The sequence below is a fragment of the Sphaerotilus uruguayifluvii genome (genome assembly GCF_013294065.1).
Lineage (GTDB): Bacteria > Pseudomonadota > Gammaproteobacteria > Burkholderiales > Burkholderiaceae_C > Sphaerotilus > Sphaerotilus uruguayifluvii.
In genome coordinates, this window is sequence record NZ_JABSNM010000007.1 from 1 (window position 1) to 115,343 (window position 115,343).

88 protein-coding genes, 2 tRNA genes and 1 riboswitch (1 of these 91 running past the window's edge) are annotated in these 115,343 nt (G+C 71.4%); of the genes, 37 read left to right on the plus strand and 53 right to left on the minus strand.

Going from position 1 to position 115,343, the window contains the following annotated elements; genetic code table 11:
- Positions 1 to 127: 127 nt before the first annotated feature.
- Positions 128 to 1,045, minus strand: a complete 918-nt coding sequence (locus tag HNQ01_RS09230; protein ID WP_217427476.1) for a DMT family transporter — start codon at positions 1,043 to 1,045, stop codon at positions 128 to 130.
- Positions 1,046 to 1,146: 101 nt separating this feature from the next.
- On the opposite strand from HNQ01_RS09230, the gene HNQ01_RS09235 reads away from it, so the two are divergent.
- From HNQ01_RS09235 to nirD, 3 genes are all read left to right on the plus strand, one after another.
- On the plus strand, positions 1,147 to 2,637 hold the full coding sequence (locus HNQ01_RS09235; protein ID WP_173805096.1) for an aminotransferase-like domain-containing protein: 1,491 nt from the start codon (positions 1,147 to 1,149) through the stop codon (positions 2,635 to 2,637).
- Positions 2,638 to 2,917: 280 nt separating this feature from the next.
- The gene (gene nirB, locus HNQ01_RS09240) at positions 2,918 to 5,467 is read left to right on the plus strand and encodes a nitrite reductase large subunit NirB (protein WP_173805097.1); all 2,550 of its coding nucleotides are present in this window, start codon (positions 2,918 to 2,920) and stop codon (positions 5,465 to 5,467) included.
- A 15-nt stretch (positions 5,468 to 5,482) separates the two neighbouring features.
- Positions 5,483 to 5,824, plus strand: a complete 342-nt coding sequence (gene nirD / locus HNQ01_RS09245; protein WP_173805098.1) for a nitrite reductase small subunit NirD — start codon at positions 5,483 to 5,485, stop codon at positions 5,822 to 5,824.
- 121 nt (positions 5,825 to 5,945) lie between these two features.
- Here the strand turns inward: nirD and HNQ01_RS09250 are convergent.
- From HNQ01_RS09250 to HNQ01_RS09260, 3 genes are all read right to left on the minus strand, one after another.
- Positions 5,946 to 6,747 (minus strand): IS5 family transposase gene (locus HNQ01_RS09250; RefSeq protein WP_434801496.1). Its coding sequence is split into 2 segments (ribosomal slippage): positions 5,946 to 6,470 and positions 6,472 to 6,747, totalling 801 coding nucleotides; the frame shifts between segments, so codons are not numbered across the junction.
- Between the two features lie 261 nt (positions 6,748 to 7,008).
- Positions 7,009 to 7,665 (minus strand): hypothetical protein, encoded by a 657-nt coding sequence (locus HNQ01_RS09255; RefSeq protein ID WP_173805100.1) that lies wholly within the window; start codon positions 7,663 to 7,665, stop codon positions 7,009 to 7,011.
- A gap of 61 nt (positions 7,666 to 7,726) precedes the next feature.
- Complete coding sequence (locus HNQ01_RS09260; RefSeq protein WP_173805101.1) at positions 7,727 to 9,202, minus strand: RCC1 domain-containing protein; 1,476 nt, start codon at positions 9,200 to 9,202, stop codon at positions 7,727 to 7,729.
- 275 nt (positions 9,203 to 9,477) lie between these two features.
- On the opposite strand from HNQ01_RS09260, the gene HNQ01_RS09265 reads away from it, so the two are divergent.
- The 3 genes from HNQ01_RS09265 to HNQ01_RS09275 all read left to right on the plus strand — a co-directional run bounded on the left by HNQ01_RS09265 (position 9,478) and on the right by HNQ01_RS09275 (position 17,081).
- Positions 9,478 to 10,956, plus strand: coding sequence for an NAD-dependent succinate-semialdehyde dehydrogenase (locus tag HNQ01_RS09265; RefSeq protein ID WP_173805102.1), 1,479 nt, complete (start codon positions 9,478 to 9,480; stop codon positions 10,954 to 10,956).
- A gap of 237 nt (positions 10,957 to 11,193) precedes the next feature.
- Positions 11,194 to 14,973 (plus strand): response regulator, encoded by a 3,780-nt coding sequence (locus HNQ01_RS09270; RefSeq protein WP_173805103.1) that lies wholly within the window; start codon positions 11,194 to 11,196, stop codon positions 14,971 to 14,973.
- The gene (locus HNQ01_RS09275; protein ID WP_173805104.1) at positions 14,970 to 17,081 is read left to right on the plus strand and encodes a putative bifunctional diguanylate cyclase/phosphodiesterase; all 2,112 of its coding nucleotides are present in this window, start codon (positions 14,970 to 14,972) and stop codon (positions 17,079 to 17,081) included. The genes HNQ01_RS09270 and HNQ01_RS09275 overlap by 4 nt, the downstream gene beginning before the upstream one ends.
- 33 nt (positions 17,082 to 17,114) lie before the next feature.
- Here HNQ01_RS09275 and HNQ01_RS22585 read toward each other — a convergent pair whose 3' ends face one another.
- A complete protein-coding gene (locus HNQ01_RS22585; RefSeq protein ID WP_173805105.1) occupies positions 17,115 to 18,032 on the minus strand; it encodes a GGDEF domain-containing protein in 918 nt (305 codons plus the stop codon).
- Positions 18,033 to 18,409: 377 nt separating this feature from the next.
- On the opposite strand from HNQ01_RS22585, the gene HNQ01_RS09285 reads away from it, so the two are divergent.
- The gene (locus tag HNQ01_RS09285) at positions 18,410 to 18,868 is read left to right on the plus strand and encodes a YeeE/YedE family protein (RefSeq protein ID WP_173805106.1); all 459 of its coding nucleotides are present in this window, start codon (positions 18,410 to 18,412) and stop codon (positions 18,866 to 18,868) included.
- 9 nt (positions 18,869 to 18,877) lie between these two features.
- On the plus strand, positions 18,878 to 19,321 hold the full coding sequence (locus tag HNQ01_RS09290; protein WP_173805107.1) for a YeeE/YedE family protein: 444 nt from the start codon (positions 18,878 to 18,880) through the stop codon (positions 19,319 to 19,321).
- A 41-nt stretch (positions 19,322 to 19,362) separates the two neighbouring features.
- Here HNQ01_RS09290 and HNQ01_RS09295 read toward each other — a convergent pair whose 3' ends face one another.
- The 7 genes from HNQ01_RS09295 to HNQ01_RS09325 all read right to left on the minus strand — a co-directional run bounded on the left by HNQ01_RS09295 (position 19,363) and on the right by HNQ01_RS09325 (position 28,663).
- Entirely contained in the window at positions 19,363 to 20,496 is a 1,134-nt protein-coding gene (locus HNQ01_RS09295) for an aminotransferase class V-fold PLP-dependent enzyme (protein WP_173805108.1), read from the minus strand.
- A gap of 109 nt (positions 20,497 to 20,605) precedes the next feature.
- Complete coding sequence (locus HNQ01_RS09300; RefSeq protein ID WP_173805109.1) at positions 20,606 to 20,977, minus strand: methyltransferase family protein; 372 nt, start codon at positions 20,975 to 20,977, stop codon at positions 20,606 to 20,608.
- Between the two features lie 114 nt (positions 20,978 to 21,091).
- The gene (locus HNQ01_RS09305) at positions 21,092 to 21,853 is read right to left on the minus strand and encodes a hypothetical protein (protein WP_173805110.1); all 762 of its coding nucleotides are present in this window, start codon (positions 21,851 to 21,853) and stop codon (positions 21,092 to 21,094) included.
- 20 nt (positions 21,854 to 21,873) lie between these two features.
- Positions 21,874 to 22,581: a BRCT domain-containing protein gene (locus HNQ01_RS09310; protein ID WP_173805111.1), complete on the minus strand. Its 708-nt coding sequence runs from the start codon at positions 22,579 to 22,581 to the stop codon at positions 21,874 to 21,876.
- A gap of 164 nt (positions 22,582 to 22,745) precedes the next feature.
- Entirely contained in the window at positions 22,746 to 24,170 is a 1,425-nt protein-coding gene (locus tag HNQ01_RS09315; RefSeq protein ID WP_353621676.1) for an efflux transporter outer membrane subunit, read from the minus strand.
- Positions 24,167 to 27,343 carry an efflux RND transporter permease subunit gene (locus HNQ01_RS09320; RefSeq protein WP_173805112.1) on the minus strand — a complete coding sequence of 1,059 codons (3,177 nt, stop codon included), beginning with the start codon at positions 27,341 to 27,343 and terminating at the stop codon, positions 24,167 to 24,169. Before HNQ01_RS09320 ends, HNQ01_RS09315 begins: the two co-directional genes overlap by 4 nt.
- A 21-nt stretch (positions 27,344 to 27,364) precedes the next feature.
- Positions 27,365 to 28,663, minus strand: coding sequence for an efflux RND transporter periplasmic adaptor subunit (locus HNQ01_RS09325; protein ID WP_286180637.1), 1,299 nt, complete (start codon positions 28,661 to 28,663; stop codon positions 27,365 to 27,367).
- A gap of 129 nt (positions 28,664 to 28,792) precedes the next feature.
- On the opposite strand from HNQ01_RS09325, the gene HNQ01_RS09330 reads away from it, so the two are divergent.
- Positions 28,793 to 29,434, plus strand: coding sequence for a TetR family transcriptional regulator (locus HNQ01_RS09330; RefSeq protein WP_173805113.1), 642 nt, complete (start codon positions 28,793 to 28,795; stop codon positions 29,432 to 29,434).
- Here the strand turns inward: HNQ01_RS09330 and HNQ01_RS09335 are convergent.
- From HNQ01_RS09335 to HNQ01_RS09380, 10 genes are all read right to left on the minus strand, one after another.
- Positions 29,391 to 30,755 (minus strand): sigma-54-dependent transcriptional regulator, encoded by a 1,365-nt coding sequence (locus tag HNQ01_RS09335; protein ID WP_173805114.1) that lies wholly within the window; start codon positions 30,753 to 30,755, stop codon positions 29,391 to 29,393. The two genes, HNQ01_RS09330 and HNQ01_RS09335, sit on opposite strands and share 44 nt — an antisense overlap.
- Before the next feature lie 4 nt (positions 30,756 to 30,759).
- Entirely contained in the window at positions 30,760 to 32,721 is a 1,962-nt protein-coding gene (locus HNQ01_RS09340; RefSeq protein WP_217427477.1) for a sensor histidine kinase, read from the minus strand.
- A gap of 28 nt (positions 32,722 to 32,749) precedes the next feature.
- Positions 32,750 to 33,484 (minus strand): amino acid ABC transporter ATP-binding protein, encoded by a 735-nt coding sequence (locus HNQ01_RS09345; RefSeq protein ID WP_173805115.1) that lies wholly within the window; start codon positions 33,482 to 33,484, stop codon positions 32,750 to 32,752.
- A 23-nt stretch (positions 33,485 to 33,507) separates the two neighbouring features.
- Positions 33,508 to 34,173, minus strand: a complete 666-nt coding sequence (locus HNQ01_RS09350; protein ID WP_173805116.1) for an amino acid ABC transporter permease — start codon at positions 34,171 to 34,173, stop codon at positions 33,508 to 33,510.
- A 19-nt stretch (positions 34,174 to 34,192) separates the two neighbouring features.
- The gene (locus HNQ01_RS09355; protein WP_173805117.1) at positions 34,193 to 34,936 is read right to left on the minus strand and encodes an amino acid ABC transporter permease; all 744 of its coding nucleotides are present in this window, start codon (positions 34,934 to 34,936) and stop codon (positions 34,193 to 34,195) included.
- Between the two features lie 70 nt (positions 34,937 to 35,006).
- Positions 35,007 to 35,900 carry an amino acid ABC transporter substrate-binding protein gene (locus HNQ01_RS09360; protein WP_173805118.1) on the minus strand — a complete coding sequence of 298 codons (894 nt, stop codon included), beginning with the start codon at positions 35,898 to 35,900 and terminating at the stop codon, positions 35,007 to 35,009.
- A gap of 80 nt (positions 35,901 to 35,980) precedes the next feature.
- Positions 35,981 to 36,946: a transporter substrate-binding domain-containing protein gene (locus HNQ01_RS09365; protein ID WP_173805119.1), complete on the minus strand. Its 966-nt coding sequence runs from the start codon at positions 36,944 to 36,946 to the stop codon at positions 35,981 to 35,983.
- A gap of 148 nt (positions 36,947 to 37,094) precedes the next feature.
- Complete coding sequence (locus HNQ01_RS09370; RefSeq protein ID WP_217427478.1) at positions 37,095 to 37,670, minus strand: TMEM165/GDT1 family protein; 576 nt, start codon at positions 37,668 to 37,670, stop codon at positions 37,095 to 37,097.
- Between the two features lie 108 nt (positions 37,671 to 37,778).
- Positions 37,779 to 37,891: riboswitch (yybP-ykoY riboswitch) on the minus strand.
- 29 nt (positions 37,892 to 37,920) lie between these two features.
- A complete protein-coding gene (locus tag HNQ01_RS09375; protein ID WP_173805121.1) occupies positions 37,921 to 38,259 on the minus strand; it encodes a YegP family protein in 339 nt (112 codons plus the stop codon).
- An 85-nt stretch (positions 38,260 to 38,344) separates the two neighbouring features.
- Positions 38,345 to 39,427: a MerR family transcriptional regulator gene (locus tag HNQ01_RS09380; RefSeq protein WP_173805122.1), complete on the minus strand. Its 1,083-nt coding sequence runs from the start codon at positions 39,425 to 39,427 to the stop codon at positions 38,345 to 38,347.
- A gap of 138 nt (positions 39,428 to 39,565) precedes the next feature.
- Here HNQ01_RS09380 and HNQ01_RS09385 point away from each other — a divergent pair, with 138 nt between their 5' ends.
- The 4 genes from HNQ01_RS09385 to HNQ01_RS09400 all read left to right on the plus strand — a co-directional run bounded on the left by HNQ01_RS09385 (position 39,566) and on the right by HNQ01_RS09400 (position 49,883).
- Positions 39,566 to 40,651: an NAD(P)/FAD-dependent oxidoreductase gene (locus tag HNQ01_RS09385; protein WP_173805123.1), complete on the plus strand. Its 1,086-nt coding sequence runs from the start codon at positions 39,566 to 39,568 to the stop codon at positions 40,649 to 40,651.
- The gene (locus HNQ01_RS09390) at positions 40,648 to 41,958 is read left to right on the plus strand and encodes an FAD-binding domain-containing protein (RefSeq protein ID WP_173805124.1); all 1,311 of its coding nucleotides are present in this window, start codon (positions 40,648 to 40,650) and stop codon (positions 41,956 to 41,958) included. The genes HNQ01_RS09385 and HNQ01_RS09390 overlap by 4 nt, the downstream gene beginning before the upstream one ends.
- Positions 41,879 to 42,646, plus strand: coding sequence for an SDR family NAD(P)-dependent oxidoreductase (locus HNQ01_RS09395; RefSeq protein ID WP_173805125.1), 768 nt, complete (start codon positions 41,879 to 41,881; stop codon positions 42,644 to 42,646). The genes HNQ01_RS09390 and HNQ01_RS09395 overlap by 80 nt, the downstream gene beginning before the upstream one ends.
- 124 nt (positions 42,647 to 42,770) lie before the next feature.
- On the plus strand, positions 42,771 to 49,883 hold the full coding sequence (locus HNQ01_RS09400; RefSeq protein WP_173805126.1) for a calcium-binding protein: 7,113 nt from the start codon (positions 42,771 to 42,773) through the stop codon (positions 49,881 to 49,883).
- Positions 49,884 to 49,929: 46 nt separating this feature from the next.
- On the opposite strand, the gene HNQ01_RS09405 is transcribed toward HNQ01_RS09400, so the two are convergent.
- Both HNQ01_RS09405 and rimO read right to left on the minus strand, forming a co-directional pair.
- Positions 49,930 to 51,114 (minus strand): PLP-dependent transferase, encoded by a 1,185-nt coding sequence (locus tag HNQ01_RS09405; protein WP_173805269.1) that lies wholly within the window; start codon positions 51,112 to 51,114, stop codon positions 49,930 to 49,932.
- A gap of 17 nt (positions 51,115 to 51,131) precedes the next feature.
- Positions 51,132 to 52,511 (minus strand): 30S ribosomal protein S12 methylthiotransferase RimO, encoded by a 1,380-nt coding sequence (rimO, locus tag HNQ01_RS09410; protein WP_173805127.1) that lies wholly within the window; start codon positions 52,509 to 52,511, stop codon positions 51,132 to 51,134.
- A 68-nt stretch (positions 52,512 to 52,579) separates the two neighbouring features.
- Between rimO and HNQ01_RS09415 the strand changes: the two genes are divergently transcribed.
- From HNQ01_RS09415 to mnmC, 3 genes are read left to right on the plus strand one after another with little or no spacing between them, the layout of a single operon-like run.
- A complete protein-coding gene (locus HNQ01_RS09415; protein ID WP_217427479.1) occupies positions 52,580 to 53,323 on the plus strand; it encodes a polysaccharide deacetylase family protein in 744 nt (247 codons plus the stop codon).
- A gap of 22 nt (positions 53,324 to 53,345) precedes the next feature.
- Complete coding sequence (locus HNQ01_RS09420) at positions 53,346 to 53,780, plus strand: GNAT family N-acetyltransferase (RefSeq protein WP_173805129.1); 435 nt, start codon at positions 53,346 to 53,348, stop codon at positions 53,778 to 53,780.
- Positions 53,781 to 53,791: 11 nt separating this feature from the next.
- On the plus strand, positions 53,792 to 55,786 hold the full coding sequence (mnmC, locus tag HNQ01_RS09425) for a bifunctional tRNA (5-methylaminomethyl-2-thiouridine)(34)-methyltransferase MnmC2/FAD-dependent 5-carboxymethylaminomethyl-2-thiouridine(34) oxidoreductase MnmC1 (protein ID WP_173805130.1): 1,995 nt from the start codon (positions 53,792 to 53,794) through the stop codon (positions 55,784 to 55,786).
- 212 nt (positions 55,787 to 55,998) lie between these two features.
- Here mnmC and HNQ01_RS09430 read toward each other — a convergent pair whose 3' ends face one another.
- The 4 genes from HNQ01_RS09430 to HNQ01_RS09445 form a co-directional block, all read right to left on the minus strand.
- On the minus strand, positions 55,999 to 57,303 hold the full coding sequence (locus tag HNQ01_RS09430; protein WP_173805131.1) for a DNA recombination protein RmuC: 1,305 nt from the start codon (positions 57,301 to 57,303) through the stop codon (positions 55,999 to 56,001).
- 13 nt (positions 57,304 to 57,316) lie between these two features.
- Entirely contained in the window at positions 57,317 to 57,958 is a 642-nt protein-coding gene (locus HNQ01_RS09435; protein WP_173805132.1) for a YceH family protein, read from the minus strand.
- 16 nt (positions 57,959 to 57,974) lie between these two features.
- Positions 57,975 to 58,757 carry an SDR family oxidoreductase gene (locus HNQ01_RS09440; protein ID WP_173805133.1) on the minus strand — a complete coding sequence of 261 codons (783 nt, stop codon included), beginning with the start codon at positions 58,755 to 58,757 and terminating at the stop codon, positions 57,975 to 57,977.
- Between the two features lie 147 nt (positions 58,758 to 58,904).
- Positions 58,905 to 59,402, minus strand: coding sequence for a heme NO-binding domain-containing protein (locus HNQ01_RS09445; protein WP_173805134.1), 498 nt, complete (start codon positions 59,400 to 59,402; stop codon positions 58,905 to 58,907).
- A gap of 328 nt (positions 59,403 to 59,730) precedes the next feature.
- Here HNQ01_RS09445 and HNQ01_RS09450 point away from each other — a divergent pair, with 328 nt between their 5' ends.
- On the plus strand, positions 59,731 to 61,416 hold the full coding sequence (locus tag HNQ01_RS09450) for an electron transfer flavoprotein-ubiquinone oxidoreductase (RefSeq protein ID WP_173805135.1): 1,686 nt from the start codon (positions 59,731 to 59,733) through the stop codon (positions 61,414 to 61,416).
- On the opposite strand, the gene HNQ01_RS09455 is transcribed toward HNQ01_RS09450, so the two are convergent.
- The 3 genes from HNQ01_RS09455 to HNQ01_RS09465 form a co-directional block, all read right to left on the minus strand.
- Positions 61,401 to 62,114: an EAL domain-containing protein gene (locus HNQ01_RS09455; RefSeq protein WP_173805136.1), complete on the minus strand. Its 714-nt coding sequence runs from the start codon at positions 62,112 to 62,114 to the stop codon at positions 61,401 to 61,403. The genes HNQ01_RS09450 and HNQ01_RS09455 overlap by 16 nt on opposite strands.
- An 11-nt stretch (positions 62,115 to 62,125) precedes the next feature.
- Complete coding sequence (locus HNQ01_RS09460; RefSeq protein ID WP_173805137.1) at positions 62,126 to 62,578, minus strand: BLUF domain-containing protein; 453 nt, start codon at positions 62,576 to 62,578, stop codon at positions 62,126 to 62,128.
- Between the two features lie 85 nt (positions 62,579 to 62,663).
- Positions 62,664 to 63,479 (minus strand): enoyl-CoA hydratase, encoded by an 816-nt coding sequence (locus HNQ01_RS09465; protein WP_173805138.1) that lies wholly within the window; start codon positions 63,477 to 63,479, stop codon positions 62,664 to 62,666.
- A 59-nt stretch (positions 63,480 to 63,538) separates the two neighbouring features.
- Here HNQ01_RS09465 and mltB point away from each other — a divergent pair, with 59 nt between their 5' ends.
- From mltB to HNQ01_RS09485, 4 genes are all read left to right on the plus strand, one after another.
- Positions 63,539 to 64,621 (plus strand): lytic murein transglycosylase B, encoded by a 1,083-nt coding sequence (gene mltB / locus HNQ01_RS09470; protein ID WP_173805139.1) that lies wholly within the window; start codon positions 63,539 to 63,541, stop codon positions 64,619 to 64,621.
- A gap of 20 nt (positions 64,622 to 64,641) precedes the next feature.
- The gene (locus HNQ01_RS09475; protein WP_173805140.1) at positions 64,642 to 66,609 is read left to right on the plus strand and encodes an ABC-F family ATP-binding cassette domain-containing protein; all 1,968 of its coding nucleotides are present in this window, start codon (positions 64,642 to 64,644) and stop codon (positions 66,607 to 66,609) included.
- Between the two features lie 135 nt (positions 66,610 to 66,744).
- Positions 66,745 to 67,323 carry a DUF4337 domain-containing protein gene (locus HNQ01_RS09480; RefSeq protein WP_173805141.1) on the plus strand — a complete coding sequence of 193 codons (579 nt, stop codon included), beginning with the start codon at positions 66,745 to 66,747 and terminating at the stop codon, positions 67,321 to 67,323.
- A 79-nt stretch (positions 67,324 to 67,402) separates the two neighbouring features.
- Entirely contained in the window at positions 67,403 to 68,479 is a 1,077-nt protein-coding gene (locus HNQ01_RS09485) for a radical SAM protein (protein WP_173805142.1), read from the plus strand.
- Positions 68,480 to 68,489: 10 nt separating this feature from the next.
- Here HNQ01_RS09485 and HNQ01_RS09490 read toward each other — a convergent pair whose 3' ends face one another.
- A complete protein-coding gene (locus HNQ01_RS09490; RefSeq protein WP_173805143.1) occupies positions 68,490 to 69,332 on the minus strand; it encodes an HDOD domain-containing protein in 843 nt (280 codons plus the stop codon).
- Positions 69,333 to 69,640: 308 nt separating this feature from the next.
- On the opposite strand from HNQ01_RS09490, the gene HNQ01_RS09495 reads away from it, so the two are divergent.
- On the plus strand, positions 69,641 to 70,474 hold the full coding sequence (locus HNQ01_RS09495; RefSeq protein ID WP_173805144.1) for a hypothetical protein: 834 nt from the start codon (positions 69,641 to 69,643) through the stop codon (positions 70,472 to 70,474).
- Here the strand turns inward: HNQ01_RS09495 and HNQ01_RS09500 are convergent.
- The 3 genes from HNQ01_RS09500 to asd form a co-directional block, all read right to left on the minus strand.
- Positions 70,384 to 71,565, minus strand: a complete 1,182-nt coding sequence (locus tag HNQ01_RS09500) for an AI-2E family transporter (RefSeq protein WP_173805145.1) — start codon at positions 71,563 to 71,565, stop codon at positions 70,384 to 70,386. The genes HNQ01_RS09495 and HNQ01_RS09500 overlap by 91 nt on opposite strands.
- Positions 71,566 to 71,632: 67 nt before the next feature.
- On the minus strand, positions 71,633 to 73,798 hold the full coding sequence (locus HNQ01_RS09505) for a putative bifunctional diguanylate cyclase/phosphodiesterase (RefSeq protein ID WP_173805146.1): 2,166 nt from the start codon (positions 73,796 to 73,798) through the stop codon (positions 71,633 to 71,635).
- 82 nt (positions 73,799 to 73,880) lie between these two features.
- Complete coding sequence (gene asd, locus HNQ01_RS09510; protein WP_173805147.1) at positions 73,881 to 74,753, minus strand: archaetidylserine decarboxylase; 873 nt, start codon at positions 74,751 to 74,753, stop codon at positions 73,881 to 73,883.
- Between the two features lie 175 nt (positions 74,754 to 74,928).
- Between asd and HNQ01_RS09515 the strand changes: the two genes are divergently transcribed.
- Positions 74,929 to 75,144 (plus strand): hypothetical protein, encoded by a 216-nt coding sequence (locus HNQ01_RS09515; RefSeq protein ID WP_173805148.1) that lies wholly within the window; start codon positions 74,929 to 74,931, stop codon positions 75,142 to 75,144.
- A gap of 31 nt (positions 75,145 to 75,175) precedes the next feature.
- On the opposite strand, the gene HNQ01_RS09520 is transcribed toward HNQ01_RS09515, so the two are convergent.
- From HNQ01_RS09520 to HNQ01_RS09530, 3 genes are read right to left on the minus strand one after another with little or no spacing between them, the layout of a single operon-like run.
- Entirely contained in the window at positions 75,176 to 78,010 is a 2,835-nt protein-coding gene (locus HNQ01_RS09520; RefSeq protein ID WP_173805149.1) for an Hsp70 family protein, read from the minus strand.
- 4 nt (positions 78,011 to 78,014) lie between these two features.
- On the minus strand, positions 78,015 to 79,874 hold the full coding sequence (locus HNQ01_RS09525) for an Hsp70 family protein (RefSeq protein ID WP_173805150.1): 1,860 nt from the start codon (positions 79,872 to 79,874) through the stop codon (positions 78,015 to 78,017).
- Positions 79,871 to 80,467 (minus strand): DUF2760 domain-containing protein, encoded by a 597-nt coding sequence (locus HNQ01_RS09530; protein WP_173805151.1) that lies wholly within the window; start codon positions 80,465 to 80,467, stop codon positions 79,871 to 79,873. The genes HNQ01_RS09525 and HNQ01_RS09530 overlap by 4 nt, the downstream gene beginning before the upstream one ends.
- 194 nt (positions 80,468 to 80,661) lie before the next feature.
- Here HNQ01_RS09530 and HNQ01_RS09535 point away from each other — a divergent pair, with 194 nt between their 5' ends.
- Positions 80,662 to 82,701 carry an Ig-like domain-containing protein gene (locus tag HNQ01_RS09535; RefSeq protein ID WP_173805152.1) on the plus strand — a complete coding sequence of 680 codons (2,040 nt, stop codon included), beginning with the start codon at positions 80,662 to 80,664 and terminating at the stop codon, positions 82,699 to 82,701.
- A 31-nt stretch (positions 82,702 to 82,732) separates the two neighbouring features.
- Here HNQ01_RS09535 and HNQ01_RS09540 read toward each other — a convergent pair whose 3' ends face one another.
- Positions 82,733 to 83,323: an IMPACT family protein gene (locus HNQ01_RS09540; protein WP_173805153.1), complete on the minus strand. Its 591-nt coding sequence runs from the start codon at positions 83,321 to 83,323 to the stop codon at positions 82,733 to 82,735.
- A gap of 118 nt (positions 83,324 to 83,441) precedes the next feature.
- Between HNQ01_RS09540 and HNQ01_RS09545 the strand changes: the two genes are divergently transcribed.
- The 4 genes from HNQ01_RS09545 (at position 83,442) to HNQ01_RS09560 (ending at position 87,295) form a co-directional block, all read left to right on the plus strand.
- On the plus strand, positions 83,442 to 84,629 hold the full coding sequence (locus HNQ01_RS09545) for a pyridoxal phosphate-dependent aminotransferase (RefSeq protein WP_173805154.1): 1,188 nt from the start codon (positions 83,442 to 83,444) through the stop codon (positions 84,627 to 84,629).
- A gap of 82 nt (positions 84,630 to 84,711) precedes the next feature.
- A complete protein-coding gene (locus HNQ01_RS09550) occupies positions 84,712 to 85,449 on the plus strand; it encodes a histidine phosphatase family protein (protein ID WP_173805155.1) in 738 nt (245 codons plus the stop codon).
- On the plus strand, positions 85,446 to 86,150 hold the full coding sequence (locus HNQ01_RS09555; RefSeq protein ID WP_173805156.1) for a Crp/Fnr family transcriptional regulator: 705 nt from the start codon (positions 85,446 to 85,448) through the stop codon (positions 86,148 to 86,150). The genes HNQ01_RS09550 and HNQ01_RS09555 overlap by 4 nt, the downstream gene beginning before the upstream one ends.
- Positions 86,151 to 86,194: 44 nt before the next feature.
- Positions 86,195 to 87,295 (plus strand): phosphotransferase, encoded by a 1,101-nt coding sequence (locus HNQ01_RS09560; RefSeq protein ID WP_173805157.1) that lies wholly within the window; start codon positions 86,195 to 86,197, stop codon positions 87,293 to 87,295.
- A 21-nt stretch (positions 87,296 to 87,316) separates the two neighbouring features.
- Here the strand turns inward: HNQ01_RS09560 and HNQ01_RS09565 are convergent, their stop codons facing one another.
- From HNQ01_RS09565 to HNQ01_RS09600, 8 genes are all read right to left on the minus strand, one after another.
- Complete coding sequence (locus HNQ01_RS09565) at positions 87,317 to 88,174, minus strand: hypothetical protein (RefSeq protein ID WP_217427480.1); 858 nt, start codon at positions 88,172 to 88,174, stop codon at positions 87,317 to 87,319.
- Between the two features lie 97 nt (positions 88,175 to 88,271).
- A complete protein-coding gene (locus tag HNQ01_RS09570) occupies positions 88,272 to 89,078 on the minus strand; it encodes a transglutaminase family protein (RefSeq protein ID WP_173805159.1) in 807 nt (268 codons plus the stop codon).
- Positions 89,079 to 89,124: 46 nt separating this feature from the next.
- Positions 89,125 to 90,180, minus strand: a complete 1,056-nt coding sequence (locus tag HNQ01_RS09575; RefSeq protein ID WP_173805160.1) for a transglutaminase family protein — start codon at positions 90,178 to 90,180, stop codon at positions 89,125 to 89,127.
- Positions 90,177 to 92,771: a circularly permuted type 2 ATP-grasp protein gene (locus tag HNQ01_RS09580; RefSeq protein ID WP_173805161.1), complete on the minus strand. Its 2,595-nt coding sequence runs from the start codon at positions 92,769 to 92,771 to the stop codon at positions 90,177 to 90,179. The genes HNQ01_RS09575 and HNQ01_RS09580 overlap by 4 nt, the downstream gene beginning before the upstream one ends.
- A gap of 106 nt (positions 92,772 to 92,877) precedes the next feature.
- Positions 92,878 to 96,456 (minus strand): transglutaminase family protein, encoded by a 3,579-nt coding sequence (locus tag HNQ01_RS09585; RefSeq protein WP_173805162.1) that lies wholly within the window; start codon positions 96,454 to 96,456, stop codon positions 92,878 to 92,880.
- Positions 96,457 to 96,561: 105 nt separating this feature from the next.
- Positions 96,562 to 97,518, minus strand: a complete 957-nt coding sequence (locus HNQ01_RS09590; protein ID WP_173805163.1) for an alpha-E domain-containing protein — start codon at positions 97,516 to 97,518, stop codon at positions 96,562 to 96,564.
- Positions 97,519 to 97,567: 49 nt separating this feature from the next.
- Positions 97,568 to 98,998, minus strand: a complete 1,431-nt coding sequence (locus tag HNQ01_RS09595; RefSeq protein ID WP_173805164.1) for a circularly permuted type 2 ATP-grasp protein — start codon at positions 98,996 to 98,998, stop codon at positions 97,568 to 97,570.
- A gap of 43 nt (positions 98,999 to 99,041) precedes the next feature.
- Positions 99,042 to 101,600, minus strand: coding sequence for a DNA internalization-related competence protein ComEC/Rec2 (locus HNQ01_RS09600; RefSeq protein WP_173805165.1), 2,559 nt, complete (start codon positions 101,598 to 101,600; stop codon positions 99,042 to 99,044).
- A gap of 151 nt (positions 101,601 to 101,751) precedes the next feature.
- On the opposite strand from HNQ01_RS09600, the gene HNQ01_RS09605 reads away from it, so the two are divergent.
- From HNQ01_RS09605 to HNQ01_RS09620, 4 genes are all read left to right on the plus strand, one after another.
- A complete protein-coding gene (locus HNQ01_RS09605; RefSeq protein WP_149503437.1) occupies positions 101,752 to 102,210 on the plus strand; it encodes a RidA family protein in 459 nt (152 codons plus the stop codon).
- Between the two features lie 17 nt (positions 102,211 to 102,227).
- Complete coding sequence (locus HNQ01_RS09610) at positions 102,228 to 102,764, plus strand: disulfide bond formation protein B (RefSeq protein ID WP_173805166.1); 537 nt, start codon at positions 102,228 to 102,230, stop codon at positions 102,762 to 102,764.
- Positions 102,765 to 102,958: 194 nt separating this feature from the next.
- Positions 102,959 to 104,479 (plus strand): ATPase, T2SS/T4P/T4SS family, encoded by a 1,521-nt coding sequence (locus HNQ01_RS09615; RefSeq protein WP_173805167.1) that lies wholly within the window; start codon positions 102,959 to 102,961, stop codon positions 104,477 to 104,479.
- Positions 104,457 to 105,281: a hypothetical protein gene (locus tag HNQ01_RS09620; protein WP_173805168.1), complete on the plus strand. Its 825-nt coding sequence runs from the start codon at positions 104,457 to 104,459 to the stop codon at positions 105,279 to 105,281. The genes HNQ01_RS09615 and HNQ01_RS09620 overlap by 23 nt, the downstream gene beginning before the upstream one ends.
- Here the strand turns inward: HNQ01_RS09620 and HNQ01_RS09625 are convergent.
- A complete protein-coding gene (locus HNQ01_RS09625; protein ID WP_353621677.1) occupies positions 105,257 to 106,714 on the minus strand; it encodes an ATP-binding protein in 1,458 nt (485 codons plus the stop codon). The two genes, HNQ01_RS09620 and HNQ01_RS09625, sit on opposite strands and share 25 nt — an antisense overlap.
- Positions 106,711 to 107,430 carry a winged helix-turn-helix domain-containing protein gene (locus HNQ01_RS09630; RefSeq protein WP_173805169.1) on the minus strand — a complete coding sequence of 240 codons (720 nt, stop codon included), beginning with the start codon at positions 107,428 to 107,430 and terminating at the stop codon, positions 106,711 to 106,713. Before HNQ01_RS09630 ends, HNQ01_RS09625 begins: the two co-directional genes overlap by 4 nt.
- 527 nt (positions 107,431 to 107,957) lie before the next feature.
- Between HNQ01_RS09630 and HNQ01_RS09635 the strand changes: the two genes are divergently transcribed.
- The 3 genes from HNQ01_RS09635 to HNQ01_RS09645 all read left to right on the plus strand — a co-directional run bounded on the left by HNQ01_RS09635 (position 107,958) and on the right by HNQ01_RS09645 (position 109,990).
- Positions 107,958 to 109,460 (plus strand): methyl-accepting chemotaxis protein, encoded by a 1,503-nt coding sequence (locus tag HNQ01_RS09635; RefSeq protein ID WP_173805170.1) that lies wholly within the window; start codon positions 107,958 to 107,960, stop codon positions 109,458 to 109,460.
- A 131-nt stretch (positions 109,461 to 109,591) separates the two neighbouring features.
- A tRNA-Arg gene (locus HNQ01_RS09640) sits at positions 109,592 to 109,668 on the plus strand.
- Between the two features lie 133 nt (positions 109,669 to 109,801).
- Complete coding sequence (locus tag HNQ01_RS09645) at positions 109,802 to 109,990, plus strand: hypothetical protein (RefSeq protein ID WP_217427481.1); 189 nt, start codon at positions 109,802 to 109,804, stop codon at positions 109,988 to 109,990.
- Between the two features lie 23 nt (positions 109,991 to 110,013).
- On the opposite strand, the gene HNQ01_RS09650 is transcribed toward HNQ01_RS09645, so the two are convergent.
- From HNQ01_RS09650 to HNQ01_RS09665, 4 genes are all read right to left on the minus strand, one after another.
- Positions 110,014 to 111,348: an FAD-dependent oxidoreductase gene (locus HNQ01_RS09650; protein WP_173805172.1), complete on the minus strand. Its 1,335-nt coding sequence runs from the start codon at positions 111,346 to 111,348 to the stop codon at positions 110,014 to 110,016.
- A 17-nt stretch (positions 111,349 to 111,365) separates the two neighbouring features.
- Positions 111,366 to 111,680 carry a c-type cytochrome gene (locus tag HNQ01_RS09655; RefSeq protein ID WP_173805173.1) on the minus strand — a complete coding sequence of 105 codons (315 nt, stop codon included), beginning with the start codon at positions 111,678 to 111,680 and terminating at the stop codon, positions 111,366 to 111,368.
- Between the two features lie 221 nt (positions 111,681 to 111,901).
- A tRNA-Pro gene (locus HNQ01_RS09660) sits at positions 111,902 to 111,978 on the minus strand.
- A 26-nt stretch (positions 111,979 to 112,004) separates the two neighbouring features.
- Positions 112,005 to 112,955, minus strand: coding sequence for a carbohydrate kinase family protein (locus HNQ01_RS09665; protein WP_173805174.1), 951 nt, complete (start codon positions 112,953 to 112,955; stop codon positions 112,005 to 112,007).
- Between the two features lie 221 nt (positions 112,956 to 113,176).
- Between HNQ01_RS09665 and HNQ01_RS09670 the strand changes: the two genes are divergently transcribed.
- Entirely contained in the window at positions 113,177 to 114,175 is a 999-nt protein-coding gene (locus tag HNQ01_RS09670) for a sugar ABC transporter substrate-binding protein (RefSeq protein ID WP_173805175.1), read from the plus strand.
- Between the two features lie 211 nt (positions 114,176 to 114,386).
- Positions 114,387 to 115,343, plus strand: partial view of an ABC transporter permease gene (locus HNQ01_RS09675; protein ID WP_173805176.1) — the 5' portion only. It continues 3 nt past the right edge of the window; the window shows 957 of its 960 coding nt (coding positions 1–957); it begins with the start codon at positions 114,387 to 114,389; its stop codon lies beyond the right edge, outside the window.

Here is a 115,343-nt window from a genome sequence, read left to right on the forward strand (position 1 = left end):
GGAAGAACTGCGAGCGCTGGCTCAACACCAGCCTGCAGTTCGTCCATCTCGCCTTTCTGGCCTTGCTCCTCAGGAGATCGTGAACACGCTCTCAGAAATCGTCAAAACAGACCGGATCAGATGCGGATCAGACGCTGCGCAGCCGGCGCCGCGCCAGCGCGTTGTCCCAGGCGATCAGCAGCCCGGCGGCGACGATGACCAGACAGCCGGCCACCATCGCCGCATCCACCCGCTCGCCGAAGACCAGCGCGCCCACCGTCAGCCCGAACAGCAGCCGGGTATAGCGGAACGGCGTGACGGTGGCCAGGTCGCCGGTGCGCATCGCCTTCATCAGCGCCGCATAGGCCAGCGTGCCCACGCCGACCGCGCCGGCCAGCAGCGCCAGCGCCTCGGCGGTCGGCACCGTCCAGGCCACCGGCCGCCACAGGCCGTGGAGCGCGCCGGCCAGCGCCAGCGTCAGGAAGCCGAACACGCCCAGGTGCAGCGTGCCCAGCACCGGCGGCACCGCGCGGCTGGCCAGGTCGCGCCCGGCGAAGCCGATCATGCCCACCACCGCCAGCAGCGACAGCGCCGAGAAGTCGCCCGCGCCGGGCCGCAGCACGATCAGCACGCCCGCCAGCCCGGCCGCCACCGCCGCCCAGCGCCGCCAGCCCACCCGCTCATGGAAGAACAGGCTGCCGCCCAGCACCACCAGCACAGGCGTGGCCTGCAGGATGGCGGTGGCCGAGGACAGCGGCGTGAGCGCGATCGCCAGCGCGTAGAACAGCCGTCCGACCAGCTCGAACACCGCGCGGCCCGCCATCAGCCGCGAGAGCGCCGCCGGCTGCAGCAGCCGCACGCCCTGCCCCCAGGCCAGGACCGCGAAGACCAGCGCGCCGCCCAGGCCGCACAGCACCAGCACCTCCGACAGCGGCAGCGCCCGCACCGCGCGCTTGACGAACAGGTCCTCCAGCGCGAAGGCGGCCATCGACAGCGTCATCCACAGGATGCCCTGGAGATTGGGAGGAAGCTTGGGAGAGCGCGAAGGCTTCGGCGAATGCGTCATCGGGCGATTGTCATGGCCGGCCCGGCCGCCGCACCGGTACAGATCCGGCGCATTGCGACCGGATCAGCCCCCGGCGACGCGACCCCGCGACAATCCGGCCCATGCCCCTCTACACCGATCTGGCCGACGAACTGGCCGACGCGATCCGCCGCGGCGCGCTGCGACCGGGCGAGCGCCTGCCCTCGGTGCGCCAGGCGCGCGCCAGCCGCCAGGTCAGCGCCGCCACCGTCTTCCAGGCCTACGACCTGCTGGAGTCGCGCGGGCTGATCGAGTCGCGGCCGCGCTCGGGCTTCTTCGTGCGGGCGGCCCGCGCCTCTAGCGCCGCCGAGCCGCAGGCCGCGCCCGCCTCGCCCGAGGCCACCGAGGTCAGCATCGGCGACCTGGTGATGCAGGTGCTGGGCTCGACCCGCGACCGCGATGTCGTGCCGCTGGGCTCGGCCTTCCCGAGTCCGCGGCTGTTCCCGCTGCGGGAGCTGGCGCGCTGCGGCGCGCGGGCGCTGCGGGCGCTCGACCCGGACCGGCTGCTGGAGGACCTGAGCGCCGGCAACGAGCGGCTGCGCCACCAGATCGCCCGGCGCCAGGCGCTGGCCGGCATCGCGGTCGATCCGGACGAGATCGTCATCACGCACGGCGCGATGGAGGCGCTGGACCTGTCGCTGCGGCTGCTGACCCGGCCAGGCGACATCGTCGCCGTCGAGTCGCCCACCTTCTACGCCGCGCTGCAGGCGCTGGAGCGCCACGGCCTGCGCGCGGTCGAGCTGCCGACCGATCCGCGCGACGGCGTCGATCCGGACGCGCTGGCGCGGGTGCTCGAGCGCCACCGGGTGGCCGCCTGCTGGCTGATGCCCAATTTCCAGAACCCGCTCGGCAGCCTGATGCCCGAGGAGCGCAAGCGCGCGCTGGTGGCGTGGCTGGCGCAGCACGGCGTGCCGCTGATCGAGGACGATGTCTACGGCGAGCTGCACCACGGCAGCCGCCGCCCGCTGCCGGCCAAGGCCTTCGACACGGCCGGCGAGGTGCTGCACTGCACCTCGTTCTCGAAATGCCTGGCGCCGGGCTACCGGGTCGGCTGGGTCGCGGCCGGGCGCCATGCGCCGGCGCTGCGCCGGCTCAAGACGCTCACCTCGCTGGCCACCGCGGTGCCCTCGCAGCTGGCGATCGCCGAATACCTGGCCCAGGGCGGCTTCGACCGCCACCTGCGCGGGCTGCGCCGCCAGCTCGCGGTGCAGCAGGCGCAGATGCACGCGCAGGTCGAGGCGCTTTTCCCCGCCGGCACCCGGCTGGCGCGGCCGCAGGGCGGCTATTTCCTGTGGGTCGAGCTGCCCGAGGGCGGCGACAGCCTGGCGCTGCAGGCGCAGGCCGCCACGCTGGGCATCAGCCTGGCGCCGGGCGCGCTGTTCAGCGCCTCGGGCGCCGACCGGCGGCTGCGGCGCGGCCTGCGGCTGAACTTCGGCCATGCGCCGAACGATGCGCGCATCGCGCCGGCGCTCGAGGCGCTGGGCCGGCTGTGTTCCCCAATCCGGGGCACGCACCGCTCCGGAACCCGCGCCACGGCCGTCGAGAGCACCACGGCGGTGCAGACACCCCGCTGAGCCCCCGGCGCACGCCTTGACAAGCTCAGGCACGCTTCCTGCATCTGTCGGACTGACGCACGCAAGGTAGCTCCGGCATCCGCTACCCCGCTCCTCCAACGACGGTGGAGCCGCAGGCGCCAACCGGGCCGGGAACACGTCGTTCCCCTGTCGGCCCGCGTTCATCCCTTCCCCTTCTCTCCGTTTCCCGGTGCGCCTGCGCTCGTCCCCGAGTCGAGCCGGCCTCCCGGACGGAACCTTCGACGGCCGGGTTCTTCCGGTCCGTCATCACGGAGACCGCATGAAGATCGTCGTCGTCGGCCACGGCATGGTGGGCCACAAGTTTCTGGAAAGCCTCCACGAGGCCGGTGTGAAGGATGCCGAAGTCACGGTGCTGTGCGAGGAGCCGCGCGCCGCCTATGACCGCGTTCACCTGTCGGAGTTCTTCTCCGGCAAGAGCGCCGAGGACCTGTCGCTGGTCGCGCCCGGCTTCTTCGAGCAGAGCGGCTACACGCTGCGGCTGAAGTCGCAGGCGGTGAAGATCGAGCGCCGCGACAACACCGTCACCACCGCCGACGGCGAGGTGCTGCCCTACGACCGCCTGGTTCTGGCCACCGGCTCCTATCCCTTCGTCCCGGGCGTGCCGGGGCGCGACCGCGCCGACATCTTCGTCTACCGCACCATCGAGGATCTGGAAGGCATGAAGGCCTGCGGCGCGCGCTCGAAGAGCGGCGTGGTGGTCGGCGGCGGCCTGCTGGGGCTGGAATGCGCCAAGGCGCTGCGCGACCTGGGGCTGCAGACGCATGTGGTCGAGTTCGCGCCGCGGCTGATGGCGGTGCAGGTCGACGAGGCCGGCGGCCGGGTGCTGCGCACCAAGATCGAGGCACTCGGCGTGCAGGTGCACACCGGGCGCAACACCGTCGAGATCGTCGACGGTGCCACCGCGCGCCACCGCATGGTCTTCGCCGACGGCACCTGGCTGGAGACCGACATGATCGTGTTCTCCGCCGGCATCCGCCCGCGCGACGAGCTGGCGCGCCAGAGCCTGCTGCCGGTGGGCGCACGCGGCGGCGTCGCCATCGACAGCCAGTGCCGCACCGCCGACCCCGCGGTCTACGCGATCGGCGAATGCGCCGCCTGGAACGACCAGACCTTCGGCCTGGTCGCGCCCGGCTACGACATGGCCCGCGTGGTGGCCAAACAGATCGCCGGCGACAGCGCGGCCGCCTTCACCGGCGCCGACATGAGCACCAAGCTCAAGCTGATGGGCGTGGACGTGGCCTCGATCGGCGATGCGCACGCCAGGACGCCGCACTGCAAGACCTTCAGCTACACCGACGAGATCCGCCAGATCTACAAGAAGATCGTGATCAGCGCCGACGGCAAGCAGCTGCTGGGCGCGGTGCTGATCGGCGACGCGGCCGAATACGGCACGCTGCTGCAGATGGCGCTCAACGGCATCGCGCTGCCGGCCGACCCCGAGTTCCTGATCCTGCCCTCGGGCGAAGGCAAGGAAAAGCCGGGCCTGGGCCCGGACGCGCTGCCGGACTCGGCGCAGATCTGCTCGTGCAACAACGTCACCAAGGGCCAGATCTGCGAGGCGGTGGGCAACGGCGCCACCACCATCGCGCTGCTGAAGGCCGGCTGCAAGGCCGGCGCCACCTGCGGCGGCTGCGTGCCGCTGGTCACGCAGGTGATGAAGAGCGAGATGGCCAAGCGCGGCATGGCGGTGAACAACCACCTCTGCGAGCATTTCGCCTATTCGCGCCAGGAGCTGTATCACCTGGTGCGCGTCGGCCAGATCAGGAGCTTCGAGGAGTTGCTCGAGAAGCACGGCAAGGGCCTGGGCTGCGACATCTGCAAGCCGGCCGCCGCCAGCGTGCTGGCCTCGGTCTGGAACGACTTCGTACTGAAGCCCGAGCTGGCCGCGCTGCAGGATTCCAACGACTACTTCCTCGGCAACATCCAGAAGGACGGCACCTATTCGGTGGTGCCGCGCATGCCGGGCGGCGAGGTCACGCCCGACGGCCTGATCGCGGTCGGCACGGTGGCCAAGAAGTACGGCCTCTACACCAAGGTGACCGGCGGCGCGCGGGTCGACATGTTCGGCGCGCGGCTGGAGCAGCTGCCGCTGATCTGGGAGGAGCTGATCGCCGCCGGGTTCGAATCGGGCCACGCCTACGGCAAGTCGCTGCGCACGGTGAAGAGCTGCGTCGGCTCGACCTGGTGCCGCTATGGCGTCGACGATTCGGTCGGTCTGGCCGTCGAGCTGGAGAACCGCTACAAGGGCCTGCGCGCGCCGCACAAGATCAAGTTCGGCGTCTCGGGCTGCACCCGGGAATGCGCCGAGGCCCAGGGCAAGGACGTGGGCGTGATCGCCACCGACAAGGGCTGGAACCTGTATGTGTGCGGCAACGGCGGCATGAAGCCCCGCCACGCCGAGCTGATCGCCTCCGACCTGAGCAAGGCCGAGCTGATCCGCCTGATCGACCGCTTCCTGATGTTCTACGTCAAGACCGCCGACCGCCTGCAGCGCACCAGCACCTGGCGCGACAACATGGAAGGTGGCCTGGACTACCTCAAGAGCGTGCTGATCGACGACCGGCTGGGCCTGGCGGCCGAGCTGGAGGCGCAGATGCAGAGCGTGGTCGACACCTACCAGTGCGAATGGAAGACCGCGGTGACCACGCCGGCGGTGCGGGCGCGCTTCAGGAGCTTCGTCAACAGCGACAAGGCCGACGAGCGCATCGTCTTCGTCGAGGAGCGCGGCCAGATCCGTCCGGCCCGCCCCGAGGAGCGCGAGACCGCCGCCCTGACGGCCGCCGACGCCACCGACCGCACCACCGCCTGAGCCCGGAACCCCGAGATGAGCCTTGACACCCTGAACTGGACCGCCGTCTGCGCGGTCGACGAGATCCTGCCCAACACCGGCGTGTGCGCCCTGCTCGAGGGCCGCCATGTCGCGGTCTTCCGCGTCGGCCCCGATCGTTTCTTCGCCATCGACAACATCGACCCGAAGTCCGGCGCCAGCGTGCTGTCGCGCGGCCTGGTCGGCAGCCTGGGCGAACAGATCGTCGTGGCCTCGCCGCTGTACAAGCAGCACTACGACCTGAGCACCGGCGCCTGCCTGGAGCAGCCCGAGCTGTCGGTGCGCGCGCACGCGGCGCGGGTCGAGGACGGCCGCGTGCTGGTGAGGCTGGCGAGCTGATTCGGCTGGGACCGTGAATTCAAAAGCCGGCGGGAGCCGGCTTTTTTCATGGTTGATCGGGTTTTGAGTGGCGGGCGTCTATTTCCCAAGCATGCTACCGACCAGTTCTGTAAGAGCGTGTTCACGATTTCCTGAGGAGCAAGGCCAGAAAGGCGAGATGGACGAACTGCAGGCTGGTGTTGAGCCAGCGCTCGCAGTTCTTCCACAGGCGTCGGTTCTTCTCCAGCCAGGCGAAGCTGCGCTCGACGATCCAGCGCTGGGGCATGACCGCAAAGGTGTGCAGTTCGCTGCGCTTTGCCACCTCCACCGTCACGCGCTCGCCCAGGATCTCGTGCACGCCGTGCTCGAACGGTCGACCCACATAGCCGCCATCGACGAGCACCCGGCGCACCCCCGCCAGGGCCGCCTTGCCGTGCTCGAGCGCCTGCAGCGCCCCCTTGCGGTCGGTCACCTCGGCCGTGGTCACCGCCACCGCGTGCGGCCAGCCCTGCGTGTCGACCACGATGTGGCGCTTGATCCCCGAGACCTTCTTGCCCGCGTCATAGCCCTTGAACCCGGCCGTGTCCGCGTTCTTCACGCTCTGCGCGTCCACGATCAACAGCGTCGGCGTGGCGCTGCGCCCCTGTCTCGCGCGGGCCGCGCCAACCTGATTTTTTTAAAGCCCGCTCCAGCGTGCTCACACCCTCCGCATCGGGCTCGCTCCACTTTCGCCACCACGCGTAGACCGTGCTCCACTTGGGAAAATCCGCCGGCAGGAAGCGCCACTGGCAGCCCGTGCGCAGCAGGTACAGCACGGCGCAGAACACCTCGTACAGGTCCACCGTCGTCGGCTTGGTGCGCCGGCGCACTCCCCTCAGCAGCGGTTCGATCTCCGCAAACCGCTCTCGGCTGATGTCACTCGCGTAGGCTTTTCTCGTCGGCATCCCCGCATTTTCAGGGCAGTCGGGATCGTGAACACGCTCTAAGCTCCCCCTGCAGAAAGAAGAAGAAACGGGCCTGCTGTGGCAGATGTATGCCGCGAGCACGGCACCAACGCGCCGACGTACTACGAGTGAAAGAGTTTTGAGCAAGCACGACCGTCTCGAACCTAAAACGCATTCGCGAGCAGGAAGCCGAGCATACTTGGCTCAAGCGCATGTGTGTAGGCCACAGCATCATTCTTGTGCGGCAGCTTCATGTGCAACTTATTCAATCCTATGAAATACAACACCATTACTCCACCGAATCATAGTTACTCGTCCATCGACTATTACAGCTTCTCCAGACGCAGTATCGGCTCCATTAGAGCCTGACCAAGATGCACTTACACTTGACCCGACAATTTTTCCTCGACCCTTTTCCATAGAAATTTTACCGGGAACAACATCCCAGATAAAGTCATGCCCGCTTTGAGTAATTAAATACTCAACTCCTATATTACTTCCCCAATGTCCCTCAAGCGAACCGACAACTGTCGCAGTCGCATTCTCGGGCGGCACGCGCTTTGGGTCAATCGAAAGTGCGTAGGCAGTCAGTAACGCCAGCATTAGCGCAGAAAAACCAATCAAAATAGCGCCCATCCGGAATCGTCGCTCTCTTGCTCGAATTTGTTCTAAAATTATAGCTTCGAGTTGAGCTCTCGTCAGGCCGCTTGCATCGATATGGAAAAACTCGCGCTGCACTTCCAGGACGCGGGCTCGCTCATCCTTTGGAAGAGCAAGTAACTCCTTCGCCATCGCACTTAGTCGAGCTCTGTAAGCCGCGAGTACAGCCGCTATTAAAAAAGCTGCAAGCGCAAACCCCCCACCCACTAGTTCAATCGTTCCCCATGCAGACATTGCTATCCCTTGTTGCCCATCCATCTTCCGCGCGAGCTTGGACTGACAGCGATCAGTCGCGGTGCCATGGTCTTGTGTGCGAGGCCTAATGCAGATCCACACCAATTATTTTTGTTGGCGTTTTTTGGACAGACCCAATCCCGGATGGCCCCAGGGCACCAGAGCTATTCAATCCCCATCCGTAAATTGATCCATCCTTGGTAAGAGCAAGTACATGATTTCCGCTCGCCCCAGATGCATCATTGGCCGCAGTGGAAACAACAATTTCAGTGATGGGCGGAATACCCGGTATTTGGGTTGGCGTAGGATTGATGATTGATACTGTTGAGTCAGCCCTGCCGAGTAGAGCCTCACCACCCCAACTATAAATTACACCAGCATCAGACAAAGCAAATGAATTAGAGGGTGCAACTGCAACATCAACAATATTGCTCAAAATTTTTACTACTACTGGAGCCTCACTACCACTCGCGAGGCTACCATCCCCAAGATTACCAAAAGGAGTCACCCCCCAAGAAATAACATTACTTTCATGCGTAATAGCAAGGCAGTGATACTTCTTGGCATCACCGGACCCCTGCCTAGCACAAGATATTTTTTTAATCGGCGGAATATTTAGTTTTTCGGAAACATAATATTTAGCCGTAAGCACATCCACTCCACCAGAACTAATGCGGGCGGCGGCATAAGCGGAAGTAACCTCTAGCATTCTCACTGCACCGGAAGCCTCGACAACTGGAATCATGCTGAATTCAGGTGAAATTTGTTGATTAGAGCTAATTGGATCCCCAAGAGAAATAACCGAACCCAAGTCGCTCACACGAATAAAATCAACCTGCCCTTGGCAACCCGCAGAAGATATCACCCCCGCCAAAATCCATACAGTACCATCATTTTTTCTAAAGATTGTCGTACCATTTGGAAGTACTTTTGCCTCTGCAACGCCATTTATTCCGATCTTATTCGGGGACTTGTAGGCCAAGAGCGGGAACTGGGATCCCGCGCACGCCGGATGCGTAAACAACCCCAACCCCATATTTAACCCAGTATGCCCCCACCCAAACACTTCACCAGCCTTTGTAACCATCAATCCAAACCGACCATAATATCCACGGACATCGTTATACGCATATGCATACGATACATCACCCACACCATCAAAATCCACAACCCTAAATACAGGCTGAAGATTCACATCTTCACCAGGTATATTCAAACCCCATGATTTAAGAGTGCCCCCTGATTTAACGGCAAATGAAAATCCACTCGCCGTACTTAATCGATGTGTTATTTTTACAACTTCAGTTCCAGTTCCAGTTCCAGTTCCAGTTCCAGTTCCAGTTCCAGTTCCAGTTCCAGTTCCAGTTCCAGTTCCAGTTCCAGTTCCAGTATTTTCACCCCCCCCACCACCACTGCCGCCACAAGCCGTTAAAAATGCAGACCCCAAAAACAAGGCCAACACGACAAAGCCTTTGCATTTCATGACCAGAAGACCTTTCATTATCCAAACAACCGACACGCGCACAATAATTCTTGATAAAACAGAAATTAATTGAGCCATCGGCAATCTTGCTGTGTTGAAATTTACACGTATGCACGCCACTTGCGCAAAAAATCACCGACTCGGATGACTTTGGTCACATCCAACATTCAATTAAGTCATGGCTACGGTCATTGCGTCTGCCAAGACTATCTGCGACACCGCTGTACCGGCCCCGCCCCCAGCACAGTGCGCGCGCGGACAAGCCGGCTGTGTCTGTGCGGCCCCTAAGGCGCTGGCCTAAAGTGCGGGATCGACCCTCATCGACCCCTCACCCCTCCCCGGAGTCCGCACCCATGACGCAGTCGTCCTCTCCTCTCGCCGCCCTCAAGGATCCCTCGCTGCTGAAGCTCGACGCGCTGATCAACGGCGAATGGGTCGCCGGCGGCAGCCGCTTCGACGTGACCGACCCGGCCACCGGCGCGACGCTGGCCAGCGTGCCGCGCCTGGGCGCCGCCGAGACCGAGGCCGCCATCGCCGCCGCCAACGCCGCCTGGCCGGCCTGGCGCGCCAAGACCGCCAAGGAGCGCGCCGCCATCCTGATGAAGTGGCACGCGCTGATGATCGAGAACGCCGACGACCTGGCGCGCATCATGACCGCAGAGCAGGGCAAGCCCCTGCCCGAGGCCCGCGGCGAGGTGGTCTACGGCGCCAGCTTCATCGAGTGGTTCGCCGAGGAGGCCAAGCGCGTCTACGGCGAGACCATCCCGACCACCGACCCGAACAAGCGCTTCGTCATCCTGAAGCAGGCCATCGGCGTGTGCGCGGCGATCACGCCGTGGAACTTCCCGATCGCGATGATCACCCGCAAGGTCGCGCCGGCGCTGGCCGCGGGCTGCCCGGTCGTCATCAAGCCGGCCGAGCAGACGCCGCTGTCGGCGCTGGCCTGCGCCGAGCTGGCCCAGCGCGCGGGCCTGCCCGCCGGCGTGCTCAACATCGTCACCGGCGACGCCGACAGCTCGATCGAGATCGGCGGCGTGCTGTGCGCCTCCGACACCGTGCGCCACCTCAGCTTCACCGGCTCGACCGAGGTCGGCCGCATCCTGATGAAGCAGTGCGCGCCGACGATCAAGAAGATGTCGCTGGAGCTGGGCGGCAACGCGCCCTTCATCGTCTTCGACGACGCCGACATCGACTCGGCGGTCGAGGGCGCGATGATCTCCAAGTACCGCAACGCCGGCCAGACCTGCGTCTGCGCCAACCGCCTGTACGTGCAGGACAAGGTCTACGACCAGTTCGTCGAGAAGCTCGCGGCCAAGGTCGCGGCGATCCGGGTCGGCAACGGCTTCGAGGCCGGCATCAACCAGGGCCCGCTGATCGACGAGGGCGCCTTCGCCAAGGTCGAGAGCCATGTGGCCGACGCGCTGGCCAAGGGCGCGCGCCTGGTCACCGGCGGCCAGCGCATCGGCGAGCGCTTCTACACGCCCACCGTGCTGGCCGACGTCACCGCCGACATGCTCTGCGCCACCGAGGAGACCTTCGGCCCGGTCGCGCCGATCTTCCGCTTCTCGAGCGAGGCCGAGGTGGTGGCCGCGGCCAACGCGACCGAGTTCGGTCTGGCCAGCTACTTCTACAGCCGCGACATCGGCCGCATCTTCCGCGTCGGCGAGGCGCTGGAATACGGCATGGTCGGCATCAACACCGGCCTGATCTCGGTGGCCGAGGTGCCCTTCGGCGGCGTCAAGCAGTCGGGCCTGGGCCGCGAGGGCTCGCACCACGGCATCGACGACTACGTCGAGGTCAAGTACCTCTGCATCAGCGACATCCTGCGCTGATCGGCCCGGGTGTCGCCCGTCCGGGAGTCGGGCGACACCGGCGGACTGCGGGTTCTATCATCTCGGGTCTGGATCGAATCGGGCGCAACAGGCCGCGAAACCGGAGCTTCCCCGGGCGCGGCCGGGGGCGATCTGGTGTCCAATCAACCCTCATGAACCGCTGCCCCTGCCGTCGCTCCCGCTGTCCGGCATCCGGCGCCGCGGCCGCGGCCCGCTGAGCCGCGCGCGGATCGCCCGATGTTCTCCCGCCTGCAGACCGTCTGCGGCCTGGCGCTGATCCCGGCGCTGCTGCTGCCCGCACTGGCCCACCTCGGCGCCGGCCACCTGTCGGCGCGCGCCGAGCAGGCGCTGGTGCAGCGCCAGGACAGCCTGCTGCAGTCGCTGCGCGCCGCCCCGCCCTCGCCCGACCTGCTGGTGCGCCTGGTGGCCGCGCAGCCCGAGGTGCGCCGGGTGCGGCTGCAGGAGCCCGACGGGCGGGTGCTGGCGCAGGCCGGCGACGCGCAGGCGCTGCTCGAGCCGCTCGGCCCGGAAGACGGCACCGAGCGCGGCGACGGCCCGATGCGCCGCGTCGAGCAGGCGCTGCCGCTGCCCGGCCACCCGCAGGCGCGCATCGAGATCGGCCTGTCGCGCGAGGCCGGCCGCCAGATGCACGATCAGGCGATGCTGGCCGCGCTCGGCCTGGGCGGGGTGCAGGCGCTGCTGGCCTGCGCGGTGCTGCGGGTGATGGGCACGCGCCAGCGCCGCCGTCTGGCCGCGATCGGCGAGGCGGCCGACCGGCTCGGCCAGGGCCGGCTCGACAGCCGCGTCGGCGCGGCCGCCGGCGCCGGAGACGCCGACGAGATCGCCCGCACCGCCGCCCGCTTCGACCGCATGGCGCAGGCGCTGGCCGAGCGCCAGGCGCTGCTGCTGCAGGGCGAGCAGCGCCAGCGCCGCATCCTCGAGAACATTCTCGACGGCATCCTGACGCTGGACGCCGGCCGGCGGCTGCGCTCGGTCAGCCCGACGGCCGAGCGCATCCTGCACCGCCGCGCCGACCAGCTGCTCGGCCGGCCGCTGTCGGCGCTGCTGATGCCCTCGGGACGCCAGCTGCTCGAGGACCTGCTCGAGCTGGCCGACGCGCAGTCGCTGGCCGAGCCGATCGTCGTCGAGGCGTTGCCGACCGAGGGCGGCACGCCGCTGACGCTGGAGATGCGGCTGGCCCGGCTCGAGGGCGCCGCCAGCCGCGACGACGACCACCATCTGGTCGTCATCCGCGACCTCAGCGAGCAGCTCGAGTCGCAGCAGGCGCTGCGGCTGCGCGGCCGCATCATCGACGCCATCGGCGTGGGCATCGTCATCGCCGACGCCCGCCAGCCCGACCAGCCGATCGTCTACACCAACGTCGCCTTCGAGCGCATGACCGGCTGGTCCTTCGCCGAGATCGTCGGGCGCAACTGCCGCGTGCTGCAGGGCCCCGACACCGACCCGGCCGCGGTGGCGCGGCTGCGCGAGGCCATCCGCGCCGGCCGCGACGTCGAGGAGCTGCTGCTGAACTACACCCGCGACGGCCGGCCGTTCTGGAACGAGCTGCGGGTGATGCCGATGCTCGACGGCAGCGGCCTGCCCAGCCACTTCGTCGCGCTGCAGACCGACGTGACCGCGCGCATCGCCTCGCAGCAGGCGATCGAGCGCAGCGAGGTGCGGCTGCGCCGGGTGCTCGACGCCACGCACGACGGCATCGTCGTCGTCGACGCCGGCGGCTGCATCGAGTCGGTCAACGCCGGCGCGGCGCGCATGTTCGGCTACCGCGACAGCGAGCTGATCGGCCACAGCTTCGACATGCTGGTGCCCGGCGCCTTTCCCGGCGAGCGCAGCGACGACGCCGAGCGCGAGTCCGAGGCGCGCCACCGCGACGGCACGCCGCTGTGGATCGCGCTGCGCTGGAGCCGCATCGACCCGAGCAGCGCCGGCGCGGTGCGCCACCTCGGCGTGATCCACGACATCTCCGGGCGCAAGCGCACCGAGATGGAGCTGCGCCAGGCCAAGGAGGCCGCCGAGGACGCCGCCAGCGCCAAGAGCGAGTTCCTCGCCAACATGAGCCACGAGATCCGCACGCCGATGCACGGCGTGCTCGGCGCCATCGAGATGCTGCAGGACACGCCGCTGAGCGGCCAGCAGGAGCGCTATCTCGACACCGCGCGCACCTCGGCCTCGATCCTGCTGGGCGTCATCGACGAGATCCTCGACTTCTCGCGGCTGGAGGCCGGCAAGCTGCGCATCGAGTCGATCGACTTCGACCTGCGCCGCACCGTCGAGGACGTCACGGCGATGCTGGCGCAGCGTGCCCATGTGCGCAAGCTCGAGCTGGCCTGCTTCATCGCGCCGGAGGTGCCCGAGACGGTGCGCGGCGACCCGATCCGGCTGCGCCAGGTGCTGGTCAACCTGATCGGCAACGCGATCAAGTTCACCGAGCGCGGCGAGGTGGTCGTCAGCGTCGCGCTGGAGGACGGCGCGCGGCTGCGGGTGGAGGTGCGCGACACCGGCATCGGCATCGCGCCGGACAAGCAGGCGCAGCTCTTCCAGCCCTTCACGCAGGCCGACAGCTCGACCAGCCGGCGCTTCGGCGGCAGCGGTCTGGGCCTGAGCATCGCGCGCCGGCTCGTCGAGCTGATGCAGGGCACGATCGGCATGGACAGCCGCGGCGAGGGCCAGGGCTCGCGCTTCTGGTTCGTGCTGCCGCTGCAGATCGCGCCCAGCGGGCTGCCGCACGGCGGCGCCGGCACGCCCGGCCGCGGCCGCGACTTTCCCGGCACGCGCATCCTCGTCGTCGACGACAACGCCACCAACCGCGTCATCCTGCACCGCTACCTGACGGCCTGGAACAGCCAGTCCGGCAGCGCCGCCAGCGGCGAGGAGGCGCTGGCCAAGCTGCAGGACGCGGCCGCCTCGGGCCGCCCCTACGAGGTCGCGCTGCTGGACCTGAACATGCCCGAGATGGACGGCTACGAGCTGGTGCGCGCCATCCAGGCCGATCCGCTGCTCGCGCCGATGCCGCTGATCATGCTGAGCTCGTCGATGCAGGACCCGCAGCGCCTCGCCGGCCTGCGCGTCGACATCTGGCTGGACAAGCCGGTGCGCCAGTCGGACCTGCAGGACGCGATCGCCACGGTGCTGCAGCGCCGCCCGCTGCCGGCGCCGCCGCCGCGGCGCAGCCCGCGCCCGGACGGGCTGCAGTTCGACGGCGAGCGGGTGCTGCTGGTCGAGGACAACGAGATCACCCGCGAGGTCGGCGCGCAGATGCTCAGGAAGCGCGGCCTGGAGGTCGGGCTGGCCGAGGACGGGCTGCGCGCGGTCGAGGCCGTCATGACGCAGGACTGGGACCTCGTGCTGATGGACATCCAGATGCCGGGCATGGACGGCCATGCCGCGACCCGCGCGGTGCGCGAATGGGAGCAGCGCCAGGGGCGCGCGCGCCTGCCGATCATCGCGCTGACGGCGCACGCGCTGCCGGCCGACCGCGACAAGTGCCTGGCCGCCGGCATGGACGACCATGTCGTCAAGCCCTACAGCGCCGACACGCTGGCCACCGCGATCGCGCGCTGGCTGATGCCCCCGGGCCGGGTCGTGGCCGGGCCGCGGGCCGGTGCGGCCGCGCCCCGCGACGGCGCGCTCGACGCCGGCCGGCTCGCCGAGGTGCGCGCGATCATGGGCGGCGCCTTCGACGCGCTGCTCGGCAAGGCCGCCGAGTCGCTCGGCGACGAGATCGCGCAGCTGCGCCAGGCGCACGGCCAGCGCGACGGCACCGCGGTGCGCGAGCTGCTGCACCGCCTGAAGAACACGGCCGGAGACATCGGCGCGATGACGCTGCACCGGCTTGCCGCCCGGCTCGAGAAGGAGGCGGACCAGACGATGACGACACGGGAGAACGACAGCATGCATGCCCTGCCCGACCTGCCTGCGCTGGAGCAGGCCACCCGCGAGGCCCTGGCCGCGCTCGCCGAGCTGCGCCGCCAGGGCACGGCGGAGACCGCGCGATGAGCCCGGCCACGACGCTGGTGCCGGGCTCCGGCGCGCGGGTGCTGATCGTCGACGACGAGGGGCTGACGCGGATGATGATCCGCCGCGTGCTCGAGGACTACGGCTACCGGGTGATCGAGGCGCAGGACGGCCAGACCGCCGTGCGGCTGTGCGACGCCGAGCAGCCCGAGCTGGTGCTGATGGACGTGCGCATGCCGGTGATGAACGGCTTCGACGCCTGCCGCGCGATCCGCCGCTCGCTGCGCAGCAGCCACACCCCGGTGCTGATGCTGACCGCGCTGGACGACGTGATGGCGGTGACGCTGGCCTTCGAGGCCGGCGCGACCGACTTCGTGACCAAGCCGATCAACTGGGCGCTGCTGTCGCAGCGGGTGCGCTACGCGCTGCGCACCGCGCACACCGAGCGCGAGCTGCGCGAGAGCCAGATCGCGCTGGCGCGCGCGCAGAAGATCGCCCGGCTGGCGCCGTGGCGGCTCGAGCTCGACGACGGCCGGCTGCACTGCTCGCGCGAGCTGCGCGAGCTGCTCGCGCTGCCCGGCGGCGAGCCGCAGGGCGCGCGCCGGCTGCTGCGCGAGGTCGCCAGCGAGGACCGGCCGCGGCTGCTCGACTTCGTGCGCCGCGTGCGCCAGGGGCGCCGCGAGAGCGAGGTGGAGATCCGCCTGGGCGGCACGCTGCACCCGTCGCGCTATCTCTTCCTGTCGGGCGACGCGATGCTCGACGAGACCGGCCGGCCGACGGCGATCTTCGGCGTCGCGCAGGACGTCTCCGAGCGCCGCCAGGCCGAGGCGCGGCTGAGCTACCACGCCCATTTCGACGAGCTCACCGGCCTGCCCAACCGGGTGCTGTTCCGCGACCGGGTCGCCACCGCGGCGGCGGCGGCGCAGCAGAGCCAGCAGCGCTTCGCGGTGCTCAACATCGACGTCGACGTGCTGCAGCGCACCCAGGCCTCGGTCGCGCAGGCCGCCAGCGACCGCATCCTGCGCGCGGTGGCGCTCCGGCTCGAGTCGGTCATGCGCGAGCGCGACTCGCTGTGCCGGCTCGAGGGCGACACCTTCGCGATGCTGATCACCGACATCGACGCCGAGGCGCAGATCGCCGGCGCCACCCGGCGCCTGATCGACGCCTTCGCGGTGCCGCTGCCGGTCGACGACTGGGAGCTGCTGGCCAGCGTGCATGTCGGCGTGGCGATCTGGCCCGGCGACGGCCAGGACGTCGACACGCTGCTGCAGCACTCCGGCGCGGCGCGCTCGCGTGCCCGCGAGGCCACCGGCTCGAGCTGCCACTTCTACACCGCCGACATGCACAACCGCGTCATCGACCGCCTCAACACCGAGGTGGCGCTGTACCGCGGCCTGGAGCGCGGCGAGTTCGAGCTGCACTACCAGCCCAAGGTCGACCTGCGCAGCGGCCGCGTGACCGGCGTGGAGGCGCTGCTGCGCTGGAACCGGCCCGGCTTCGGGCTGCAGATGCCCGACCGCTTCATCGATATTCTCGAGCAGACCGGCCTGATCATGGACGCCGGCGACTGGGTGGTGCGCGAGGCCTGCGCGGCGATCCGCAACCTGCCGCTGTCGCTGGCGGTCAACGTCTCGCCGCGCCAGTTCCAGCACCCGCGCCTGGGCGAGCGGCTGATGCGCATCCTCGACGAGAGCGGCTTCCCGGCCGAGCGGCTGGAGCTGGAGGTCACCGAGCAGATCGTCGTCGAGGACGAGCAGGGCGCGATCGCCACGCTGCACGACCTGGCCGGGCGCGGCATCCGCATCGCGCTGGACGACTACGGCACCGGCTTCTCGTCGCTGCAGCGCCTGAAGAAGCTGCCGCTGCACACGCTGAAGATCGACAAGGACTTCGTGATGTCGCTGGAGACCAGCCGCGCCGACGCGGCGATCGTGCGCTCGACCATCGAGCTGTGCCACCAGCTCGACATCGATGTCGTCGCCGAGGGCGTCGAGAACGAGGCGGCGATGACGCTGCTGCGCAGCTTCGACTGCGACATCGGCCAGGGCTACGGCATCTGCCGCCCGCAGCCGCTGGGCCGGCTGGTCGAGTGGCTGGCCTCGGCGACCATCGCGTCGGCGGCGGCCGGCTCGGCGGTGCAGCCGGGCTGAGGTGACGCCCGGCCCGGCCGGCGGGCGGGCAGCTCAGACGTCGTCGTTGGCCGCGGCCACCGCGCCGCGCTCGCGGCGGTCGGCGAAGCCCTGGCGGCCCAGGCCGCGGCGCGCCGCGGCCGAGCCCAGCGCGAGCTTGAGCAGGTCGTCGGGCTGGCGGCCATGCTCCGGATAGAGCGCCACGCCGGTCGACACCGTCACCACCGCCGTCTGCGCGCTGATCATGAAGGGCTCGCGCAGGCCCTGCGCCAGCTTGGCCGCGACCCGCTCGCCGTCGGCCGGCGCGTCGAGCCGGGTCAGCACCACGCCGAAGGCATCGGGCGCCAGCGCCGAGACCACGTCGCTGGCGCGCAGCATGCTGCGCAGCCGCACCGCCAGCTTGCGCCGCAGCGCCTGCGAGGCGGCCACGCCCAGGCGCGCCTCGGTCGTCGCCAGCCCCTCGATGCGCAGCACCAGCAGCGCCATCGGCGCGGGCTCGCGCTCGCGCAGCGCGCACAGCTGGTGCAGCAGCTCCATCAGCTGGACCCGGTTCGGCAGCCCGGTGGCCAGGTCGATCGACCAGGCCCGGCGCAGCTCCTGCTCCTGGCGCTTGCGCTCGATGGCCATGCACAGGCTGCGCGCGAGCTGGTCGCCGTCGTCGATCACGATGTCGTGATGGCCGTGCGGCACCGTCGGCAGCACGTCCTGGGCGCCGGCGCGCAGCAGCCGCACCATCAGGTCGCGGTTGGGCGTCGGGGCACGCACCACCACCGCCGAGCCCAGCACCGCCTGCGTCCACGAGGACCAGTGCGGCAGCGCCTCGGCCTGCGCGTCGCTGTCGCAGCTGAACAGGATGGCCTCGGGCACCGTCTCGGCGATCGCCGCCTGGGCCTGGTCCAGCGTGCTGCACTGGTGCCAGACGCAGCGGCCGAAATCGGAGTCGGACGCCAGTGCCGGGGCGGCGGAACCCACGTGGAGAACGGAAATGGAGGCGGCCATGGAACGCTCGGGGGGGTGTCGGTCTGGGGCGATGATGCAGGAAAGCTTTAGGCACCAATCCCCGAATTGGCGGGATATCCTCGTGCAAAAACGCACGGATGCTGAAACAAAAGGCGTCCGGCGCGCCCGCCCGGCCCCGCCGGGGATCAGGCAAGTACCTTGCCGGGCCGCGCCGCCCGGGTCCCTGCCCGGCCCTTGCCGCCGTCATGCCCATGCCGGCAGGGGTGTCTTGCCACCCACGGACCGGCTCGATAGGATGCGCGGCCTTGCGCGCGAGCTGGCGCGACCTGCATTGCACGCGTTCGTGCAATGACGAGGGCTCCGTGCCCATCCTTCACAAGGAGTTTCGATTGATTCCCGACTGGGCGCATTTCACCCCCTGGAGCGCGCTGGCCGGCGGCGCGCTGATCGGCCTGGCCGCGGCGCTGTGCCTGCTGGGCAGCGGGCGCATCGCCGGCATCGCCGGCATCGTCGGCCAGCCGCTGCGCGATCTGCTGCAGGGCGGGCAGGCCGGCTGGCTGACGCGCCACCGGCTGCGGCTGCTGTTCGTCGCCGGGCTGCTGGCCTCGTCCTGGCTGTGGCGGCTGGTCGCGCCGCTGCCGCTGCCGCGGATCGATGCCGGCCCGCCGGCGCTGGTCGCCGCCGGGCTGCTGGTGGGCTTCGGCGCGCGGCTGGGCAACGGCTGCACCAGCGGTCACGGCGTCTGCGGCCTGAGCCGGCTGTCGGCGCGCTCGCTGGTCAACGTGCTGTGCTTCATGGGCAGCGGCTTCGCGACGGTGTTCGTCGTGCGCCACCTGCTCGGCGGCTGAGAGGACACGATGGACTGCAAGGACAGGAACTGCGGCGCCGTGGCCGCGCTGTCGAGCCTGCTGGCCGGGCTGGTGTTCGGCCTGGGGCTGATCGCCGCCGGCATGACCGATCCGATGAAGGTGCGGGCCTTCCTGGATCTCACCGGCGCCTGGGATCCGAGCCTGGCGCTGGTGATGGGCGCGGCGATCGCGGTCGGCGTGCCGGTGATGGCGCTGGCGCGCCGGCGCGGCCGCACCTGGAGCGGCGCGCCGATCGAGTGGCCGCAGGCGACCGCGATCGATGCGCGCCTGATCGCCGGCGGGCTGATCTTCGGCACCGGCTGGGGCCTGGCCGGGCTGTGCCCGGGGCCGGCGCTGGTGGCGCTGGGCAGCGGCTGGGGCGAGGCGGCGATCTTCGTCGCCGCGATGCTGGGCGGCATGGCGCTGCACGCGCTGCTCGACCGCCCGCGCTGAGGCCTGCGCCGAGGCCCGGCCGCCCCCGGAGCCGCCGCGGCTCAGCCGCCGATGCGCTCGAGCGCCTGCTCGAGCCGCGCCACCGTGCCGTCGATGTCGGCGAGCTTGTCGAGGCCGAACAGGCCGATGCGGAAGGTGCGGAAGTCCGCCGGCTCGTCGCACTGCAGCGGCACGCCGGTGGCGGTCTGCAGGCCCTGCGCGAGGAAGGCACGCGCCGACTGGATCTCCGGGTCGAGCGTATGGCTGACCACCACGCCCGGCGCCTGGAAGCCCTCGGCGGCGACGCTGGGGAAGCCGCGCGCCTGCAGCAGCGCCCTCACCCGCCGGCCCAGCTCGAGCTGACGCTCGCGCAGCTCGCCGAAGCCCTGCGCGCGCGTCTCCTCCATCGCCTCCAGGCAGCGCGCCAGCGCGTCGGTGGGCATCGTGGCGTGGTAGAGGTGGCCGCCCGACTCGTAGGCCTCCATGATCTGCAGCCACTTCTTCAGGTCGCAGGCGAAGCTGGAGCTGGTGGTCTGGTCGATGCGGGCACGCGCCGCCTCGCCCAGCATCACGAAGGCGCAGCAGGGCGAGCCGCTCCAGCCCTTCTGCGGCGCGCTGATCAGCACGTCCACGCCGGTGGCGGCCATGTCGACCCACATCGCGCCGGAGGCGATGCAGTCGAGCACGAACAGGCCGCCGACCGCGTGCACCGCGTCGGCCACCGCCTTCAGGTAGGCGTCGGGCAGCATCATGCCGCTGGCGGTCTCGACATGCGGCGCGAAGACCACGCCGGGGCGCTGCGACTCGATCGCGGCGAGCACCTCGTGCAGCGGCGCCGGCGTCCAGGCCGACTGCGCCGCGCCCGGCTCGACCTGGCGGGCCTTGAGCACCTGCACGCCCGCGGCGATGCCGCCCATCTCGAGGATCTGCGACCAGCGGAAGCTGAACCAGCCGTTGCGCAGCACCAGCACCTGCTCCTGGCCGGCGAACTGGCGCGCCACCGCCTCCATGCCGAAGGAGCCGCTGCCGGGCACAACGATGGCCGAGCGGGCCGCGTAGGCCTCCTTCAGCACCGAGGAGACGCCGCGCATCACGCGCTGGAAGCGCTGCGACATGTGGTTGAGCGCACGGTCGGTGTAGACCACCGAGTACTCGAGCAGACCGTCGGGATCGACGTGGGGAAGCAGGCCGGGCATGGGACAGGCTCCGTGATCGGATGATCGGTTGGGTTGTTTTCTGCATTCAACCACAACCGGCGGGACCGCTCACGCAGGGCAAGCCTGCACCGGCGCCGCCGCCGCGGTGTCAGAGCCAGCGCGGCACCCGCTCGCAGTAGCGATCGAACTCCGCGCCGAAGCGCTCGCGCAGCCAGCGCTCCTCCGGCGCGATCTGGAAGCGGTTCAGCCATGCCACCAGCGCGACCAGCGCCAGCACCCCGGCCGGATGCCCGAGCCAGCCGGCCCAGCCGGCCAGCATCAGCGCCTGGCCGACATACATCGGATTGCGGCTGCGCGCATAGAGGCCGGTCTGCACCAGCGCGCGGGTGTTCTGCGGCCGCATCGGATTGACCGTGGTGCGCGCCCGCACGAAGGCCGCCACGCCCACCAGATCCAGCGCCAGCCCCACCCCGCCCGCCAGCACCGCCCCGATCAGCCGCGCCTCTCGCGGCAACACCATCCCCGCCGGCACCGGCCAGCACACCGCGACCTGCCAGAGCAGCGCGGCCAGGGTCAGGGCGACGAGGGGCGGAGGGATTTTGAGCCGCATTACAAAATCATCAAAAAAACATATTTATGTTTCAGCGGAAACAATTATGCCGTGCGCCGAAATTCTGAACATATCCCTTTTTGCATCTTTTGCAGGAACATAAACAGCTTTCTTGATTGATTCATGCAAGTCATGGCAAGACATACGACCGACCCGAAATATAGCCAAAACAATTGTTGGCGCGAACATATCTACAGAATCAAAGTCAACCAAATAAGGATTCACGAGAACAGGGCCGCCAATCATTACATCATCAAGAACGCCGACAATCTTATTGAATTTCGACCTGGAAACAGGACTTGACCTATCATACATCATTGCAAATGCAACCCCACCGTCAGCATACTGAGAAATAGCGTCAGACACTTTAATGATTGATTTTCCAGCATCCCTCAATCTAATTGGAGGAACCGGAGCAGGAACAGCCGAATCGAGTATTTTTAAATCCCCCCGCCACAGGGCGGTATAAAGCCTCCCCTGCGTAGTATGTATTTGACCTGGCGATGTTCTTTTTTGTTTCAAGAATAAATCCAAGCGAACCTCTGCACCCCAATTAACAGAAAACTGTTGCGCATCAGAAGCGCCTGCGGGAAGTGATCCACTGTAAGCAGCCTTAACCTGTATTGAGTGCCCTATTTTTTGGCAAGCAGTCGACCAATCATCCAGATAAGGTGATTTGTTGTCATAAAAAATATCCCCCTCTTCAAAATTACACAAATTTACCGCGTCAGAAAATGACTCCGGCACAGCCCACTGGAAACCATCAAAAAAATTAATGTTTTTCATAAAATACACCAGACAGCAGATCAACAAGCGCCAATAGCAAACAACCAATCCATTTCGCGCAGGATTAGTGGCGCACCATATAATCGTCGATAAAAAATAGCATCTTCAATTTTTGAAGAAACGACAGAATATTTTTCAAAATCATTCCCGACAAACAAGTAGTCCATATACGGTGCAGGATTGCAAGGAACTGCTCCGCGCCGTCTCGCCTCAGAAAAACATTGCGCACGAGAAAACATCTCAAATTTTCCAGTAAAGCCAACAAATTTATCAGCAAGATCAATTTCATCTTTACATTTGCTCAAATGAAAAGAATGCAACCAATCAATCAAATCCACCGACATCAGATTTAACTCACGAAACGCTTCGCACATATTCCTCGCGGGAACAACCTCGCCTCGGCAAAATTCTTCACTACAATAAAATGCCATAATAAAATTCAACAGATCATGCTCAGCATCACCATTCCAATCATCAGGTGACGAACAGCGGCTCTTCAAAAACAACAACAGTACATTATTTGGATATATATCGGCAATAATTTTGTTTTCATTTAAATATTTTAATAAATTTATTGCCCGACCAAAGTCCGTATAACCGCCATCAACTGCATTACAACATTGTGAATGAATTTCAGCATATAGATTTATTTCCGGCGAAGCCGAAAAAATCCCTCTCTTCTTGCGTAGATTTCTTACTTCTTCCTGATTTGGTTTTTCGCTAGGCATGATTTATTCCCTGGTATCAAATCAATGATTATTTGACCCGCCCAGCATAAGGACTGCCACTTTTTTCGTCTACGGTCACACCCAAAAGCACAGCGGCCGGTCTGCCTCTCGACAGACCGGCCGCGGAAAAGATCACGGATCGGCTGGGTTCCGTTGGGCGGCGTTTACCCGCCCAGCACCTTCCACAGCGTCACCCGGTTGAGCTGCTCGCCCAGGCGAGTCTGGACCAGGGCCTGTTCGGTGGCGAGCAGGCTGCGCTGGGCGTCGAGGCGCTCGAGTTCGCTGGCGGCGCCGTTCTGGTAGCGCAGCTCGGCCAGGCGCGCGGTCTCGCGTGCGGCGTCGAGCTGGACCTGCTGCGCGGCGAGCTGGTCGCGCCAGGTGTCGAGACCGGCGAGCGCGTCGGCGGTCTCGCGGAAGGCGGACTGCACCGACTTCTCGTACTGCGCCACCGCGATGTCGCGCGAGATCTTCGCGCTGTCCAGGTTGGCCTTGTTGCGGCCGGCGTCGAAGACGGTGGCCAGCAGCTGCGTGCTCATCGTCCAGGCGAAATGCCCGGCGCTGAACAGGTCCGACAGCGAGGTCGAGGCCTGGCCGGCGCTGGCGGTCAGCGTCAGACGCGGGAAGAAGGCCGCTCGCGCCACGCCGATGTTGGCATTGGCCGCGGCGAGCTGCTGCTCGGCCTGGATCACGTCCGGGCGCTGCAGCAGCACCTCGGACGACAGGCCGACCGGCACCGGCGCCAGCATCGCGCCGGCCGAGGCCGAGGCGGTCGCGCCCGGCAGCAGCTCGGCCGGAACCGGGCCGCCGGCCAGCAGCGTCAGCGCGTTCAGGTCCTGGTCGCGCTGGCGCTGCAGCTGCGCACGGCTGGCGCGGGCCTGCTCGAGCAGCGTGCGGGCGCTCTGCAGCTCCACCGACGAGGCCGCGCCCTTGTCGAAGCGCAGCTGCGCCAGCTTCATCGAGGCCTCGCGGCTGTCGGCGATGCGCCGCGTCGTCTCCAGCAGCTCGGTGTCGGCCGCCAGCGCCAGCCAGCCCGAGGCCACGCCGGCCACCAGCGACAGCTCGGCGCTGCGCCGGCCCGCCTCGCTGGCCAGCACCTGCGCCTGCGCGGCCTCGCCCAGGTTGGCGATGCGGCCGAACAGGTCGACCTCCCAGGCGCTGAGCTGCACGCCGGCGGTGTAGGTGTGCACCTGCTGGCCGGTGGAGGCGTTCGGCGAGGCCGCGTTGCTCAGGCCGACGCCGACGGTCGGCAGCCGGTCGGCGCGGGTCACGCCCAGCTGCGCCTGCGCGCGCTGCACGTTCAGCACCGCCACGCGCAGGTCGCGGTTGCGCTCCAGCGAGAGCTTCACCAGCTGCTGCAGCTGCGGCGAGGTCAGGAAGTCCGGCCAGGCGGTGGAGGCCGCCCTGGCCGGGGCCGAGGCCGCCAGCGAGGCCGGCAGCGGCAGCTCGCCCGGCACCGGCGCGGCCGGCCGCTCGTGGCGCGGCGCCAGGCTGGTGCAGCCGGCCAGCACCAGCGCCGCCACCAGCGTCGAGCTCCGCGAAAGGAAGCGAGGGTTCGTGGAGATCAGGTTGGAGATCATGTCGACGGTCACTTCTTGTCGTCCTTCAGCAGAGCGGCCAGTTCGGCATCGGCGGCCGAGCTGAACTGCCCCGAGGCATGCGGCACGTCGTGCCCCCCCGGGAACAGGCGGCGGATGACGACGAAGAACACCGGCACCAGGAACACCGCCAGCACGGTCGCCGTGATCATGCCACCCATCACGCCGGTGCCGATCGCGCGCTGGCTGGCCGACCCGGCGCCGGTCGAGATCGCCAGCGGCAGCACGCCCAGGATGAACGCGAACGAGGTCATGATGATCGGACGGAAGCGCAGGTGGCAGGCGGTGAGCGTCGCCTCCAGCAGGCCCTTGCCCTCGGCCATCAGGTCCTTGGCGAACTCGATGATCAGGATGGCGTTCTTCGCCGACAGGCCGATGATGGTGATCAGGCCGACCTTGAAGTAGACGTCGTTGGGCATGTCGCGCATCCACACCCCGGCCAGCGAGCCCAGGATGCCCAGCGGCACGACCAGCAGCACCGCCACCGGGATCGACCAGCTCTCGTAGAGCGCGGCCAGGCACAGGAACACCGCCAGCATCGAGAACGCCAGCAGGATGGTCGCCTGCGAGCCCGAGAGCTTTTCCTCACGCGACTGGCCGGTCCACTCGAAGCCGAAGCCGGCGGGCAGCTGCGCGGCCAGACGCTCCATCTCGGCCATGCCCTCGCCGGTCGAGCGGCCCGGGGCCACGTCGCCGGAGATCTTCATCGCCGGATAGCCGTTGTAGCGCACCGTCTGCACCGGGCCGGTCACCCAGCGGGTGCTGGCGAAGGCCGAGAACGGCACCTGCTGGCCCCGGGCGTTGGTCACGTTGAGCTTGAGCAGATCCTCCGGCGCCATGCGCGCCGGCGCGTCGGCCTGCACGATCACCCGCTGCAGGCGCCCGGCGTTGGGGAAGTCGTTGACATAGGTCGAGCCGAAGGCGGTGGCCAGCACCGAGGCGATGCTGTCGTAGCCCACGCCCAGCGCCGCCGCCTTCTCGCGGTCGATGTCGAGCTTGACCTGCGGCGCGTCCTCCAGGCCGTCCGGGCGCACGCCCGCGAGCACCTTGCTCTGCGCAGCCATGCCCAGCAGCTGGTTGCGCGCGGCCAGCAGCGCCTCGTGGCCCTGGCCGGCGCGGTCCTGCAGCCGGAAGCTGAAGCCGGTGGCCGTGCCCAGCTCGGGGATCGGCGGCGGCGACAGCGGGAAGACGAAGGCGTCGCGGATCTGCATCATCGCGCCGAAGGCCCGGCCGGCCAGCGCCTGCGCGGTGTGCGCGGCGCCCTGGCGCTCGCTCCAGTCCTTCAGCGGCACGAAGGCCAGCGCGGCGTTCTGGCCCGAGCCGGAGAAGCTGAAACCGGTCACGCCGACGACCTTGTCGACCTCGGGCTGCTTCAGGAAGAAGCCCTCGACCTGCTTCAGCACCGCCTCGGTTCGGCTGACGGTGGCGCCCGGCGGCAGCTGGACGTTGACGATCAGGTAGCCCTGGTCCTCGTTGGGCAGGAAGGAGGTCGGCAGCCGGGTGTAGAGCAGGCCGACGCCGGCCAGCACCGCGGCATAGATCACCAGATAGCGCCCGGCCTTGCGGATGATGCGCGCGACCAGGCCCTCGTAGCCGTGCGTCGTGCGCTTGAACACCCGGTTGAAGGCGCCGAAGAAGCCCTTCTTCTCGTGGTGGCCGCCGTCGATCGGCTTGAGCAGCGTGGCGCACAGCGCCGGCGTGAGCGTCAGCGCCATCAGCGCCGAGAACAGCATCGAGGCCACCATCGACAGCGAGAACTGCCGGTAGATGTTGCCCACCGAGCCGCTGAAGAAGGCCATCGGCACGAACACCGACACCAGCACCACGGTGATGCCGATGATGGCGCCGGTGATCTGGCCCATCGCCTTGCGGGTGGCCGCGGCCGGGCTCAGGCCCTCCTCGGCCATGATGCGCTCGACGTTCTCGACGACGACGATCGCGTCGTCGACCAGGATGCCGATCGCCAGCACCATGCCGAACAGCGTCAGCACGTTGATCGAGAAGCCCGCCGTCAGCATCACGCCGAAGGTACCCATCAGCGCCACCGGCACGACGATGGTCGGAATGATCGTGTAGCGCCAGTTCTGCAGGAACAGGAACATCACGATGAAGACCAGCGCGATGGCCTCGGCCAGCGTGTGGATCACCTTCTCGATCGAGATCGAGACGAACTTCGAGCTGTCGTAGGGCACCTCGTAGCTCACGCCTTCGGGCATGAACTTCTGCAGCTCGGCCATGCGCGCGCGCACGGCCTTGGCGGTGGCCAGCGCGTTGCCGCTGGGCGCGAGCTGGATGCCCACGCCGGTGGCGGTCACGCCGTTGAGCCGCGAGGTGGTCGCATAGGCCTGGCCGCCCAGCTCAATGCGGGCGACGTCCTTCAGCCGCACGCTGGAGCCGTCGGCGTTGGCGCGCAGCAGGATGCGGCCGAACTCCTCCACCGAGGTGAACTGGCCCGAGACGCTGACGGTGGCGTAGAAGCTCTGCTCGGCCGGGTTGGGCGTGCCGCCCACCGAGCCGGCCGAGACCTGCACGTTCTGGGTGCGGATCGCGTTGACCACCTCGGCCGTGCCCAGGCCGTAACCGACCAGCTTGGCCGGATCGATCCAGACGCGCATCGCGCGCTCGGTGCCGAAGAGCTGGGCCTGGCCGACGCCGGGCACGCGCAGCAGCTCGGGCTGGATGTTGCGCGCGGCATAGTCGCCCAGCGCCACCGGGTTGTAGGCCGGGTTCTTCGACGTGAGCATGACGAACAGCAGGAAGTTCGAGCGCGCCTTGTCGACGCGCACGCCCTGCTGCGTCACCGCCGAGGGCAGCCGCGGCGTGGCGCGGCTCAGGCGGTTCTGCACCTCGATCTGCGCGATCGAGACATCGGTGCCGGGCTCGAAGGTCACGGTGATCGAGCCCGCGCCGCTGGCGTCGGCGCTCGACTCCATGTAGATCAGGTTCGGCGCGCCGTTGAGCTCCTGCTCGATGACGGCCAGCACGCTGTCCTCGAGCACCTGCGCCGAGGCGCCGGGATAGGCGGTCGAGATGACGATGGACGGCGGCGCCACCGTCGGGTACTGCGCCACCGGCAGCTTCGTGACCGCCGCGCCGCCCAGCACCAGGATGAACAGCGCGATCACCCAGGCGAAGATCGGCCGGTCGATGAAGAATCGGGAAGACATCGTGTCGTCTCTCCTGGCCGGTCAGCGGCTGGCCGCCGAGGCCGGCGCGGCCGGCGACATCGGCATGGCGGGAGCGGAGGCCGGGGCGGCGCCCGCGGCCGGGCCGGACGCCGCGACCCACGGCACCGGCGTGACCGGCGACTTCGGCCGCATCTTCTGGAAGCCGTCGACGATGACCTGCTCGCCGTCCTTCAGGCCCTCGAGCACCACCCAGTTCGCGCCGTTGGCGCCGCCGATCTTCACCGGGCGCGGCGCGGGCAGGTTGCCCTCGCCCACCACCAGCACGGTGTCGCCGGCGTTGCCGCGGGTCACCGCCTGCTGCGGCAGCAGCACCGCGCGCGGCGCCTCGGCCTGCGCGATGCGCACCCGCACGAACAGGCCCGGCAGCAGCGTGCCCTTCGGATTGGGCACCTCGGCGCGCAGCGTCACCTGGCCGGAGGTGGCGTCCACCGACAGGTCGGAGAACAGCAGCCGTCCGGGCTGCGGATGCTCGCTGCCGTCGTCGAGCACCAGGCGCACGTCGGCGCCGCGCCCGCCCCCTTCGCCCAGCCGGCCGGCCTCGACCGCGCGGCGCAGGCGCATGACCTCGGCCGCGGACTGGGTGAAGTTGACGTACATCGGGTCGGTCTGCTGGATCAGCGCGAGCTGCGTGACCTCGCCCTGCCCGACCAGCGCGCCCTCGGTGACCAGCGCGCGGCCGATGGTGCCGGAGATCGGCGCCTTGACCTGGGCGTAGTCGACGTTGAGCCGCGCGGTGGTCACCGCGGCCTTGGCGGTGGCGACGTCGGCCTGGGCCTGCTTCAGCGCCGTCTGCGTGGCCACCCATTCGGTCTGGCTGATCGCCCGGGCCGCGGCCAGCGGCTCGTTGCGCGCCAGGTTGGCCTGGGCCTGGGCGAGATTGGCCTCGGCCTTGGCCTGCGCGGCCAGCGCGCTGTCGAGCGTGGCGCGGTAGGGCGCGTCGTCGAGCTGGAACAGCGCCTGCCCGGCCTGGACGCTGCCGCCTTCGGTGAACAGCCGCTTCTGCACGATGCCGGCCACGCGGGCGCGGACCTGCGCGGTGCGCCAGGCCTCCAGCCGGCCGGAGAGCTCGCTGCGGATCGCCACCGGCCGCGACTCGACCGTCAGCACGCCGACGGCCGGCGGCGGCGGCGCCGCCCCCCCGCCCGCTCCGGGCGCGCCGGCACCGCCGGCCGGCTTGTCGGCACCACCGCCGCAGGCCGTCAGCACGGCCGCCAGCACCGCGACGCCCAGCGTCGCGGCCGCACGCGCGCCGCCGACCGGGCGGCGCACGCGGGAATTCATCTCGGGGAAAGCGTTCATCTCAGGCTGTCCAGGCAATTCGGGTCTTGAGAACGATCAGGATGGCCGCATCATACATACAATCACGAATGTATGTGGCAAGCACCGCGCGATGGACGTACGATCGCGCCCCCGCATGGAGACAGGACCGTGGCAAGGAAGACGAAGGAAGAGGCCGCCGAGACCCGCGAGCGGCTGCTCGACACCGCCGAGGAGGTGTTCCTGCGCGAGGGCGTGACGCGCACCTCGCTGCAGCGCATCGCCGAGGCGGCCGGCGTGACCCGCGGCGCCATCTACTGGCACTTCCAGGACAAGGCCGACCTGTTCAACGCGATGATGGAGCGGGTCTGCCTGCCCTGCGAGGAGGCCTGCACGCTCGACGCGCAGGCGGCGGACGCGGCGCAGGCGCTGCGCGAGTTCGCGCGTCAGCCGCTCGAGCGCATGCTGGAGGACGAGCGCACGCGGCGCGTGTTCACCATCGCGATCCACCGCACCGAATACAGCGAGGAGATGCGCGCCGCCTTCGAGCGCCATCTGGAGGCGATGGAGACGTTCCGCACCCAGGCCGAGGCCATCGTGCGCCGCGGCCTGGCCGAGGGCCGCTTCGAGGCGCGGCTCGACAGCCGCGCCGCCTCGGTGGCGATGATCGCGCTGATCGACGGCCTGCTGTCGCGGGCGACCTCGACGCCGACCGGCCCGGACGAGCTGCGCGACGCCTTCGCGGCGATCGACCTGTTCGTGGAGGGGCTCACTCCCCGGCCTGCAGCCGGTGCTTGCGGATCTTGTCGTTGAGCGTGGTCTTGGGCACGCGCAGCGCCTTGGCGGTGCGGGCGATGTTGCCCTGCTGGCGGCGCAGCTCGGCGGCGATCAGGCTGCGCTCGTAGCTGTCGACCGAGTCGGCGAGCGACAGGCCGTCCTCGCCGGCGCCCTCGCCCGACTCGGACGGATCGGCCGGCGGCGGGCCGAGCAGCTCGTCCTTGCGCACGCCCAGCACCAGGCAGTCGGCGACGTTGCGCAGCTCGCGCACGTTGCCGGGCCAGTGGTGCGCCATCAGCCGGTGCATCTGCTCGGTGGTGACGTTCGGCGGCGGGCGGTTGAAGCGGCTGGCCGCCAGCACCATGAAGTGGTCGAGCAGCACCGGGATGTCCTCGCGGCGCTCGCGCAGCGGCGGCAGCTCGATGGTGACCACGTTCAGCCGGTAATAGAGATCGGAGCGGAAGCTGCCGGCCTGCGCCCGCGCGATCAGGTCGTCCTTGGTGGCGGCCACCACCCGCACGTCCACCCGCAGCGGCTGGTTCGAGCCCAGGCGCTCGATCTCGCGCTCCTGCAGCACCCGCAGCAGCTTGATCTGCATCGGCAGCGGCATGGATTCCAGCTCGTCGAGGAAGAGCGTGCCGCGGTCGGCATGCTCGATCTTGCCGATGCGGCGCTTCTGCGCGCCGGTGAAGGCGCCCTGCTCGTGGCCGAAGAGCTCGCTGTCGAGCAGGCTGTCGGGCACGCCGCCGCAGTTCAGCGCCACGTAGGGCCCGGCGCGGCGGCCGGAGAAGTCGTGCAGCGCGCGCGCCACCACCTCCTTGCCGGTGCCGGTCTCGCCGTGGATCAGGATGTCGACCGGCGAGCCGGCGACCTCCGAGATCAGCCGGCGCACCCGCTGGATCTGCGGCGAGCGCCCGACCAGCTTGCCCTCCAGCCCGTCGCGCCCGGCCAGCGCCGCGCGCAGCGTCGCCACCTCCAGCGTCAGGCTGCGCTTCTCGATGGCGCGGCGCACCACCTCGACCAGCAGCTCCGGCGAGAAGGGCTTCGGGATGAAGTCGTAGGCGCCGCTGCGCATCGCCTCGACCGCCAGCGTCACGTCGCCGTGGCCGGTGATCATGATGACCGGCAGGTCCGCGTCCAGCCCGTGGCAGTGGCGCACCAGCGACAGGCCGTCGGCGCCGGGCAGGCGCATGTCGGTGACGACGACCCCCGCGAAGCCGGGCGTGATCAGGCCCATCGCCTGCTCGGCCGAATCGACCGCCTCGACCGACAGGCCGGCGAGCTGCAGCGCCTGGACGCAGCCGAGCTGCATGTGGAAGTCGTCCTCGACGACAAGAACGGAGAGTTCGCGGGTCATGGGATCAGGAAATGGAAGGCGAGACCGTGTCGGGGTCGGCCGCCGCATCGCCCGGAGGCAGCGGCAGCCGCAGCGTGAAGCATGCACCACCTTCCGGACGGTTGCTCGCCTCGAGCTCGCCGTGGAACTCGCGCACGATGTCGCGCGAGATCGCCAGGCCCAGACCGAGGCCGACGCCGGCCTCCTTGGTCGTGAAGAAGGGCTCGAACAGGCGCGCGCGCACCGCCTCCGGCACGCCGGGGCCGCTGTCGGCGACATCGAGCCGCAGCGGCGCGTCGCCCGGCGCGGCCGAGGCGTCGCGCCCGGCCGAGATGGTCAGCCTCCGCACCGGGCTGTCCTTCATCGCGTCGGCGGCATTGCCGATCAGGTTGATCAGCACCTGCTCGAGCCGGTTCGGGTCGCACCAGGCGACGACCTCGCCGGGCACGCAGTCGTTGCGCACCACGACGCCCTCGCGGCGCAGGCGCTGGTCGTAGAGGAAGAGCGCGTTGGCCACCGCATGGGCCACGTCGGTGGCCGCCGGCACCGCGGCCGACTTGCGCGCGAAGCCCTTGAGCGGCTGGATGATCTGGCCCATCTGGTCGGCCAGCCGGGTGATGATGTTCAGGTTGCCCGACACCGCCTTCTGGTCGCCGCGGCGCTGGAACTCGACCGCATTGCCCGCGAGCGTGCGGATCGCGCCCAGCGGCTGCGCCAGCTCGTGCGTGATGCCGGTGGCGAGCTGGCCCAGCGCGGCCATCTTGCCGGCATGCACCAGCTCGTCCTGCGCCGCGCGCAGCGTCTGCTCGGCCTGCTCGCGCTCGCCGATCTCGCGGCGCAGCCGCGCGTTCGTCTCGGTCAGCGCCCGGGTGCGCCGCGCGACCTTGTGCTCGAGCTCGGCATTGGCGCGCTCGAGCAGCTGCTTGGCCTCGAGCTTCTCGCGCATGCTGCGCCGGCGCTGGTTCAGGAACAGCGCCAGCAGCAGCACGAAGCCGGCGGCCACCGCCGAGAGCATGCTGTGCAGCACCGCCTGGTTGCGCACGCCGCGCAGGTCCGGGAAGATCATCAGCCGCCAGTCCATGCCGTCGAGCGCACGCCCGAGCACCAGCGTGCTCGAGCGGGTCGGCCGCAGGCCGTCCTCGGGCGGCAGCACGCCCGGCGGCAGCACGCCCTCGACCTCCTCGTCGTCGCCGCTGCCCAGGCTCACCGGCAGCGGAAAGCGCGGCAGCGCGTGCTCGTCGTAGAGCCGGGTGATCTGCAGGTCCACGCGCTGGTCCAGCGACAGGTCCGACAGCGTGGTGTAGCGCCACTCCGGCCGCGACGACAGGATGACGACGCCGTTGGTGTCGGCCAGGAGCGCCGGCGCGCCCAGCATCTCCCAGGTCTGCTCGATCGGCTCCAGGCTGATCTTGATCGTCGCCACGCCCAGGATGCGCGCACCGTCGCGGATCGGGTGCGAGACGAAGTAGCCCGGCTGGTGGGTGCGCGCGCCGATGGCGAAGTGCCGCCCGACCTGGCCCGACAGCGCCTCCTGGAAATAGGGGCGGAAGGACATGTCCTCGCCGAGGTGGCTGTCGTCGCCGATCTCGTCGCTGCTGCTGGCCACGACGATGCCGCGCTCGTCGAGCACGAACACCGCCAGGCTGCCGAGGTGGGCGTTGAGGCGGCGCAGGTAGCTGTTGGCCGCGCTGACCCGCAGCGCATGGTGCGGCTCCAGCAGCAGCGCCTGGATCTCGCGGTTGAGCTGGATCGTCGCCGGGATGTGCTCCAGGCGCTTGATCATGCCCTGCACCGCCGACGCGAACAGGTCGAGGCGGTGGTTGGCGTCCTCGCGCATCAGCGCCATGCCGTGGCGCTCGCTGAGGACGAAGCCGGTCCAGCCCGACAGTGCCACCGCCGCGAAGGCCGCGAGCAGCACCAGCAGCTGGCGCAGCGCCGGCCACAGCGGCCGGCGCGGTCCGAACAGTCGCGAGGGCGCGGCAGTCAAGGCGTGCGGATCAGGGGTTCGGCGGGGTTCAGTGGTTCAGGATCTTCGACAGGAATTCCTTGGCGCGCGGCGAGCGCTCCTCGGGCTTGCCGAAGAAGTCCTGCTTGGTGCAGTCCTCGATGATTTGGCCCTTGTCCATGAAGATCACGCGGTGGCTGACCTTGCGCGCGAAGCCCATCTCGTGCGTCACGCACATCATCGTCATGCCCTCGTTGGCGAGCTGCACCATCACGTCGAGCACCTCGCCGACCATCTCGGGGTCGAGCGCCGAGGTCGGCTCGTCGAACAGCATGACGATCGGATCCATCGACAGCGCCCGCGCGATGGCCACGCGCTGCTGCTGGCCGCCCGAGAGCTGGCCGGGGAACTTGTCCTTGTGCGCCATCAGCCCGACGCGGTCGAGCATCTTCAGGCCGCGCTTGACCGCGTCGTCCTTGGTCCGGCCCAGCACCTTGACCTGCGCCAGCGCCAGGTTGTCGGTCACCGACAGGTGCGGGAACAGCTCGAAGTGCTGGAAGACCATGCCCACGCGCGAGCGCAGCCTGGGCAGATCGGTCTTCGGGTCGGTGATGCTGGTGCCGTCGACGACGATGTCGCCCTTCTGGATCGGCTCGAGCGCGTTGACCGTCTTGATCAGCGTCGACTTGCCCGAACCCGAGGGTCCGCAGACGACGACGACCTCGCCCTTCTGGATCGAGGTGGTGCAGTCGGTCAGCACCTGGAAGCTGCCGTACCACTTGGAGACGTTCTTGATGTCGATCACGATGGGAGTCCTCGATCAGGAATTCAGCGAATGATGGCGATCTTCTTCTGCAGGTGCTTGACCAGCATCGACAGCGAGAAGCAGATGGCGAAATAGACCAGCGTCGCGACCAGATAGGTCTCGATCGGACGGTTGAAGTTCTTGCCGGCGCTCTCGAAGCCCTTGAGCAGGTCGTAGGCGCCGATCGCGTACACCAGCGAGGTGTCCTGGAACAGGATGATCGTCTGGGTCAGCAGCACCGGGATCATGTTGCGGAAGGCCTGCGGCAGCACGACCAGCTGCATCGTCTGGCGGTAGCTCATGCCCATCGCGTAGCCGGCGTAGACCTGGCCGCGCGGCACCGACTGGATGCCCGCGCGCATGATCTCCGAGTAGTAGGCCGCCTCGAACAGCGTGAAGGTCACCAGCGCCGAGAGCTCGGCGCCCATCGGGCGGCCGATCAGCAGCGGGATCAGCAGGAAGAACCACAGGATCACCATCACCAGCGGGATGGAGCGCATCGTGTTGACGTAGGCGGCGGCCGGCGCCTCCAGCCAGGGCTTGCCCGACAGGCGCATCAGCGCCAGCAGCGTGCCCAGCACGATGCCGCCGATCATCGCCACCAGCGTCAGCTGCACCGAGAACAGCAGGCCCTTGGACACGTAGGCGGAGAGGATCTCCGCGTTCAGGAAGGAGAAGTCGAGTTGCATGGGAAGTCCTCGGCCGCGCTCACTTGCCCGCGCCGATCGTGCCCGGGATGCGCATCCGGCGCTCGATCACCCGGGCGACCTGGTAGATCAGGATCGAGGTGATGAAATAGAGGGCGGTCACCGCCAGGTAGATCTCGATGCCGCGCGAGGTCTCCTCCTGGGCCTGGCGGGCGAACATCGTCAGCTCGGCCACCGAGACCGAGAAGGCCACGGACGAGTTCTTGACGATGCCCATGCTCTCGCTGGTCAGCGGCGGGATGACGATGCGCAGCGCCATCGGCAGCAGCACGAAGCGGTAGGTCTGCGGCAGCGTCAGGCCCAGCGCCTGGCCGGCCATGCGCTGGCCGCGCGGCAGGCTCTGGATGCCCGCCTTGACCTGCTCGGACACCCGCGCCGAAGTGAAGAAGCCCAGGCCCAGCACCACGAGCAGGAAGCTCGGGATCTGCTTGAGGGCCGGAACCAGCTCCGGGATGACGAAGTACCAGAGAAAGACCTGCACCAGCACCGGAATGTTGCGGAACAGCTCCGTCCAGGCGTCGCCCAGCAGCACCAGCCACCGATTGGGCGTCGTTCTCAGGATGCCCATCAGGCAGCCGAACAGCAGAGCCACCGCCAGCGCCAGCAGCGAGACGGACGCCGTCCAGCCCCAGGCCGAGATGATCCAGTCCAGATAGGTGATGTCGCCGCCATCGCCGAAGCAGCGCGGCACGACCTCGCCGTCGATCGTGTTCCTGCAGAAGACCTGCCAGTCCCAGTCAGCCAAGAGCTTTCTCCTCGTTCTTCATCGTCAGCATGGACGGACCCGCCCGGACCGGGCGGATCCGCCTTCAGGGTCACTTCTTCGCGTACTCTTCGGCCGGCTTGTCGTTGGGGTGGGCCCAGGCGGCCTTGGTGGCCTCGGACAGCGGCAGGCCGACCGCGGTGTTGGAGGGCGGGATCGGCTGCATGAACCACTTGTCATAGAGCTTGGCCAGGTCGCCGCTCTTGATCATGCCCTTGATGCTGTCGTCGACCGCGGCCTTGAACTCGGTGTCGTCCTTGCGCAGCATGCAGGCGATCGGCTCGACGTTGAGCACCTCGCCGACGATGCGGAAGTCCTTCGGGTTCTTCGACTTGGCGATGTTGCCCGCCAGGATCTGGCCGTCCATCACGAAGGCGTCGGCGCGGCCCGAATCCAGCAGCAGGAAGCTGTCGGCGTGGTCCTTGCCGAAGACTTCCTTGAAGTCGACGCCGTTGGCCTTCTCGTGCTTGCGCAGCAGCTGCACCGAGGTCGTGCCGGTGGTGGTGGCGACGTTCTTGCCGTTGAGCTGGGCGATCGAGGTGATGCCCGAACTGGCCTTCACGGCGATGCGCACTTCCTCGACATAGGTCGTCACCGCGAACGACACCTGCTTCTGGCGCGCGGCGTTGTTGGTGGTGGAGCCGCACTCGAGGTCGACGGTGCCGTTCTCGACCAGCGGGATGCGGTTCTGCGAGGTCACCGGCTGGTACTTGACCGTCAGCGACGACAGGCCCAGCTTCTTGCGCAGGTCGGAGGCGACGCGCTCGGCCATCTCGGTGTGGAAGCCGACGTACTTGCCGTCGCCCAGCGTGAAGCCCAGCGCGCCGGAGGACTCGCGCACGCCCAGCGTGATCGTGCCGCTGGACTTGATCTTGTCGAGCGTGCCGGAGGCCTGCACGGCACCGGTGGCCAGCAGCACGGCGGCGAGAACGAGGGATTTCTTCATGGCTCTTCCTTGTGTGGGTTGAGTGACGGGGTGGACGGTTGGAGGGTGAGCGCGCTGCGCGGCACCGGGGCTGACGGAGATCAGCCGAGCGGCTGGTCGTTCGGGCGGCGCTGCAGCTGCAGCATCGCCGGCGATGGCGGCCAGTTCAGGTTCAGGCCCTTCGGCGGGATCGGGCTCTGGAACCAGCGCTGGTAGGTGCGCATCGCCTCGCCCGACTGCAGCAGCCGCACCAGCGCGCGGTCGACGGCCGCCTTGAAGTCGGTGTCGCCCCGGCGCATCATGCAGGCGTAGGCCTCCTGCGACATCGGGGTTCCCACGACCTCCCAGTCGTCGGGCCGGACCGCACGGGCGCGCGCGCCGAACAGCAGCGCGTCATCCATCATGAAGGCCTCGGCGCGGCCCGACTCGAGCGCGAGGAAGGCCTCCTCGTGGTCGCGGGCGGTGACGAAGCGCATGTGCAGGCCGCGCCGCTCGGCATGGGTGCGCAGCAGCCGCTCCGACGTGGTGCCCGCGGTCACCACGACCGTCCGGCCGTCGAGGTCGGAGAAGTCGCGGATCGGCGAGCCGCGGCGAACCAGCAGCCGCGTGCCGGCGATGAAGAAGGTGGTCGAGAACGACACCAGGCGGGCGCGGTCGGCGGTGTGCGTCGTCGAGGCGCACTCCAGGTCGACCGTGCCGCTGCGCACCAGCGGGATGCGGTTCTGCGTCGTCACCGGCACCAGGCGGATGGTCAGCGCCGGCAGCTTCAGCTCCGCCTTCAGGCTGTCGACGACGCGCAGCATCAGCTCGTGCGAGTAGCCCACCACGCGCTTGTGCGAGTCGTAGTAGGAGAACGGCACCGAGGACTCGCGGTGGCCCAGGCTGATCGTGCCGGTCTCGACGATGCGGCGCAGCGTCTCCGACTCCGGCAGCGCCTGCTCCGGCACCGGGCGCTGCGCCAGCGCCGGACCCAGCGCCAGCGCCAGCAGCGCGGCCGCACCGGCACGCCGCCAGGCCTGCAGGCCGCGGCGGCTGTCCGGGAGGGAGATCGGGAGGGCGTCGTTCATTGCACCAGAACAGAGCATGACTCGTGCCAGCTCGTCGCACCCCGGCCGCCCGAGGGACGCGGCAGGCCCGCCGCCCCGAGGGGGGCCGGCAATCCGTCACGCCCGCCACGCGGGCAATCGGATTTCCGGACGGACGCGGAACAGGACGTCAGAACAGCCGGCCGACGTTGAGCAGCGTCATCACGCCCAGCACCGCGAAGATGGCCGCGGAGATGGCGTGCACCAGCTTCATCGGCAGCTTCGTCGCCGCCTTCTCGCCGATCAGCACCGCCGGCACGTTGGCCAGCATCATGCCCAGCGTCGTGCCGCAGACGACCTGCACCAGATCGGCATAGCGCGCCGCCAGCGCGACGGTGGCGATCTGCGTCTTGTCGCCCATCTCGGCCAGGAAGAAGGCGATCACGGTCGTGCCGAAGACGCCGAAGCGGCCGCCTTCGGCCTCGGCATCGTCGATCTCGTCGGGCACCAGCATCCAGCCGGCCATCGCCAGGAAGGACAGGCCGATGACCCAGCGCAGCACGTCCGGCCCGAGCATCCGGGCCACGCCCTCGCCGACCGCGCCGGCCAGCGCGTGGTTGAGCAGCGTCGCGGCCAGGATGCCCAGGATGATCGGCCCGGGCTTGCGGAAGCGCGCGGCCAGCAGCAGCGCCAGCAGCTGCGTCTTGTCGCCGATCTCGCCGAGCGCGACGACACCGGTGGACACCAGGAAGGGTTCGAAGGACATGGGAACTCCGGGGCCGGCGGTGGACAGACGACGATGACCATGCAGCACCCCCGGCCCGTCCGGAGGCTGCATGGTCATCGGTCTTGCCGGACCCGGGCGACGCAGGCGGCGCGCCGCGGGCTTCCCGCGCCATGTCCGTGAGGGACAAGCATGTTGACGCGGGCACCGGATGCAGGTCGAGGCCTGGCGGATCCGGTCAGCTACTCCCCGATGACGGGAAACGGGCGCATTCTAGCGCCGGAGCCGCCGTTCAGGCCGCGCTCAGGTCCTTCAGCTCGGCCTCGGGAGCGTTGCGCGCGACCGACAGGATGCCGTTCTCCATGCCGGAGGCCGCGGCGTACATCTCGCTCTGGCCGACGATCTGGCCGTTGCCGGCCTTCAGCACGAAATAGGGCTCGCCCGCACGCGACTCGCGCCGCTCGAACCGCTCGGGCTGCGCCGCGTTCGTGCGCACCGACTCGATGCCGTTGAGCGCCGCCGCGCGGCTCGCGTAGCTCTGGCTGCTCAGGATGACCTGATGATTGCCGGCCTTCAGCACGAAGCGGAAGCTGCCGGTGCCCGAGGGAAGAAGCTCGAAGGTGCCTGCCATCGCGATGCCCGTCACGGAGGTGGAGAAGGAAGGCGCCCACCCTAGCCCGCGGCGGCCGCCGGCGCAGCCGGAGCAACCCGCAGCTTCAGGCGCCGGCAAGGCGGCCGGACTCCTCCAGGTTCCAGCCCTCGTCGGCGGCGAGCTGGCGCAGCGCCTGCTCGAAGCGGCTGCGCGCCAGGCCGGCCACATGGCCGAGCTCCTGGTGCAGCCGCCGGTCGGCGGGCGTGTCGACCGCGCAGCGCGCGCTGTAGCTCTCGAAGTCGCCGAGCAGCTGGATCAGCTCGGCCAGATGGCGCGGGCACTCGCACAGCACGCGGCTGGTCAGGCCGGCCACCCGCGCCAGCACCTCGGGCGAGAGATGCGGCACCGCCGCGGGCGCCCCGCCCTGCGCCGGATCCCCGGACGCGGTCTCGGCGCCGGCCGCACCGCCGGGCCCGCCCAGTTCGGCCAGCGTCGCGCGCAGCACCCGCGCCATCTCGGTGCGCCCGAGCGGGCCGCGCCAGACGCTCGCCCCGGCCTCGCGCAGGCGCTGCACCAGCCGGTCCGAGCCGAAGCCGTAGACCAGCAGCAGCTCGCGCACGGCGCCCTGCCGGTGCCAGTCGAGCAGCTGCTCGACGCCGTCGGGATGCAGCGTGTCGATCTCCAGCGCCAGCAGGTCGAAGGCGCCGGGCTGGGCGGCCAGCCGCGACTGCGCGGCCCAGTCGAGCAGGCGGTGCTCGCCCGGCAGCGCGCCGAGCTGGGCGGCCAGCCGCGCCGGCAGCGTGCGCCCGCCGCAGCACACCACCAGCGGCCGCGGCACCGGACGCGCCGGCGCGGCACCAACGGGCTCGCGCTCGTGGCGCGGCGCCGGGCGCGGCTCGGCCGCCGCCCCCTGGCCCTGCAGCAGCAGCGCCTGCAGCGCCGGCTCGGCCAGCGCCGCCAGCATGCCGATCGCATGCCCCTGCTCGACCAGCGCGCGGATCATGCCGAGCCGGCGCACGTCGGCCGACGAGTACAGCCGATGCCCCGAGGGCGACTGCGGCGGCGAGACGATGCGGTAGCGCCGCTCCCACACCCGCAGCGTCGCCACCGCGATGCCGGTCATGCGCGCCACCGCCGCGGTGCGGAAACGCGGCACGCCATCCTCGCCCGACATCGACACCGAGTCAGGCCCCGAGATTGTCGCCATGCTGTGCTCCTTTTGTCCTGTCTAGCCCCCTGGCCAGCACTGAATTACCCATTGAAGTGATTTTGCATCGCTTCAAACACAGGTCATCATACGCTCCAGCGGCATTTCCTGCCGATGTTCAGCGATTCGGAGTTCCTGATGTCCTCATCCTGTCACGAGACACCGGCCGCCCCCCTGCCCCGCGTCGCGGTCATCGGTGCCGGCATCGCCGGGGCGATGTGCGCACGCCGCCTGGCCGACGCCGGGGCGCGGGTGACTCTGCACGACAAGGCCCGCGGCCCCGGCGGGCGCATGTCGACCCGGCGGCATGGCGACGGGGCCGAAGCGCGGCACCTCGACCACGGCGCGACCGGCTTCGAGAGCCACTCGCTCGATCTGCTGCCCTGGCTGCGCCAGGGCGTGGCGCAGGGCTGGCTGCGGCGCTGGAACGCGGTGCGGCCCGAGGGGACGGAGCCGTCGCGCTGGGTCGCGGTGCCGGGCATGAACGAGCTGGTGCGCCGGCTGCTGCACGGACTGCCGCTGCAGGCCGGGCGGGCGGTGGTGGCGCTGCACCGCGACGACGCCGGCTGGCAGGTGCAGCTCGACGGCGAGGCCGCACCCGGCCCGCAGCGCCACGACGCGATCGTGCTGGCCATGCCGCCGCGCCAGGCCGCGGCGCTGCTGGCGTCGCACCAGCCGGACTGGGCGATGCAGGCGCTGCAGGCGCGCATGCAGCCCTGCTGGACGCTGATGGCCGAGACGGACGAGCCTCCGGCCTGGGACTTCTCGCTGGCCCGACCGGCGCACGGCCCGCTCGAGCTGCTGGTGCGCGACGACCTCAAGCCCGGGCGTCTGCGGCGGCCCGGGCGCGCGCTGTGGGTGGCGCAGGCCCGCGCCGACTGGTCGAACGCCCAGGTCGACCTGCCGGCCGAGGCGGTGGCGGCGCGGCTGCTCGACGCGCTGCGCGCCGAGGTCAATCCGGGCGGCGACCTGCGGCCGCATTTCGCCACCGCGCACCGCTGGCTCTACGCCCGGCCGGAGCCGCTGCTGCGCGCCGGACCGGCCTGCTGGTGGGAGGCCGGCCAGGGGCTGGGCGTCTGCGGCGACTTCCTGGGTGGCGGCACGGTCGAGCTGGCGGCGCTCTCGGGCCTGGATCTGGCCGAGCGCATCGGCCGCGAGCCGCCGCGTCCGGCGCAGGAGCGGCCCCCCCGGGCCGAGGCGTGGCGCCAGGAGCAGCCGGCATGAGCCCCGACCCCAGCCGGCCTGAGGCGCTGCGCCGCATCGCCGCGATCGACGCCGAGGCCTACGCCCGCACCCGCAACGCGCTGGACGGCGCCGTGACCGGCCTGTCGCCGTGGATCACGCACGGCATCGTCACGCCCGCCGAGGTGCTGGCCGGCGCGATCGCCGCCCACCGTGCCGCCGGGCGCAGCACGCCGATCGGTCTGCAGCACCGGCTGGTGATGGAGCTGGGCTGGCGCGAATACTTCCGCCATGTCTGGCACCACCGCGGCGACGCGATCCTGCGCTCGCTGCACGAGGGCGTGCTGCCGGGCGCCGCCTATGCCGACGCGGTGCCCGACGATGTGCGCCAGGCGCGCACCGGCGTGCCGGTGATCGACCGCGCGGTGCGCGAGCTGCACGCCCGCGGCCATCTGCACAACCACGCCAGGCTGTGGCTGGCCAGCTATCTGGTGCATCTGCGCAAGGTGCACTGGCGCGCCGGCGCCGACTGGCTGTGGCCGCGCCTGCTCGACGGCGATCTGGCCAGCAACCATCTGAGCTGGCAGTGGGTGGCCGCCACCGGCAGCCGCAAGCCCTATCTCTTCAACGCCGAGAACGTCGCCCGCCATGCGCCGCCCGAGTGGCACAGCCCGGGCAGCGTGCTCGACACCGGCTACGAGAGTCTGGAGCGCATCGCGCGCAGCCCGGCGCCGGTGCGCACCCGCCCCCGGCCGGAGGCCGAGGGCTGCCCCGAGCCGGCGCTGCAGGCCGAGCCGCCGGACGGCCTCCCCACCCGCCTCGGCGCCGAGCTGCACGAGCAGGTGCGCGGCCGCGAGGTCTGGCTGGCACACCCGTGGGCGCTGGGCGATCCGCCGGCCGACCTGCCGCCAGGCACCGTGGTGATCGGCCTGCTGGTGGCCGAGACGCACCGGGCCCGGCCCTGGAGCGCCGCGCGCTGGGACTTCGTGACGCCCCGGCTGCGCCAGCTCACGCCACATTGCGCGCTGGCGCCGCTGGCGTCCTGGCAGACGCTGCTGCGTGACGCGCGCCGGGTCCATGCCCGAGACGACCCGCATCTGCACCCGGCGCTCGAAGCGCTGGCCACCGACCTGCGCCCGGCGCCGCGGCTGTTTCCGCACATCGAGCGGCCCTGCGATTCCTTTTCCCAGTGGTGGACCCGCGTCGGGCGCGAGCTCTCGCCCGCCGACCCCGTCCTGTCCCTTGTTTGCCCCGTTCCAGGAGACCCTGATGTCGACCTCGCCGCACACCCCGTCGTCCCTCCCTCCCGTCGTGCTGGTGACCGGCGCGCGCGGTGGCATCGGCCGTGAGCTCTGCCGCCGGCTGAAGGCCGACGGCCTGCGGGTGGCCGCGGTCGGGCGCGATGCCGGCGCCCTGCAGCCGGTCGAGGCCGACCTGCGCATCGCCGCCGACACCACCACGCCCGAGGGCGCTCAGCTCGCGGTGGCCGCCTGCCAGGAGGCCTTCGGCCAGGCGCCGCAGCGGCTGGCGCACTGCGTCGGCAGCACGCTGATCGCGCCGCTGCACCGCACCCGCGCCGAGCAGTGGGCCGAGTTGCGCCGCGTCAACCTCGACAGCGCGGTCTTCATGCTCGGCGCCTGGATCGAGGCGCTGCGCGCGGCCGGCCAGCCGGGCGCGGCGGTGCTGTGCAGTTCGGTGGTGGCGCGCATCGGCGTGGCCAACCATGAGGCGATCGCCGCGGCCAAGGGCGGCGTCGAGGCACTGGCGCGCAGCGCGGCGGCCACCTACGCGCCGGCCGGCCTGCGCATCAACGTGGTCGCGCCCGGCATGACCGAGACGCCGATGACCGCCCCGATGCTCAAGGTCGAGGCGATGCGCGAGGCCGCCGCGCGCCAGTACCCGCTCGGCGGCGTGCAGGGTGCCGACACGGTGGCCGCGACCGTGGCCTGGCTGCTGGGCGACGAGGCCTCGCGGCTGACCGGCCAGGTGATCGCGGTCGACGGCGGCTTCAGCACCGTCAGACCGCTGGTTCGCTGAGCGAGCCATCCCCCTGACCCGGGGAGTCGCGCCCGGCAGGCGCTCGGCAGAATGCCCGATCTGAATTTTCTGATAACACTGGCGCCCGACCGGTCCCGCGCCAGACACCTGGGGAAATCCGATCGTGAGCACCGAGTGGAACGGCACTGCCGGCGATGACTTTCTCGATGGCGGCAGCGGCGACGACCGCATCGACGCCGGCGCGGGCAACGACTTCATCGCCGACACCTCCGGCGAGAACACCCTGCTCGGCGGCACGGGCGACGACCTGCTGATCGGCCGCGGCACGATGGCCGGCGGCGCCGGCGACGACCAGATCTGGTCGGGCGACTACGGCCACGCCGACACCTACCTGTTCGGTCTGGGCGACGGCCAGGACAGCGTCAGCGAGCTGGGCTCGGGCCCGGCGGCCGACGGCGGCACGCAGCTCGACACGCTGCAGTTCGGCGCCGGCATCGGCACCGACGCGGTGATGCTGCGCCGGCGCGACGGCGACCTCGCCTTCGTGCTGGCCAGCGGCGAGTCGATCACCTTCCGCGACTGGTTCGTCGACGCGGCGGCGCAGATCGAGCGGGTCGTCTTCGCCGACGGCAGCGTCTGGGACCGGGCGATGCTGCGCTCCATCGCCATCGCCGGCGCGGGCGGCGATGGCGCCGATCCGCTGTCCGGCTGGGAAGGCAGCGACCGGCTCGACGGCGGCGCGGGCGACGACACGCTGCTGGGCGGCGCCGGCAACGACACGCTGGCGGGCGGCGACGGCCGCGACTCGCTCGACGGCGGCACCGGCAACGACAGCCTGTCCGGCGGCGACGGCGACGACCTGCTGATCGACGCCAGCGGCAGCAACACGCTCGAGGGCGGCGCCGGCAGCGATCTGCTCGGCGGCAGCGGCACGCTGGCCGGCGGCCAGGGCGACGACACGCTGCAGTCGGCGCAGCTGTCCTCGGCCGACACCTACCTGTTCGGCCGCGGCGACGGCCGGGACACGATCATCGAGCGCGGCTACGGCAGCGCGCAGGGCAGCACGGCGGTCGACCGGCTGCTGCTCGGCGCGGGCATCGATCCGGCCGCGACGGCGGTGAGCCGCAGCGGCGACGACCTGGTGCTGGACTTCGGCGGCGGCGACATGGTGACGCTGCAGGGCTGGTTCGCCGACACGCTGGCGCGGCTGGAGCAGATCGTCTTCGCCGACGGCAGCGTCTGGGGTGAAAACCAGCTCGCGCTCGACGTGGCGACGCTGGCCGGCAGCGACGGCGACGACCGGCTGGCCGGCTGGGACGGCAGCGACCTGATCGACGGCGCCGCCGGCGACGACCGGCTGGAGGGCCGTGCCGGCAACGACGTGCTGCAGGGCGGCGACGGCCGCGACACGCTCGACGGCGGCACCGGCAACGACTCGCTCGACGGCGGCCAGGGCAACGACACGCTGCTCGACCTGTCGGGCAGCAACACGCTGGCGGGCGGCGCGGGCGACGACCTGCTGATCGGCCGCGGCACGATGGCCGGCGGCACCGGCGACGACACGCTGCAGGCCGGCGCCGTCGACTCGGCCGACACCTACCTGTTCGAGCGCGGCGACGGCCACGACACGCTGGTCGAGTCCGGCTACGGCCCGAAACAGGGCAGCACGACGCTGCTCGACCGGCTGCTGCTCGGCGCCGGCATCCTGCCCGGTCAGGTGGACGTGACGCGCCAGGGCAATGACCTGGTGCTGGACATCGGCGGCGCGGAGGGCGGCGGCGACACGATCACGCTGAAGGACTGGAGCGTCTCGAGCCTGAACGAGATCGAGCGCATCGTCTTCGCCGACGGCACCGTCTGGACGCCGGACACGATCGCCGCGCGGCTGATCGGCGTGCGCGGCAGCGACGGCGACGACCGCCTGGACGGCGGCAGCGGCAGCGACTCGCTCGAGGGCGGCGCCGGACGCGACACGCTCGACGGCCGCGAGGGCGCCGACTGGCTCGACGGCGGCGCCGGCGACGACCTGCTGCACGACGAGAGCGGCGCCAACACGCTGGTCGGCGGCCAGGGCGACGACCGGCTCGAGGGCCGCGGCACGCTGGTCGGCGGCACCGGCGACGACACGATGGTGTCGACCGACTTCTGGAGCGGCGACACCTACCGCCATGCGCTGGGCGACGGGCAGGACCGCATCCTCGACAGCGGCGCGGCCACGACGCTGGGCGGCGGCATCGACCTGCTCGAGCTCGGCGCGGGCATCGCGCCCGACGCGGTCGTGCTCGAGCGCAGCGGCGACGACCTGCGCCTGGTCGTCGGCGAGGGCGATTCGGTCACGATCGAGGGCTGGTTCGCCGACGGCACGCACCCGCTCGAGCAGATCCGCTTCGCCGACGGCACCGTCTGGACACCGGCGACGATCGCCTCGTTCAGCCTGCCGCTGGTCGGCGGCGACGGCGACGACCGGCTCGCAGGCAGCGACGGCGCCGACCTGATCGACGGGCGCGGCGGCCAGGACACGCTCGAGGGCGGACTCGGCGACGACACGCTGCGCGGCGGCGACGGCGACGACCGCCTCGAGGGCGGCGCCGGCCGCAACCGGCTCGACGGCGGCGCCGGCCAGGACTGGCTGCAGGGCTCGGGCACGCTGGCCGGCGGCCAGGGCGACGACACGCTGCGCTCGGAGGCGACCGACTCGGCCGACACCTACCTGTTCGAGGCCGGCGACGGCCATGACCGCATCGAGGAGACCGGCCTGATCGACGGCAGCGACGTGCTGCAGCTCGGCGCCGGCCTCGACGCGGCGACGACGCGCATCGTGCGCGCCGGCAGCGACCTGCGGCTGGAGTTCGCCGGCGGCGACGGCGTCGTGCTGGGCGGCTGGTTCGACGACGCCTCGCACTGGATCGAGCAAATCCGCTTCGCCGACGGCAGCGTCTGGACACTCGACACGCTGCGCGGGCTGCCGATCGAGGCCGCCGGCAGCGAGGGCGGCGACACGATCGCCGGCTGGAGCGGCCGCGACCGGATCTCCGGCGGCGGCGGCGACGACCGGCTCGACGGCGGCGACGGCAGCGACACGCTGCTGGGCGATGCCGGGCAGGACACGCTCGACGGCGGCGACGGCAGCGACACGCTCGACGGCGGCGACGGCAACGACACGCTGATCGACACCCGCGGGCGCAACCTGCTGCAGGGCGGCGCCGGCGACGACCGGCTCGAGGGCAGCGGAACGCTGGCCGGCGGCACCGGCGACGACACGCTGGCGGGCGCGCCGCTGTGGTCGAGCGACACCTACCTGTTCGGCCGCGGCGACGGCCACGACCGCATCGTCGACGTCGGCCAGGTGCCGGGCGGCGACAGCACGCTCGACGACGTGCTGCAGTTCGGCGCCGGCATCGGTGCGGCCGATGTCGCGCTGCGGCGCGACGGTGCCGACCTGCGCCTGGAGATCGGCGGCAGCGACAGCGGCGACGCGGTGACGATCGCCGGCTGGTTCGACGATGCGCGCCAGCGCATCGAGCAGGTGCGCTTCGCCGACGGCACCGTCTGGACGCTCGAGACGCTGCGCGGCATGGCGACCTCGCTGCAGGGCAGCGCCGGCGACGACCGCCTGGTCGGCTGGGACGGCATCGACCAGCTCGACGGCGGCGCCGGCGCCGACACGATGACCGGCTTCGGCGGCGACGATCTCTACCGGGTCGACGATGCCGGCGACGTGGTCGTCGAGGCGGCCGGCGGCGGCATCGACCGCATCGACAGCAGCATCAGCCTGACGCTGGCCGATCAGGTCGAGCAGCTGCAGCTGCTGGGCGACGCGGCGCTCGACGGCCGCGGCAACCTGCTCGACAACCTGCTGCGCGGCAATGCCGGCGCCAACCGGATCGAGGGTCTGGCCGGAGCCGACACGCTCGACGGCGGCGCCGGCAGCGACACGCTGATCGGCGGCAGCGGCGACGACCTCTACCGGGTCGATGCGGCCGGCGACGTGGTCGTCGAGGCCGCCGGCGAGGGCCAGGACACCGTCGAGGCCGCGGTCTCGTGGCAGCTCTCGGCCGGGATCGAGGAGCTGGTGCTGACCGGCAGCGCCCGCGACGGCAGCGGCAATGCGCTGGCCAACCGGATCACCGGCAACGCCCAGGCCAACCGGCTCGACGGCGGCTCCGGCGCCGACACGCTGGTCGGCGGCGCCGGCGACGACACCTATGTCGTCGACCAGGCCGGCGACCAGATCGTCGAGCTCGACGGCGAAGGCAGCGACACCGTGCTGGCGTCGATCAGCCTGACGCTGGGCGCGACGCTGGAGAACCTGACGCTCCTCGGCAGCGCCGCGCTCGACGCCACCGGCAACGCGGCCGCCAACCGCCTGGACGGCAACGCCGCGGCCAACCGGATCGACGGCGGCGCCGGCGCCGACACGATGGCCGGCGGTGGCGGCGACGATGTCTACCGGGTCGACGATGCGGACGACCGGATCGTCGAGCTGGCCGGCGGCGGCAACGATCTCGTCATCGCGAGCCGTTCGTGGACGCTCGCCGACCAGATCGAGCAGCTGCAGCTCGAGGGCGATGCCGCGCGGGACGGCACCGGCAACACGCTGGCCAACCGCATCGAGGGCAACGCGCAGGCCAACCTGCTCGACGGCGGCTCGGGCGACGACACGCTGCTCGGCGGCGACGGCAACGACACGCTGCTCGGCGGCGCGGGCAACGACCTGATGAGCGGCGGCACCGGCAACGACGTCTACCGCGTCGGCTCGGCCGGCGACCGCACCGTCGAGCTCGACGGCCAGGGCACCGACCGGGTCGAGGCCGCGCTGTCGTGGACGCTGGGCGAGTCGATCGAGGAGCTGGTGCTGCTGGGCAGCTCGGCGATCGACGCCACCGGCAACGCGCTGGGCAACCGGCTCGAGGGCAACGCGGCCGACAACCGGCTCGACGGCGGCGCCGGCAACGACACGATGATCGGCGGCGCCGGCTGGGACACCTACATCGTCGACTCCGGCGGCGACCAGATCGTCGAGCTGGCCGGCGGCGGCACCGACAGCGTCATCGCCTCGGTCGACCTGACGCTGGCCGCGGAGGTCGAGAACCTGACGCTGACCGGCTCGGCGCTGCAGGGCAGCGGCAACGCGCTGCGCAACCGCCTGGTCGGCAATGCCGGCGGCAACCGGCTCGACGGCGGCGCCGGCATCGACACGATGGTGGGCGGCGCCGGCGACGACACCTATGTCGTCGACGATGCCGGCGACCGGGTCATCGAGCTGGCCGGCGAGGGCCGCGACATCGTCGTCAGCAGCGCCGCCTGGTACACGCTCGAGGCGAACGTCGAATGGCTGAGCCTGAGCGGCAGCGCCCACATCGGCGGTGCCGGCAACGCGCTCGACAACCTGATCGAGGGCAATGCCGGCAACAACCTGCTCGACGGCGGCGCCGGCGACGACACCCTGGTCGGCGGCGACGGCAACGACACGCTGCTGGGCAACAGCGGCAGCGACCTGATGGTCGGCGGCAACGGCGACGACCTCTACCGCATCGGCATCTTCACCGACGAGGTGGTCGAGTACGCGGGCGGCGGCCACGACACCATCGAGTCGCATGTCTCCTGGGTGCTGGGCGACCACATCGAGGACCTGATCCTGGCCGGCACCGCCTACCTGTCGGGCACCGGCAACAGCGCCGACAACCGCCTGACCGGCAACAGCGGCTACAACTACCTCTCGGGCGGCGAAGGCAACGACACGCTCGACGGCGGCATCGGCGCCGACACGCTGGTCGGCGGCGTCGGCAACGATGTCTTCATCGTCGACAGCTCGGCCGACGTCATCGTCGAGGACGACGGCGAAGGCACCGACCTGGTGCTGAGCAGCGCGCGCAGCTTCACGCTGGCCGACGCGGTCGAGAACCTGCAGCTGCTGGGCAGCGCCGGCCTGGCCGCGACCGGCAACGCGCTGGGCAACACGATGACCGGCAATGCCGGCAACAACCTGCTCGACGGCGGCGCCGGCAACGACCGCCTGCTCGGCGGCGCCGGCGACGACAGCCTGCTGGGCAACAGCGGCAACGACACGCTGATCGGGGGCAGCGGCAACGACTTCTACCGCGTCGGCGCCAGCGGCGACGTGGTCATCGAGGAGGCGGGCGAAGGCATCGACACCGTCGAGGCGCACCTGAGCTGGACGCTGGGCGCCAACATCGAGAACCTGGTGCTGGCCACCACCGCCAGCCTCTCGGGCACCGGCAACGCGCTGGCCAACGTCATCACCGGCAATGCCGGCAACAACCAGCTCGACGGCGGCGCCGGCAGCGACACGCTGGTGGGCGGCGCCGGCAACGACATCTACCTGGTCGACGTGGCCGGCGACGTGGTCAACGAGGCCGCGGGCAACGGCTTCGACATCGTCATCAGCACCGCGACGTCGTACACGCTCAAGGCCAACATCGAGCAGCTGGCGCTCAGCGGCAACGGCGCGATCTCCGGCTGGGGCAACGACGGCGACAACCTGATGACCGGCAGCTCCGCCGACAACCTGCTCGACGGCGGCGCCGGCAACGACACCCTCTACGGCAACGCAGGCAACGACACCCTCTACGGCAACGCCGGCGACGACTCCATGCTCGGCGGCACCGGCGACGACCTCTACCGCGTCGCCAGCGCCGGCGACACCGTCGTCGAGCTCGCCGGCGAGGGCTCCGACTCGGTCGAGGCCTACCTGAACTGGACGCTGGCCGCCAACGTCGAGAACGCCACGCTCTACGGCAGCGCCACCGCCCTGACCGGCAACGCCCTGGCCAACCGCCTCGTCGGCAACGCCCTGGCCAACTCGCTGAGCGGCGGCGACGGCGCCGACACCCTCTCGGGCGCCGCCGGCGCCGACACGCTCGCCGGCGGCAGCGGCGCCGACACCTACCTGTTCTCGCGCGGCAGCGGTGCCGACCGGGTGCAGGAGAACGACGCCAGCGCCGGCAGCACCGACCTGCTCGCCTTCTCCTCGGGCATCGCCACCGAGCAGCTCTGGTTCCGCCACCTCGGCAACGACCTGGAGGTCTCCATCATCGGCACCAGCGACAGCGTCACCATCGACGGCTGGTACCTCGGCACGCAGCACCAGGTCGAGCAGATGCGCACCAGCGACGGCCAGACCCTGCTCGCCGCCGATGTCGACGCCCTGGTCGATGCGATGGCCGGCTTCGCCGCGCCGGCGCTCGGCCAGACCACGCTGTCGACTTCGCTGCGCACCACGCTGCAGCCGGTCATCGCGGCGGCCTGGAACTGAAGCCGACAGAAGGCCGGTGGGAGGCCGGCGGGAGGCCGGCGTCCGATCAGCCCTTCAGCGCCGCGTCGGCCGACGCGGCCAGATCGGCGATCAGGTCGTCGACCGCCTCCAGGCCGATGCACAGCCGCACCAGCGTGCCCCGGAACGGCGTGGCCAGGCTGCGCATCGCGCGGGCCTCATAAGGCACGGCCAGGCTCACCGGCCCGCCCCAGGACCAGGCGATGCGGAAGAAACGCAGGCCGTCGACGAAGGCCTCGACCGCGGCCCGGTCGAAGCGCGGATCGAGCTCCAGCGTCAGCAGCCCGGCGGCCGAGCGGCACAGCGCCGCCCAGTGCTCGTGGCCGGGCGAGCCCGGCAGCGTCGGGCTGAGCACCCGCACGAACTCCGGCCGGCCCTGCGCCCACTGCGCGATGCGCCGCGCCGCGGCGTCCTGCGCCTCGTAGCGCAGCCGCATCGAGGGCAGCCCGCGCAGCACCGCCTCGACATCGTTCATCCCCACGCCCAGGCCCAGGCGCGCATGCGCCAGCGCCAGCCGCCGGTGCAGCGCCTCGTCGCGGCAGGCGACCGAGCCCATCAGCACGTCCGCGCCGCCCGAGGGGTACTTGGTCAGCGCGTGCACCGTCAGGTCCACCGCCAGCCCCTCGCCCAGGTCGAAGGCGTCGAAGGCCAGGCCGGCGCCCCAGGTGTTGTCCAGCGCGACAAGCGCCTGCGGCGCGCGCTCGCGCACCCGCCGCACCAGGCCGCGCAGGTCCGGGAACTCCAGCGTGACCGAGCCCGGCGCCTCCAGCCAGACCAGCTTGGTGGCGGGCGTGAGCGCCGCCTCCAGCGAGGCCGCGTCCATCGGGTCGTAGACCCGGTGCGCGATGCCCCAGGCCTTGAGCTCGTGCGCGGCGAAGCTGCGGCTCGGGCCGTAGACGTTGTCGGGCAGCAGCAGCTCGTCGCCCGAGGCCAGCAGCGCGATGTCGACCAGCGTGATCGCCGCCAGGCCGCTGGGGGCCAGCAGGACGTGGTTCGCGCCCTCCAGCGTGGCCAGCCGCGCCTGCAGCGTCAGCGTGGTGGGCGTGCCGTGCAGGCCGTAGGTGTAGCCGCTGCCGTCGATCCACTCGGTGCGGCGCAGCGCCTCGACCGACGGGAAGAACACCGACGAGGCCTTGTGCACCGCGGGCAGCTGGGCATCGAAGCCCGCCGGCGCGGCGTACGGGTGGTGGACCTGCGCGGTCTCCGGCTGCATCGGGCGGCTGGGGGCGCTCACAGCAGCTCGCCGATCAGGTCGTGGCCGAGCACACCGTTGATGCGCACCCGCGCGAACTCGCCCACCTTCATCGTGCGCGAGGCCTTGGACGGCGGCAGGATCTTCACGGTGCCGTCGATCTCGGGCGCATCGGCGTAGGTGCGCGCGACGCCGCCGCGGCGGCCCAGCGCCGGGGCGCTGTCGACCAGCACCTGCATCGTCGCGCCCACGCGCGACTTCAGCTTCTCGATCGAGACCTGCTCGGCCACCGCCATGAAGCGCGCGCGGCGCTCCTCGCGCACCGCGTCGGGCAGCGCGCCGGGCAGCTCATTGGCGGCGGCCCCGTCGACCGGCGAGTAGGCGAAGCAGCCGGCGCGGTCGATCTTCGCCTCCTTCAGGAAGTCGAGCAGGTACTCGAACTCGGCTTCGGTCTCGCCGGGGAAGCCGGCGATGAAGGTCGAGCGCACCACCAGGTCCGGGCAGAGCTCGCGCCACTTCAGCAGGCGCTCGAGGTTCTTCTCGCCGCTGGCCGGGCGCTTCATGCGCTTGAGCACATCCGGGTGCGCGTGCTGGAAGGGCACGTCGAGGTAGGGCAGCACCAGGCCCTCGGCCATCATCGGGATGATCTCGTCGACATGCGGGTACGGATAGACATAGTGCAGCCGCACCCAGGCGCCATAGGGCCTGGCGATCTCGCCCAGCTTGGCCACCAGGTCGAGCATGCGGGTCTTGACCGGCGTGCCGTCCCAGAAGCCGGTGCGGTACTTCACGTCCACGCCGTAGGCCGAGGTGTCCTGGCTGATGACGAGCAGCTCCTTCACGCCGCCCTCGAACAGCGCGCGGGCCTCGCTCAGCACATCGCCCACCGGGCGCGAGACCAGGTCGCCGCGCATCGACGGGATGATGCAGAAGCTGCAGCGGTGGTTGCAGCCCTCGCTGATCTTCAGGTAGGCGTAGTGCTTCGGGGTCAGCTTGACGCCGGCGGCCGGCACCAGGTCGATGAAGGGGTCGTGCGGCTTCGGGACATGCTGGTGCACCGCGTCCATCACCTCCTGGGTGGCGTGCGGACCGGTCACCGCCAGCACCTTGGGGTGAACCTGGCGCACCAGGTTCTCGCCGCCGTCGGCGGTGCGCGAGCCCAGGCAGCCGGTGACGATCACCTTGCCGTTCTCGGCCAGCGCCTCGCCGATGGTGTCCAGGCTTTCCTTGACCGCATCGTCGATGAAGCCGCAGGTGTTGACGATCACCAGGTCGGCGCCCTGGAAGGTCTTGCTGGTGGCATAGCCCTCGGCCGAGAGCTGGGTCAGGATCAGCTCGGAGTCGGTCAGGGCCTTCGGGCAGCCGAGGCTCACGAAGCCGATGCGCGGGGTGGAGTCGTGCGGGGGAGTGTTCTGCATGGGGCATGATTGTGCCTATGGTCCGACCGCCGGTTCTCCCCGTGTTTCCTGTCCTCCCTGTCCTGCTCATGGCACTGGCGCCGGCACTGGCGCTGCCCCCCGCGGTCTCCGCCCAGGTTCCCGCCCTGCCCGCCACCGTGGCCACCGCCGCGCACCTCACCGAGGTCCACCAGCGCCTCGACACCCGCGCCGCCGACCATGCGCGCGATGTCGCGCTGACGCTGGACGCCTGCAGCGGCGCGGTCGACCAGGGGCTGCTCGATACCCTGGTGCGGCTGCGCATCCCGGCCACGCTGTTCGTGACGCAGCGCTGGCTGCGGCGCCATCCCGACACGGTGGCCTGGCTGCAGGCGCGTGCCGCGCAGTTCGAGATCGAGAACCACGGCGCGCGCCATGTGCCGGCCGTCGTCGGCCGCTCGCTCTACGGCATGAGCGGCCCGGCCAGCGTGGAGGGCGTGACGCAGGAGGTGCGCGGCGGCCGCGACGCGATCGTGCAGGCGCTGGGCAGCACGCCGCGCTGGTACCGCGGCGCCGGCGCCCGCTACGACAGCGTCAGCCTGAAGGCGATCGAGGGCCAGGGCCTGCGCGTCGCCGGCTTCAGCGTCAACGTCGACGACGGCGCCTCGCTGCCGGCGCCGCGGGTGGCCGCGCGGCTGCACCGCGTCCAGCCCGGCGACATCCTGCTCGCCCACCTCAACCATCCGTCGGCCGGCACCGGCGCCGGGCTGGCGCAGGCGCTGCCGGAACTGCAGCGCCAGGGCCTGCGCTTCGTGCGCCTGTCCGACGCGGCCGGCGTGATCACCCTGCCCTGAATCCGCTTCGAGGACCGCCGCGATGCCTCCTGCCGACGCCTGGCCGATCGATCTGATGGAGGCGCCCGACGAGGCGCTGCGCCAGGCGATCGCACGCCCGCTGATCGACTTCAACACCGCTGCGGCCGGCCCGAGCGGGCACCGGACGCTGGCCCTGGGCGTGCGCGACGCGGCGGGCCGGGTGCAGGGCGGGCTCTGGGGCGCCACCGCACACGGCTGGCTCTACACGCAGATGCTGGCGGTGCCGGCGGCCGCGCGCGGCCAGGGCCTGGGCCGCCGGCTGATGCTCGCCGCCGAGGCCGAGGCGCGCCGCCGCGGCTGCCGCCACGCCTGGGTCGACACGCAGTTCGGCGCGCGCGGCTTCTACGAGCGGCTGGGCTATGTCGCCTTCGGCGAGCTGCCCGACTACCCGCCCGGCTTCGTGCGCACCTTCCTGCGCAAGACCCTGACCCCGTGATCCCCGCGACGATGTCCGCCCCTTCCGCCTCTGCCCCTGCCGCTTCCGCCGCCTCCGCCGGCCTCAGCCCCGCCCGGGTCGCCTTCGACGCCGACGGCACGCCCTGCGCGCCCGACTACGGCGACGTCTACCACACCGCCGCCGGCGCCTTCGCGCAGGCGCGTCATGTCTTCCTGGCCGGCAACGGCCTGCCCGGGCGCTGGCAGGGCCGCGAGCGCTTCGTGATCCTGGAGACCGGCTTCGGCCTGGGCAACAACTTTCTCGCCACCTGGGCGGCCTGGCGGGCGGATCCGCAGCGCTGCGAGCGGCTGGTCTTCATCTCGCTGGAGAAGCACCCGCTCACGCCCGGGGACCTGGCGCGCGTGCACCGCGCCAGCGAGGAGACGGCGCTGGCGGCCGAGCTGGTCGCGCAGTGGCCGCCGCTGACGCCCGACCTGCACGCGCTCGACTTCGAGGGCGGCCGGGTGCAGCTGCTGCTGGTCTTCGGCGACGCGCTGCAGACGCTGCCCGGGCTGCAGGCCGAGGCCGATGCGCTCTACCTCGACGGCTTCGCGCCCTCGCGCAATGCGGAGCTGTGGAGCGCCGAGCTGTTCCGCCGGCTCGCCCGCCTGGTCGCGCCCGGCGCCACCGCCGCGACCTGGAGCGCGGCGCGGGCGGTGCGCGACGGGCTGGCCTCGATCGGCTTCGCGGTCGAGCGCGCGCCCGGCTTCGGCGGCAAGCGCGACATCACGGTGGCGCGCCACGCGCCGCGCTTCGTGCCGCCACGGCCCGCCGCGTGGCGACCGCCGCACGCCGGACCGCGCCAGGCGCTGGTGATCGGCGCGGGTCTGGCCGGCGCGGCCGCGGCGCACGGCCTGCTGCGCCAGGGCTGGCAGGTCGAGGTGATCGACCGCCAGGCCGCGCCGGCGGCCGAGACCTCGGGCAATCCCGGCGGGCTGATGCACGGCATCTTCAACGCGCCCGACAGCCTGCACGCGCGCTGGTTCCGCGCCGCGGCGCTGCGCACCGCGCGGCTGGCCGCACCGGCGCTGGCCAGCGGCCGCGTGGCCGGCCGGCTCGACGGCTTCCTGCGGCTGGAGCCGCGGCTGGACGAGGCCCGCGCCCGCGGGCAGCTCGCCGCGGTCGGTCTGCCCGCCGACTGGATAGCCTGGCAGGACGCCGAGGCCGCAGCCGCCTTCAGCGGTCTGACGGGCGATGAGCCCTGCGGCGGCTGGCAGTTCCGCCAGGGCGGCTGGCTCTCGCCGGCCGACTGGAGCCGCCACCTGCTGCAAGGCGCCACCTTCCGCGGCGGCCTGGCGGTGCAGCGGCTGCAGCGCGAGAACGGCCTGTGGCAGGCGCTGGACGCGGACGGCCGGGTGCTGGCGGCCGCGCCGGTGCTGGTGGTCGCCGCGGCGCTGGGCAGCCCGGCGCTGCTGCAGGACCGCGCCCGGCTGCCGCTGGTGCCGGTGCGGGGCCAGACCACGGTGCTGCCCGCGGGCTGGCCGGGGCTGCGGGTGCGGCCTTCGCAGCTGCGCCCGCTCTCCGGCCAGGGCTATGCCCTGGCGCTGCCCGACGGCCGGGTGCTGACCGGCGCGACCACCCAGCATGACGACCCCGACCCGCAGGTGCGCGCGGCCGACCACCGCCACAACCTGCAGCGTGCGCAGCGCCTGGGGCTGGTCGCGGCCGGCGCCGCTCTGGCGAGCCTGGATGACCAGGGGGATCTGGACGGCCGGGTCGGCTGGCGCGCGGTCACGCCGGACCGGCTGCCGCTGGCCGGGCCGCCGGTGGACGAGGCCGCGCTGGCCGCCGCCGCTTCCGGTCGCCAGCGCCTGGACGCGCTGCGGCTGCGTCCGCGTCTGCATGACGGACAAGGCGGCCTCTATCTGCTGACCGGCCTGGGCTCGCGCGGGCTGGCCAGCGCGGCGCTGGCCGGCGAGGTGCTGGCGACCTGGATCACCGGTGCGCCCTGCCCGGTCGCCGCCGACCTGCGCGACGCGATCGATCCGGCACGCCGGACCGGCTGACCCGAGCCGGCCGGGCAGGCCGCTGGCCAGAAAAGGAAGGCGACCGCGGATCGCGGTCGCCTTGTCAAGCGGCGGGATCGATCAGGACGAACGCCCCGCCGAGTGGAACGGCTGGAAAACGCGGATCCGCCAGGACGACGGATTCGCGCGTTCGAGCCTACCCGGATCGCGGGGTCCCCAGAAGCCGGCACGGCCCCCGCAGTCAGGGGGAATCAGTCGCCCGGCGGCGACAGCGGCGACGCTCCGCCCTGGGACGGTGCATCGGACAGGTCGGCATGCCCCTCGACCGAGCGCAGCTGGCGCGCCATCGCGCGGGTGCGCACCTCGGCCGACTCGATGCTGGAGCTGGCCTCCTGCAGCTTGCGCCGCGTCTTCTCGAGCACCTCGCCGAAGCGGGCGAACTCGGTCTTGACGCCGCCGAGGATCTTCCAGACCTCGGTCGAGCGCTGCTCCAGCGCCAGCGTGCGAAAGCCCATCTGCAGGCTGCCGAGCATCGCCAGCAGCGTGGTGGGCCCGGCCAGCGTCACATGGTGCTCGCGCTGCAGCCGCTCGAAGAGGCCGGGCCGGCGCAGCAGCTCGGCATAGAGCCCCTCGGTCGGAACGAAGAGCACCGCGAAGTCGGTGGTGTGCGGCGGTGCCAGGTACTTGGCGGCGATGGTGCGCGCCTCGTCGCGGATGCGCGCCTCCAGCGCCCGCGCGGCGGATTCGGCCGCGTCGCGGTCGGCGCGGTCCTGCGCGTCGAGCAGCCTCTCGAAGTCCTCGCGCGGGAACTTGGCGTCGATCGGCAGCCAGACCGGCGCCTCGCCCGGCAGCGCGCCGCGCCCGGGCAGGCGGATGGCGAACTCGACGCGCTCGCGACTGCCGGGCACGGTCGCCACGTTGACCGCGTACTGCTGCGGCGTGAAGACCTGCTCGAGCAGCGCGGCGAGCTGCACCTCGCCCAGGATGCCGCGCGTCTTGACGTTGCCCAGCACCCGGCGCAGGTCGCCCACGCCCTGCGCCAGCGTCTGCATCTCGCCCAGGCCGCGGTGCACCTGCTCCAGCCGCTCGGCCACCAGCCGGAAGCTCTCGCCCAGGCGGGTCTCCAGCGTCGACTGCAGCCGCTCGTCGACGGTGGCACGCATCTGGTCGAGCTGCTGCTCCACCGTGCGCTGCAGGGCCTGCAGCCGGCGCTCGCTGGCCTCGGCCAGGCGGTGCAGGTGCTCGTCCTGGGTGCGCAGCGCCTCGCCCGACTGGGTCATCAGCAGGCGCTGCAGCTGCGCGAGCTGCGCGTTCGACTCCTGGCGCAGGCCGCGCGCGCTGGCCTGGACCTCGGCGCGCAGCTCGCGCTCGACGCGCTCGCTGTGAGCGTGGCCGGCGTCGATCACCGCGTCGCTCAGCTCCTGAAGACGCTCGGCCAGCCGGGCCTCCATCTGCGGATCCGCCGCGGCCGGCGGCGCCGGTCGCAGCAGCAGCCAGGCCAGCAGGCCGGACTGCGCCAGCCCCAGCGCCAGCAGCGCCGTCTCGAGACCGCTCATGCGCCGCCGTGCATCAGGCCTCGGCGCCCAGCGCGGCGGCCAGGCGGTCCAGGCGCGCGCGCAGCTCGGCCACCTCGGCGCGCAGCACCGCGACCTCCTCGGCCAGGCCGGCGTCCGCCGCGGCCATCATGCCCGGCTCGGCGCCGGCCGCCTCGATCTGCACCTCGCCGCACAGCAGGTGCACCCAGCGCGACTCGCGCGCACCCGGCGCGCGCGGCAGCTTGCGCACCATCGGCTCGGCCTTGCCGGCCAGCTCGTCGAGGAAGCCCTCGACCGAGGACACGTCGGCGAAGCGGTGCAGCCGCTCGCTGTGCAGGCGCAGCTCGGCCGCGGTCTGCGGGCCGCGCAGCATCAGCGTGGCCAGCAGCGCCACCGCCGCGCCCGGCACGCCCAGCGCACGGCCGAGGTTGTGCTCGAACTTGACGGTGCGCGTGCCGCTGATCTCGACGACCAGGCTCAGCGCCTTGAGCTCCTCGATCGCGGCCAGGGCCTGCGGCTCGGTCACGCTCATGACCGGATCGCGGGCGGTCTTCTGGCTGCAGCCCGCGCACAGCGCGTTGAGCGACAGCGGATAGGTGTCGGGCACGGTCGATTCCTTCTCGACCAGCACCGCGACGATGCGGGCTTCCAGCGCGGTCAGCGTGCGTCGGATCATCGGGTCGCCTCCGGGCTCACAGGCCGAAGCCGTCGTCGGCCTGGATCACCGCGCCGTTGACGAAGTGGCTCTCGTTGGCACACAGCATCAGCAGCGCCAGGTCCAGGTCCTCGGGCTTGCCCAGGCGCTTGCGCGGCAGCATGTTCACCAGCTTGTGGCCGGCCTCGGTGTCCCAGTGGTGGTGGTTGATCTCGGTGTCGATGTAGCCCGGGCAGATCGCGTTGACGTTGATGCCGAACTTGCCCCACTCCAGCGCCATCGCGCGCGTCATGTGGATGACCGCGGCCTTGCTCATCGCATAGGGCCCGATCTGGCTGAGCACGCGCAGGCCGGCCATCGACGCGATGTTGACGATGCGCCCGCCGGTGTAGGTGCCGGGCGCGGCGCCGCGCGCACGCGCCACCATGCGCCGGCCGACCTCCTGCGCGACGAAGAAGGCGCCGCGCACGTTGGTGTCGAAGATGAAGTCGAAGTCGTCGGGCGTGACGTCGAGGATCTTCTTCGTCGCGCTGACGCCGGAGTTGTTGATCAGGATGTCGAGCACCCCGACCTCGGTCTCCGCGTGCGCCACCGCCGACTTGATGCTGTCGAGATCGGTGACGTCGAGCTCGACGACGTGCGCGTCGCCGCCGCGGCCCTCGATCTCGGCACGCAGCTCCTTGAGCCGGTCGGAGCGCCGTCCGCCCAGCACCACTGCGGCGCCGGCCTGCGACAGCACGCGGGCGAACTGGGCGCCCAGGCCGCTGGATGCGCCGGTGATCAGCGCGACGCGGCCCGACAGGTCGATCGAATAGCTCATGACATGCTCCTGTTCAGGTGGGAATCCGCCGAAGGCGCCGGCCGCTCTGCCGGAACTTGCGCTTCGGGTGTTTTCCTGACGATAGCATGTCGCCCGCATCGCTCCGGGCGGTGCAAGGGGCGCAGGACCGCGCTGTTCGTCGCCCGCTCAGCGCGTGCCCAGGCCGTGACGGCCGAGCATGTCGTCGCGCAGACCGCGTCCGCCACCGGCGCGCAGGTCGCGGCGCGCGATGTCATGGCGCAGGCCCTCGACCAGGCGCTGCGCCTCCTGGCGGTCGCCGAACAGGATCTCCATCTCGCGCCGGGCGAAGTCGCCGACCGCCACCGGCAGCGCAGCCGCCGCCTCGCCGCGTCCGGCCAGCGGCTCGAACAGGTCGGCATGACGGTCGTAGACCCCCGGATGCACATGCCGGATGCGCTCCATCAGCCGGGCGGCGAAGTCGCGCATCAGCTGGCGCGGCGACTCGCCGGTGCGCAGCGCCAGCGCGTCGATCAGCACCTCGATCTGCTCCTGCGGATAGCCGTCGAGCACCGCGTCGCCGCGCCGCGCCGGCACGTCGGTGCCGAACATCAGCGCATCGGCCATGCTGATGCCGTGCCGCGTCTCGACCATCCTGACCAGTTCGGAAACCAGCAGTCCCAGCATGACACATTACCCCCGTGCGGCCGCCGCGGCCTGGATTTGAAGCGGATGAACAGGAACGCGACAGGAACGGAATCGACCCGCCTGCGGGTTTCCACTGATCACCCCGATCCGGCAAGGATAGAAAGGCGGCCCGCCCGCGATTGCCCGGAAAAGGAGGCCGCGGCCACGGCATCTTCCCGGGTCGGTCAGGCTGTGGCGCCACTGCATCGGAGCAAATCGAACGATCGTTCTTTTTTGAATCACGGAACGTTAGAATCAGCGCCGTTTCTGCGCCGAATTTTCCCGTCTTTTCCGTTTCCCGATCCTCAAGACCACAGGACCCGCCCTCATGACCCCCCAGGAGATCCTTGCCCAGTACGGCCCGCGCGACGCGATGGAATATGACGTCGTCATCGTCGGTGCCGGCCCGGCCGGACTGGCTGCCGCCATCCGTCTCAAGCAGCTCGCCAGCGCGAAGGGGCAGGAACTCTCGGTGGTGGTCATCGAGAAGGGCTCGGAGCCGGGCGCGCACATCCTGTCGGGCGCGGTCATGGACCCGATCGCGATGAACGAGCTGTTTCCGGACTGGAAGGAGCGCGGCGCGCCGCTGAACCAGCCGGTCACCGCCGACGAGGTGCTGTTCCTGAACGAGACGGGAGCCACCAAGACGCCCGACTTCCTGGTGCCGGACTGCTTCCACAACGCCGGCAACTACGTCATCAGCCTGGGCAGCGTGGTGCGCTGGATGGCCGAGCAGGCCGAAGGCCTGGGCGTGGAGATCTTCCCCGGCTTCTCGGCCGCCGAGGTGCTCTACAACGACGACGGCAGCGTCAAGGGCATCGCCACCGGCAACCAGGGCGTGGGCAAGGACGGCGAGCCCAGCGACGCCTTCCAGATCGGCATGGAGCTGCACGGCAAGTACACCCTCTTCGCCGAGGGCGCGCGCGGCCACCTGGGCCGGCAGCTGATCGCCCGCTTCAAGCTCGACGAAGGCAAGGATCCGCAGAGCTACGGCATCGGCATCAAGGAGCTGTGGGAGATCGATCCGGCCAAGCACAGGCCCGGTCTGGTGGTGCACACCGCCGGCTGGCCGATGCAGCCCGACACCTACGGCGGCGGCTTCCTCTACCACCTGGAGGACAACAAGGTCACGCTGGGCTTCGTCACCGGGCTGGACTACCGCAATCCGTGGCTGAGCCCGTTCGAGGAGATGCAGCGCTGGAAGACGCATCCGTCGATCCGCCAGTACCTCGAGGGCGGCAAGCGCCTGAGCTACGGCGCGCGCGCGATCACCGCCGGCGGCCTGCTGAGCCTGCCCAGGACGGTGTTCCCGGGCGGCGCGCTGATCGGCTGCGACGCCGGCTACCTGAACGCCGCGCGCATCAAGGGCAGCCACGCCGCGATCAAGACCGGCATGCTCGCCGCCGAGGCCGCCTTCGACGCGCTGGCCGCCGGCCGCCAGGGCGACGAGCTCTCCGCCTACCCGGAAGCCTTCGAGGCGAGCTGGCTGCACAAGGAGCTCGACCGCTCGCGCAACTTCAAGCAGTGGTTCAAGAAGGGCGTGTGGGTCGGCTCGCTGATGACCGGCATCGAGCACTGGCTGCTGCCGAAGATCGGCCTGGAGTCGCCGCCGTGGACGATCCACCGCACCGAGCCGGACCACGCCCGCCTGCTGCCGGCCGCCCAGTGCGAGAAGATCGAGTACCCGAAGCCGGACGGCGTCATCACCTTCGACCGCCTCAGCTCGGTGTTCGTCTCCAACACCAACCACGAGGAACACCAGCCCGCGCACCTGACGCTGAAGGACGCGCGCGTGCCGGTCGAGACCAACCTGGCGGTCTACGCCGGGCCGGAGACCCGCTACTGCCCGGCCGGCGTGTACGAGTTCGTCAAGACCGACAACGGCCACGACAAGCTCGTCATCAACGCGCAGAACTGCGTGCACTGCAAGACCTGCGACATCAAGGACCCGACGCAGAACATCGTCTGGGTCACGCCGGAAGGCGGCGGCGGCCCGAACTACGCCGGCATGTGAGGCAGGCGGGGCGCGGGCAGCACCTCGAAGCCGGGCCGGCCGAACAGGTAGCCCTGGAACAGCTCCACGCCCTCGCCGGCCAGCCAGCGGTATTCCTCGGGCGTCTCGACGCCCTCGGCGACCGCCTCGATGCCCAGGTCGAGACAGGCGCCGAGCACCGCGCGCACGATCGCCTGGCGCGGCCCGCTGCGCTCGATGCCGCGCAGCAGCGCCATGTCGAGCTTGAGCAGGTCGGGCTGGAACTCCGCCAGCAGGTTCAGCCCGCAGTGGCCGGCGCCGAAGTCGTCGATCGCCAGCTGCAGGCCCAGCGCCCGCACCCGGCGCATGCGCTGCGCGAAGCCGGCCAGATCGCCGATCGCCTCGCTTTCGGTCACCTCCAGCACCAGCCGCTCCAGCGGCAGGCCGTGGCGCTGCGCGGCGAGAAACATCGCCTCGAGCACGCCGTCGTCCTCGCCCAGGCTGCGCGGCAGGAAATTGAGGTTGAGCCGCCCCTGCAGCCCGAGCCGCACCGCCAGGTCGATCGCGCGGCCGCGGCCGGTCGCGTCGAGCCGGTGCAGCGCCTGCTCGTCCAGCCCGGACAGCACCTGCCCGGCCGGCTCGCCCGCCGGACCGCGGATCAGCGCCTCATGCGACCAGACGCGGCCGCTCGGCGCATGCACGATCGGCTGGAACGCGAAGGAGAAGGCCGAGCGGTCCATGGTCGTCGACCTCAGGCGGCGCCGTCGCGCCGTCGCCAGCGGCCGGCGCCGAAGGCCTGCAGCAGCTTGCGCGCGCGGCCGCTGTCGATCGCGCTCAGCGCGGTGCCGCCGCGGAAGAAGTCGTTGGCGCCCTCGACGCTGCGCAGCAGCTCGTCGTCGACCTGCACGAAGCCCATCGACCACTGGGCGAAGCTGCGCCGCGCGACCGGCTCATGGATGATGCGCACGATCTCCGCATGGCGGGCATCGGCGGCGATGCGCGCGTACAGCGCGTCGACCGTCGCCGCCGGGCCCTCCAGCACCTGGAAGAAGCTGCCCCGGTCATGCAGCAGCATGCCGGTCACGCCCAGCGCGGCGTTGTTGCGCCGCGCCACCGCCAGCAGATCGACCAGCTGGTCGAACGAGAAGGGCCGGGTGGCCGAGCTGGCGTAGATGCAGTGGACGAGATCGGACTCGGTCGCCATCGTGGACTCCTGGGGACGGGACGGCCGGTTCTTTCGGCCGTCCGTGCCCGGGACTTGATCCGTACCGCTGCGCAGGGGCGCCGTCTCAGTCCGGGCGGGCCCAGGCCGGCGGGCGCTTGTCGATGAAGGCCTGCACGCCCTCGAGCGCGCTGTCGTCCATCATGTTGCAGGCCATGGTCTGCACCGCGCTCTGGTAGGCGGCCTCCTGGCCCATCTCGAGCTGGCGGTAGAACAGCGCCTTGCCCATCGCGATGGCGGCGCGCGGCTTGGCCAGGATGCTGTCGACCAGCCGGGCGACCTCGGCGTCGAGCGCCTCGGCCGGCACGACGCGGTTGACCAGGCCGCGCTGGCGCGCCTCCTCGGCGGAGATGAACTCGCCGGTGACCAGCATCTCGAAGGCCTGCTTGCGCGGCACGTTGCGCGACAGCGCCACGCCGGGCGTGGCGCAGAACAGGCCCAGGTTGACGCCGCTGACCGCGAAGCGCGCGCGGTCGACGGCCACCGCGAGGTCGCAGGCCGCCACCAGCTGGCAGCCCGCGGCGGTGGCCACGCCCTGGACCTTGGCGATCACCGGCACGGCCAGGCGCTGGATCGTCGTCATGACCCGGCCGCAGCGGCCGAACAGGTCCTGGTAGTAGGGCAGGCTCGGCTCGGCGCGCATCTCCTTCAGGTCATGCCCGGCGCAGAAGGCCCGGCCGGCCGCAGCCAGCACCACCGCACGCAGCGTCTCGTCGCCGGCCAGCGCGTCGAGCTCGGCCTGCAGCGCCGCCAGCATCGCCTCCGACAGCGCGTTGAAGGCGTCGGGGCGGTTCAGCGTCAGCGTGACGACGCCGTGCGCGTCGCGCGCGACCTGCAGGATCGGTGCGGTGACCGGTGCGGTGTCCGGGGGGGTGTTGTTCATCGGGGTCTCCTCGGGGTGGGTGCTCGGCGCAGCATAGCGGCAGCGGCGACAATCACGCCATGTCAGCAACCCCGAATCCGCTGCGCCGCCATCTCGCGGCGCTGATCGCCGCCGCAGCCGGCACGCTCGTGCTCGGACAGGCCCCGGTCGCCGCGGCCCAGCCGGTGCCGAGCCCGCCGCCCGGCTACGAGCGCCGCGACGACGTGTCCGCCTTCGTGCGCCAGCTCGTCGAGCGCCATCCCGAGCTCGACGAGGAGGTCGTCGCGACCGCGCTGGCCGATGCCCGCTACCAGCCGCAGGTCGCGCGGCTCATCATGCCGGCGGCCAGCCCGGCGGCCAAGAACTGGAAGGTCTACCGCTCGCGCTTCCTCGACACGCTGCGCGTGCGCGAGGGCGTGGCCTTCTGGCGCGACAACGCGCGCTGGCTGCAGGCGGCCGAGGAGCGCTGGGGCGTGCCGGCGCAGGTCATCGTCGCGATCATCGGCGTCGAGACCATCTACGGCCGCCAGACCGGGGGCTTCCGCGCGATCGACGCGCTCTCGACGCTGGCCTTCGACTTCCCGCGCGGCCGCAGCGACCGCTCGGCCTTCTTCCGCGACGAGCTGGAGGCGCTGTTCACGCTGGCCGCACGCGACCGCGTCAACGTCATGACGATCAAGGGCTCCTACGCCGGCGCGCTGGGCATGCCGCAGTTCATGCCCAGCTCCTGGCTGAAGTTCGCGGTCGACCTCGACGGCGACGGCCGCATCGACCTGCACCGCAGCGTGCCCGACGTGATCGGCAGCGTCGCGAACTTTCTCGCCGCCAACGGCTGGCAGCGCGGCCTGCCCACGCATTTCGACGTGCTGCCGCCGCCCGAAGGGCCGGACCGCGAGGCGCTGCTCGCGCCGGACATCCTGCCGAGCTTCGGCGCCGCGCAGATGGCAGAGCGCGGCGCCAGCCTGAGCCCGGCGGGCCAGCAGTACGCCGGCCGGCTCGCGCTGGTGGAGCTGCGCAACGGCGTCGAGCCGCCCTCCTTCGTCGCCGGCACCGACAACTTCTGGGCCATCACCCGCTACAACTGGTCCGCCTACTACGCGATGGCCGTCATCGAGCTGGGCCAGACGCTGGCCTCGCTGCGCACGGTCGCCGACGGCCGCTGAAGCCCCCTGCCCCCGATCCCATGCTCCAGTTCAAGAACATCACGCTGCGCCGCGGCACCAAGCTCGTGCTCGACGACACCTCGTTCACGCTCCAGCCCGGCGAGAAGGCCTCGCTGGTGGGGCGCAACGGCGCGGGCAAGTCCTCGCTGTTCGCGCTGCTGACCGACCGGCTGCACCCGGATGCCGGCGACATCGAGATGCCGCCGCGCTGGCGCATCGCCGAGGTCGCGCAGAACATGCCCGAGACCGAGACCGGCGCGACCGAGTTCGTGCTCGAGGGCGACGCGCCGCTGATGGCCGCACGCGCCGCGCTGGCCGAGGCCGAGGCCAGCGGCGACGGCCATGCCATCGGCGAGGCCCACGCCCGCCTGGCGGAAGTCGGCGCCTTCGACGCGCGATCGCGGGCGCAGGCGCTGCTGCTCGGCCTGGGCTTCCGCGTCAGCCAGCTCGACGGGCCGGTCAACAGCTTCTCGGGCGGCTGGCGCATGCGGCTGCAGCTCGCGCGCGCGCTGATGTGCCCGGGCGACCTGCTGCTGCTCGACGAGCCCACGAACCACCTGGACCTGGACGCGCTGGTCTGGCTGGAGGCCTGGCTGCTGCGCTTCGAGGGCACGATGCTGGTCATCAGCCACGACCGCGAGTTCCTCGACACGGTCACCAAGGTGACGCTGCATCTGGACGACGCCAAGGTCACCCGCTACGGCGGCAACTACACCACCTTCGAGTCGATGCGCGCCGAGCGCATGCTCCAGCAGCAGGCCGCCTACAGCCGCCAGCAGGAGAAGATGGCGCAGCTGCAGCGCTTCATCGACCGCTTCAAGGCCAAGGCGACCAAGGCCAAGCAGGCGCAGAGCCGCGTCAAGGCGCTGGCCCGCATGGAGAAGCTCGCGCCGGTGCTGACCGCGGCCGACTTCGAGTTCTCCTTCCGCGAGCCCGGCAACCTGCCCAACCCGATGCTGGTGCTGGACGCGGTCGAGGTCGGCTACGGCGAGACCGCGATCGTGCGCGGCGTGACCAAGTCGGTGCTGCCGGGCCAGCGCATCGGCATCCTGGGCGCCAACGGCCAGGGCAAGTCGACGCTGGTCAAGACGCTGGCCGGGGCGCTGCCGCGCCTGTCGGGCCGCGTGCAGGAGGGCAAGGGCCTGGCGATCGGCTACTTCGCGCAGCAGGAGATGGACGTGCTGCGCCCCGAGGAGGGGCCGCTGGCGCACATGATCCGCCTGGCCAGGGAGGTCAGCCCGCAGGCGCGCGAGCAGGAGCTGCGCGACTTCCTGGGCAGCTTCCGCTTCGTCGGCGACATGGTCAACCAGGCGGTGGGCTCGCTCTCGGGCGGCGAGAAGGCGCGTCTGGTGCTGGCGATGCTGGTCTGGCAGCGCCCCAACCTGCTGCTGCTCGACGAGCCGACCAACCACCTGGATCTGACCACCCGCGAGGCGCTGAGCATGGCGCTCAACGAGTACGAAGGCACGGTGATGCTGGTCAGCCACGACCGCGCGCTGCTGCGCGAGGTCTGCGACGAGTTCTGGCTGGTGACCGGCGGCCGGGTCGAGCCCTTCGACGGCGACCTGGACGACTACCAGAAATGGCTGCTCGACCAGAGCCGCGAGATCGCCCGCCGCGCCCGCGAGGAGGACCGCGCCGCGCAGGAGCAGGCCCGCGCCGCCAGCCAGCCGTCGAGCGCGGCCCCGTCCGCACCGTCCAGCCGCGACGAGCGCAAGGCCCAGGCGGCCGCGCGCATGAAGCTCGCCGAGCTCGCCAAGCCGCTGAAGAAGCGCCAGCAGCAGGCCGAGCAGGCGCTGGAGAAGGCCCAGGCCGAGCACGCCGCGCTGCTCGAGGCCATGGGCCGCGCCGACCTGAGCCCGGCCGAGCGCGCCGAGCAGGGCCGCCGCCTGAAGGAGCTCGACGAGCAGATCGAGACGCTCGAGATGGAGTGGCTCGAGGTCGGCGAGCAGATCGAGGCGCTGGCCGCGACGCTGGCGGCCGGCTGAGTCCGGCGGGCGCAGCCTGCCTGCGCCCCGGGCGACGCTGCTGCACAATCGCGCCTCCCTGCCCTCCCCGCGCGGCGCATCGCGTCGCGTCGCGCGTCTCCCCTTGTCTTCATTTCCCACCAGGAGCATTCGACGATGTCCGGTCACGGTTTCCATGTCCACGGTCCGCACGACCACGAACTCGAGCACGCCGCGCATCACGGCGACAAGGACCCGTTCGCCAGCCGCATCGCGGTGACGACCGCGGTGCTGGCGACGGTCGGCGCGCTGTTCGGCTACATGGGCGGCGCGACCCAGGCCAATGCCGGCCTGTACAAGAACAACGCCGCGATCAAGAAGACCGAGGCGTCCAACCAGTGGAACTACTACCAGGCCAAGAGCGGCAAGCAGAACCTCTCCGAGCTGGCGATCGCGCTGGTCCCGCAGGAGCAGCGTGACCGCTACCGGCAGGAGATCGACCGCTACAAGCAGGAAAAGGCCGACATCAAGGCCAAGGCCGACGCGCTCGAGGCCGAGGCGCACCAGTGGGACGAGCGCTCCGACGCCGAGATGCACCTGCACCACCGCTGGGCCCAGGCCACCACCGCGCTGCAGATCTCGATCGCGCTGGCGGCGATCGCGCTGCTGACGCGGCGCAAGTGGCTGGAGGTCGGCATGTACGGCGTCGCGGTGGCCGGCGTCGGGCTGGGCGTGGCGGCGGTGATGCATCTGTGATCCCCGCGGGTCCGTGGCGGCATCGTCCGCCATGGCAGGCATGGCAGACTCGCGTCCCATGCGACGCGATCCCTTGACGATGCCCGCTGCGGAGCTGCCGCTGTTCGGCGACGCGTCGCCGGCGCCGGCCCGCCCGGCCGAATCCTGCCGGCCGACCCGGGCTGCCGCCCCGCCGGATCTCTCCGCACGCTTCACCGCCCGCCTCGCCCGGCTCGCCCGCCGGGCCGAGCAGGACGGCTGGGAGCCGGAGGTCGACTGCGCCACGTCGCCGGCCCAGGTCATCGACGAGCCCTGCCGCAGCCTGCTGCGCGCAAACGACTCGCCCGACATCGCCTTCGACCTGTCGATCAATCCCTATCGCGGCTGCGAGCACGGCTGCCTCTACTGCTGCGTCCGCCCGGTCCACGGCCCCGACTTCGAGACGCGCATCTTCGCCAAGACCAATGCCGCCGACCGGCTGCGCGAGGAGCTGCGCCGCCCGGGCTACCAGCCGCGCCCGATCAACATCGGCTCGGCGACCGACGCCTACCAGCCGGCCGAGCGTCGGCTGGGCATCACCCGCGCGCTGCTGGAGGTGCTCGACGAGGCCCGCCACCCGCTGGGCATCGTCACCCGGTCCGGCGGCATCGTGCGCGATCTGGAGCTGCTGGCCGCCATGGCCGCGCGCGGCCAGCTGCTGGTCTTCGTCAGCATGAGCACGCTGGACGCGCGGCTGTCGCGCCAGCTCGAGCCACGGGCATCCCGCCCGGCCCGGCGGCTGGCGGCCATCCGCGCGCTGGCGCAGGCCGGGGTCTGGGTCGGGGTCAACGTGGCCCCGGTCATCCCGCGGCTCAACGAGGACGAGATCGAGTCGATCCTCGAGGCCGCCGCGCAGGCGGGAGCACGCTCGGCCCACTGGACGGCGCTGCAGCGGCCCGGGCAGACCGGGCTGCCGCTCCCGCCGTGGCTGGACGAGGCGCTGCAGGACAGCCCGGAGCCGGGCCTCGGCACCTGGGCCGAACGGATCGGGCAGCGCATCGAGGCGGCGGCCGCGCGCCATGGCCTGGCACGCGAGGTGCCCGAGCTGGACCGCTCGGCCTTTCGCCCGCCCCGGCCGCCGCGGCCCGGACAGGCCGCGCATTTCGACCGGCGCAGCGGCCAGGGCGAGCTGTTCTGAGTCCCGACTCTCAGTGCATCAGGTCGTCGACCGAGGCGACCGCCAGCCGGTGATCGGGCAGATGCGCCGTCAGCCAGTCCATGTCGAGCTTCAGATGCTGGACCAGGTCCGGATGGGTCGACTGCAGCGCCTCCATCGGATCGAGCTCGCGCTCGCGCGCCTCGGCGATGACGCCGGCCAGGCGCAGCACCGCGCCCATGCGCGAGAACGGGCGCATCTCCATCGGGTGCGCGGCCGCATTGAAGGCGGTCACCAGCAGGTTCGGGAAGCGCCAGTGGCGCGCCAGCTCGGCGGTGATCTCCGGATGCGAGCAGCCCAGCAGCGAGTTCTCGAAGCTGATGCGGCTGTCGATCTCCAGCGACAGGCGGCCGATGCGCTGCGTCATGTCGGGGTCGACCATCATCATCAGCAGCTGGCCGGTGCGCAGCATCAGGCCGCCGAGATAGGCGGCGTCCTCGTCGTCCTGGAGGAAGCGCGCCAGCGGCTGCGCGTAGGCGGCCGTAGCCAGCGTGGTGCGCCAGAAGGCCAGACGGTCGAAGCCGGGAATCGACGGGAACATGCCGACCATGCAGGCCGACAGCGCCAGGTCGCGCAGCGTGCGCGTGCCCAGCGCCATCGCCGCATCGTTGAGCGAGGTCACCGAGCGCGACGGGCTGTAGCGGGCCGAGTTCGCCAGCCGCAGCACCCGGGCCGACAGCGTCTGGTCACGACCGATCAGGCCGGCGAGCTCGTTCAGCGACAGGTCGTCGCGGTCGAAGGAGCGCAGCAGCTTGTTGGCCACCTCGGGCATGGCCGGAAGCGCACAGGCTTGCTGGACGAAGCGATCGGTGCGGGACGTGACGACAGCATTCATGGGCGGACCTCCTCGGTCGGGGATGAGACCTCGCTCTTCGGCGCACGAGGCCGGGCCTTGAACAAGGACTGACCCGCTTGTGAAAGGCAGCACGAAGGTGTAGGTCCGCATCGGCGCCGGCTGGAGAGCTCCGGCCAGGGGCCTGCGGACTGCCGCAGGATGCGTGGTACGTGATCGGTTTGTGCGAATTCGAAGTGCGAAATGTGCCGCCATATCCGGCGATCGCGCCAGGGCTGGGCGAACAGAATCACCCGCAACGACACGCGCACACGATACCGACAATGAACGCCAATCGAGGACATGCTGCGATGAACGAGCGGATCCACCACATCTCTCCCTCGACCCGCAAGCCCGAGATGCCGCTGCCGGCCGCCTTCGACGACACGCTGGCGATGCTGGCCCGCAAGGTCGGCGAGCAGACGGTCCGCCTGGACCTGAACACCCAGGAACTGCTGAAGCACCAGGACACGCTGGCCGAGCAGCAGGCCGGCCTCGAGCACCTGGTCACCGACTACTACCAGCTGCGCGAGCAGAGCCAGGACGGCCATCGCCGCGTGGTGGCGCTGAACAAGGAGATCCAGGCGCTGCGCGAGACGCTGATGCGCCAGGTCGAGGAGGCGCTGGCCTCCGGCGCCGAGGGCGTCGACGCCCGGATCGCGCAGGCCAGCGAGGAGGCCGCGCGGCTGAAGACGCAGGTCACCGAGCAGATCGGCACGCTCACCGGCAAGATCAGCGCGATCGGCGACCAGATCACCGCGCTGGGCGAGCGCAACGACGGCGTGATGACGGAGCTGACCAACACCCGTCGCTCGCTGGCCCGCTACGTCGACACCAAGTTCGCGCAGCAGCAGGCCGACCACCAGAAGACCGCCGCCGACGTCGCGGAGATCGCCTTTGCGCTCGACCGCGAGATCAGCGCGCGCAAGGCCGACCTGGAGCAGATGGAGGCCGCGATCGCCAAGCAGCGCGAGCTGCTGGACATGCAGTCGCGCGACATCGACACGCGGCTGGGCCGGCTGCGCGACGACATCTCGACGCAGCGCGACGAGGGTCAGTCGCGCCTGAAGATCGTCAACATCGCGCTGGCCGGCCTCGGGGTGGCCGTCGTCGGGCTGCTGGCGCTGGTGCTGGTGACGATGTGAGCCGCGGCCGCCGTCGCGGTCGGCACCGGCGGTGCCGGCTCGACGTTGTCGGCCAGCAGATCCCACACCGCGATGAACAGCGCCGCGATCGCCGGCCCCAGCACGAAGCCGTGCAGCCCCAGCAGCGACATGCCGCCCAGCGTCGAGATCAGCACCAGGTAGTCGGGCAGCCGGGTGTCCTTGCCCACCAGCAGCGGGCGCAGCAGGTTGTCGGCCAGACCGATCACCAGCACGCCCCAGGCCGCCAGCGCCGCGGCAGCGCCGAAGCGGCCGTCGGCCGCGAACCACAGCGCCACCGGCACCCACACCAGCCCCGCCCCGACGGCCGGCAGCAGCGACAGCAGCGCCATCATCACCGCCCAGAGCACCGGCGCACGCACGTCCAGCACCATGAAGGCCAGGCCGCCGAGCAGGCCCTGCACCAGCGCCACGACGATGCTGCCCTTGACGGTGGCGCGCACCACGGTGGCGAACTTGCCGATCAGCCGCGTCTTGTGCGCCGCCGCCAGCGGAATGGCGTCACGCACCCGGCGGCTGATGCGCGCACCGTCGCGCAGCAGGAAGAACATCAGGTAGAGCGCCAGCGCCAGCGACAGCACCGACTCGAACAGGTCCTGTCCGGCCAGCAGCATCTGCGCGGCGATCGCCTGGCCGCCGCGAGAGATCGCCGCGAGCAGCCGCTCGCGCAGCGAGGCCGCGTCCTCGAGTCCGAACTGGTGCAGCAGGCCCGAGAGCACCGGCGGCAGCCGCCCGATCAGCTCGTCGACATGCCGCGCCAGGCGGGCGGGATCGCTGCCGAAGTCGCGGTACAGCGCCATCACCTCGGCCGACAGCGCCAGCCCGAACAGCACCAGCGGCACGATCACCACCAGCACCGTCAGCAGCACCGTCAGCGCCGCGGCCGAGCCCGGGCGCGCCTGCAGCAGCCCATGCCCCAGCAGACGCCGGTGGATCGGCATCGCCATCATCGCCAGCACCGCGCCCCAGAACACCGGCGCCCACAGCGGCAGCAGCACCAGCACGAAGGCCAGGCTGGCGAGCACCAGCAGGATCAGGAAGGATTTCTGCTGCAGGATGCGGCGGTTGTACATGGCGGGCACGGCCTCGGGGCAGGATCGGGACAGGACAGCGGCGTCGGTCCCATCGTGCCTCGCCGTGCTAGGCCGAGGCTGCCGGCTGCAGCCGCTCCCCGCTGTCGGACACGGCCGACAGGCGCGCCGCCGGCCGGTCGCAGCCGCTTCGGCCGACCCAGTCCTGCAGCGCCTGCACATCCATCGGGCGAGCGAACAGGAAGCCCTGCAGCACGTCGCAGCCGATCGCGGCCAGCGCCTGGCGCTGCGCCTCGGTCTCGACGCCCTCGGCGACCACCTCCATGTCGAGCGCATGGGCCAGCCGCACCACCGCCTCGAGCACCGCACGCGCCTGCACGTCGCTGTCGACGCCGATGATCAGGCTGCGGTCGATCTTCAGCTGCGAGGCCGGCAGGCGGCGCAGATAGGACAGGCTGGAATAGCCGGTGCCGAAGTCGTCGATCGACACCCGCACGCCTGCGGCGTCGAGCTCGTCGAGCACGCTGCAGCCGTCCTTCATCGACTCCATCATCGCCGTCTCGGTCAGCTCGCACACCAGCAGCGTCGGATCCAGGCCGTGGCGCGCCAGCGTGCCGAGAATGCGCCGGGCCAGATCGGGCTGGCGCAGCTGCTGCGCCGACAGGTTGATCGCGACCCGGCATTGCCAGCCGCGCTTCTGCCACTGCGCCAGCTGCGCGCATGCCTCCTCGATGACCCAGTCGCCGATGCGACCGATCAGGCCGAAGCGCTCGGCCACCGGGATGAAGACGGCCGGACTGATCATGCCGCGCTCGGGATGGCGCCAGCGCAGCAGCGCCTCGACGCCATGCAGCCGGCCCTCGCCGCTGGTCAGCTTGGGCTGGTAGTGCAGCGACAGCTCGCCGCGGCGCAGCGCGTCGCGCAGGCCCTGCTGCAGATGCAGCTGGTCGGAGGAGTCCTCCGCGCTCATGTGGCTGTCGTAGCAGAGCAGGCAGCCGCCGCCGCTGCGCTTGGCCGCATGCATCGCCGCGTCGGCGCAGCCCAGCAGCACGTCGCCCTGGCCATGGCGCGGCCCGAAGGCCAGCCCGATCGAGCATGACAGCGACACCGGCTTCTCGGTCAGCAGGTAGGGCTGCTGCAGGTCGACCAGCAGCCGGCGGGCCAGGTCCAGCGCCCGCGGCTCGGCCTCCTCGCCCTCGAGCAGCAGCACGAACTCGTCGCCCCCGAGGCGCACCGCCAGATCGACCGGCCGGCAGCGCCGACGGATGCGCCGCGACACCTTGCCCAGTAGCCGGTCGCCGGTGGCGCGGCCGAGCGAGTCGTTGATCGCCTTGAAACCGTCGAGGTCGATGAAGACCAGCGCGACCGGCACGCCGTCCTGCGAGCCCGGTCGGCCCAGCCGGTCCTCCAGGCCCATGCGGTTGGCCAGCCCGGTCAGCGGATCGGTCAGCGCGCGCCGGCGCAGTTCCTCGTTGGCGGTCTGCAGCTCGGCGTTCGCGCTGGCCAGCGAGCGCGAGAGCTGACGCTCGCGGCGCCGCCGGCGCGCATCGAAGATCGCGGTGCCCAGCGCCACGCACAGCACCAGCGCGGTGAACAGCAGCACCGCCAGCAGCAGGCCGCGGCCGCCCAGCGCATCGGCGCTCAGGCAGACGACGCCCTCGGGCAGGCGTGCCGCCGCCATCGCGGTGTAGTGCATGCCGCAGATCGCCGCGGCCGTCACCACCGAGGCGCGCAGCTGCGCACGCAGCCGCTCGGCGCCGCCGAGCGCACGCATGCGCACGAAGATCTCCAGCGCCGCCGCCGAGGCGATCAGCGCGATCAGCACCGAGGCGCCCACCAGCGGCCAGTCCCAGTCGATGCCGGGCTGCAGGTCGATCGCGGCCATGCCCAGGTAGTGCATCGAGACGATGCCGGCCGCCATCACCAGCGAGGCCACCAGATGCAGGCGCCGGTCCACCTGCCGGTGCGCGGCCACCGCCATCGCCATGCCGGCGGCCACCAGCGCCGCCAGCCAGGACAGCGCGGTCAGGTCATGGCGATAGCCCAGCGGCAGCGGCGGCTCGAAGGCCAGCATGCCGACGAAGTGCATCGACCAGACGCCGGTCCCCATCGTGAGCGAGCCGCCCAGCCACCAGGCATGCGCCACCGCCCCGTCGAGGTCGCGCACCCGGCGCGAGAGCTCGAGCGACACATAGGACGCGAAGGTCGCCACCAGCACCGACAGCAGCACGGTGCCGGGGTGCCAGCCGACATCGAGATAGGAGACGGCATTCATCGTCCCCCTTTGTCGGCCCGCCCGCGCCGTGATTGAGTGGGAATGCCCCGGGGCGACGGCCGGCAGGCCGGCCTGTGCCGGATCAGCGCGCGGCCATCGCCTCGCCCAGGCGGATCGCCCGGGTCGGGCGCCAGTCGGGGTGGAAGCGCAGCGGCGCCTGGCCGGCGGCCGCCTTGGGGAACAGCATCACCACGGTCGAGCCGAGCAGGAAGCGGCCCATTTCCTCGCCCTGCTTCAGCAGGACCGGCGCCTGGCCCGGCGCGTCGTAGCGCCAGTCGCGCAGCGCGCCGGAGCGCGGCGGGTTGACGATGCCGTGCCAGACGGTGGCCATGCTGCCGACGATGGTCGCGCCCACCAGCACCAGCACGAACTCGCCCAGGCCGTCGCCGCGGTCGAAGACGCAGACCACCCGCTCGTTGCGGGCGAACAGGCCGGGAACGCCGCGCGCCGTCGTCGGATTGACCGAGAACAGCTCGCCCGGCACATGGATCATGCGCAGCAGCCGCCCGGCGCAGGGCATGTGGATGCGGTGGTAGTCGCGCGGGCTCAGGTAGAGCGTCGCGAACAGGCCGTCGTCGAACTGCGCCGCCAGCTGCGCGTCGCCGCCGACCAGCGCGGTGGTCGAGTAGCGGTGGCCCTTGGCCTGGAAGACCTGATCGCGCTCGATCGGACCGAACTGGCTGATCGCGCCGTCGACCGGGCAGATCAGCTCGGCCTGCGCCAGCGGGCGCGCGCCCGGCTTCAGCGGCCGGGTGAAGAACTCGTTGAAGGTGGGATAGGCGGCGGGATCCGGGTTCAGCGCCTCGGCCATGTTCACGCCGTAGCGGCGGATGAACCAGCGGATCACCGCGGTGGTGCGCGCGCCGGCGGCGCGGTTCGCCTGCCGGCCGGCCAGCTCGGTCAGCGCCTGCTTGGGCAGGAGGTACTGGGGCAGGACGGCAAGGCGATCGTTCATGGATGACGGCAGACAGAGACGGAAGTCGCGGATTCTAGCGACCGGTTCCTGGGCGGCCCCATGCGGGCCGGGCTGTCGGACATCGCCCACGCCCGTCGGCCCCTTTGTCCGGCAGACCGGGCGCCTCGTGGCAGCGATCATGACCCTTGTCACGAACCACTCAAGGAGCATGCCCATGAACACCTCGAACGCACGCATCACCGGCCCGGTCGAATACCGCCTGGGTGACGGTCCGAAGTGCCGCATCCCCCGTGGTCCGGTCGAGATCCAGCAGACGCCGCAGGACGTGACGATCAGCTGGGAGGCGGGCGACACGCACCAGAACGCGGCGCTGCCGCAGTCGGAGTTCCGCCGCTATCTCAACGAGAAGGCGATCGTGCTGACGCAGTGAGCGCCGACGCGGCGCCCCACGCCGCGTCGCCTCAATCCACCAGCACCAGCCCCGGGGGCAGCGACTCGCCGAACAGCGCCTGCTCGTCGGCGGCGTCGAGCTGCACCACCTCGCTCACCATGCGCGTCCAGCTCGGCGCCGCACCCGACATGGCCAGGCGCTCGAGCACCCTCGCCCGCCGGTCCGGATCCAGGTCCCGCACCCGGTCGCCGGTGAGGCGGGCGAGCTGCGCGGCCGCGAACGCGGCCATGCGCCGGCGGCGCCAGTCCAGCACCAGCAGCACGTCGATCCAGCGCCCCGCCACCTCGGCCGGCACCACGCCGTGCACGCTGCCATGAAAAGGCTGGCGCGCCCCCAGCCGGCCCAGCGCCCACAGCCGCAGCTCGTCGCGCTCGGGCGAGGCATTCGCCACCTTCTCGCCCTGCAGCGGCGCCAGCAGCCAGTCGCCGACCTCCGCCTTGTGCTCGGGCGGAATGCGCTCCAGCGCCGCGCCCAGGCGCACCATGTCGTCATGCCCGCCCTTGACCAGGCCGGGCGGCCTGGGCGGCAGCGGCGCGCCAGGGTGCTCGGCCGCCTGCAGGTTGTAGCCGAAGTCGTCGAGCAGGCGCAGCTGCGCCGCCTCGTCCAGGCCGCCGGCGACCCGGCGCCACAGCGTCCACCACTGGATCGCCACCTGCGCGTCGCCGCGGTGCTCCACGCCCGCCTCGAAGATCGTCCAGAGCTGGCCCAGACGCCAGCCGTCGAGCGGATCGCCGAAGCCCGGGCGCAGGCACCAGCCGGCCAGGTTCAGCCACACCCGCTCATGGTCGGCGGAGCGGCGACGGCCCCGGGCGCGCTGCCACAGCACGTCGAAGAGCCGCCGCGCCAGCGGCCGCGCCCAGCCCTCGCGCGGACCCAGCAGGGTTTCCAGCGTCTGGCGCAGCTGCTTGATCTCCTTAGGCGCCGGGCGGTCGCCGCCCGAGCGGGCGCCGAACAGCCGCTCGATCGCCGCGATCGCCTCGGGCAGGCGCGGCGCGATCTGCGCATCCTGAAGCGCCTGTGCCGGCTGCACCGCATCGGCCGGGCCGCTGGCGCGCAGCTGGAAATCCAGTGCCCAGCGCCGGCGCGCGTCGTCCACCGCCACCGCCTGCAGCGCCAGCACGCCGATCTCGCTGAGCTGCGCCTCCAGCCGCACGGTGACCGAGGCCCCGCGCGCGCCGGCGGGGTCGTCCGCCTCGATCACGGTGGCCACCAGCGGCAGCGGGTTGAGCGCCTCCTCGCCCGACTCGCCCAGGTCGAGCAGCGCGCCCGGCGCGGGCGGCGGGCCGGCCTCGCCGCGCAGCGAGGCCAGCTGGAAGCGCACCGGCTGGCCCAGGCGCAGCCGGAAGGTGCGCTCATCAAGCGCCAGCGCCCGGCCGGCATCGGTGCCGCGCGGCAGCAGGCAGACCGCGCGGCCATCGTCCAGCCGCAGCACCACGGTGCGCGCCGCGCCGCCGCCGATGCGCGGACCGCGCCCCTGGCGCGCCAGCGCATGCGCCACCGCGCCGCGCGCGACCGCCACATCCGGATCGGCGTTGTGCAGCAAGCGCGGCGCCACCCCGCCCCGCCAGCCCGCCAGCACCTCGACCAGCCGCGCCGCGAGCTGCCCGGCGCGGAAGACGCCGCCGTTGAGCAGCACCGCATCCGGCAGCGACTCGCCCGGCAGCAGGCTGCGGCGCAGGAAGGCGGCCAGATGGCGGGTCACCGCCGCGTCGCTCGCATAGGGCAGGCCGAACTCGACCAGCGCGGTGCGGGCGCGCTGCGGCTCGGTCTCGAAGGGCACGTCGGGGAAGAAGCCGTCGACCAGCAGCGCCCTCACCTCCTCGCGGCCGAGCGTGACGCTGCGCGCACCGCCCACCAGCTTCGAGCCGCCGCCCAGCAGCGTGACCGCCACCGACTCGGGCGCGTCGTCGGCCAGCAGCGTCTCCTTCGCGACCCGGCAGCGCGCCACCAGCTGCGACAGCCGCGCACCCGACAGCGACGGCGCCACGCCGCCGCCGGCCAGCCGCCGCTCGACCAGGTGCGCCAGCGCCAGGTCCATGTTGTCGCCACCCAGCATCAGGTGCTGGCCGACCGCGCGACGGCGCAGCGTCGGCGGCGCGCCGGCCTCGGGCGACTCGACGTCGATCAGCGTGAAATCGCTGGTGCCGCCGCCCACGTCGCAGACCAGCACCCGGCGCACGCCGTCCAGCGCCTCGGCCAGGCGATCGCGGTGGCGCCAGACCCAGTCGCCGAAGGCCGCCTGCGGCTCCTCGAGCAGCTGTGGCTCGGGCAGTCCGGCCTCGCGCGCAGCCTGCAGCGTCAGCGCCCGCGCCGCCTCGTCGAAGGAGGCCGGCAGCGTCAGCACCAGGCGCTGGCGCTCCAGCGGCGCGTCGGGGTGATGGCGGTTCCAGGCCGCGCGCACCTGCGCCAGATAGCTCGCGCTCGCGGTGACCGGCGAGACGCGCGACACGCTCTCGTCGGCGCCCCAAGGCAGGATGGCTGCCAGCCGGTCGGCCTGCGGGTGCGACAGCCAGCTCTTGGCGCTGGCCACCAGCCGGCCCGGCACCTCGCCGCCGCGCTGGCGCGCCAGCACGCCGATCAGCGCCGGCGGCTCGGTGGTGTCGCCCACGGCGCGCTCGCCCCAGGGCAAGGCGCTCTCGGGCAGCTCGCCCGGCGCCGGGTGGTAGCGCACGCTGGGCAGCAGCGCCGGCCGGCCCAGCTCGCCCGGCGCGACCCACTGGTCGATGCCGAACAGCGTGATCGCACCGGCCTCGCCGCCGCGCTCGCCGCCCGCCCCCAGCGGCGCGCTGGCGACGACGGTGTGCGTCGTGCCCAGGTCGATGCCGACGACGAAGGCCGCCGCCACCGCCTCAGCCCTCGATCGGCTGGCCGCGCATGTCGAACTCGACCTTCCAGCGCTCGGTGCCGCCCACCGGCACGGCGGCCAGCTCCAGCGTGCCGGCCTCGGTCACCGCGGCATGCAGCGTGACCGCCACCACCTCGCCGGGCGTGCGCCCCTGCGCCGGCAGCGTCGCCTGGATCTCGCCGGCCGGCATCAGCTCGTCCGGGCCCCAGAAGTCGAGCAGCACGCCGGCGGTGTCCTGGCGACGCACCGTCGAGCCCAGGAAGCGGAAATGCACCGGCTCGCCGACCACCAGGCCGAACTGCGCGTCGATCGCCACGTCGGTGCCCTCCTCCATGCCGAAGGGCGCGACGCACAGCGCCTGGATCGGCGCCTCGAAGCCCGGCACCGCCGGCATCGAGGACTCGATGGCGACGTAGTAGGCCTGCGCAGTGCCGCCGCGGATGCGCACGCCCCGGCCCTGGCGCACATGGCCGTAGTAGGCCGCGCCGCGCGCCACCGCCAGATCCAGGTCGGCGCCGTCGAGCGCGCGCGCCTCGGGCGCGCCTTCGCTGCTCAGCCAGGCGTTGATCGTCTCCAGCAGCCGCTCGGCCAGCACGCCGGCGCGGAACACGCCGCCATTGAACAGGATCGCGGTCGGATGCAGGAAGCTGGCCGACTCGGACTGGCGCGCGGCCAGCTCCGGCAGCTCCGCCAGCGCCCCCACCTGCCGGCCCAGGAAGGCGGCCAGATGGCGGGTGACGGCCGCGTCCTGCGCATAGGGCAGGCCCAGCTGCTGCAGGCCGATGCGCGGGCGCTGCACCGGGCGCGCGGCGGCCTCCACCTTCGGGAAGAAGCCTTCCAGGATGACCGCGGTCACGTCCTCGCGGCTCAGCTCGGCGCGGATCGAGCCGCCGATCAGCTTCGAGCCGCGGCTGGGCACCACCAGCGGCTGCGCCGGCGCGGCCGCGTCCGACAGCAGCACCTCCTTGGCGGCGCGGCAGGCCTGGGTGAGCGCGCGCATCTGCCAGGCGTCGAGCGTCTTGCCCTCGGCGGCGAGCCGGCGCGCGACGGTGTGCGCCAGCGCCAGGTCCATGTTGTCGCCGCCCAGCAGGATGTGGTCGCCCACCGCGATGCGGGTCAGCTCGAGGTTGCCGTCGATCTCGCGCACCGCGATCAGCGAGAAGTCGCTGGTGCCGCCGCCGACGTCCACCACCAGGATCACGTCGCCCGGCCGGACCGTCTTGCGCCAGCCGCCCTGGCTGTTCTGGATCCAGCTGTAGAGCGCGGCCTGCGGCTCCTCCAGCAGCGTGACCGGGCCGAAGCCGGCCAGGCGCGCGGCCTCGGCGGTCAGCTCGCGCGCGGCCGGATCGAACGAGGCGGGCATCGTCACCGTGACCGACTGGCGCTCGAAGGGCGCGTCCGGATGCGCATGGTTCCAGGCCTCGCGCAGGTGCGCCAGATAGCGCCGCGAGGCCTCCAGCGGCGAGACGCGCTCGACCTCGGCCGGCGCGTCGGCCGGCAGGATCGGGCCGCGGCGATCGACGCCGGGGTGGCACAGCCAGCTCTTGGCGCTCGACACCAGCCGGATCGGCGTGGTGGCGCCGCGCGCACGCGCCATCGTGCCGACCGAGGCGCCCGTCTCCACGCCCCAGGGCAGCGACAGGTCGCCGGCGGCCAGCTCGTCCGGGTGCGGCAGGTAGAGGAAGGACGGCAGCAGCGGCAGCGCCTGCACCGCGCCGGGCGCCGTCACCTGCGGCACCGCCAGCACCTCGTGCGCGGTCTTCTCGCCGTCGCTGGCAGCCAGATCGACGAAGGCCAGCGCGCTGTGCGTGGTGCCCAGGTCGATGCCGATGCTGTAGCGGATGTCGTCGTTGTCCTGGCTCACAGTTCCACCTCCGCCTGCGCCACGATCGACGCGTCATGTCCTTCGGCGAGCTGCGGCAGGCGCAGCTCGGTCACCTTCCAGCCGCGGTGGCTGAGCGTGCCGGTGAACGGCGCCTGGCCGACGACGTTGCCGGTCAGCCGCACCTGCGCGGCGTCGAAGCCGGCCGGCAGCGTGATGCGCGCACCCTCGTTCTCGGTGCGCACCGGCGCGAGCGTCATGTGTTCCTTGAGCACCTTGCGGCAGCCCTCGTGCACCAGCCGGGCGGCGGCGCCGATGTCGGCGTCGCCATAGGCGGCGATGTCCTCCTGCACGAAGTCGATCAGGCGCGCGTCGCGCTGCAGCAGGCCCAGCAGCTGCAGCGCCGCATCCGGCGTGGCCTCCTTCAGCGTGATGATCTGCGGCGGCGGGGGCGGAGGCGGCGGCTCGACCGGCGCAGGCGCGGCCACCGGAGCCGGCGCCGGGGCGGGCGGGGCCACGACCACCGGCGGCTCGACCAGCCGGCGCGCCAGCTCGCCGCTGAACAGCACCGACAGCGCCAGCGACAGGCGGCGGAAGAAGGAAGGCGGAGGCGCGGAGCGGTCTGGGTTCGACATCGGGCGAGTCTGGTCTGGATCGGAACTTGATCTGGAAAATCCGGGGCAGCCCGGGGCTGCAGGCCGGGGATTCTATCGGTCCGGGGGCGCCCGCAGGCCCGGGCGGGGACATCCGGCGCAGCCCGGGGGAAAAGACGCTCAAGCCGGCATCTTCTCGGTCGATCGTGACGAAACACCCACCCGAGGAGACCCCGATGTCAAGAATCCTGCGTGCCGGATGCGCCGCGCTGGCCAGCGCGGCCCTGCTGGGCCTGAGCGGCTGCGGAGGCGGCGGCGGCAGCGACGCGTCCGGCAGCACGCCCGTCACGGCCCGCCCGGCCGCGGTCACGCTGTCGGGCACCGTCGCCACCGGCGCCGCCTTCGAGGGCGCGACGCTGGTCGTCACCGACCGCAGCGGCGCGGAAGTCGGCCGCATCGACGCGGTCGGCGCCGACGGCAGCTACACGCTGACGCTGGCGGCCGGCGCGCAGGCGCCCTTCGTGATCACCGCGACGCGCGACGAGCTGCGCCTGGTCAGCGTGCACGACAGCGCCAGCGACGCCACCGTCAACGTGACCCCGGTGACGACGCTGATCGCCGCGCGGCTCAGCCCCTCGGGCGATCCGGACCGGCTGGCCGCCGAGGTCGCCGCCGGCAGCGCACGCATCGATGCCGCCGCACTGGCCAGCCGGGTCGAGGAAGTCCGCTCGCTGCTGCAGCCGGTGCTGGACGCCACCGGCAACCGCGACACCGACCTGCTGCGCGGCGCGATGCAGACCGACGGCCGCGGCCAGGACCGCCTGCTCGACAGCCTGAAGATCACCATCACGCCCGACAGCAGCGGCAGCAGCAACATCCAGGTCACCGTGCGGCAGCAGACCGCCGAGGACAGCGAGCCCGCCAGCATCAGCTTCAACAGCGCCAGCACCGCCGCGCCGCCGGCGCTGCCGACGGTCGCGGCCGCCGACCTGGTGCCCGACGGCAGCTCCGCGCTGATCGCCGACCTGCTGGCACGCGCCACCGCCTGCTACGCGCTGCCGCTGGAGAGCCGGGTCAGCCGCACCGACGCCGCGGCCGGCCCGGCCGACGTGCAGGCCACCGCCTGCCGGGACCTCTTCGTCGACGCCGATCCGGCCGGCTATCTGCACAACGGCGCGCGCGTGGGCCCGTCGGGCGCCTTCGGCGGCCTGTTCCGCGCCGGCGCGACCGGCCTGGTCTTCAGCCGTGGCAGCTACGAGTTCAGCCGCGTCAACGGCGACCTGGTCATCGGCTACACCACCACCACGACCGGTGGCAGCACCGACACCGGCGCGCTGGTCGTGCGCCGCGTCAACGAGGCCGGCTCCGGACGGCCGGTACTGCGCGTGATCGGCAACCAGTACGCGCACGACGGCGGCGTGGCCGCCTTCCATCAGCACCGGCGCTTCCTGTCGCTGGCGCAGTCGGGCTGGGACTACCACAGCGTCGGCTACACGCTCAGCGTGGCCAACCGCACCGACGGCAGCGGCCACCCCGTCTACGACCGGGTCGTCGTCACCTCGCCGCGCGGCCACCAGCTCACGCTGCGCCCGACCAGCGGCAGCAGCTACCTGGTGCTGGTCAAGTCCGGCGGCACGCCGACCGGCACGAACTTCGTGCGCCTGCGCAGCCGCTACGCGGCGGCCGACGCCAGCGGCCACCCCTCCGAGCGCGACACCTCGCTGTTCTTCGCACCGAACGACATGGAGGACACCGAGCTGTCGGGCCTGTCGGCGCACTCGGTCTGGAAGTTCGAGTACTACCTGGCCTCGGCGCCCGGCACGCTCGCGGCGACGCAGCACTACAAGACCCGCGCGCGGCCGCTGTCGATCGCCGAGCTGCGCCAGCGCGGCCTGGCCACGCTGACCGAGGCCGGACAGAGTGCCCTCGCCGCCGCCACCCTGCCGAGCAACGGCCGGCTGCCGCTGCCCGACAGCGGCGGCGTCACGCTGGACTGGCAGGTGCCCGCCGGTGCACTGGCGCCGACCGACCTGAAGCTCTGGGGCCGCGCCAGCGCCTCGGGCGGCAGCTTCAACGACCAGCGGAGCGTGGCCTCGACCGCCCGCAGCGGCACGATCGGCTGCTCGGCGCAGACCACCAGCGACGCGCACTGCACCAGCGGCGGCGACTTCGTGCCGGCCGCCACCGCCGACGGCCTGCACCTGTGGGCACGCGACGGCGACGGCCGCGAGTTCGCGTCCTTCTACGCGATGTACCGGCTGGCCACGCCGCAGTGAGCGCGGGGGGCCGCGGACGCGGCAGGCGGGCTCAGGCCGGCGCGAGCCAGCCCACCCGCCCCTGCCCGGCCTCGTCGAGCCGGGCCTTGAGCGCCGCGGCCCGGGTCTCGGGCAGCTGAAAGTTCAGCTCGACCTGCGCGCCGTGGCTCACCTCGCCCAGCAGCGCGCCGGCAGCCTCGAGCTCGCGGCGCATGCGGCCCTCCAGCGCATAGGGCACGGTGCAGCGCAGCGCGGTCATGCGCTGCAGCAGCACCTTCTCGGCGCCCAGCAGCGCCTGCGCGACCGCATCGGTGTAGGCGCGCACCAGGCCGCCGGCGCCCAGCTTCACGCCGCCGAAGTAGCGCACCACCGTCGCCAGCACGCCCTCCAGCTCCTGATGGCGCAGCACGTCGAGCATCGGCCGCCCGGCGGTGCCGCCGGGCTCGCCGTCGTCGTTGGCGGCCGACTGCCCGCCCGCCAGCAGCGCCCAGCAGACATGGGCCGCGCCCGGATGCTCCGCCTTCAGCCGCGCCACCACCTCGAGCGCACCGGCGCGGTCGGCCATCGGCTGCACGCAGCCGATGAAGCGGCTCTTCTTGATCAGCAGGTCGCTGTGGACGGGGGCGGCAAGGGTCTGGGGCATGGGGTGCGCATGTTAGAGCGGGTTCACGCACTCCTGCACATCCTGCCCCGGATTCTCCCGGCCGACGCCGCTTGCGTAGACTCTTCACATTCCCGCCCTTCTCGCCTGGAGACCCCCGATGCCCACGCCCGCCCTCACCCGCCGCCTGCCGCAGGTGGGAACCACGATCTTCACCACGATGAGCGCCCTCGCGCAGCAGCACGGCGCGGTCAACCTCGGCCAGGGCTTCCCGGACTTCGACGGCGACCCGAGGCTGATGCAGGCGGTAAAGGACGCGCTCGACGCCGGCCACAACCAGTACCCGCCGATGGCCGGCGTGCCGGCACTGCGCGAGGCGATCGCGGCCAAGATCGCCTCGCTGCACGGCCGCGCCTGCGACCCCGGCCTGGAGATCACCGTCACCGCCGGCGCCACCCAGGCGATCCTGACCGCGGTGCTCGCGCTGGTGCACCCGGGTGACGAGGTGATCGTGCTCGATCCCTGCTACGACAGCTACGAGCCCTCGATCCTGCTGGCGGGCGCGCGCGCGGTGCATGTGGCGCTGACGCCGGGCCGCTTCCGCCCCGACTTCGCCGCCATCGCCGCGGCGATCACGCCCAGGACCCGCGCCATCCTGGTCAACACGCCGCACAACCCGACCGGCACCGTCTGGACCGAGGCCGAGATGCAGCAGCTCGCCGCGCTGCTGGCGCCCACCGACATCCTGGTGCTGGCCGACGAGGTCTACGAGCACATGGTCTACGACGGCGCCACGCACCAGAGCATCGCGCGCCATCCGGCGCTGGCCGAGCGCGGCGTGCTGATCTCCAGCTTCGGCAAGACCTACCATGTCACCGGCTGGAAGGTCGGCTTCGTCGCCGCGCCGGCGGCGCTGATGGCCGAGTTCCGCAAGGTCCACCAGTTCAACGTCTTCACCGTCAACACGCCGATGCAGCACGCGCTGGCGGCCTTCATGGCCGACCCCGCGCCCTGCCTCGGGCTGCCGGCCTTCTACCAGAGGAAGCGCGACCTGTTCCGCGCCGGCCTGGCCGGCACCGGACTGGCGCTGCTGCCCTGCGAAGGCACCTACTTCCAGTGCGTCAGCTACGCCGGCCTGGCGCCGGAGATCGCCGCGCTGCCGGAGGCCGCCTTCTGCGAATGGCTGACCCGCGAGGTGGGCGTGGCCGCGATTCCGCTGTCGGCCTTCTATCCCGACGGGCGCGACCAGCAGTTCGCGCGGCTGTGCTTCGCCAAGCGCGACGAGACGCTCGAGCGCGCGCTGGCGCGGCTGCGCCAGCATCTGGTCCCGCGCGGTCCGCAGGTCTGAGGGAAAGTCCCGATCTGATCGGAACCGTTTGCGCCAGAAAGAACGAACGATCGTTCTTTTTTGCGTGCCAGAATCGGCGCCCATGCCGAATGCCGCCGATCTCGCCCCGCCGCCCCGTCGCCGCCTCTACCTGATGCGGCACGGGGCGGTCGACTATTTCCTGCCCGACGGCACGCCGCTGCCCCCGCACGAGGTGCCGCTGAACGCGGCCGGACGCGCCCAGGCCGATGCGGCCGGTGCGCTGTTCGCCGCGGCCGGCGTGGTCTTCGACCGCGTCGTCGTCAGCGGCCTGCCGCGCACGCTCGAGACCGCGCGCCGGGTGCTGGCCGCCTGCGGCCAGTCCGGCCGGCCGATCGGCACCGAGCCGGACTTCGAGGAGATCCGCCCGGGCCGGCTCTCCAGCCTGGCGCCGGAGCAGCTGCGCGAGGCCTTCACCGGCGCGTTCGATCCGGCACCCGGCGAGACGATCGAAGAGCGGGCCTTTCTCGGCGGCGAGACGATCGGCGCGCTGCTCGACCGGGTGCGGCCGGCGATGGCGCGGCTGCAGGACGACGCCGGCTGGCAGACCGCGCTGCTGGTGCTGCACGGCGGCGTCAACCGCGCGCTGCTGTCGGGCTGGCTGTGCGGCGGCCGCGCCTTCCTCGGCCGGCTGGAACAGTCGCCGGCCTGCATCAACATCGTCGATCTCGGCCCCGGCGGACAGGATGCGGTGCTGCGCGCCGTCAACCTCTCGCCCACCGACTGGCTGCAGCCCGACGAACGCACCACCACGATGGAAAGACTGCTGGCGCAGTACGCCGGCGGCCTGACGACGCGATGACCACCCCTGTCCTGACCCCCGAGGAACGCCGGAACATCGAATCCGGCCCCTGGTTCTCCAAGCTGTCGCCGGCGCTGCGCCACGACATCATCAGCCGCACCATCATCCGCCGCTATCCGGACGGCATCCAGATCGGCACCCGCGGCGCGCCGGCCACCGACTGGATCGCGGTGGCCAGCGGCGCGGTGCGGGTCAGCTCGGTGTCGATGTCGGGCAAGCAGATCACGCTGACCTATGTCGAGCCCGGCACCTGGTTCGGCGACATCTCGCTGTTCGACGGCCTGCCGCACACGCACGACGCGACCACGCACGGCCCGACCACGCTGCTGATCGTGCGCAAGCACGACTTCTTCGACCTGCTCTCGCGCCACCTGGAGCTGTCGGAGGCGCTGCTGCGGCTGAACTGCCGCCGGCTGCGGCTGATGTTCGCCTCCTTCGAGGACCTCAACACCCGGCCGCTGTCGGCCCGTCTGGCCAAGCAGGTGCTGCACCTGTCGCGCAGCTACGGCATCAGCCACGGCGAGGAGATCCGCATCGGCCTGCAGCTGGCGCAGGAAGACCTGGCGCAGCTGGTCGGCGCCTCGCGCCAGCGGGTCAACCAGGAGCTCAAGAGCTTCGAGCGCGAGGGCGCGGTGCGGGTCGAGCCGACCCGGCTGGTGGTGCTCTCGCGCGAGAGGCTGATGGCGATCGCCGAGCGCTGAACGCCGAACGCCCCCGATTCCGCCCCTGCCAGGAGATGCCTGCGATGACCTCTTCCGCCCCGACCACCCGCCCGGTGGCCCCGCAGCATGCCTTCGACGCCGACGCGCTCGCCGCCTGGCTGCGCGGACGGCTCGACGGCTTCGACGGCCCGCTGCAGGTCGAGCAGTTCAGCGGCGGCCAGTCCAACCCGACCTTCCGGCTGCACACGCCCGCCGGGCAATGGGTGATGCGCGCCAAGCCGGGGCCGGCGGCGAAGCTGCTGCCCTCGGCGCACGCGATCGAGCGCGAGTACCGGGTGATGGGCGCGCTGGCCGCCACCGAGGTGCCGGTGCCGCGCATGCTACTGCTGTGCGAGGACGAGGCGGTGATAGGCCGCGCCTTCTACCTGATGGAGCATGTCGAGGGCCGGGTGCTGTGGGACCAGACGCTGCCGGGCATGACGCCGGCCGGGCGCGGCGCGATCTACGACGAGATGAACCGCGTGATCGCCGCGCTGCACCGGGTCGATCCGCAGGCGGTCGGCCTGGGCGACCACGGCCGCCCGGGCAGCTACTTCGAGCGCCAGATCGCGCGCTGGAGCCGCCAGTACCAGGCCTCGGTCACCGAGCCGATTCCCGAGATGGACCGGCTGATCGACTGGCTGCCGGCGCACCTGCCCGCGGCCGCGCGCGACGACACGCAGGTCGCGGTGGTGCATGGCGACTACCGGCTCGACAACCTGATCTTCCATCCGACCGAGCCGCGGGTGCTGGCGGTGCTGGACTGGGAGCTGTCGACGCTGGGCCACCCGATCGCCGACTTCAGCTACCACGCGATGTCCTGGCACATCCCGCCGGGCGCCTTCCGCGGCATCGGCGGCTGCGACCTGCCCGCGCTGGGCATTCCGGCCGAGGGCGACTATGTGCGGCGCTACCTGGCGCGCACCCGCCCGGGCATGACGGCCGACGCGGTCGAGGCGCTGCTGGCCGACTGGGACTACTACCTCGCCTACAACCTGTTCCGCATCGGCGCGATCCTGCAGGGCATCGCGCGCCGGGTGGTCGACGGCACCGCCTCGAGCGCGCAGGCCCGCCAGGCCGCGGCCGGCGCCCGCCCGATGGCCGAGCTGGCCTGGCGGCACGCGCAGCGCGCCGGAGCGCGCTGACCGCAGGAGTGTCCCGTCGCCTCAGCGCCGCGGCGTCGGCGGCGGCTGGGTGGGCGCCGGCATCGACATCGCCATCATGTCGCTGTCCATCGGCAGCTCCAGCACCGACGGATTCTCGAAGCCCGAGGGCGGCCCCATCGCGCCGATGCGCCCCCCCTTGGTGACCGCCGAGATGCCCGGCCGCGCCGGAGCCGGCGCCGGGGCGTCGGGCTCGTCGACCGGCCGCTGCAGCGCCTGGCGGGCCGACAGCATCGCCGCCTCGGCCAGCGAGCGTGCGCCGTCGAGCATTTCCGGCTCGAGCGAGCCGGCCTCGGTGCGCAGGTGCACGCGGCCGCGCAGCGTCATCAGCACCAGCGGCGCGGACTCGCCGAGCCAGAGGTTGGCCGCGCGGCTGACGCGGCTGAGCAGGTCGCCGTCGAGCCAGCGCCGCGCGTGCACCGGCGAGGACGACATCAGCACGTAGCCCGCCGCCGACGAGGGCACCGCCACCTTCTCGAGCATCGACAGCCAGCGCACCTCCTCGGGCAGGTCGGCGTCGATGCCGGTCTGGTGCGCGCTGGTCAGCGTCTGGTAGGCCTCGCCGCCGAGCTGCTGCGCCAGCCGGCGCGACATGATCATCATCTCCATCTGCCCGGGCAGGCCGGCGTCCAGACGGATGCGCAGCTCGTGGCCGCGGATGTAGGCGCGCTGCGACGGGCCCCACTCCAGCCGCGCCGGGATGCCGGTGCACTCGAACTCGACGACACGGCCCTCGCCGCGACGCACCCGCTTGAGCTGGTGGCCACGGCTGTGCGCCCAGCCGTCGAGAAGACGCGAGTCGGGCTCGTCCTGAGGACGGGAGCCGAACATCTTCTGCAGCTTCTGCAAGGCCTTGAACATGGTCACGGTCGGGGAGTGGCGGTTGCGCTGTCTCCTTATCGGCCGGACCGGCGCGCAGCTGAAATCGCGCGGATCCGCGGTGTTCCGGCCCAGGCCGTCACGGCGAGGGCATGACCGGCCCGATCTCGACCTGCACCAGCAGCTGCTCGCCGCCGCCGCCGCTGCGCACGCCGCGGATCGGCGAGCAGGCGGCGTAGTCCGGCCCGACCGCCAGCTGCACATGCCGCTCGTCGACCAGGCAGCCGTGCGTGATGTCGACGCCGATCCAGCGCCGCAGGTCCGGCTGCGGGCAGACCTGCGCCCAGGCATGGCTGGCGAGCTCGCCGGCGCCCTCGGTGTGGAAATAGCCGCTGACATAGCGCGCCGGCACGCCCAGCGCGCGGCAGGCGGCGATGAAGGCATGGGCCTGGTCCTGGCAGACGCCCTCGCCGCCCGCCCAGGCCTGCACGGCGCTTGTCGTCGCGTCGGTGCGGCCGCGGCAGTAGGCGACCTGCTGCGCCACCAGCGCGGCCAGCGCCAGCGCGCCGGCCTCGTCGCGCGGAGCCGCCGCACCCCGCTCGGCCAGATCGCGCCGCATCGCCACGTCGGAGCCGGCCAGCGCCGACGGCGCCAGATAGACATGCGGATCGGGACCGAGCCGGTCGATCTCGACCGGCTCGCCCAGCGTCTCGACGATGCCCGAGGCCTCGCAGCGCAGCTCGCGCGCGCCGGCCTCGACCTGCATCAGGTGGCCCGGGTTGCCCCAGGCATCGGTGTGCGGCTGCAGTCGGCCGCTGGCGTCGAGACGCCATTCGACGATGCGCTGCGCCGCGGTGTCGCGCGGCGTCAGGCACAGGTTCTGGAGCGCCGCCCGCAGCGGGCGGGCATAGCGGTAGCGGGTCAGGTGACGGATCTTCAGTTTCACGGTCCGGACCGTGCATGCAAGATCCACGCCGCCACGGCGCCCTCGCTCATTCCATCGGCATCACCGTCACGCCGACACGCGGCACCGCACGGCCGCCGCCGCGGATCACCCCGCGCAGCGGCGCCACGTCGGCGTAGTCGCGGCCCCAGGCCAGCGTCACATGGTCGAGGCCGGCCGGCACCGCGTTGGTCGGATCGAGCGCGACCCAGCCATGCAGCGGACACCAGACCGCGACCCAGGCATGCGAGGCGTCGGCGCCGACCAGCCGCGGCTGGCCCGGCGGCGGCTGCGTCAGCAGATAGCCGCTGACATAGCGCGCCGCCAGTCCGAGCGAGCGCATCGCGCCGATCATCACATGGGCGAAGTCCTGGCAGACGCCCTGGCGCTGCGCCAGCGCCTCGGGCGCGCGGGTGTTGACCGAGGTCGCCAGCGGCCGGTACTCGAAGCGGCGGTGGATCAGGTGCATCATCGCCAGCGCCCCGGCCAGCAGCGGCACGCCGGGACGGAAGACCTCGGCGCCGAAGCGCGCCAGCGAGGCCTCGCGCGGCGCGTACAGCGAGCCCAGCGTGAACTCCACCGCCGGCTCGAAGCCGGCGCCGGGCCGGTAGTCGAGCCGCTCGGCGACCGCCTCCCAGGCCGGACTGGCCTCGGGCTGCAGCCGCGGCAGCGGCGCGATGTCGGCCACGAAGCTGGAGCTGACCACCAGCCGGTCATGCACCCGCGAATGCGAGAAGCCCACCCGGTGGTTGCCCCAGGGATCGAGGCTCTGCTGCACGCCCGGCGTCACCAGCACCCGCTCGTCGCCGGCGCGCAGCAGCCCGTCCGGATCGTCGGGCTCGCCGGGCGCGGCCGGCACGACATCGGGCTGCGGCGTGACCGAGAGCTGCCATTCCAGCACCTGCTGCAGCGGGGTGTGGCGAGGGCGCAGCATGCCCAGGTGGTGGGCCAGCTCGACCGGCGCGTCATAGTCGTAGCAGGTCTCGTGCAGCACGCGCAGCCGGCGCGGCGCCTGCGCCTCGGCCGCCTCGGAGGCGGGGGCCGCCGCCGCGATCGCGGGACGCTCGGGGGTCTCGGGGGGCTCTTGGATCTCGGGAAGCGTCATTGCCAGACGGTGCGGTCGGCCGGGCCGACATGGGAGAACAGATGCCGGCTGATCTCGCCGGAGACGCCCAGCGCGGCCTGGTGGCATTCCTGCAGCGCGCTCATCAGGGCGCTGTGGCGACCGTGGGCATCGCGGGTGCTGAGCGTCTCGAGCGACCAGTCCGACGGACGCGGCAGGGTCAGCGTGACCGCCTCGGCCCAGGCCGGATCGTGGCGGGCCAGCTTGCGCAGCCGCTCGCGCAGCGTGCGCGCCACCCAGGCCAGCGAGCGCGGGTTGTCGGTGTCCTGCACCAGCAGGTGCAGCAGCGGCGGCACCTCGCGGCGGGCCTGGAACTGCGCGCGGTAGGTGATGGTCGAGTCGAACAGGCCCAGCAGCAGCGCGAAGCCGTCGTCCAGGTCATGCAGCCCGGCCTGGAAGCCGGTCTCCAGCGCCTGCGCCAGCATGTCCAGCCGCTCGATCTGGCGCGCGACGCTGAGCAGGCGCCAGCCGTCGTCGCGGGTCATGCGGTCGGTCTGCGCGCCGGTGATCGCCGCCAGATGCAGCGCGGCCTGGTTGAGCACGCCCAGCACGTCGCTGAGCGGCTCGTGGCCCTCGCGTGCGCCGATGCCGGCGAGCTGGCGCGGGAACAGCTCGCTCAGGTGCTTGATCAGGCCCCAGTGCTCGGTCGAGAGCCGCTCGCGCAGCGCCTCGGCGCACTGGCGCAGCGCCTGCAGGTTGTAGCCGACGCTGAAGCTGCCGCGGGTGTCGCCGAGCGAATGGATCAGCGCCCGCTCGAACACCCGCGCGGCCTGCGACGAGCCCTGCACCGGCAGCGGCACCGCCGCGCCGATCATGCCCTGCCCGACCAGCAGCCGGTGCAGCACCTGCAGCACCGGCGCGCTGCCCGAGGGCAGCGCCTCCAGCGCCAGCCGCGCCAGCCGCACGCTGTTCTCGGCCCGCTCGGTGTAGCGGCCGAGCCAGAACAGGTTCTCCGCCGCGCGGCTGGTGACCACGCGGCGCCAGCCGGCCAGGTCGGCCGCGTCGAGCGGGCGCGGCAGCAGCGTGGTGGCGTCGACCTCGCCGTCGGTCAGCACCCAGGTGTCGGTGCTGGCCGAGCCGGACTGCATCGACAGGTAGGCGTCGACGCCGCTGCGCCGTCCGGCCACCCGGGTCAGGCCGCCGGGCAGCACCTGCCAGCCGCCGGCGCCGTCCGACATCGCGTAGACCCGCACCACCACCGGGCGCGGCTCGAGCCGGCCGGCATGCCAGACCGGCAGCTCGGAGGGACGCGCGGGCATCACCAGCGTGTGCGCGGCGCGGTCGGCGTCGATGCGCGCCTCCCATTCGCGCAGCGCCTGCGGCGAGAGCTCGCTGGTCATCACCGGCGCGAAGCTGCGCGTCACCGCACCGGCCGGGAAGGTCGGCACGATCAGGTAGTCGCGCAGCCGCGGGCGGGTGGCCTCCCAGACGCTGGCCTCGCCGCACCACCAGCTGGTGTGGGCGGGCAGCTTCAGGGGCTCGCCCAGCAGCCGGTCGGCGATGCCGGGCCAGAAGGCGCTCAGGCCCGGGCTCTCGAGCACACCGGCGCCGGGCGCGTTGGCCAGCACCACCTCGCCGGCCCGCACCGCCTGCACCAGGCCCGGCACGCCCAGCGCCGAGTCCGGGCGCAGCTCCAGCGGGTCGAGCCACTCGTCGTCGACCCGGCGCAGCAGCACATGCACCTGCTCCAGCCCGCCGAGCGTCTTCAGGTAGAGCCGGTTGCCGCGCACCGTCAGGTCCGAGCCCTCCACCAGCGTGATGCCGAGGTAGCGCGCCAGGAAGACGTGCTCGAAGTAGGTCTCGTTGCGCGGGCCCGGCGTCAGCAGCGCGATGCGCGAGTGCGTCCCGGCCGGGCTGTCGCGCAGCAGGCCCTCGATCATCGTGCGGAAGGCCGAGGCCACCCGCTGCACCTTCAGCGCGCGGAATGCCTCGGGAAACTGCTGGCCGATGATCAGCCGGTTCTCCAGCAGATAGCCCAGGCCCGAGGGCGACTGGGTGCGCTGGCCGACCACCCGCCAGCCGCCGTCGGGCGCACGCGCCAGGTCGAAGGCCACCACATGCAGCCAGCGGTTGCCCGCCGGGCGCACGCCGTGCATCGGCCGCAGGTACTGCGGATGCGCCAGCACCAGCGAGGGCGGCAGCAGGCCCTCGTGCAGCAGATCCTGCACGCCGTAGAGATCGGCCAGCGTCGCGTCGAGCAGGCTGGCGCGCTGGCGCACGCCGGCCTCGATGTGGCGCCACTCGTCGGGCGTGATCAGCAGCGGCAGCAGCTCCAGCGGCCAGGAGCGCGCGCTCTCGCCGCCTTCGGCATAGACGTTGTAGGTCGCGCCGTCCTCGCGCACCCGGCGCTGCACCCGCGACTGCCGCGAGGACAGGTCCAGCCAGCCGGCCACGCCGTTGGCCTCGAAGAAGCGTTCCCACACCGGCGCCAGGCCGGAGGGGGTCGCCGGGGACCCGGACCCGACGAGCACCCCGCGCAGCTCGTCATGGTGTCCGGTCGTTCCGGCCAGCGCCGATGCGGCGGCCAGAAGGGCCGCCCCGGGCGTCTCGTCGGGAAGAAGACTCGATTGCATCGGCGCATCATGCACCGGAGCGCGGGACTTGCGGCTCCGGGAGAGCCGCAATCGTGTCCCGACGCGTACCGATGTTGCAGTTCCGGATCAGCCGTCGGAGCAGCGGTCAGCCCCGGCGCAGGTCCAGCGTGAACGGGAACTCCAGGCTGCGCTTCGTCTCGCCGACGACCATGCGACCCGGGGTATGGCCCATCGCGAAGAAGCGCGCCAGGCGGCGGCTCTCGGCCTCGTAGGAGTTCACCGGGAAGGTCTCGTGGTTGCGCCCGCCCGGATGCGCGACATGGTACTGGCAGCCGCCCAGCGAGCGCTCGTTCCAGGTGTCGACCAGATCGAAGGTCAGCGGCGCGTGCACGCCGATGGTCGGGTGCAGCGCCGACGGCGGCTGCCAGGCGCGGTAGCGCACGCCGGCGACATACTCGCCGACCCGGCCGGTGGGCTGCAGCGGCAGCGGCACGCCGTTGACCGTCACCACATGGCGGCGCTCGACCAGGCCGCTGACATGCACCTCGATGCGCTCCAGCGACGAGTCCACATAGCGCACCGTGCCGCCGATCGCGCCCTCCTCGCCCATGACATGCCAGGGCTCGAGCGCGCTGCGCAGCGTCAGGTGCACGCCCTTGGCCGAGACCTCGCCGACCTTCGGGAAGCGGAACTCGAAATGCGGCGCGAACCAGGCGGCATCGAAGCCGTAGCCGGCGCGCTGCAGGTCTTCCATGACGTCCTCGAAGTCCATGCGCACGAAGCTCGGCAGCAGGAAGCGGTCATGCAGCTCGGTGCCCCAGCGCACCAGCGGCGCGCGGTAGGGCTCGTTCCAGAAGCGGGCGATCAGCGTGCGCAGCAGCAGCTGCTGCACGATCGACATGCGCGCGTGCGGCGGCATCTCGAAGGCGCGCAGCTCCAGCAGGCCCAGCCGGCCGGTGCTGGAATCGGGCGAGTACAGCTTGTCGATGCAGAACTCGCTGCGGTGCGTGTTGCCGGTGACGTCGATCAGCACGTTGCGCAGCGTGCGGTCGACCAGCCACGGCGGCATGTCCTCGCCATAGACTCCCTTGTTGCGCTCGATCTCGCGCAGCGCGATCTCCAGCTCGTAGACCTGGTCGTTGCGGGCCTCGTCCACCCGCGGCGCCTGGCTGGTCGGGCCGATGAACAGGCCCGAGAACAGGTAGGACAGCGAGGGATGGTTGTGCCAGTAGACCAGCAGCGAGGCCAGCAGGTCCGGCCGGCGCAGGAAGGGCGAGTCCGCCGGCGTGGCGCCGCCCATGACCATGTGGTTGCCCCCGCCCGTGCCGGTGTGGCGGCCGTCGAGCATGAACTTCTCGGTCGACAGGCGCGTCTTCCAGGCCGCGTCGTAGAGGAACTCGGTGTGCTGGACCAGCTGGCGCCAGTTCTTCGCCGGGTGGATGTTGACCTCGATGACGCCGGGGTCGGGCGTGACCTGCAGCAGCGTCAGGCGCGGGTCGCGCGGCGGCGGGTAGCCCTCCAGCACGATCTTCACGCCCTGCGCGGCCGCGGTGGCCTCGATCGCGGCGAGCAGCTCGAGGTAGTCCTCCAGGCGCGCCAGCGGCGGCATGAAGACATACATCACGCCCGACGGGCTGCCGACCTTCTCGGCCTTCGGGCCGTTGGCGCGGCGCGGATCGCGCACCTCGACGCACAGCGCGGTGCGGGTGATCCAGTGCGCCGACTCGAAGCGCTGCGGATGGCGCGCCAGCTCCTCGGCGCTCAGGCCGTCGAGCGGCGACAGGGCGCGCGCGCGGCCGGTCCCGCCGACGTCGCCATCCGACGCGGTCTGACCGCGTGGGTCCCCGCCTTCGCGGGGATGACCGGCCATGCTGCCGGTGGCGGGGCTGCCGTCGGCAGTGCCGTAGATGTCGCCGAAGCCGTAGTCGCCGTCGAAGGCGCCGCCCTGCAGCGCCACCGTGCCGCCCTCGGCGAAGCCGCCGCCGGCCACATGTGCGGCGTACTGCTGGCGCACCACATGGGCCGCGGGCAGCGCGTCGCGCGGCGCGAACGGATCCTGCTCGATCAGGAAGGGATAGTCCTTCTTCGCCACCCAGGGCAGCGAGTCCAGCGGCAGGCGGTAGCCCATCGGCGAGTCGCCGGGCACCAGGTACATGCGCTCGTCGCGGAAGAACCACGGGCCGGTGACCCAGCGCGGGCCGCCCAGCGCCGGGCCCTCGGCCGGCTTGATCGGCAGCACGTAGCCGATCTCCTGCTCCAGGCCCTGGTCGAAGACGCGGCGCAGGCGCATGCGCTCGAGCTCGTCGTCCAGCCGCGAGTCGAAGGGGTCGACGTTGACCGGCAGGCGGCGCTCGCGCCACAGGTAGTACCAGGTGTCCTCGTAGCCGGTCTGCACGAACTGGTCGGTCAGGCCCAGGCGCGCGGTCAGGCCGAGCATGAAGCGCTTGGCATCGGCCGAGGTGTACTGGTGGTTGTCGCGCTCGTCGGCGAACAGCGACATGTCGTGCCAGCACGGCTGGCCGTCGGTGCGCCAGTAGGCCGACAGCGCCCAGCGCGGCAGCTGCTCGCCCGGGTACCACTTGCCCTGGCCGAAGTGCAGGAATCCGCCCTGGCCGTACTCGTCGCGCAGGCGCTGCACCAGCTCGGTGGCGTAGAGCCGCTTCGTCGGGCCCAGCGCGTCGGTGTTCCACTCGGCGCCGTCGCGGTCGTCGACCGACACGAAGGTCGGCTCGCCGCCCATCGTCAGGCGCACGTCGCCCGAGCTCAGCTCGGCGTCGACCTGCTCGCCCAGCGCCAGCACCGCCGACCACTGGTCCTCGGTGTAGGGCTTGGTCACGCGCGGGGATTCCCAGATGCGCGTGATCTTCATCTCGTGCGCGAACTCGACCTCGCACTCGTCGACCGCGCCGGTGATCGGCGCCGCGCTCGAGGGCTGCGGCGAGCAGGCCAGCGGAATGTGGCCCTCGCCGGCCAGCAGGCCGGAGGTCGGATCCAGGCCGATCCAGCCTGCGCCCGGCAGATAGACCTCGCACCAGGCGTGCAGGTCGGTGAAGTCGACCTCGGTGCCGCTCGGGCCGTCCAGGGCCACGACATCGGACTTCAGCTGGATCAGGTAGCCCGAGACGAAGCGCGCGGCCAGGCCCATGTGGCGCAGCGTCTCCACCAGCAGCCAGCCGGTGTCGCGGCAGGAGCCCGAGGCCTTCGTCAGCGTCTCCTCCGGCGTCTGCACGCCCGGCTCGAGGCGGATGGTGTAGCGGATCTCGTTCTGCAGGCGCTGGTTCAGCCCGACCAGGAAGTCGATCGTGCGCACTTCGGTGCGGTCGATCGTGTCGAGGAAGGCCTGCAGCGCGGGCGTGGCCGGCGCCGGCTCCATGTACGGGGCCAGCTCCTGCTTCAGGCCGTCCTCGTAGACGAAGGGAAAGGTCTCCGCGCCCGGCTCGAGGAAGAAGTCGAAGGGGTTGTAGACCGCCATCTCGGCCACCAGATCGACGGTGACCTTGAACTGCGTGGTCTTCTCCGGGAAGACCAGGCGGGCGAGGTAGTTCGAGAACGGATCCTGCTGCCAGTTGATGAAGTGCGTCTCGGGCTCGACGCGCAGCGAGTACGACAGCACCGGCGTGCGGCAGTGCGGCGCCGGACGCAGGCGCACCACCTGGGGCGACAGCGTCACCGGCCGGTCATACCGGTAGTGGGTGACGTGATGGAGAGCGACGTGAATGGACACGGCGGATTCTTTCTTGAAATGAAAAGACGACCCCGGCGATCGTAGGCACCGTGCATGACGGCACGGTGCACGACGCGTCGCCGGGGCGGCGAGACCGGTCCGGGATCAGCCGACCGCGACGAGGAAGTCGCGGCTGATGCCCGCGCCCAGCTCGTTGACGCGGTCGAGGAACTGCGTCAGGTAGGCATGCAGGCCGGTGGCGAGGATCTCGTCGATGCGGCCGTATTCCAGGTCGGCATGCAGCCGGCCGGCGCGGCGCAGCGTCTCCGACGAGTGGTCGTTGGCCACCAGCTTCAGGTTGACCTCCACCTCCTGCGTGCAGGCGGCCAGCGAGCGCGGCATGTCCGGGCGCAGGATCAGCAGCTCGGCGACCTTGTCCGACTGGATGACGTTGCGGTAGACCTTGCGGTAGACCTCGAAGCCGGAGACCGAGCGCAGGATCGCCGCCCAGTGGTAGAAGTCGTACTCCTGGTCGCGGTCGTCGGCGGCGCCGTAGAAGTCGCTCTCGACCGCATGGAACTTGACGTCGAGCAGCCGCGCGGTGTTGTCGGCGCGCTCCAGGAAGGTGCCGATGCGCACGAAGTGCAGCGCCTCGTCCTGCAGCATCGTGCCGACCTGCACGCCGCGCGACAGGTGCGAGCGGAACTTGACCCACTCGAACAGCGCGCTCGGGTCGCGCTCGAGCAGGCCGTCGCGCAGCAGGCGGTTGAACTCCAGCCAGGTCTGGTTGGTGGTCTCCCAGACCTCGGTGGTCAGCGCGCCGCGCACCGCGCGGGCGTTCTCGCGCGCCGCGCGCAGGCAGCTCCAGATCGACGAGGGATTGCGCTCGTCGCGGACCATGTAGGTCATGACGGTGGCGGCGGTCACGTCGCCATAGCGGCGCGCGAAGTCGCCGCTGAGCTCGGAGATGCTCAGCAGGCCGCGCCAGCCCAGCTCGGAGACGGCAGCCGACTGCGGCAGCAGCGCGGTCTGGTAGTTGACGTCGAGCATCCGGGCGGTGTTCTCGGCGCGCTCCATGTAGCGCGACATCCAGAACAGGTGGTCGGCGGTTCGAGACAGCATGGGGAAATCCTTGTCCTTGATTCTTGCGTGTTCTTCGGGTCTTCGCCGCTCAGTCCTCGAGCACCCAGGTGTCCTTGGTGCCGCCGCCCTGCGAGGAATTGACCACCAGCGAGCCCTCCTTCAGCGCCACGCGGGTCAGGCCGCCGCAGACCATCTGCACCTCGCTGCGGCCCGACAGCACGAAGGGGCGCAGGTCGATGTGGCGCGGCGCGATGCCCTTCTCGACGAAGGTCGGGCAGGTCGACAGGCTCAGCGTCGGCTGCGCGATGTAGTTGCCGGGATTGGAGATCAGGTGCTCGCGGAACTTGGCGATCTCGTCCTTGCTCGCGGCCGGGCCGACCAGCATGCCGTAGCCGCCGGCGCCGTGCACCTCCTTGACGACCAGCTCGGGCAGGTGGTCGAGCACGTAGCGGAAGTCGTCGGCCTCGCGGCAGAGGTAGGTCGGGACGTTGTTCAGGATCGGCTTCTCGCCGAGGTAGAACTCGATCATCTTCGGCACGTAGGCGTAGATCGACTTGTCGTCGGCGACACCGGTGCCGATGGCGTTCGACAGCGTCACGTTGCCGGCGCGGTAGGCCGCCAGCAGGCCGGGACAGCCCAGCGTCGAGTCCGGGCGGAAGGCCAGCGGATCGAGGAAGTCGTCGTCGAGGCGGCGGTAGATCACGTCGACGCGCTTCGGTCCGCGCGTGGTGCGCATGAAGACGAAGTTGTCCTTGACGAAGAGGTCCTGGCCCTCGACCAGCTCGACGCCCATCTGCTGCGCCAGGAAGGCGTGCTCGAAGTAGGCCGAGTTGTACATGCCCGGCGTCAGCACGACCACCGTCGGGTCGTTGATGCCGCCCGGCGCGACCGAGCGCAGCGTCTCCAGCAGCAGGTCGGGGTAGTGCGCGACCGGGGCCACGCGGTGCTGCGCGAACAGCTCGGGAAAGAGCCGCATCATCATCTTGCGGTTCTCGAGCATGTAGCTCACGCCCGAGGGCACGCGCAGGTTGTCCTCCAGCACGTAGTAGGTGCCCGAGCCGTCGGGGTTGGCCGCGCGCACGATGTCGATGCCGGCGATGTGCGAGTAGATGCCGCCGGGCACGTCCACGCCGATCATCTCGGGCCGGTACTGCGCGTTGGCCAGGATCTGCTCCGGCGGAACGATGCCGGCCTTGACGATCTCCTGGCCGTGATAGACGTCATGCACGAAGCGGTTCAGCGCGGTGACCCGCTGGCGAAGACCCGCTTCCAGCTCGCGCCACTCGTGGGCGGGAATCACCCGCGGAATCAGGTCGAAGGGAATCAGCCGCTCGGTGCCTTCGCCGGAATCCTTGTCGCCGTAGACGGCGAAGGTGATGCCGACACGGCGGAAGATCATTTCCGCCTCTTCCCGGCGGGCCTGCATGACTTCCCCGGGCTGCTGCTGCAGCCAGCGCTCATAGGTACGGTAGTGGTCCCGGACGACCGGACCGCTCGCATTCATTTCATCGAACATCATTGTTCTCGTCGTGGTGGTTGAGCGTAGGCAGGAAATAGCAATATCAGGGCCAGCCAGGGTCCCCATCGGTTCCAGGATTCCTGTCCTCACCATCCTGCCAGTAGCGCCAGCGCTCCGCCCTGGCGCACCACGAGGAAGCGTCCGCACTGCTCCAGTGCCACGCACCACATCGGGTCGTCAGGATCAGATGAGTACCCAAGTCCCGGTATCTCTGGAGTACCGGCCACGCCGGATGTCCATAGGGATTGAATCGTCCCGATTGCACGATAGCCCATGTCGGCGTCACGGAATTGACAAAGTACAAACCGGATGAGGAAGCACTGCCGTGGTGCGGCACCTGGAGCACCTCGGCGCGCAGCGCCTCGGGGTGACGCAGGCCCAGGGCCAGTTCCTGCTCCACGCCGATGTCGCCGGTCAGCAGCACCCGCCGGCCGCGGGCCGACTCGATGCGCAGCACGCACGAGAGCGCGTTCGAGCTCGCACGCCCCGGACCGGTGCGCTCGAGCACCTCGGCCTGCGGATGCAGGAACTCGAAGCGCACGCCGTCGTGCTCCCAGCGCAGCCCGTCGCGGCAGGGCTGGTGAGGCGTGCGGGCGCGCAGCGGGTGGCCGGGCTCGAGCGAGCTGTGCATCAGCCGCACCGGCAGCGCCTGCAGCAGCGAGGCGGCGCCGCCGACGTGGTCGGTGTCGCGGTGGCTGAGGACCAGCCGGTCGATCGCGTCGATGCCCTGCGCGCGCAGCAGCGGCACCAGCACCCGCTCGCCCGCGTCGCCGCCCTCGCCGTGGCGGCCGTAGGCCGGGCCGGTGTCGTGCAGCAGCACATGGCGCGCGGTGCGGATCAGCACCGCGTGGCCCTGGCCGACATCGGCGGCGAGCAGCTCGAACTCGCCGGGCTGCGGCCGCGGCAGCGCCGGCCACAGCATCGGCAGCAGCGCCGGCAGCGCCAGCAGCCGCAGCCGCACCGGCGCGGGCAGCACCAGCGCCGCCGCTGCGACGATGCCCAGCGCACGCGCCCAGTCCGGCGCGGCCGGCGCGCTCCAGACCGCGCCCGGCCATGCCGCCAGCGGCGCGACCGCCGCGCGCAGCGCCTCGGCCCCCTGCAGCGCCGGCCACCACAGCGGCTCCAGCAGCAGGCCCAGCAGCGCCAGCGGCGTCAGCACCAGCGTGACCACCGGAATCGCCAGCGCATTGGCCGGCAGGCCGACCAGCGGGATCTGCGAGAAGAACACCAGCGTCCACGGCGCCAGCCCGACGGTGGCGACCCACTGCGAGCGCAGGGCCTCGCGCGCACCGTCCCGGCACCGCCCGCGCCATCGATCGAACCATCGATCGCGCCACGGCCTGCGTCCGCCTCCGCCCGGGGCGCCGCCACCGGCCGCCTGCGTCGGAGCCGAGCCGAACAGCAGCGCCACCGCGACGAAGGACAGCCAGAATCCCGGCTGCAGCAGCGCCCACGGATCGGCCAGCGCCACCACCGCGGCGACCACGCCCAGCAGCCGGGGCGCCGGCCACTGGCGCGCGCCCTCGCGCAGCAGCACCACCAGCGCCAGCATCAGCACGGTGCGCTGCGACGGCACGCCCCAGCCGGACAGCAGCGCATAGCCGAGCGCCGCCAGCACGCCGGCACGCCGCGCCGCCCGGGGCGCCGGACAGCGCAGCGGCGCGCCCGGCAGCCGCCGCCACAGCGCGCCGGCCAGCACCCCGGCCAGCCACGCGAACATCGTGACGTGCAGGCCGCTGATCGCCACCAGATGGGCCAGGCCGGCGCGGCGGAACAGCGCCCAGTCGTCCTGCTCGATCGCGCCCTGGTCGCCGACCGCCAGCGCGGCGATCAGACCGGCGCCCGGTCGCGCGCCGAGCCGCGCGACGATGCGGTCGCGCTGGTCCTGGCGCCAGCGGTCGATGCGGTGGCGCCCGCTCTCGCCCAGCGGCACCGCCAGGTCGGCAGGCACCGCCGCGCGCGGTGCGACCACGCCCGTGCCGCCGGCGTCGTCCTCGAAGGCGGCCAGCACCGCATCCGGCCCCTGCGGATTGACCCGGCCGCCGGGCGGGCGCAGCCGCAGCGTCAGCCGCCAGCGCTGGCCGGCGCGGGGCGCCTGAGCGCGCGCCGGCACCGGCTCGGCGGCGCTGGCGGGCCAGACCACGCGCAGGCGCGGCGGCAGCGGCGGCGGCGCGTCGCCGTTGACGCGGCTCCCGGCCGCGGTCAGCGTCGCCGGCCAGCCGGCCCGCTCGACCTCGAGCAGCCCGCGCCAGCGCCCGGCCTCCATCTGCGGCAGCCCGGCGACGACGCCCTCGACCTGCACCAGCCGGTCCGACAGCGCCGGATCGAGCCGGTGGGACAGCCGCTGCGCCGCGCGCACGTCGGCCTGCAGCGCCGCCAGCAGCGCGCAGGCCGGCAGCAGCACCCATGCGGCCGCGGTGCGCCGCCCACGCCGCGCGAGGACCAGGCCCGCGGGCAGCAGCGCCAGCGCAGCCCCCAGCAGCATTCGCCGCAGCGAGGCCTCCAGCGGGGCCGGCAGCTGCAGCTGCGCCGCGATGCCGGCCAGCACCGCGGCGGCCAGCAGGCCCAGCGGCAGCACCGGTGCGCCGGCGCGCATCTCCATCGCCCATCCCCCCGGTCCGGCTGCAGCCGGCCCTGTTCATGCGGGCCAGTGTAGGATCGCCCCCACCCGGGCGGGGCACGGGTCATCCGCGCTTGACAGCGCACCCGCCTCCGCACCGGAAAACGAAGAATCGATCCACCGGAACCCTCACATGAGCATTTCCCAGCGCCTCCAGGACCTCGGCATCAGCCTGCCGCCCGTGGCCGTGCCGGCCGCCGCCTACGTGCCCTTCGTGCGCACCGGCAACCTGGTCTTCCTGTCCGGCCACATCGCCAAGAAGGACGGCAAGCCCTGGGTCGGCCAGCTCGGCCGCGACATGGACACCGCCACCGGCCGCGAAGCTGCCCGCGCCATCGCCATCGACCTGATGGGCACGCTGCAGGCCGCCGTCGGCGACCTGTCGAAGGTGCGCCGCATCGTCAAGGTCATGAGCCTGGTCAACAGCACGCCCGACTTCACCGAGCAGCACCTGGTCACCAACGGCGCCTCCGAGCTGTTCGCCCAGGTCTTCGGCGACCAGGTCGGCGCGCATGCCCGCAGCGCCTTCGGCGTCGCGCAGATCCCGCTGGGCGCCTGCGTCGAGATCGAGCTGATCGCCGAAGTCGAGTGAGACTGCCGGGACGCCCCATGAGCCTGACTGCCCTGCCCGCCCGGCACCCGCGCGCCACGCTGGCGCTGATCGCGCTGGCCTGCGTGGCCAGCGTCGCCGCGGCGCTGTTCGCACAGCACCGCCTGGACATGCAGCCCTGCCCGTGGTGCATCCTGCAGCGGATCCTCTTCCTGCTGATCGCGGCGGTGGCCACGCTGGCGGCCGCGCTGCCCGAGGGCCTCGGCGCGGCGCTGTCGCGCCGGCTCTCGGCGCTGCTGGTGGCGCTGCTGGCGCTGGCCGGCGCCGCCGCGGCGCTCTACCAGCACTTCGTCGCGGCGAAGCTGCCCTCGTGCGACCTGACGCTGGCCGACCGCCTCATCTCCGGCCTCGGTCTCGACGCCTGGCTGCCCGAGGTGTTCGAGGTGCGCGCCTCCTGCGCCGAGGCCGCGGTGTCGGTGCTGGGCGTGCCCTTCGAGTTCTGGAGCGCGGCGCTCTACCTGACGCTGGCGCTGCTGGGCCTGCTGCTGCTCGTGCGTCCCGTCGAGCGGCCTCGCGCGGTCTTCTCGCGGCGCTGATTTCTCGGCGCGGAGAGCGGGGATTGCCATCCGATTGTGAAATACTTGGCATGAACCAACCCGTATTGCGCGTTCATGCCTTTCCAGTCGCCGCGACCTGACCTGTCCCCCCGGATGCCGGAGCCCGGCTGCGGGGGTGCGGTCATCCACCCGCGGGACTGTGTCCGCAGGCCGGACGCACTCCAATGTCGGGCATGAGCGCGCAGGACCTGACACGCCCCGGGAGCGCGGAGCTGGCCGAGCGCGTCGTGCAGCGCCTGATGCGCCGCTACAGCCTCGACACCCGCTGCCCCGCCCCCGACTCCAGCCTCGACCCGGCCTTCCGGCGCTGGCTGTCGCTGGCCAGCGGCATGATGCCGGCCGAGCTCGAACGGGCCGAACCCGGCCTGATCGACACCCGGCTGATCCCGACCGAACAGGCGCGCGAGCGCCTGTGCGTGGCCATGCGTGCGCCCGACCAGGCCACCGCGCTGGTGCTGGCCGATCCCTTCGACCGCGAGCAGCGCCTGTGGCTGGAAGCCCGGCTGCGCCAGGAAGGCCAGCTGCGCACCCGCTGGTATGTCGCGCCCGCGCCGGCTCTGCTGGCCTTCGTCGACCGGGTCGAACGGGTGCGCCAGGCGCAGGAGAGCGACCGCTTCGGCGTGCGCGGTCCGCGCCGCGACGACGCCGGCGCGGCGCAGGTGCCGCCGCTCGAGCCGCTGAACCGGCTGCTGCGCCGCGCGCTGGAGCGCCAGGCCAGCCACATCCACCTGCGCCCGCCCGGACCCGACGAGGCCGACGGCGGCGAGCTGCTGCTGCGGGTCGACGGCCGGCTGCGCCCGCTGCCGCCCGAGCCGCAGGACCTGGCGTCGAGCGAGGCCGGGCGACGCGCCGCGAACGCGCTGCTGGCCGAGGCGATGCGGCACGCGACCGGCCCCGACGGCCTGCTGCGCATCGCGCACGGCGGCGGCACGCTGGCGCTGCAGGCGCTGCGCCAGGACGAACGCATCGTGCTGCGCCTGCCCGAGCCGGTGCGGCCCGCGCCGGCGCTCGCGGCGCTCGGGCTGGAGAGCGCCAGCCTGGGCGCGCTGGCGCGCTCGCTGGCGCAGCCGCACGGGCTGTGGCTGCTCGCCGCCCCGCCCGGTCAGGGCCGCAGCCTGCTGCTGCAGGCGCTCGCGCGCGAGGCACGCGCCACCGGCCAGCATGTCGAGTGCCTGGCGCGCCCCGATGCGGCCCGGCTCGAGCGGGCGCTGCAGGCCGACCCGGACCGGCTGCTGATCGACGGTCTGCCCGACGGCGACGACGGCACGCTGGCCGCGCGGCTGGCCACGCTGGCGCTCGAGGGCCGGCCCGTGGCGATCGCGCTGGCCGCGACCACGCCGTGGGCGGCGATGCGCCGGCTCGAGCAGGCCGGCATGGACCGCGCGGTGCTGGCGCAGACGCTGCGCGGCCTGCATGCGCAGGTGCTGCTGGCCTGCCCCTGCCCGCTGTGCGACGGCGACGGCTGCGAGGACTGCGACGGCCAGGGCCGCGCCGGGCGCATCGTCGCCTCGGCATGGACCGAGGTCGACGCGACGCTGGCCAGCGCGATCGCCGAGGGCCGACCGGCGCCCCGCCTGGCCGCGCTGGCGCGCCGCGGCGGGCGCCCCGACCTCGCCCAGGCGGTGCTGGCGCGGGTCCGCGAAGGCCGCGCCGTGCCGGAGGAAGCTGCCCGTGCCGCTGCGCTGGCGCACTGAACTGCGGCTCGACCTGCGCGCGCGCGGCTGCCAGGCGCAGCTGATCGGCGCGGGCTGGCGCGAGCGCAGCATCGCCTCGGCCAGCGGCAGCGGCCGCGGCGCGGCGGCGCTGGCCGCGGCACTGTCGGCGCTGCGCCTTGCCGATGTCGAGACGCTGCCCGCGCAGGCGCGGCTGCGGCTGTCGGACGAATACGTGCTGCACCTGCTGCTGGTGCATGCCGGCCCGCGGGCGCGGGTGATGGAGGCCGCGTGCGCGCGCTTCGAAGCCGCGCTGGGCGCCTCGGCAGGACGGCGCGTCATGCTGGTGCGCGCCGGCCGGCATCACTGGCTGGCCAGCGCGGTCGAGGAGCGCGACCTGACGGCCTGGAACGAGGCGCTGCAGCAGGCCGGCGTGCGCGCCGGGCCGGTCGCGCCGGCGCTGCATGACGAATGGCTGCGCGTGGGCCGCCACATCCGCGACGAGGATGCGGTGCTGGTGCTGCCGCGCGACGAGGGCGCGACGCTGCTGCGGCTGATCGACGGCGAGCCGGTCGACCTGCTGTGGGAGCGCTTCGACGGCGACGATCCCGGCTCGCTCGAGCGGCGGGTGCGCGCCTTCGCCGCGACCGCGCAGGGCCGCCGGCGCCGGCCGGCCTGGGCGCAGACCGACGGCCTGGGCGTCGCGGCCGAGCCGCCCGAGCCGGCCCAGGTGATCTACCTGCTGCCCGAGAGCGGCGCGCTGTGCCGCTATGTGCGCGACCGCGATCCCGGCACGCCGCCGCCGGCCCCGCTCCAGGATCAGGACGGCACGGACGCGACCTGATCCTGCGGCGCGGCCGGCTCCGGCCCGGCCAGCATCACCGACACCCGGACGCGCAGCCCGCCCAGCTCGGGCGAACGGTCGACCTGGACGCCGAGCTGCAGCGCCAGCGCGATCCGGCGCACGATCGACCAGCCCAGGCCGCTGCCCGGACGCTCGTTGCCCAGCGCGCGGAAGAAGCGCTCGCCCAGGCGCTGCAGATGCTCGGGCGGCAGGCCCGGGCCGCTGTCCTCGACGATCAGCATCGCGCGCGCCGGGCCCGGCGTCGCCTCGTCCGCGCCCCCGTCCGCCGCCTCCGGCAGCTCGACCGGCGGCTGCACCGTGACGCGCACCGTCGCGCCGCTGGGGCTGTAGCGCAGCGCGTTGTCGATCAGGTTGCGCAGCAGCACCGCCAGCAGCGTGGGCTCGCCGCGCACCTGCAGCCAGCCCTCATCCTCCGGCGCCTCGAACTGCAGGTCCTGGCCCTCGTCGAAGGCGGTCGAGGCGATCTCGGCCACCTCGTCGCGGGCCAGCACCACCAGGTCGGCGCGACCCTGGCGACACTGCGGCTCGGCCTCCAGCCGCGCCAGCGTCAGCAGCTGCTGCACCAGGCGGGTGGCACGGTCGCAGCCGGCCAGCGTCGCCTGCAGCGCATGGCGACGCGCGGCCGGATCGGCCACCGCCAGCGCGGCCTGCGCCTGCGCGCGGATGCCGGCGATCGGCGTGCGCAGCTCGTGCGCGGCATCGGCGGTGAAGCGCCGCTCCGAGCTCAGCAGCGCATGGGTGCGACCGAAGAGCTCGTTGAGCGCATGAATCAGCGGCAGCAGCTCGTCGGGCGCCTCGTCCAGGCGCACCGGCGTCAGCTCGGCCGGATCGCGCGCGGCCAGCTCGCGGCCGAGCCGGTCCAGCGGCACCAGCCCGATGCGCACCGCCCACCACACGCTCAGGCCCAGCAGCGGCAGGGCCACCAGCAGCGGCAGCAGCGAGCTGCGCAGCACCGCCTGCAGGATCTCGTCGCGCGAATAGCCCAGCTCTCCGATCAGCACGATCACGTCGGAGGCCTGGCGCGGCCGCGCCGCGTAGACCCGCCAGTCGCGCCCGGCCAGATGCGAGAGGTGGAAGCCCGGCTCCAGCGGCGCCAGCGGCTCGGCCGGCGCATTCCAGGAATGCATCTCCAGCACGCCGTCGCGCCAGACCTGGAAGGCCACGCGCGGCGAGTAGCGGTGCAGGTTGGAGGCCGGCGGCAGCGCCGCCTCGCCGCCGTCCTCGAGCTGCAGCGCGATCAGCAGCGCCGCCGACTGCGCCAGATGGCCGTCGAGCAGGTCGTCGAGCTCGCGCCGGGTGTCGACCCAGGCCAGCACCGCCGCGAGCATCCACAGCATCGACACCCCGGCCAGCACGCGGCCGAGCAGCCGCGCGCGCAGCGAGCTGCGCCGGCGGGCGAGGCGGCGGATCACGAGGCGGCGAGCGGCGCGTTGCCGGTGTCGGGCGCGGCCTCGGCCGACGGTGCGGCCGACTGCGCCGCGAAGGCGTAGCCGACGCCGCGCACCGTGCGGATGCGGTGCGAGCCGAGCTTGCGGCGCAGGTGGTGGACGTGGACCTCGATGGTGTTGCTGCCGACTTCCTCGCCCCAGCCGTAGAGATGGTTCTCGAGCTGCTCGCGGGTCAGCACCCGGCCCGGGCGCAGCATCAGCACATGCAGCAGGCTGAACTCGCGGCTGGAGAGCTTGACCGCCTCGCCGTCGACCCAGACCTCGCGCGAGGCGGGCTGCAGGTCGACGCCGTTGCTGCTGAGGCGGTCCTGCGCCTGGCCGTGCGATCGGCGCACCAGCGCGCGCAGCCGCGCGGCCAGCTCGTGCAGGTCGACCGGCTTGACGACATAGTCGTCGGCCCCGATGTCCAGCGCCTGGATGCGCTGGGGCACGCCGTCGCGCGCGGTCAGCACCAGCACCGGCGTGGCCACGCCCCGGTTGCGCAGGTTCTGCAGCACGTCGATGCCGTCGACCCGGGGCAGACCCAGGTCGAGGATCGCGGCGGTGTAGTTCTGGTTGAGCAGTTCGCGCTCGGCGGCAACGCCGTCGCGCACCCAGTCGACCTGGAAACCCAGGGCACGCAGGCCGGCACGCAGACCATCGCCGAGCAGCTGATCGTCTTCGGCAAGCAGCAATCGCATGATGTGAATTAATCCTCGCTAGACAGACTCCGATCGTAGTCCGGACCGATGAATCACGGCTTAGTCACCACGTCGAAAGGGAAAAAAAAGGCCCTTCCGGAGGAAGGGCCTGAAAGCCCGCGCCACCGAAGCGGCACGGTGCGGGGGAACTGTGACGACTGCCGTGTTGTCGTCGCGCAGGCACGCGGACTTCACCGCGCGCGCCTGCAGGCACCTGCTGGGACTGCGTTCACCGCGAAGAGGTTCACAGATGTTACACATGGTACACACCATTTCCAGCCGACGACAAGACTACACCGCAAATCTTGGATTGCATTAAGGCCTGTTCCGCCCCAGGCACAAGCGGAATTGAAAAGTACCGCTGTTCCGGCAAAGGTCCCGGGCCCTTCAGCCGATCTTACGGGCCAGAGGGACTTGGCCACCATCCAAGTCCGATTGCTGGCTCACCGTGAAAAGACGCCTGGATTCCCATGAACATCTGGACAGCCCCCGGCATTGCTCGCCGCCAATTCGTCATTTCTGCCGCCATGCTGACGCTGCTGGCCGGCGGCGCAGGGCTGGCGATCACCAAGCAGACGGACATCAAGCACCTGTCCCGGCAGGCCGAGACCGTGCGCACCGCGCAGGTGCGCGAGATCGCCCAGGCCGAGCTCATGGTCACGCAGGTGTCCCTGCAGCTGCGCCACGGCATGCTGGCGCGCAGCGCCGACGAGCGTCAGGCGGCCATCGACGACATCCTCAAGAAGCGCGAGCTGATCCAGAAGACGCTGGATGACTACAGGAGCCGGCTGTTCACCGAGAAGGGCAGGAAGGAATTCGAGAACATTCCTGACAGGCTGAAGACCTTCTGGATCAAGGGCGAAGCGAACCTGACGCTGGTGCAGCAGGGCCGCAGAGAGGAGGCCTTCGCCTTCCTCGTGGCGGAGACGATTCCCGCGCGCAACGCGCTGCTGAACGAACTGAAGAGGAACGTCGCCTACCAGGACAGCGCCTTGCGCAGCGACATCGAGCGGATCGGCGCCGCCGCCGATGCCACGCTCTATGGGCTGCTGGCGGCGCTGGGCCTGCTCGCGGCCGGGCTGATCGGGTCGAGCCTCCATCTGGCCAGAAGCCTGCAGCGCCGGGTCGAGCAGTCGACACAGGTGGCCATCAGCGTCCGGGACGGCGACCTGTCGACCGCCGTGATCGATGCGCGGCGCGACGAGTTCACGCCCCTGCTGCAGGCACTGTCCGAAATGCAGCAGTCGCTGCGCAGCATCGTCGCGGGCGTGCGCGACAGCGCCCAGTCCGTCACGCAGGCCAGCGTGGAGATCGCCTCCGGCAACCAGGACCTGTCCTCGCGCACCGAGCAGCAGGCCTCGGCGCTGCAGCAGACCGCCGCGACGATGGACGAGCTCAGCAGCACGGTGCGCACCAATGCCGCCCACGCCCAGGAGGCGACCCAGCTCGCGCGCGACGCCGTGCAGGTCGCCACCAGCGGGGGCACGCTGATGGACGACGTGGTGCAGACGATGCAGGGCATCAGCGAGTCCTCGCGCAAGATCGGCGACATCATCGGCGTGATCGACTCGATCGCCTTCCAGACCAACATCCTGGCGCTCAATGCCGCGGTGGAAGCCGCACGTGCCGGCGAGCAGGGCCGCGGCTTCGCGGTGGTCGCCACCGAGGTGCGCAACCTCGCGCAGCGCTCGGCCGAGGCCGCGCGCGAGATCAAGGCGCTGATCTCGACCAGCGTCGGTCGGGTCGAGCAGGGCTCGGGCCTGGTCAGCCGGGCCGGCGCGACGATGAGCGACATCGTCCAGGCCATCGACCGGGTCAGCGGCATCATCACCGACATCAGCGAGGCCAGCCAGGACCAGCGCAGCGCGATCGAGCAGGTCGGACAAGCCATCACGCACATGGACCAGAACACCCAGCAGAACGCGGCCATGGTCGAGCAGAGTGCCGCCGCGGCCCAGCAGATGCGCGAACAGGCCGAGGGGCTGCTGCAGTCGGTGTCGTCCTTCCGGCTGGACTCGCGGCCGGCCTGAGCGCGGGAGCGGCCCTCGGCGGGCGGCAAGGCGGCGACTGCTACAATCGCCAGCTTTCCGGGATGCAGCGACGGCGGACGCCGTTCCTCCATCCATTCCTTGCGGCGCCTGCCTCCGCCGGCGCCACACGGCTGCCCGTAGCTCAACTGGATAGAGCAGCTGCCTTCTAAGCAGCAGGTCGGGGGTTCGAGTCCCTCCGGGCAGGCCAGCTCCACCGGCCGGCCCCCTGGCCGGGCGACGCATCGCTTTCAGCTTCCAGGCACCCATCCAGGGCCTGGTGCGCGGCCGCGCCCATCCGGGCCGGACGAATCACCCACCAGAAGGAACCCATGAAAGTTGATATGCACATCGTCGACTCGGTCACCGGCCGTTGCACCGTCGAGCGAATCCGGGGGCCGCGCCGCGATCTGCGCGCGCAGGTGAGAGCATGCGCGCGCCGCGACGGTGTCGCGTCCGCCTGGGCCTGGGCCGTCAAGCCCGAGGCCCGTCAGGGCCAGCGGATGCTGGAGTCGGCCGACGCCGATCTCTGAGTCGACCGGAAGCGGCGCCGCGATCAGGCGAAGGTGTCGCTCATCAGCGACGTGAACCAGGTGTTCATCGCCTCCAGGTTGTCGCTGCTCCACCCCGCCGAAGCCCCGAACGACTCCGGCACCAGCTTCATCGCCGCACCCGCCGGGTCGTACTGGAACATGGCGTGCAGCCATGAGGCCTGCTTCATCGTGATGGTGGAGAAGCATGACGAGGTCGTCACCGGCTCGGGGTCCGGCCGGCCCCCGGCGAAGATCCGCGCCAGCGCATCCGCGCAGACCTTGGCCTCCTGATTGGCGATGTGGCCGGCCTTGGGCTGGGTGGTCGCGCTGGCGTCGCCCAGGATGTGGATCTTCGACGCCCCGGCCACCGTGCTCGAATAGTCCAGCACATCGACGCCGGCAAAGCGGCCCCCGGTGGCATTGGCCAGGCCGGCCGTCTGCACCAGCGCACCGGCGCGCTGGCCCGGAATCAGGTTGACGACGTTGGCGCGCAGGCTGCCGCCGCCGGCGAAATGCAGCGTCTTCGTCGCCGTGTCGACGTGGTCGATCGTCACGCCGCTCCGGTACTCCAGCACCGAGGCATGCAGCCCCTGGAAGGCCGGCGCGAAATTCTCCTTCTCGACCACGATGTCCGGATTGGCGTCGAGCACGATGATCCTGCTGCGCGGCTTCTTCGCCTTGAGCCAGTCGGCCAGCAGGCAGGCGCGCTCGTACGGTCCCGGCGGGCAGCGGTACGGCGCCTTCGGGATCGTCAGCACGACGGTGCCGCCGGCCGGCATCGCGGCGAGCTGGGCGGCGAGCTGGGTGGTCTGCGTGCCGGCCTTCCAGGCGTGCGGCATCAGGCTGGCGTCGGTCAGGCCGACAACCGGATCGAAGTCGATGCCCGGCGCCAGCACGATGCGGTCGGCCGTCAGCACCTTGCCCGACGCCAGCGTCACCTTCACGGCGACCGGGTCGATCGCGCGCACCTCGTCGACGACGGTGATGACGCCGTACTTGCTCCTGAGCGTCGCGTAGCTGTAGTTCAGGCTGGCGAGCGTGCGCTGGCCGGTCAGGACCATGCTGCTCATGATGTTCGAGGTGTACGACGAGGCGCGCTCGACCAGCGTCACCTCGACGCTGTCGCCCCACAGGCGCATGTACTTCGCGAAGGTCGCGCCGGCCATGCCGCCGCCGATGACGATGACGCGCGCCTTGGGCCGGGTCGGCGTGACGGCCAGGGCCTGCGCCTCCGGCGCGGCCAGATCCTGTGCCGAGAGCGATGCGGGGTCCTCGCCGCCGCCGCAGCCCGACAGCAGCGCCGACGGGCCCATGACGGTGGCACCCAGGCCGAGACCGAGGAAATGACGACGTTCCATGGTGTTTTCCTCCGGGCTCAGCGTTGCGTCGACAGCCAGATCGACAGCAGGCGCAGCTGCGCGTCGGTGTAGCCCATCGCGTGCCTGACCATCAGCCCGCTGCCCTCCTTGCCGGAGCGCATCTCCAGCAGATCCTTGTAGATCTCGCCGGACGGCTTGCCGGCCAGCGTCTCGAAGCCGGGTCCCTTGCCGTTCGTGCCGTGGCACTGGAAACAGTTCGAGGCCAGCAGGCGCCCCGGGGGCGGGGTCTGGGCGGACGAGCCCTGGCCGATGCACAGCAGAGCGGCGGTCCAGAGCAGGCTCTGGAGTCCCGGGCGGGAAGATGTCGACATGGCGGTCGCCTCTGGGGGGTCGATGGGGCTGCGAAGAGGCCCGTGAGAGCCTGTCCTCCAGGGTCAGCCTCAGCCTGAAGCCGGCATGAATCCCCGGCCGCATTCCGGCCCCGGGCGTGACAGCGGTCACGCTGGCGCCAGATAGATCCACGGGTATCGACGAATCCCGCGCGCGCCCAGAAACGAAAAACGCCTTGAAGATCAAGGCGTTGAAGAGTCGATGGTCGGGGTGGTGGGATTCGAACTCACGACCCTCTGCTCCCAAAGCAGATGCGCTACCAGGCTGCGCTACACCCCGACGAAGACCGCGACTATAGCAAATTCTCAGACCTGGTCACGCAGCTCGGCGCGGCGCGGCAGATCGGGCCCGCGCCGGGTGCAGGTGATCGCCGCGGCCCGGGCGGCGAAGTCGGCCACCCGGCTCACCTCGTCGAGCGAGATGCCCGCCAGCGTCTGCGGCGTCAGCCGCCCGATCTCGGCCAGCGCGATCAGCGTCGCGGCCTGGAAGGTGTCGCCGGCGCCGACGGTGTCCTGCACCGTGACCTTCGGCGCGGCGACCTGAACCCGCCCGGCCCTCGTCCAGGCGAAGGCGCCCTCGCCGCCGCGCGTCATCATCACCAGGGCCACGCCGGCGGCCTGCCAGCGTGCCACCAGCGCCTCGATGTCCTCGCCCGGATAGAGGCGCTCGAAGTCCTCGTCGCTGAGCTTGAGCAGATGGGTGCGCGAGGCCATCCACTCGATGTGATCGCGCCAGACCGCCAGCGAGGGCTCGACGTTCAGGCGCACGTTCGGGTCGAAGGAAATGACCGTGTCGCGGTGGCGGGCCTCGACCAGCGCGCGCAGCGTCGAGCCGATCGGCTCGACCACGCAGCCGTAGGAGCCGAAGTGGATCGCCGCGACCTCCGCCGGCAGCGCGGCCAGGTGCCCGGGCAGCAGCTGGCGGTCGGCGCCGCCGTGGCCGTAGAAGCGGTAGCTCGGCACGCCGGCGGCATCCACGCCGACCAGGCTGAGCGTCGTCGGCGCATCGCAGCGCACCAGCGCTTCGGTCGAGATGCCTTCCTGCTCGATGCTGGCGAGGATGCGGTCGCCGAGAAAGTCGCGCGAGACCGCGCCGAGAAAGACCGCGCGGCCGCCCATGCGCTGCACGCCGGCGGCGACGTTCAGCGGCGAGCCGCCGACGACCGCATCTAGGTGCAGGCCGTTCGGGGTCGCGCCGTTCTGGAACACGTCCAGCAGGGATTCGCCGCAGATGACGATGGGCAGGCTCGGGCTCATGGCAGGGGACATCGGATGTGTTGGATTCGGGGACAACAGCGCAAAGGATTGCGCCTGTCTTGGGCCCCCATCGTCTCACTCCCCTGCACGAAGAGCACTAGGGAAATCACTAAATCAAGCTAGTTGATTTAATTAGTCCCAAGCCCAAGAATCCATCCCACACCTCACCTCACCACCGGGCCTGCACCGCGGGCCGTTCCTAGCGCAACGGAGACAACCACATGAAGCGTCTTTCCACCCTGGGCATCGCCGCCGCTCTGGCCTGCATGGCCTCGTCGTCGATGGCGGCCGAGCCGGTGATCGGCCTGATCACCAAGACCGAGACCAACCCCTTCTTCGTCAAGATGAAGGAAGGCGCCCAGGCCGAGGCCAAGAAGCTCGGCGCCAAGCTGCTGAGCGGCGCGGGCAAGGCCGACGGCGACAACGCCGGCCAGGTCACCGCGATGGAGAACATGATCGCCGCCGGGGCCAAGACCATCCTGATCACGCCGAGCGACTCCAAGGCCATCATCCCGGCGATCAAGAAGGCGCGCGACCAGGGCGTGATGGTGATCGCGCTGGACAGCCCGACCGATCCGGTCGACGCCACCGACGCGCTGTTCGCCACCGACAACTACAAGGCCGGCGTGCTGATCGGCCAGTACGCCAAGGCCGCGCTGGGCGGCAAGAAGCCGGTCATCGCGACGCTGGACCTGTTCCCCGGCCACCCGGTGGGCGCGCAGCGCCACAACGGCTTCCTGCAGGGCTACGGCCTGCAGTCGCTGGACGCGAAGAACAACGAGCTGGCCAAGCCGGCCGAGGTGGTCTGCATGGCCGACTCCTTCGGTGATCGCGCCAAGGGCCAGACCGGCATGGAGAACTGCCTGCAGAAGAACGGCGACATCAACCTGGTCTACACGATCAACGAGCCGGCCGCCGCGGGCGCCTACAACGCGCTGAAGGCCGCCGGCAAGGAAAAGGACGTGGTGATCGTGTCGGTCGACGGCGGCTGCGACGGCGTCAAGGACGTCGCCGGCGGCAAGATCGCCGCGACCTCGCAGCAGTACCCGCTGAAGATGGCCGCCATGGGCGTGGCCGCCGGCGTCGAGTACGCCAAGACCGGCAAGAAGGTCAGCGGCTACGTCGACACCGGCGTGACGCTGATCGCCCACAAGGCCGTCGCCGGCGTCGACAGCAAGGACACCAAGGTCGGCATCGACCTGTGCTGGGGCAAGAAGTGATGCCCGCGGCCGGTGACGCCGCCCGGCGCTGACACCGGCCCGCGCGCCGCTCCCCCGCGCAGGACGCGCGCGGCGCGCACCGCCTCCCGTTCTCCTCCCCCGGCCCTCGCTCGAGGGCCCGGGCATTTCGGCTCCTGCCGTCGGCGGCCGGCGCCCGGCCCTGCGCCGCCCGGCCGCCCTCCTTTTCTCCATCCTCGCCAAGGATCTCCGCGTGTCCACCTTGAAAGACAAGCTGCCGCCGATCAGCCAGCTCGGGCCCTTCATCGCCCTGGTGATCGCCTGCACCATCTTCGGGATCACCACCGACAACTTCTTCAGCGGCGCCAACTTCGCGCTGATCCTCCAGCAGGTCATGGTGGTGGGCGTGATCGCCATCGGCCAGACGCTGGTCATCCTGACCGCCGGCATCGACCTGTCGTGCGGCATGGTCATGGCGCTGGGCTCGATCGTCATGACCAAGATCGCCGACGACTTCGGCGTGCCGGCCCCGCTGGCCATCCTGCTGGGCATCGCCGTCACGGCCGGCTTCGGCCTGATCAACGGCCTGCTGGTCACCCGCATCAAGCTGCCGCCCTTCATCGTCACGCTGGGCACCTTCAACATCGCCTTCGCGATCACCCAGCTCTACTCCGGCGCGCAGACCGTCACCAGCGTGCCCGACCTGATGACCTGGCTGGGCGGCACCTTCCGCATCGGCGGCACGCCGATCGCCTACGGCACGGTGCTGATGGTGCTGCTGTACCTGGCGACCTGGTTCTGGCTGCGCGACACCTCCTCGGGCCGCCATGTCTACGCGGTGGGCAACAACCCCGAGGCGACCCGCCTGGTGGGCATCCCGACCGACCGCGTGCTGCTGGGCGTGTACGTGCTGGCGGGCGTGTTCTACGGCATCGCCTCGCTGCTGGCGGTGGCGCGCACCGGCGTGGGCGACCCCAACGCCGGCCAGACCGAGAACCTCGACGCGATCACCGCGGTCGTGCTCGGCGGCACCAGCCTGTTCGGCGGCCGCGGCGTGGTGCTGGGCACGCTGGCCGGCGCCATCGTCGTCGGCGTGCTGCGCAACGGCCTGACGCTCATGGGCGTGTCCTCCGTCTACCAGGTGCTGATCACCGGCATCCTCGTCATCATCGCCGTCACCGTCGACCAACTGTCTCGCAAGGGAGCCCGC

Coding starts and splice junctions, on each gene's coding strand:
- HNQ01_RS09465 (WP_173805138.1), bottom strand. CDS start 63,479: ATGAACAACACCCCCCCGGACACCGCACCGGTCACCGCACCGATCCTG.
- HNQ01_RS09580 (WP_173805161.1), bottom strand. CDS start 92,771: ATGCAATCGAGTCTTCTTCCCGACGAGACGCCCGGGGCGGCCCTTCTG.
- HNQ01_RS09440 (WP_173805133.1), bottom strand. CDS start 58,757: ATGAGCTATTCGATCGACCTGTCGGGCCGCGTCGCGCTGATCACCGGC.
- HNQ01_RS09420 (WP_173805129.1), top strand. CDS start 53,346: ATGCCTCCTGCCGACGCCTGGCCGATCGATCTGATGGAGGCGCCCGAC.
- HNQ01_RS09480 (WP_173805141.1), top strand. CDS start 66,745: ATGTCCGGTCACGGTTTCCATGTCCACGGTCCGCACGACCACGAACTC.
- HNQ01_RS09395 (WP_173805125.1), top strand. CDS start 41,879: ATGTCGACCTCGCCGCACACCCCGTCGTCCCTCCCTCCCGTCGTGCTG.
- HNQ01_RS09600 (WP_173805165.1), bottom strand. CDS start 101,600: ATGGAGATGCGCGCCGGCGCACCGGTGCTGCCGCTGGGCCTGCTGGCC.
- HNQ01_RS09270 (WP_173805103.1), top strand. CDS start 11,194: ATGTTCTCCCGCCTGCAGACCGTCTGCGGCCTGGCGCTGATCCCGGCG.
- HNQ01_RS09295 (WP_173805108.1), bottom strand. CDS start 20,496: ATGCCCGGCCTGCTTCCCCACGTCGATCCCGACGGTCTGCTCGAGTAC.
- HNQ01_RS09335 (WP_173805114.1), bottom strand. CDS start 30,755: ATGACCCGCGAACTCTCCGTTCTTGTCGTCGAGGACGACTTCCACATG.
- HNQ01_RS09575 (WP_173805160.1), bottom strand. CDS start 90,180: ATGACGCTTCCCGAGATCCAAGAGCCCCCCGAGACCCCCGAGCGTCCC.
- HNQ01_RS09300 (WP_173805109.1), bottom strand. CDS start 20,977: ATGGTGTTGCCGCGAGAGGCGCGGCTGATCGGGGCGGTGCTGGCGGGC.
- HNQ01_RS09605 (WP_149503437.1), top strand. CDS start 101,752: ATGAGCATTTCCCAGCGCCTCCAGGACCTCGGCATCAGCCTGCCGCCC.
- HNQ01_RS09635 (WP_173805170.1), top strand. CDS start 107,958: ATGCTGACGCTGCTGGCCGGCGGCGCAGGGCTGGCGATCACCAAGCAG.
- mltB (WP_173805139.1), top strand. CDS start 63,539: ATGTCAGCAACCCCGAATCCGCTGCGCCGCCATCTCGCGGCGCTGATC.
- HNQ01_RS09490 (WP_173805143.1), bottom strand. CDS start 69,332: ATGAATGCTGTCGTCACGTCCCGCACCGATCGCTTCGTCCAGCAAGCC.
- asd (WP_173805147.1), bottom strand. CDS start 74,753: ATGAACGATCGCCTTGCCGTCCTGCCCCAGTACCTCCTGCCCAAGCAG.
- HNQ01_RS09485 (WP_173805142.1), top strand. CDS start 67,403: ATGCCCGCTGCGGAGCTGCCGCTGTTCGGCGACGCGTCGCCGGCGCCG.
- HNQ01_RS09370 (WP_217427478.1), bottom strand. CDS start 37,670: ATGTCCTTCGAACCCTTCCTGGTGTCCACCGGTGTCGTCGCGCTCGGC.
- HNQ01_RS09670 (WP_173805175.1), top strand. CDS start 113,177: ATGAAGCGTCTTTCCACCCTGGGCATCGCCGCCGCTCTGGCCTGCATG.
- HNQ01_RS09385 (WP_173805123.1), top strand. CDS start 39,566: ATGTCCTCATCCTGTCACGAGACACCGGCCGCCCCCCTGCCCCGCGTC.
- HNQ01_RS09450 (WP_173805135.1), top strand. CDS start 59,731: ATGACCCCCCAGGAGATCCTTGCCCAGTACGGCCCGCGCGACGCGATG.
- HNQ01_RS09435 (WP_173805132.1), bottom strand. CDS start 57,958: ATGATCCGACGCACGCTGACCGCGCTGGAAGCCCGCATCGTCGCGGTG.
- HNQ01_RS09455 (WP_173805136.1), bottom strand. CDS start 62,114: ATGGACCGCTCGGCCTTCTCCTTCGCGTTCCAGCCGATCGTGCATGCG.
- HNQ01_RS09360 (WP_173805118.1), bottom strand. CDS start 35,900: ATGAAGAAATCCCTCGTTCTCGCCGCCGTGCTGCTGGCCACCGGTGCC.
- HNQ01_RS09380 (WP_173805122.1), bottom strand. CDS start 39,427: ATGGCGACAATCTCGGGGCCTGACTCGGTGTCGATGTCGGGCGAGGAT.
- rimO (WP_173805127.1), bottom strand. CDS start 52,511: ATGCAGAACACTCCCCCGCACGACTCCACCCCGCGCATCGGCTTCGTG.
- HNQ01_RS09665 (WP_173805174.1), bottom strand. CDS start 112,955: ATGAGCCCGAGCCTGCCCATCGTCATCTGCGGCGAATCCCTGCTGGAC.
- HNQ01_RS09650 (WP_173805172.1), bottom strand. CDS start 111,348: ATGGAACGTCGTCATTTCCTCGGTCTCGGCCTGGGTGCCACCGTCATG.
- HNQ01_RS09275 (WP_173805104.1), top strand. CDS start 14,970: ATGAGCCCGGCCACGACGCTGGTGCCGGGCTCCGGCGCGCGGGTGCTG.
- HNQ01_RS09500 (WP_173805145.1), bottom strand. CDS start 71,565: ATGTACAACCGCCGCATCCTGCAGCAGAAATCCTTCCTGATCCTGCTG.
- HNQ01_RS09515 (WP_173805148.1), top strand. CDS start 74,929: ATGAACACCTCGAACGCACGCATCACCGGCCCGGTCGAATACCGCCTG.
- HNQ01_RS09555 (WP_173805156.1), top strand. CDS start 85,446: ATGACCACCCCTGTCCTGACCCCCGAGGAACGCCGGAACATCGAATCC.
- HNQ01_RS09430 (WP_173805131.1), bottom strand. CDS start 57,303: ATGAGCGGTCTCGAGACGGCGCTGCTGGCGCTGGGGCTGGCGCAGTCC.
- HNQ01_RS09545 (WP_173805154.1), top strand. CDS start 83,442: ATGCCCACGCCCGCCCTCACCCGCCGCCTGCCGCAGGTGGGAACCACG.
- HNQ01_RS09590 (WP_173805163.1), bottom strand. CDS start 97,518: ATGCTGTCTCGAACCGCCGACCACCTGTTCTGGATGTCGCGCTACATG.
- HNQ01_RS09260 (WP_173805101.1), bottom strand. CDS start 9,202: ATGGCTCAATTAATTTCTGTTTTATCAAGAATTATTGTGCGCGTGTCG.
- HNQ01_RS09265 (WP_173805102.1), top strand. CDS start 9,478: ATGACGCAGTCGTCCTCTCCTCTCGCCGCCCTCAAGGATCCCTCGCTG.
- nirD (WP_173805098.1), top strand. CDS start 5,483: ATGAGCCTTGACACCCTGAACTGGACCGCCGTCTGCGCGGTCGACGAG.
- HNQ01_RS09415 (WP_217427479.1), top strand. CDS start 52,580: ATGGCACTGGCGCCGGCACTGGCGCTGCCCCCCGCGGTCTCCGCCCAG.
- HNQ01_RS09350 (WP_173805116.1), bottom strand. CDS start 34,173: ATGCAACTCGACTTCTCCTTCCTGAACGCGGAGATCCTCTCCGCCTAC.
- HNQ01_RS09310 (WP_173805111.1), bottom strand. CDS start 22,581: ATGCCTAGCGAAAAACCAAATCAGGAAGAAGTAAGAAATCTACGCAAG.
- HNQ01_RS09390 (WP_173805124.1), top strand. CDS start 40,648: ATGAGCCCCGACCCCAGCCGGCCTGAGGCGCTGCGCCGCATCGCCGCG.
- HNQ01_RS09290 (WP_173805107.1), top strand. CDS start 18,878: ATGGACTGCAAGGACAGGAACTGCGGCGCCGTGGCCGCGCTGTCGAGC.
- HNQ01_RS09615 (WP_173805167.1), top strand. CDS start 102,959: ATGAGCGCGCAGGACCTGACACGCCCCGGGAGCGCGGAGCTGGCCGAG.
- HNQ01_RS09655 (WP_173805173.1), bottom strand. CDS start 111,680: ATGTCGACATCTTCCCGCCCGGGACTCCAGAGCCTGCTCTGGACCGCC.
- HNQ01_RS09235 (WP_173805096.1), top strand. CDS start 1,147: ATGCCCCTCTACACCGATCTGGCCGACGAACTGGCCGACGCGATCCGC.
- HNQ01_RS09405 (WP_173805269.1), bottom strand. CDS start 51,114: ATGCAGCCGGAGACCGCGCAGGTCCACCACCCGTACGCCGCGCCGGCG.
- HNQ01_RS09445 (WP_173805134.1), bottom strand. CDS start 59,402: ATGCTGGGACTGCTGGTTTCCGAACTGGTCAGGATGGTCGAGACGCGG.
- HNQ01_RS09460 (WP_173805137.1), bottom strand. CDS start 62,578: ATGGCGACCGAGTCCGATCTCGTCCACTGCATCTACGCCAGCTCGGCC.
- HNQ01_RS09255 (WP_173805100.1), bottom strand. CDS start 7,665: ATGGATGGGCAACAAGGGATAGCAATGTCTGCATGGGGAACGATTGAA.
- HNQ01_RS09505 (WP_173805146.1), bottom strand. CDS start 73,798: ATGAATGCCGTCTCCTATCTCGATGTCGGCTGGCACCCCGGCACCGTG.
- HNQ01_RS09565 (WP_217427480.1), bottom strand. CDS start 88,174: ATGTTCAAGGCCTTGCAGAAGCTGCAGAAGATGTTCGGCTCCCGTCCT.
- HNQ01_RS09475 (WP_173805140.1), top strand. CDS start 64,642: ATGCTCCAGTTCAAGAACATCACGCTGCGCCGCGGCACCAAGCTCGTG.
- HNQ01_RS09325 (WP_286180637.1), bottom strand. CDS start 28,663: ATGAACGCTTTCCCCGAGATGAATTCCCGCGTGCGCCGCCCGGTCGGC.
- HNQ01_RS09305 (WP_173805110.1), bottom strand. CDS start 21,853: ATGAAAAACATTAATTTTTTTGATGGTTTCCAGTGGGCTGTGCCGGAG.
- HNQ01_RS09630 (WP_173805169.1), bottom strand. CDS start 107,430: ATGCGATTGCTGCTTGCCGAAGACGATCAGCTGCTCGGCGATGGTCTG.
- HNQ01_RS09375 (WP_173805121.1), bottom strand. CDS start 38,259: ATGGCAGGCACCTTCGAGCTTCTTCCCTCGGGCACCGGCAGCTTCCGC.
- nirB (WP_173805097.1), top strand. CDS start 2,918: ATGAAGATCGTCGTCGTCGGCCACGGCATGGTGGGCCACAAGTTTCTG.
- HNQ01_RS09535 (WP_173805152.1), top strand. CDS start 80,662: ATGTCAAGAATCCTGCGTGCCGGATGCGCCGCGCTGGCCAGCGCGGCC.
- HNQ01_RS09550 (WP_173805155.1), top strand. CDS start 84,712: ATGCCGAATGCCGCCGATCTCGCCCCGCCGCCCCGTCGCCGCCTCTAC.
- HNQ01_RS09560 (WP_173805157.1), top strand. CDS start 86,195: ATGACCTCTTCCGCCCCGACCACCCGCCCGGTGGCCCCGCAGCATGCC.
- mnmC (WP_173805130.1), top strand. CDS start 53,792: ATGTCCGCCCCTTCCGCCTCTGCCCCTGCCGCTTCCGCCGCCTCCGCC.
- HNQ01_RS09595 (WP_173805164.1), bottom strand. CDS start 98,998: ATGATGTTCGATGAAATGAATGCGAGCGGTCCGGTCGTCCGGGACCAC.
- HNQ01_RS09365 (WP_173805119.1), bottom strand. CDS start 36,946: ATGAACGACGCCCTCCCGATCTCCCTCCCGGACAGCCGCCGCGGCCTG.
- HNQ01_RS09230 (WP_217427476.1), bottom strand. CDS start 1,045: ATGACGCATTCGCCGAAGCCTTCGCGCTCTCCCAAGCTTCCTCCCAAT.
- HNQ01_RS09540 (WP_173805153.1), bottom strand. CDS start 83,323: ATGCCCCAGACCCTTGCCGCCCCCGTCCACAGCGACCTGCTGATCAAG.
- HNQ01_RS09530 (WP_173805151.1), bottom strand. CDS start 80,467: ATGTCGAACCCAGACCGCTCCGCGCCTCCGCCTTCCTTCTTCCGCCGC.
- HNQ01_RS09645 (WP_217427481.1), top strand. CDS start 109,802: ATGCACATCGTCGACTCGGTCACCGGCCGTTGCACCGTCGAGCGAATC.
- HNQ01_RS09610 (WP_173805166.1), top strand. CDS start 102,228: ATGAGCCTGACTGCCCTGCCCGCCCGGCACCCGCGCGCCACGCTGGCG.
- HNQ01_RS09495 (WP_173805144.1), top strand. CDS start 69,641: ATGAACGAGCGGATCCACCACATCTCTCCCTCGACCCGCAAGCCCGAG.
- HNQ01_RS09320 (WP_173805112.1), bottom strand. CDS start 27,343: ATGTCTTCCCGATTCTTCATCGACCGGCCGATCTTCGCCTGGGTGATC.